Source organism: Acinetobacter sp. SH20PTE14, assembly GCF_021391555.1.
Lineage (GTDB): Bacteria > Pseudomonadota > Gammaproteobacteria > Pseudomonadales > Moraxellaceae > Acinetobacter > Acinetobacter amyesii.
Genome location: NZ_CP090067.1, coordinates 2993886 through 3109228 on the forward strand (window position 1 = coordinate 2993886; position 115343 = coordinate 3109228).

General features: G+C 41.9%; 97 protein-coding genes, 5 tRNA genes and 1 pseudogene (2 of these 103 cut by a window edge). 37 read left to right on the forward strand and 66 right to left on the reverse strand.

The window, feature by feature from the left end; all coding sequences use genetic code 11:
- The 3 genes from LXF01_RS14625 to tusA all read right to left on the reverse strand — a co-directional run.
- On the reverse strand, window positions 1-475 hold the 5' portion of the coding sequence (locus LXF01_RS14625; protein ID WP_233944627.1) for a hypothetical protein. The gene continues 413 nt to the left of window position 1, outside the view; the window shows 475 of its 888 coding nt (coding positions 1-475); its start codon is at window positions 473-475; its stop codon lies off the left edge, out of view.
- Window position 476: 1 nt separating this feature from the next.
- Complete coding sequence (locus LXF01_RS14630; protein ID WP_233944628.1) at window positions 477-3221, reverse strand: type VI secretion system Vgr family protein; 2745 nt, start codon at window positions 3219-3221, stop codon at window positions 477-479.
- A gap of 133 nt (window positions 3222-3354) precedes the next feature.
- Window positions 3355-3612, reverse strand: a complete 258-nt coding sequence (gene tusA, locus LXF01_RS14635) for a sulfurtransferase TusA (protein ID WP_078189780.1) — start codon at window positions 3610-3612, stop codon at window positions 3355-3357.
- 200 nt (window positions 3613-3812) lie between these two features.
- Between tusA and LXF01_RS14640 the strand changes: the two genes are divergently transcribed.
- Together LXF01_RS14640 and lnt are read left to right on the forward strand one after the other, a co-directional pair.
- Complete coding sequence (locus tag LXF01_RS14640) at window positions 3813-4652, forward strand: HlyC/CorC family transporter (RefSeq protein WP_078189781.1); 840 nt, start codon at window positions 3813-3815, stop codon at window positions 4650-4652.
- A complete protein-coding gene (gene lnt, locus LXF01_RS14645; protein ID WP_233944629.1) occupies window positions 4649-6208 on the forward strand; it encodes an apolipoprotein N-acyltransferase in 1560 nt (519 codons plus the stop codon). The genes LXF01_RS14640 and lnt overlap by 4 nt, the downstream gene beginning before the upstream one ends.
- 85 nt (window positions 6209-6293) lie before the next feature.
- Here the strand turns inward: lnt and LXF01_RS14650 are convergent, their stop codons facing one another.
- From LXF01_RS14650 to gspF, 4 genes are all read right to left on the reverse strand, one after another.
- On the reverse strand, window positions 6294-6632 hold the full coding sequence (locus tag LXF01_RS14650) for a tRNA-binding protein (RefSeq protein ID WP_111885638.1): 339 nt from the start codon (window positions 6630-6632) through the stop codon (window positions 6294-6296).
- Between the two features lie 236 nt (window positions 6633-6868).
- Window positions 6869-7204, reverse strand: coding sequence for a hypothetical protein (locus tag LXF01_RS14655; RefSeq protein ID WP_078189783.1), 336 nt, complete (start codon window positions 7202-7204; stop codon window positions 6869-6871).
- A gap of 283 nt (window positions 7205-7487) precedes the next feature.
- Window positions 7488-7925: a type II secretion system major pseudopilin GspG gene (gene gspG, locus LXF01_RS14660; protein WP_078189784.1), complete on the reverse strand. Its 438-nt coding sequence runs from the start codon at window positions 7923-7925 to the stop codon at window positions 7488-7490.
- 36 nt (window positions 7926-7961) lie between these two features.
- Window positions 7962-9167, reverse strand: a complete 1206-nt coding sequence (gene gspF / locus LXF01_RS14665; RefSeq protein ID WP_180034999.1) for a type II secretion system inner membrane protein GspF — start codon at window positions 9165-9167, stop codon at window positions 7962-7964.
- 150 nt (window positions 9168-9317) lie between these two features.
- On the opposite strand from gspF, the gene LXF01_RS14670 reads away from it, so the two are divergent.
- The 9 genes from LXF01_RS14670 (at window position 9318) to LXF01_RS14710 (ending at window position 18274) form a co-directional block, all read left to right on the forward strand.
- Complete coding sequence (locus LXF01_RS14670) at window positions 9318-11540, forward strand: primosomal protein N' (protein ID WP_233944630.1); 2223 nt, start codon at window positions 9318-9320, stop codon at window positions 11538-11540.
- 79 nt (window positions 11541-11619) lie between these two features.
- Entirely contained in the window at window positions 11620-13461 is a 1842-nt protein-coding gene (locus LXF01_RS14675; protein ID WP_233944631.1) for a monovalent cation:proton antiporter-2 (CPA2) family protein, read from the forward strand.
- 50 nt (window positions 13462-13511) lie between these two features.
- Window positions 13512-14387, forward strand: a complete 876-nt coding sequence (gene hslO, locus LXF01_RS14680) for an Hsp33 family molecular chaperone HslO (protein WP_111885623.1) — start codon at window positions 13512-13514, stop codon at window positions 14385-14387.
- Between the two features lie 246 nt (window positions 14388-14633).
- A complete protein-coding gene (locus LXF01_RS14685) occupies window positions 14634-15086 on the forward strand; it encodes a DUF2147 domain-containing protein (protein ID WP_233944632.1) in 453 nt (150 codons plus the stop codon).
- A 284-nt stretch (window positions 15087-15370) separates the two neighbouring features.
- On the forward strand, window positions 15371-15835 hold the full coding sequence (locus tag LXF01_RS14690; RefSeq protein ID WP_233944633.1) for a DUF2147 domain-containing protein: 465 nt from the start codon (window positions 15371-15373) through the stop codon (window positions 15833-15835).
- Window positions 15836-16023: 188 nt separating this feature from the next.
- Entirely contained in the window at window positions 16024-16488 is a 465-nt protein-coding gene (locus LXF01_RS14695) for a DUF2147 domain-containing protein (protein ID WP_168377965.1), read from the forward strand.
- Window positions 16489-16629: 141 nt separating this feature from the next.
- Entirely contained in the window at window positions 16630-17592 is a 963-nt protein-coding gene (locus tag LXF01_RS14700) for a DnaJ C-terminal domain-containing protein (RefSeq protein WP_233944634.1), read from the forward strand.
- Window positions 17593-17602: 10 nt separating this feature from the next.
- Window positions 17603-17941 (forward strand): chaperone modulator CbpM, encoded by a 339-nt coding sequence (locus LXF01_RS14705; protein WP_078189792.1) that lies wholly within the window; start codon window positions 17603-17605, stop codon window positions 17939-17941.
- Window positions 17942-18010: 69 nt separating this feature from the next.
- The gene (locus LXF01_RS14710) at window positions 18011-18274 is read left to right on the forward strand and encodes a YdcH family protein (protein ID WP_180147073.1); all 264 of its coding nucleotides are present in this window, start codon (window positions 18011-18013) and stop codon (window positions 18272-18274) included.
- Window positions 18275-18751: 477 nt separating this feature from the next.
- On the opposite strand, the gene LXF01_RS14715 is transcribed toward LXF01_RS14710, so the two are convergent.
- The 6 genes from LXF01_RS14715 to LXF01_RS14740 form a co-directional block, all read right to left on the reverse strand.
- A complete protein-coding gene (locus tag LXF01_RS14715; protein WP_233944635.1) occupies window positions 18752-20020 on the reverse strand; it encodes a magnesium transporter CorA family protein in 1269 nt (422 codons plus the stop codon).
- A 138-nt stretch (window positions 20021-20158) separates the two neighbouring features.
- Complete coding sequence (gene pnp / locus LXF01_RS14720; protein ID WP_180035036.1) at window positions 20159-22246, reverse strand: polyribonucleotide nucleotidyltransferase; 2088 nt, start codon at window positions 22244-22246, stop codon at window positions 20159-20161.
- A gap of 273 nt (window positions 22247-22519) precedes the next feature.
- A complete protein-coding gene (gene rpsO / locus LXF01_RS14725) occupies window positions 22520-22789 on the reverse strand; it encodes a 30S ribosomal protein S15 (protein WP_067761248.1) in 270 nt (89 codons plus the stop codon).
- 867 nt (window positions 22790-23656) lie between these two features.
- Window positions 23657-25384: an exodeoxyribonuclease V subunit alpha gene (gene recD / locus LXF01_RS14730; protein ID WP_257232770.1), complete on the reverse strand. Its 1728-nt coding sequence runs from the start codon at window positions 25382-25384 to the stop codon at window positions 23657-23659.
- A 194-nt stretch (window positions 25385-25578) separates the two neighbouring features.
- Window positions 25579-29349, reverse strand: a complete 3771-nt coding sequence (locus LXF01_RS14735; RefSeq protein ID WP_233944636.1) for a UvrD-helicase domain-containing protein — start codon at window positions 29347-29349, stop codon at window positions 25579-25581.
- Window positions 29346-33131 (reverse strand): exodeoxyribonuclease V subunit gamma, encoded by a 3786-nt coding sequence (locus LXF01_RS14740; RefSeq protein ID WP_233944637.1) that lies wholly within the window; start codon window positions 33129-33131, stop codon window positions 29346-29348. Before LXF01_RS14740 ends, LXF01_RS14735 begins: the two co-directional genes overlap by 4 nt.
- Before the next feature lie 179 nt (window positions 33132-33310).
- On the opposite strand from LXF01_RS14740, the gene LXF01_RS14745 reads away from it, so the two are divergent.
- A complete protein-coding gene (locus LXF01_RS14745) occupies window positions 33311-33832 on the forward strand; it encodes a hypothetical protein (protein WP_180024754.1) in 522 nt (173 codons plus the stop codon).
- A 141-nt stretch (window positions 33833-33973) separates the two neighbouring features.
- Here LXF01_RS14745 and pap read toward each other — a convergent pair whose 3' ends face one another.
- Window positions 33974-35392, reverse strand: coding sequence for a polyphosphate:AMP phosphotransferase (pap, locus tag LXF01_RS14750; RefSeq protein ID WP_233944638.1), 1419 nt, complete (start codon window positions 35390-35392; stop codon window positions 33974-33976).
- Window positions 35393-35597: 205 nt separating this feature from the next.
- Here pap and LXF01_RS14755 point away from each other — a divergent pair, with 205 nt between their 5' ends.
- The 7 genes from LXF01_RS14755 (at window position 35598) to LXF01_RS14785 (ending at window position 41886) form a co-directional block, all read left to right on the forward strand.
- On the forward strand, window positions 35598-36311 hold the full coding sequence (locus LXF01_RS14755; RefSeq protein ID WP_233944639.1) for an FFLEELY motif protein: 714 nt from the start codon (window positions 35598-35600) through the stop codon (window positions 36309-36311).
- Window positions 36312-36537: 226 nt separating this feature from the next.
- On the forward strand, window positions 36538-37482 hold the full coding sequence (gene ubiE / locus LXF01_RS14760) for a bifunctional demethylmenaquinone methyltransferase/2-methoxy-6-polyprenyl-1,4-benzoquinol methylase UbiE (protein ID WP_078192823.1): 945 nt from the start codon (window positions 36538-36540) through the stop codon (window positions 37480-37482).
- A gap of 16 nt (window positions 37483-37498) precedes the next feature.
- A complete protein-coding gene (locus tag LXF01_RS14765) occupies window positions 37499-38167 on the forward strand; it encodes a ubiquinone biosynthesis accessory factor UbiJ (RefSeq protein ID WP_180035009.1) in 669 nt (222 codons plus the stop codon).
- Between the two features lie 18 nt (window positions 38168-38185).
- A complete protein-coding gene (locus LXF01_RS14770; RefSeq protein ID WP_111885633.1) occupies window positions 38186-39805 on the forward strand; it encodes an ABC1 kinase family protein in 1620 nt (539 codons plus the stop codon).
- Window positions 39806-39905: 100 nt separating this feature from the next.
- On the forward strand, window positions 39906-40313 hold the full coding sequence (locus LXF01_RS14775; protein WP_233944640.1) for a hypothetical protein: 408 nt from the start codon (window positions 39906-39908) through the stop codon (window positions 40311-40313).
- A 106-nt stretch (window positions 40314-40419) separates the two neighbouring features.
- Complete coding sequence (locus LXF01_RS14780) at window positions 40420-41499, forward strand: patatin-like phospholipase family protein (protein ID WP_233944641.1); 1080 nt, start codon at window positions 40420-40422, stop codon at window positions 41497-41499.
- Between the two features lie 72 nt (window positions 41500-41571).
- Entirely contained in the window at window positions 41572-41886 is a 315-nt protein-coding gene (locus tag LXF01_RS14785; RefSeq protein ID WP_078189807.1) for a hypothetical protein, read from the forward strand.
- Between the two features lie 69 nt (window positions 41887-41955).
- On the opposite strand, the gene LXF01_RS14790 is transcribed toward LXF01_RS14785, so the two are convergent.
- Together LXF01_RS14790 and LXF01_RS14795 are read right to left on the reverse strand one after the other, a co-directional pair.
- The gene (locus tag LXF01_RS14790; protein WP_233945491.1) at window positions 41956-44136 is read right to left on the reverse strand and encodes a SulP family inorganic anion transporter; all 2181 of its coding nucleotides are present in this window, start codon (window positions 44134-44136) and stop codon (window positions 41956-41958) included.
- Window positions 44137-44382: 246 nt separating this feature from the next.
- Entirely contained in the window at window positions 44383-46743 is a 2361-nt protein-coding gene (locus LXF01_RS14795; RefSeq protein ID WP_233944642.1) for a Tex family protein, read from the reverse strand.
- Window positions 46744-47078: 335 nt separating this feature from the next.
- On the opposite strand from LXF01_RS14795, the gene ompR reads away from it, so the two are divergent.
- The 5 genes from ompR (at window position 47079) to LXF01_RS14820 (ending at window position 52656) form a co-directional block, all read left to right on the forward strand.
- Window positions 47079-47843 (forward strand): osmolarity response regulator transcription factor OmpR, encoded by a 765-nt coding sequence (gene ompR / locus LXF01_RS14800; RefSeq protein ID WP_180059384.1) that lies wholly within the window; start codon window positions 47079-47081, stop codon window positions 47841-47843.
- Window positions 47844-48089: 246 nt separating this feature from the next.
- Entirely contained in the window at window positions 48090-49550 is a 1461-nt protein-coding gene (locus LXF01_RS14805; RefSeq protein ID WP_180024744.1) for an ATP-binding protein, read from the forward strand.
- A 206-nt stretch (window positions 49551-49756) separates the two neighbouring features.
- A complete protein-coding gene (locus tag LXF01_RS14810) occupies window positions 49757-51274 on the forward strand; it encodes an acetyl-CoA hydrolase/transferase family protein (RefSeq protein ID WP_233945492.1) in 1518 nt (505 codons plus the stop codon).
- 126 nt (window positions 51275-51400) lie between these two features.
- Window positions 51401-51820, forward strand: coding sequence for a GNAT family acetyltransferase (locus tag LXF01_RS14815; protein WP_078189811.1), 420 nt, complete (start codon window positions 51401-51403; stop codon window positions 51818-51820).
- Between the two features lie 149 nt (window positions 51821-51969).
- Window positions 51970-52656 (forward strand): DsbA family oxidoreductase, encoded by a 687-nt coding sequence (locus LXF01_RS14820; protein ID WP_111885832.1) that lies wholly within the window; start codon window positions 51970-51972, stop codon window positions 52654-52656.
- 76 nt (window positions 52657-52732) lie between these two features.
- Here LXF01_RS14820 and LXF01_RS14825 read toward each other — a convergent pair whose 3' ends face one another.
- Entirely contained in the window at window positions 52733-52933 is a 201-nt protein-coding gene (locus LXF01_RS14825; protein WP_067761311.1) for a dodecin family protein, read from the reverse strand.
- Between the two features lie 237 nt (window positions 52934-53170).
- Here LXF01_RS14825 and LXF01_RS14830 point away from each other — a divergent pair, with 237 nt between their 5' ends.
- From LXF01_RS14830 to LXF01_RS14850, 5 genes are all read left to right on the forward strand, one after another.
- Window positions 53171-53419: a glycine zipper domain-containing protein gene (locus LXF01_RS14830; RefSeq protein WP_233944643.1), complete on the forward strand. Its 249-nt coding sequence runs from the start codon at window positions 53171-53173 to the stop codon at window positions 53417-53419.
- Window positions 53420-53653: 234 nt separating this feature from the next.
- Window positions 53654-53842 carry a hypothetical protein gene (locus LXF01_RS14835; protein WP_111885834.1) on the forward strand — a complete coding sequence of 63 codons (189 nt, stop codon included), beginning with the start codon at window positions 53654-53656 and terminating at the stop codon, window positions 53840-53842.
- A 350-nt stretch (window positions 53843-54192) separates the two neighbouring features.
- Window positions 54193-54372 (forward strand): hypothetical protein, encoded by a 180-nt coding sequence (locus tag LXF01_RS14840; protein ID WP_078189814.1) that lies wholly within the window; start codon window positions 54193-54195, stop codon window positions 54370-54372.
- A gap of 11 nt (window positions 54373-54383) precedes the next feature.
- On the forward strand, window positions 54384-55832 hold the full coding sequence (locus LXF01_RS14845; protein ID WP_233944644.1) for a hypothetical protein: 1449 nt from the start codon (window positions 54384-54386) through the stop codon (window positions 55830-55832).
- Window positions 55833-55930: 98 nt separating this feature from the next.
- Window positions 55931-57070 (forward strand): hypothetical protein, encoded by a 1140-nt coding sequence (locus LXF01_RS14850; RefSeq protein WP_306669430.1) that lies wholly within the window; start codon window positions 55931-55933, stop codon window positions 57068-57070.
- Between the two features lie 81 nt (window positions 57071-57151).
- Here LXF01_RS14850 and LXF01_RS14855 read toward each other — a convergent pair whose 3' ends face one another.
- From LXF01_RS14855 to LXF01_RS14880, 6 genes are all read right to left on the reverse strand, one after another.
- Window positions 57152-57412: a hypothetical protein gene (locus tag LXF01_RS14855; RefSeq protein ID WP_233944645.1), complete on the reverse strand. Its 261-nt coding sequence runs from the start codon at window positions 57410-57412 to the stop codon at window positions 57152-57154.
- A 153-nt stretch (window positions 57413-57565) separates the two neighbouring features.
- Window positions 57566-59485, reverse strand: a complete 1920-nt coding sequence (gene htpG, locus LXF01_RS14860; RefSeq protein ID WP_233944646.1) for a molecular chaperone HtpG — start codon at window positions 59483-59485, stop codon at window positions 57566-57568.
- Between the two features lie 117 nt (window positions 59486-59602).
- Complete coding sequence (locus LXF01_RS14865; protein ID WP_078189819.1) at window positions 59603-59950, reverse strand: lysozyme inhibitor LprI family protein; 348 nt, start codon at window positions 59948-59950, stop codon at window positions 59603-59605.
- Window positions 59951-60111: 161 nt separating this feature from the next.
- Window positions 60112-60699: an OmpW/AlkL family protein gene (locus LXF01_RS14870; RefSeq protein WP_180024739.1), complete on the reverse strand. Its 588-nt coding sequence runs from the start codon at window positions 60697-60699 to the stop codon at window positions 60112-60114.
- A gap of 306 nt (window positions 60700-61005) precedes the next feature.
- Window positions 61006-62373 (reverse strand): Na+/H+ antiporter family protein, encoded by a 1368-nt coding sequence (locus LXF01_RS14875; protein WP_233944647.1) that lies wholly within the window; start codon window positions 62371-62373, stop codon window positions 61006-61008.
- A gap of 97 nt (window positions 62374-62470) precedes the next feature.
- A complete protein-coding gene (locus LXF01_RS14880) occupies window positions 62471-63346 on the reverse strand; it encodes an alpha/beta fold hydrolase (protein ID WP_233944648.1) in 876 nt (291 codons plus the stop codon).
- Window positions 63347-63474: 128 nt separating this feature from the next.
- Here LXF01_RS14880 and LXF01_RS14885 point away from each other — a divergent pair, with 128 nt between their 5' ends.
- Window positions 63475-63957, forward strand: a complete 483-nt coding sequence (locus LXF01_RS14885; protein WP_078189823.1) for a DUF4442 domain-containing protein — start codon at window positions 63475-63477, stop codon at window positions 63955-63957.
- Between the two features lie 50 nt (window positions 63958-64007).
- On the opposite strand, the gene LXF01_RS14890 is transcribed toward LXF01_RS14885, so the two are convergent.
- The 30 genes and pseudogenes from LXF01_RS14890 to LXF01_RS15035 form a co-directional block, all read right to left on the reverse strand.
- Complete coding sequence (locus LXF01_RS14890; protein WP_233944649.1) at window positions 64008-64364, reverse strand: DNA transfer protein p32; 357 nt, start codon at window positions 64362-64364, stop codon at window positions 64008-64010.
- 130 nt (window positions 64365-64494) lie between these two features.
- The gene (locus LXF01_RS14895) at window positions 64495-65037 is read right to left on the reverse strand and encodes a hypothetical protein (protein WP_233944650.1); all 543 of its coding nucleotides are present in this window, start codon (window positions 65035-65037) and stop codon (window positions 64495-64497) included.
- Window positions 65038-65197: 160 nt separating this feature from the next.
- Window positions 65198-69397, reverse strand: a complete 4200-nt coding sequence (gene rpoC, locus LXF01_RS14900) for a DNA-directed RNA polymerase subunit beta' (RefSeq protein ID WP_078192842.1) — start codon at window positions 69395-69397, stop codon at window positions 65198-65200.
- A 171-nt stretch (window positions 69398-69568) separates the two neighbouring features.
- Window positions 69569-73657: a DNA-directed RNA polymerase subunit beta gene (gene rpoB, locus LXF01_RS14905; protein ID WP_180024736.1), complete on the reverse strand. Its 4089-nt coding sequence runs from the start codon at window positions 73655-73657 to the stop codon at window positions 69569-69571.
- Window positions 73658-73960: 303 nt separating this feature from the next.
- Window positions 73961-74332: a 50S ribosomal protein L7/L12 gene (gene rplL / locus LXF01_RS14910; protein WP_078189828.1), complete on the reverse strand. Its 372-nt coding sequence runs from the start codon at window positions 74330-74332 to the stop codon at window positions 73961-73963.
- Window positions 74333-74380: 48 nt separating this feature from the next.
- Complete coding sequence (rplJ, locus tag LXF01_RS14915) at window positions 74381-74887, reverse strand: 50S ribosomal protein L10 (protein WP_111885844.1); 507 nt, start codon at window positions 74885-74887, stop codon at window positions 74381-74383.
- Between the two features lie 301 nt (window positions 74888-75188).
- Complete coding sequence (rplA, locus tag LXF01_RS14920) at window positions 75189-75884, reverse strand: 50S ribosomal protein L1 (protein WP_078189830.1); 696 nt, start codon at window positions 75882-75884, stop codon at window positions 75189-75191.
- 3 nt (window positions 75885-75887) lie between these two features.
- Complete coding sequence (rplK, locus tag LXF01_RS14925; RefSeq protein WP_004868049.1) at window positions 75888-76316, reverse strand: 50S ribosomal protein L11; 429 nt, start codon at window positions 76314-76316, stop codon at window positions 75888-75890.
- 115 nt (window positions 76317-76431) lie between these two features.
- Window positions 76432-76965, reverse strand: a complete 534-nt coding sequence (gene nusG, locus LXF01_RS14930) for a transcription termination/antitermination protein NusG (RefSeq protein WP_078189831.1) — start codon at window positions 76963-76965, stop codon at window positions 76432-76434.
- A gap of 7 nt (window positions 76966-76972) precedes the next feature.
- Window positions 76973-77413 carry a preprotein translocase subunit SecE gene (secE, locus tag LXF01_RS14935; RefSeq protein WP_078189832.1) on the reverse strand — a complete coding sequence of 147 codons (441 nt, stop codon included), beginning with the start codon at window positions 77411-77413 and terminating at the stop codon, window positions 76973-76975.
- A gap of 76 nt (window positions 77414-77489) precedes the next feature.
- A tRNA-Trp gene (locus LXF01_RS14940) sits at window positions 77490-77565 on the reverse strand.
- Between the two features lie 55 nt (window positions 77566-77620).
- Complete coding sequence (gene tuf / locus LXF01_RS14945; protein ID WP_180077405.1) at window positions 77621-78811, reverse strand: elongation factor Tu; 1191 nt, start codon at window positions 78809-78811, stop codon at window positions 77621-77623.
- Between the two features lie 154 nt (window positions 78812-78965).
- A tRNA-Thr gene (locus LXF01_RS14950) sits at window positions 78966-79040 on the reverse strand.
- A 23-nt stretch (window positions 79041-79063) separates the two neighbouring features.
- Window positions 79064-79139 (reverse strand) — tRNA-Gly (locus LXF01_RS14955).
- A gap of 38 nt (window positions 79140-79177) precedes the next feature.
- A tRNA-Tyr gene (locus LXF01_RS14960) sits at window positions 79178-79261 on the reverse strand.
- Window positions 79262-79315: 54 nt separating this feature from the next.
- A tRNA-Thr gene (locus LXF01_RS14965) sits at window positions 79316-79391 on the reverse strand.
- A 98-nt stretch (window positions 79392-79489) separates the two neighbouring features.
- Window positions 79490-80983: an anthranilate synthase component I gene (gene trpE / locus LXF01_RS14970; RefSeq protein WP_078193306.1), complete on the reverse strand. Its 1494-nt coding sequence runs from the start codon at window positions 80981-80983 to the stop codon at window positions 79490-79492.
- A gap of 117 nt (window positions 80984-81100) precedes the next feature.
- Window positions 81101-81769 (reverse strand): phosphoglycolate phosphatase, encoded by a 669-nt coding sequence (gph, locus tag LXF01_RS14975; protein WP_111886013.1) that lies wholly within the window; start codon window positions 81767-81769, stop codon window positions 81101-81103.
- Between the two features lie 77 nt (window positions 81770-81846).
- On the reverse strand, window positions 81847-82596 hold the full coding sequence (locus tag LXF01_RS14980; protein ID WP_233944651.1) for an FHA domain-containing protein: 750 nt from the start codon (window positions 82594-82596) through the stop codon (window positions 81847-81849).
- A gap of 77 nt (window positions 82597-82673) precedes the next feature.
- Window positions 82674-84905 (reverse strand): type II secretion system secretin GspD, encoded by a 2232-nt coding sequence (gene gspD / locus LXF01_RS14985; RefSeq protein WP_233944652.1) that lies wholly within the window; start codon window positions 84903-84905, stop codon window positions 82674-82676.
- Between the two features lie 42 nt (window positions 84906-84947).
- The gene (locus LXF01_RS14990) at window positions 84948-85814 is read right to left on the reverse strand and encodes a type II secretion system protein N (RefSeq protein ID WP_233944653.1); all 867 of its coding nucleotides are present in this window, start codon (window positions 85812-85814) and stop codon (window positions 84948-84950) included.
- The gene (gspN, locus tag LXF01_RS14995) at window positions 85814-86557 is read right to left on the reverse strand and encodes a type II secretion system protein N (protein ID WP_180092862.1); all 744 of its coding nucleotides are present in this window, start codon (window positions 86555-86557) and stop codon (window positions 85814-85816) included. The genes LXF01_RS14990 and gspN overlap by 1 nt, the downstream gene beginning before the upstream one ends.
- Before the next feature lie 167 nt (window positions 86558-86724).
- Window positions 86725-87051 (reverse strand): H-NS histone family protein, encoded by a 327-nt coding sequence (locus LXF01_RS15000; RefSeq protein ID WP_180078124.1) that lies wholly within the window; start codon window positions 87049-87051, stop codon window positions 86725-86727.
- Window positions 87052-87193: 142 nt separating this feature from the next.
- Window positions 87194-87625, reverse strand: coding sequence for an acyl-CoA thioesterase (locus LXF01_RS15005; protein ID WP_233944654.1), 432 nt, complete (start codon window positions 87623-87625; stop codon window positions 87194-87196).
- Between the two features lie 9 nt (window positions 87626-87634).
- Window positions 87635-88828 carry a heme biosynthesis protein HemY gene (locus LXF01_RS15010; protein WP_233944655.1) on the reverse strand — a complete coding sequence of 398 codons (1194 nt, stop codon included), beginning with the start codon at window positions 88826-88828 and terminating at the stop codon, window positions 87635-87637.
- A gap of 6 nt (window positions 88829-88834) precedes the next feature.
- Window positions 88835-89677 carry a hypothetical protein gene (locus LXF01_RS15015; protein WP_180078016.1) on the reverse strand — a complete coding sequence of 281 codons (843 nt, stop codon included), beginning with the start codon at window positions 89675-89677 and terminating at the stop codon, window positions 88835-88837.
- Window positions 89674-90453 carry a uroporphyrinogen-III synthase gene (locus LXF01_RS15020; protein ID WP_180078014.1) on the reverse strand — a complete coding sequence of 260 codons (780 nt, stop codon included), beginning with the start codon at window positions 90451-90453 and terminating at the stop codon, window positions 89674-89676. Before LXF01_RS15020 ends, LXF01_RS15015 begins: the two co-directional genes overlap by 4 nt.
- 3 nt (window positions 90454-90456) lie before the next feature.
- Window positions 90457-91374, reverse strand: coding sequence for a hydroxymethylbilane synthase (hemC, locus tag LXF01_RS15025; RefSeq protein ID WP_111886004.1), 918 nt, complete (start codon window positions 91372-91374; stop codon window positions 90457-90459).
- A 95-nt stretch (window positions 91375-91469) separates the two neighbouring features.
- Entirely contained in the window at window positions 91470-92210 is a 741-nt protein-coding gene (locus LXF01_RS15030; RefSeq protein ID WP_078190465.1) for a LytR/AlgR family response regulator transcription factor, read from the reverse strand.
- 53 nt (window positions 92211-92263) lie between these two features.
- A pseudogene (locus LXF01_RS15035) lies at window positions 92264-93417 on the reverse strand (sensor histidine kinase).
- On the opposite strand from LXF01_RS15035, the gene argH reads away from it, so the two are divergent.
- Entirely contained in the window at window positions 93408-94838 is a 1431-nt protein-coding gene (gene argH, locus LXF01_RS15040; RefSeq protein WP_171319324.1) for an argininosuccinate lyase, read from the forward strand. The pseudogene LXF01_RS15035 and the gene argH overlap by 10 nt on opposite strands.
- A gap of 27 nt (window positions 94839-94865) precedes the next feature.
- Complete coding sequence (locus LXF01_RS15045) at window positions 94866-95138, forward strand: oxidative damage protection protein (RefSeq protein WP_078193129.1); 273 nt, start codon at window positions 94866-94868, stop codon at window positions 95136-95138.
- Between the two features lie 741 nt (window positions 95139-95879).
- Here LXF01_RS15045 and pgsA read toward each other — a convergent pair.
- The 3 genes from pgsA to uvrC all read right to left on the reverse strand — a co-directional run bounded on the left by pgsA (window position 95880) and on the right by uvrC (window position 99302).
- Window positions 95880-96467 (reverse strand): CDP-diacylglycerol--glycerol-3-phosphate 3-phosphatidyltransferase, encoded by a 588-nt coding sequence (gene pgsA / locus LXF01_RS15050; RefSeq protein ID WP_078190467.1) that lies wholly within the window; start codon window positions 96465-96467, stop codon window positions 95880-95882.
- A gap of 104 nt (window positions 96468-96571) precedes the next feature.
- A complete protein-coding gene (locus LXF01_RS15055) occupies window positions 96572-97366 on the reverse strand; it encodes a thioesterase family protein (protein ID WP_233945493.1) in 795 nt (264 codons plus the stop codon).
- 136 nt (window positions 97367-97502) lie between these two features.
- The gene (uvrC, locus tag LXF01_RS15060; protein ID WP_233944656.1) at window positions 97503-99302 is read right to left on the reverse strand and encodes an excinuclease ABC subunit UvrC; all 1800 of its coding nucleotides are present in this window, start codon (window positions 99300-99302) and stop codon (window positions 97503-97505) included.
- 178 nt (window positions 99303-99480) lie between these two features.
- Between uvrC and LXF01_RS15065 the strand changes: the two genes are divergently transcribed.
- Window positions 99481-100527: an AAA family ATPase gene (locus tag LXF01_RS15065; RefSeq protein WP_233944657.1), complete on the forward strand. Its 1047-nt coding sequence runs from the start codon at window positions 99481-99483 to the stop codon at window positions 100525-100527.
- Between the two features lie 53 nt (window positions 100528-100580).
- On the opposite strand, the gene LXF01_RS15070 is transcribed toward LXF01_RS15065, so the two are convergent.
- From LXF01_RS15070 to lpxO, 3 genes are all read right to left on the reverse strand, one after another.
- A complete protein-coding gene (locus tag LXF01_RS15070) occupies window positions 100581-100994 on the reverse strand; it encodes a PH domain-containing protein (RefSeq protein WP_233944658.1) in 414 nt (137 codons plus the stop codon).
- A gap of 181 nt (window positions 100995-101175) precedes the next feature.
- Window positions 101176-102258: a diguanylate cyclase domain-containing protein gene (locus LXF01_RS15075; protein WP_233944659.1), complete on the reverse strand. Its 1083-nt coding sequence runs from the start codon at window positions 102256-102258 to the stop codon at window positions 101176-101178.
- A gap of 382 nt (window positions 102259-102640) precedes the next feature.
- Window positions 102641-103555 carry a lipid A hydroxylase LpxO gene (lpxO, locus tag LXF01_RS15080; RefSeq protein WP_078190472.1) on the reverse strand — a complete coding sequence of 305 codons (915 nt, stop codon included), beginning with the start codon at window positions 103553-103555 and terminating at the stop codon, window positions 102641-102643.
- A 471-nt stretch (window positions 103556-104026) separates the two neighbouring features.
- On the opposite strand from lpxO, the gene fadB reads away from it, so the two are divergent.
- The 3 genes from fadB (at window position 104027) to LXF01_RS15095 (ending at window position 108453) form a co-directional block, all read left to right on the forward strand.
- Window positions 104027-106180, forward strand: a complete 2154-nt coding sequence (gene fadB, locus LXF01_RS15085; protein WP_233944660.1) for a fatty acid oxidation complex subunit alpha FadB — start codon at window positions 104027-104029, stop codon at window positions 106178-106180.
- Window positions 106181-106192: 12 nt separating this feature from the next.
- On the forward strand, window positions 106193-107365 hold the full coding sequence (gene fadA, locus LXF01_RS15090) for an acetyl-CoA C-acyltransferase FadA (protein WP_233944661.1): 1173 nt from the start codon (window positions 106193-106195) through the stop codon (window positions 107363-107365).
- A gap of 368 nt (window positions 107366-107733) precedes the next feature.
- Window positions 107734-108453 carry a hypothetical protein gene (locus tag LXF01_RS15095; RefSeq protein WP_180059363.1) on the forward strand — a complete coding sequence of 240 codons (720 nt, stop codon included), beginning with the start codon at window positions 107734-107736 and terminating at the stop codon, window positions 108451-108453.
- 149 nt (window positions 108454-108602) lie between these two features.
- On the opposite strand, the gene tehB is transcribed toward LXF01_RS15095, so the two are convergent.
- Window positions 108603-109475, reverse strand: coding sequence for an SAM-dependent methyltransferase TehB (gene tehB / locus LXF01_RS15100; RefSeq protein WP_233944663.1), 873 nt, complete (start codon window positions 109473-109475; stop codon window positions 108603-108605).
- A 297-nt stretch (window positions 109476-109772) separates the two neighbouring features.
- On the opposite strand from tehB, the gene LXF01_RS15105 reads away from it, so the two are divergent.
- The gene (locus tag LXF01_RS15105; RefSeq protein WP_180092829.1) at window positions 109773-110393 is read left to right on the forward strand and encodes a hypothetical protein; all 621 of its coding nucleotides are present in this window, start codon (window positions 109773-109775) and stop codon (window positions 110391-110393) included.
- Between the two features lie 54 nt (window positions 110394-110447).
- Here the strand turns inward: LXF01_RS15105 and LXF01_RS15110 are convergent, their stop codons facing one another.
- The 6 genes from LXF01_RS15110 to LXF01_RS15135 form a co-directional block, all read right to left on the reverse strand.
- Complete coding sequence (locus LXF01_RS15110) at window positions 110448-111809, reverse strand: GGDEF domain-containing protein (protein ID WP_233944664.1); 1362 nt, start codon at window positions 111807-111809, stop codon at window positions 110448-110450.
- Between the two features lie 376 nt (window positions 111810-112185).
- Window positions 112186-112464, reverse strand: a complete 279-nt coding sequence (locus LXF01_RS15115; RefSeq protein ID WP_078190480.1) for a hypothetical protein — start codon at window positions 112462-112464, stop codon at window positions 112186-112188.
- 79 nt (window positions 112465-112543) lie between these two features.
- Window positions 112544-113293 (reverse strand): hypothetical protein, encoded by a 750-nt coding sequence (locus tag LXF01_RS15120; protein WP_233944665.1) that lies wholly within the window; start codon window positions 113291-113293, stop codon window positions 112544-112546.
- 192 nt (window positions 113294-113485) lie between these two features.
- Window positions 113486-114013 carry a hypothetical protein gene (locus LXF01_RS15125; RefSeq protein ID WP_233944666.1) on the reverse strand — a complete coding sequence of 176 codons (528 nt, stop codon included), beginning with the start codon at window positions 114011-114013 and terminating at the stop codon, window positions 113486-113488.
- 193 nt (window positions 114014-114206) lie between these two features.
- Window positions 114207-114941: a class I SAM-dependent methyltransferase gene (locus tag LXF01_RS15130; RefSeq protein ID WP_180171644.1), complete on the reverse strand. Its 735-nt coding sequence runs from the start codon at window positions 114939-114941 to the stop codon at window positions 114207-114209.
- A gap of 104 nt (window positions 114942-115045) precedes the next feature.
- Window positions 115046-115343 carry the 3' end of a hypothetical protein gene (locus LXF01_RS15135; RefSeq protein WP_180025928.1) on the reverse strand. 425 nt of this gene lie beyond the right edge of the window, so only the last 298 of its 723 coding nucleotides appear in the window; its start codon lies beyond the right edge, outside the window; the stop codon is at window positions 115046-115048.

Genomic DNA, 115343 nt, shown 5'->3' on the forward strand with positions numbered 1-115343 from the left:
TTTTTTTGTCTTTTCCAGCACTTTCATTATTTACATATTCATTCTTCTCTTCATCGAAAATAATACTATTACTTTTCTTTCTAATTTTATTTACATCAAGAGCTATATTTTTAGCATGTTGTTCAGAAATTTTTAACCTATATAAATGAGTAACTTCAGTGATAGGATAATCACATGTTGAAGTATTACCTGTAATATTACTTTCATCTCCAGCAGGCCCATAGCTGAAAAAACTAAAAACTTCATCATTTTTTGTAACATAAAAAAAACCATGCCCCCACTCTGCAGTATTATTATTTTCAGGCAAAGGTGTTTTTAAATCATGGTGATTTCGTGTTTTTAACAAAACCGTTTTTTTAGGTAAGTATGCCAACTCGGGCAAATTTGTTTCCGTACCAATCACAACATAATATTCATCTAATTGAACTTCTGTTATTGGTTTCTCTACATTCGTTTCATATTCTTTATTTTTCATATTAAATATCTACATCTAAACTAAATTTTTCTTTCTCAGAGGTATAAATTCTCTTAGTTTTACCATCTTTATCCGTTATTCCTCTAATTTTCTTTCCATTAATATCAGTCAACACATAATTCGTATCTGGCATTAATGCTCCTTTATTATTCTTTAGAATAAACTGATGGGAATATGTATCCTTACTTGGCAAATATGGAACATCAAAGTTAATTTTTCCGCCCGATACAAACTTATGCTGCCCCGCCTTCACCTCAAACTTTCCAGCCGTAGTAGGCAATACACCCGCACTGCTGATTTCGATTTGACTACCGCCTGCTGTCAGTACTATTTTCTTACTCGCTTTAATTTCAACTGTATCTTCCGTGGAAATAATTTGAATACCTTTTCGGGCAATCAAATCTGCCCCATCACCTTGAGCTTGGATTTCAACTTTGCCTTTGCCTGCATAAGCTCGTAATCCTTCTTGTGCCGCAAATAGACTGATCTTGCTTTGTGCATGGGCAATTAAGGATTTTTGACTGCTAAGGTTGATGCTATCGCCTGCACTTTGGCTGATCTGTCCATCTGCTGAAAGATGAACATCTTCCTGACTACTCACAGCAATTGAGTTTGGTGCAGATAAAATCATTAAGGCTTGTTTAAAGGCATCAGCTTTTTCTTTACTGCCTTTTTCGATTTGTCCAAGGAAGTTTTTTAGGTTATCTAAGACTTCAAGTGGGTCAGTTTGTTGATTTTTCGCCACTTCACTTAAGGCTTTACTGCTGTTTAAATTGGCTTCGATTTGTTCTTTCGCCGCTTGTGCGTCGAGGTGCATTGCTGCTGCTTGTTGTTGTGGGTGTGTGCTGACAAGTAGCCCTTGTCCTGCACGCACTGCACCCCATTGGTCGGTTCTCAGTTCAAAGCCTTCGCCTCTTCCCTCACTTTCTGCGGTTTCTTTGGGATGACTGAGGTTCCCGAGGTTGAGCTGAGTGGCACCATGGGTGCTTTGTAATTGTGTCGATATTTGTCCAGTCGTGTCATCAAAGCGCAGTTGTCCAAAGCCTTCACCTTGGACTTCCTTACTTTTTATTCCAGCTAGTTTTTTGGTGTCTGGCAGTTTTCCTTTACCATCAAATTGGGTCGGACTGCGCTGTGCCTCATGTATACGCCCCACCACAAATGGTCGGTCGATGTTGCCGTCAAAAAAATCAATGACTACAATTTCATTAATGCGTGGCAAGAAGCGTGCGCCATAACCTTCACCTGCCCATGGAGTCAGTACATCGACCCATGCAGAGTCCGTATCATTATCATTGCTGCCTGCACCGCCATCATGGCTGTGGTCATCACCACGGGTAAATAAGAAGCGGACTTTGATACGCCCCCATTCATCGACATGTATTTCTTCACCACTTGGCCCAACGACTTTAGCACGTTGCGGATGGGTGCTTGGACGGTGTTCGAGTGGGTTATATTCAGGAACTGTCGAAATATTGCGGCGCTGTAATGTGAGCTGATTGGCCTGACGCTCGGCCTGTTCATGGATGGGTTTAATATTCCACTGGCTTTGTTCAATCAGTTGATTGACCTGTTCAGTGAGATCTTTGGGTAAGTTATTTTGGTTATAGAATTTCTTTTCTGTGATTAAAAATTGTTTGTCTGCACCACTGTGTTGATCAATTTCAGGGTGTTCATTCAGTTCAAACCAATAACCGACTTGTGTATCACGCACAGTCGATTGTGCACTGAATTTTTTAGATTGTAGCTCGTGATAGCGCGTTAGGTTTTGATTCAGTTTTTCAATTTGGCTATTGGATGAAGCCGTAGCTTGGTCTTCGCCTTTTAAGTCTTGCATCCATGCAGGGCTGATATGCCATGCTTGTTCCAAACTTAAGCTGGCATTGTCTTGGCTTTGGCTATGCTGATGTTTACTTTGAACTGAGCCTGCGCCTTCTTCTTGGCTGAGTCCATCAGCTTGCCAGCGCTGCACATGGACCGCAGTCGGTTGAATGCTACGCTCACCGATCAAGCTGGTGATGCTGTCTTGTTTTTCAGTGGCGCTAGAACGATGAAAGCGGATACTACGACGGCTGAGCGCTTGATATTGGCTATTGTCATCAATCAGGCGGAGTTTTTGTTTTTCAATTAGCACTGAGGAATGCGGCACTTTCAACTGTGCTTCATCGATGAGCCAGTTAATGCCTTCACTGCGCCAAAGTCGCGTTAAAAAGTCATAATCGCTTTCATTCGACTGCATGATGAAAGGTCGGACATCATAGTTTTGGCTTAAACCGCTTAGATCTAGCGTTAGACTGGCAGCAAAGAGCGGACTTTTGCTTTGCCATTCTTTAAAAAGAGTTTCACTGACATCACGCACCGATTTGTTCATAAACACACGGCTGTTGCGGCGCTTATGCCACAGCGATGTTGCATCTTCTAAAGTGAGTTTATATAGCGTGAGTGAACCGTCACTCTGCCCTTGGGTGGCTTCGGTAATAATACCCGTGGTACGGAAGAGTTCGCCCTGATCAGTCACTTGATCAACCGCGACCTGTGCGCCAATAAATTGTTTTAACGGAATAAGGGCATTGGTGGATAGGCAAATCAAAGTCGCTTGCAGGCCTTGGTTTAAGACATGCTCCCCATCAATACGTTGAATAAAAAGCTCATCATTCAACGCAGGGTTGGAAAATTGCACATGAATGGCACGTTTTTGGGCAGATAAGCCTAATTTTTCAAGTATAAGAGCAATCGAATTTAACATTTTAAAAGTCTGTTTTTTAAACTTTGTATAATTATGCTGCGAATGATATAGGCTAGCCATCAGACTTGACCAGCCTATTTTATTAATAAAAATGTAACATCTTAATAATTATTATTTTTTACAATCTCTTAAATTAACCTTTCTGAACCAAATAATGGAATTCTTTATTTCCATTTTCATCAAGACGTTCTTCTTGAAGCAAAAGCTCATGCCCTAAATGCATACAAAATTTCGGAATATCCCAAGAGGTCGAATTATCTGTTGCAAAAACCTCAACAATATCGCCCGATTTTGATTTACGAATGGCTTGATGCAACATCATCACAGGCTCAGGGCAACGTAAGCCACGGGTGTTTAATTGAATTGATGGGGGCACAGAAGGCTCAGACATTAGAAAACTCAGCATTAAAATCTAACGCTATTTTAGCATAATCCTGAAGACTGAATGTTAGCTTGAAAAATGCAGGTGAAAGTCTCTTAAAATGACTTGATCGCTCATCATCTAGATCAACATTAACAATAGACAACTGTATTTTCTACGGTATGATAAAATCATCATTTATTAGATATTAAGAGTCTTTAGGAAAGATCATGCAAGAGGAATCCGGCCCGTCGTGGGGCATGCGCGGCTTACGTAAATGGCTGGGCACTGCACCAGAAACCCGTGACGAACTGTTGAAATTGGTACAAGATTCACGTCGCTTCTTAGAACCCGATACAGTTGCCATGCTCGAAGGGGTACTCGACTTACCTGCAACTAAAATCCGCGAGGTCATGACCCCCCGTACTGCGATGATCAGCTTACAAGAAGATGATGAGCTATTAGATATTTTGCATGTACTTGTTGAATCAGCACACTCACGTTTCCCTGTCTTTTCCTCAGACCAGCCTGACAATGTCGTCGGTATTCTCTTGGCCAAAGATTTGTTGCCATTTTTGACAGAACCGACCACCAAAGTCGATATTCGTGCATTAATGCGTCAACCCTTATTTGTACCCGAGAGCGCACGCTCTGACCAAGTTTTACGTATGTTAAAAAATACTCAAACCCATATCGCTGTTGTGATTGATGAATATGGTACAACTTCAGGTTTAGTCACTTTAGAAGACATTCTTGAAGAAATTGTGGGTGAAATTGAAGATGAACATGACAAAGTCGATGAAGAAGCTCAATTTATCATTCCAGATGAAGACCCACTAAGTGCAAATACATGGTTGGTTCAAGCACTTACACCAATTGAACACTTTAACAATCTTTTAGATGCTGATTTTTCAGATGATGAAGTAGAAACTGTGGGCGGCTTACTGCTACAAGAAATGGGCTTGGTCAGTGATTTACAAGGTCAAGTGATTGAACTTGAAAACTGGGAATTTACCATTTTGGAGGCAGATGCACGTACCATTCATCTGATCCGAGCTGTCCGTAAATGAGAACCTACTTTGATAAGCTGCTAAACCATTCACAACAAAAAAAACAGCTACCTTTCATCTATCCTTTGCTGATCGCATTATTTTCAGGTGCCATATTCAGCTTGTCGCTGGCACCTTATCATTATTGGTGGTTGGCAATTTTATCTCCAGCCCTGCTATATGCCTGCCTAAGTCAGCGTGCCCCTAAACAATCGTTTTTCATTGGTCTAGCTTATGGCTTTGGCTTATGGTTTGTCGGGGCTTTTTGGCTGTATACCTCGATCCATGTCTATGGTGATACCAATTCAGCACTCAGTATTTTGATGATTGCCATTATGGCAATTGTGATGGGGCTGTTTACCGCAGTTCAGAGTTGGCTCTACCGACGCTTCTTTCCAGAAACACCACTGACCTTTGCGCCACTGTGGGTGTTTTTCGAGTGGAGTAAAACTTGGGTCTTTACCGGTTTTCCATGGCTGTTTGCAGGTTATGCCTTTACTGAACGATTCCTCGATGGCTATGCGCCATTATTCGGGATCTTTGGAGTATCTTTCGCGGTCATTGTATTGGCCTGCGCCTTGGTTGAAATCCTGCGTAAACGCATCTTTTGGATTGTTCCCTCTGCCCTTGTTTTGCTCGGTGCATGGGGTGCAGCGCAACTGCAATTTGTTCAGCCTAAAAATGAAAAACCGCTGAGTGTTTCCTTAATTCAAGGCAATATTCCACAAGATTTAAAATGGTTAACAGAATACCAAGCTCAAACCTTAATGAAGTATGCGTCATTAAGTCGGACAGAATGGGGCCGTGATGTCATTGTTTGGCCAGAATCCTCCATTCCCATGTTCCAAACCGATATAGAGCCGTTTTTGGATGCGATGAAAGTCCAAGCCAATAAAACAGGTACGGCTTGGGTGACAGGTATTCCCTATTGGGACTTGGCAGAATCACAGCAAAACCAACACCCTATGTATTACAACACCATCATGGCAACTGGTGATGAATCTTCTGGTCTATACAAGAAGCAACGTCTAGTCCCCTTTGGTGAATACATTCCACTTTCAGGGATGCTAAGTTGGGTACTACCTGCCCTACAAAATGACCCGTCGATGAGTGGCTTTTCACGTGGTGAAAATAACCAAAAGCCTTTGAATGTTAAAGGTCATGATTTAGGTGCTGCGATTTGCTATGAAGTGGCTTATCCCAACTTAACCCGTCGTAATGCCAGTCAAAGTGACTACCTAGTGACTATTTCCAATGACGCATGGTTTACTGGAACAGCGAGCCCGCATCAACACCTACAAATGGTTCAAATGCGTGCCAAAGAAAATGGCCGTTGGTTTATTCGTGCAACCAATACAGGTATTACCGCCTTTATTGATCATAATGGTCACATTGTGAAGCAGGCACCGATGGATAAAGATGCGGTACTGCGTGGTGATTTACCTGCCATGCAAGGCGAAACGCTTTACACTCGCTTAAGTGATTGGCCTGTGTTGATTTTTTCATTCTTGTTATTGGTTCTCGGTTGGATTTATCGCCCGCGTAAAGTTGATATTTCTTTTAAATCACGCCGTTGATTCCGCTACAAAAGATCAAAAAAAACCGAGCTTTGGCTCGGTTTTTTATTGATAAACGTTCAACGTGTCAGCTCATCCTACTTTTTCAAAGTAACTTGGTGCCTAGGGGAATCTCTGCATCAGGCACACAAAGAGCAACATGCCCCTCTGCATTATGAAAACCTGTGACCAAACACTCTGACTGGATCGGACCAATTTGTTTTTTTGGAAAATTTACGACGGCAACGACTAATTTTCCCACTAGATTTTCCGGCTGATATAGCTGTGTAATTTGTGCACTGGACTTTTTAATGCCCAACTCCTCTCCAAAATCCACATGGAGAATGTACGCGGGTTTACGTGCTTGCTCAAAGACTTCAGCCTGCACAATTTTCCCCACACGTAATTCAACTTTCAAAAAATCTTGCCAATCGATCTGTTGCATTTTTCCCTCTTTCTATTCTTTGTTGTACTTCATCTGACTATTTATGCATTATAAAAATTTCATTCAGGCTGACGATATGTGAAGCAGACATTCGATGCGCCAAAACGGACAAAGCAAGGTTATGTTAGAGCGCGTACCATGTAGAAGTATGCACTGATGTACGCTAGGAACTGTTCATTTGCACGGGACATAAAAAAACTGGAGCAAGCTCCAGTTTGGAAAGTTTAATTTTGGGGTTATAACTGCGTAACTAAATAGGAAAGCATGGCAGCTAAAGATACCATTGGAATATATCGATAAAGACGAACAACCATTTGTTCGATGGCAGATGCATGTTCTTGTTTTAAATTTGCCACAGTCGCTTTTAATGCAGACCAAAAACTTAAAGCCAGTAATGAACTCATTAAGCTCATGGCAAAGAAGCCCACCATAATTTGGCTACTGCCCTCAGTGCTTTGCCATAAATACACAATGCCTTGACTGATCGGCAGAATACTTAAGATCAAAAGAACAGATTTCAGCATAGACCAATGAAATTGGTTAATTTCATCCGTTAATAATAATGCTTTCATACTATCCTCCATGGCTAAAAAAGTACCATAAAAGATATTATGCGCGGTTTTATTTAAATGAAAAGCCTATATTTATTCATATTTTGCGATTATTGTAATCAATAAAATTGGGAATAATTCTTATTATAAATATCACATATTTCATATTATGTTATTTAAAGTAAATTCAAAAACTTAATATTAATTTTATAATTAAGATTTATTATCACTTCACTCAATATTGAAACATCCTATTAAGTGAAGTGATTAATTCCATTAAAACTGAATTTATAATTATTCTCAGTTAGTGTTTATAGTAAATATCGGCATCATTTTCTTCACCGCCAGACTGACCATCCGCACCAAATGAATAAAGATCATAAGGACGGCCTTCAGAACCTGGGATCACATATTGAATGTCATTGTCCCAACTGTCTTTTGGATAGCCACCTTTGATATAGCCACCCGGCAACCAGTTTTTAGCAGACTCAGGTTTAGTGACCAAAGCATTTAATCCACCGTCTTGCATTGAAGGGAATTTACCATTATCCATTTTGTATTGATCTAATGAGCCAGCGACACTTTTTAAAGTAATTGCTGTGGTATCAACTTTGGCTTTTTCACCACGGCCCATCACGTTCGGTACAATCAGCGCAGCCAAAACACCTAAAATGACAATGACCACCATCACTTCAATTAAAGTAAAACCTTGTTGCTTCATATTTTTTGTCTTCACTTGCATGTTACAAATCTCTGTTCACATCATTGTTCGAATGTCTTAAATCATATTATTCATATTCACGATTGGCAGCATCACAGCAATCACGATCACCAGTACAATGCTCGCCATAAATACCAACATCAGCGGTTCAAGCAACGCCAATAAAGTTGAAATTAAAGTCGTCACTTCTCGGTCTTGCATCGTCGACGCACGTTCTAGCATCCGGTCTAATTCGCCTGAACTTTCACCACTTTTGATCATTTGTACCATCATCGGTGGGAAATAACCACTTCGCTCAAGCTGTGTTGCTAAATTACCACCTTCTGTTACTTTCTCTGCCGCAAGGTTGACCGAATCTCGAATCACCCAATTATTACTGACCGCTGCGCCAATTTTTAAAGCATCGACCAATGGCACGCCAGACTTGGTTAAAATCGACAAGGTACTGGCAAAACGAGCGGCATTAATGCCTTTAGACAGTTTGGAAAATAACGGTAATTTCAAGGTCAATCGGTCAAAGGCATAATGTCCCGCCGCTGTTCTGAGGAATCGAACCAAGAGAAAAATCGAGACTACGCTACCGACCAATAAAAATGGCCAGGCCATTCGAATAAAATCACTGGCTTTCATTAAAGCGACCGTTATCCACGGCAAGGCATCTTTGCTTTGGTCAAAGGTTTTGACAATATCTGGGACCACATAGGTCATGAGTCCCATCACAATACCGAAAGACATTAACATCAGGATGATGGGATAAATCATCGCACCCTGCACTTTTTTTTGCATGGCAAAGCGGTTTTCGGTGTAATCGGCAAGTTGGTCGAGAATGAGATCGAGATGACCTGAACGCTCACCTGCTGCAATCGTGGCAATATACAGTTCAGGAAAGCGTCCCGCTTGTTGTAGTGCGTTGGCTAAAGAATGCCCTTCCAAAACTTTAGAACGCACCGACATCAACAGGTTTTGCACATGGGCTTTTTCGTTTTGTTTTCCCACAGCACGAATCGCTTCTTCTAATGGAATTGCAGCGGCAACCAAAACTGAAAGTTGGCGAGTCAATAAAGCCAAGTCATAGGCATTCAGCCCTTTTTGAAACAAGCGCTGCTGCGTGTGTTTGTCTTTTTGCTCTATCGGATCGACAGCAACTGGAATAAGTGACTGATCTCTGAGCTGTTGACGAATTTGACGCGCAGAATCACCCTCAAGTACACCCTTCTGCTGCTTCCCTGAAGCGTCTATGGCAGTAAACTGATATGCAGGCATTGTAATGCTCTAATTTTCCAAAATTTCTATCAGCGCAGTTGCGTCTGACCATCAAAATCATTCATATTCTTAGATATAAAATATGAGCTCACTCTAACACAACTCCTTTACGATCACGACGAAATTTAATCAGGAACTTATCCACGTTTTATGGCAAATTCAGCGAGCATTGCAACACCTATTTACCGCGTTCGAGTCGCCGTTCCGGTATATTTATACGACTGCTTCGATTACAGCTTAAGCCAAGAGCAATACCAACAAGCTGAAGTAGGTGCACGCGTTGCTGTATCTTTTGGTCGGCAAAATTTGACCGGCATCATCGTGGAAAAAATTGCACCCGATGCACCACTCGATTCAAGCTTTAAACTCAAGGCCATTACTGAACTTCTTGATGATCGTGCCATTTTAGATGAGAAAGTTTTAAATTTATTGACATGGTCTGCACAGTATTACCAATTTCCGATTGGTGAAGTGATGCAAAGTGCCCTTCCGACGCTGTTACGCCAAGGAAAGCCCTATAATTTACTGGCACGGACATGGAATCTGATCGACCATAATGCTGAAGCCAAAATTAAACGTTCAGAGCGTCAGCAAGAAGCGTATAAAATACTAAAATTACATCCCACAGGCACAGGTGAAAATCTTTTAAATTTGTCAGGTGTGGAAACAGCAACACTCAAAGCATTAGAGAAAAAAGGTATCTGCCAATGTGTCTTGGCCGAACAGGACTTTAGCCCGATGCCTATGAGCATGGCGCAAATGCCACTTACGGCAAACCCTGACCAAAAAAAAGCGATCGATACCGTATTAAAAGCACGTAAAAAATATCAGGCCTTCCTGCTCGATGGCTTAACTGGCAGTGGTAAAACTGAAGTCTATTTACAAATCATGCAAGAGGTTCTCAAGCAAGGCAAACAGGTCTTGGTTTTAGTGCCTGAGATTGGACTCACCCCACAGACGATTAGCCGCTTCCAATCACGTTTTCATTGCAATATTGCCCTATTACATTCGGGGCTAAACGATTCAAAACGTATGCAAGCTTGGCAAGCTGCGCAAACGGGCAAGGCTTCAATTATCTTAGGCACACGTTCTGCGATTTATACGCCACTGCCTAATCTAGGTTTAATTGTGATTGATGAAGAGCATGATCTGTCCTTTAAACAACAAGAAGGCTTTCGCTACCATGCACGCGATGTTGCTCTGTTCCGTGGACATTTAGAGCAATGTCCTGTCATTCTTGGCTCTGCCACACCTAGTATTGAATGCTATGCCCTTGCCAAACAAGGCAAGATGACAATTTTGGAACTAAACCAACGCGCAGGCACCGCGGTCATGCCGAAAATACACATCCTTGATTTGAAAGTGGCACAGAAACAGCATGGAATTAGCCAATTATTAATTGGTGAAATCCGTAAGCGCCTAGAAAAAAAAGAACAGGTGTTAGTGTTCTTAAACCGTCGCGGATATGCCCCGGTTTTAATTTGTGAAAGCTGTGCATGGCAGGCCAAATGTCCGCACTGTGATGCCAATTTCACGGTTCATCGCACACCTTATCAACATTTACATTGTCATCACTGCGGCACCATTCACCGTATGCCAGATCACTGTCCACAGTGTAATCATCAGGAGCTCAAATCTATTGGGATGGGCACAGCCAAAGTTGAAGAAAGTTTAAATGAGTTATTTCCTGAACATGACATCATTCGAGTGGATCGTGACTCAACCAGCCGCGTTGGTAGTTGGCAAAAGATTTATGACAAAATTCAAAAAAGTGAGCCTGCTATTTTGCTTGGTACGCAAATGCTGGCCAAAGGTCATCATTTCCCTTACGTCACCTTGGTGGCGATTTTAGATATCGATTCAGGTCTGCTGAGTGTGGACTTCCGTGCCATCGAGCGTACTGCACAGCTCATTGTACAAGTCACTGGGCGTGCCGGCCGTGGTGAACGTAAAGGCGATGTGTTTTTACAAACCCTAAGACCCGACCATCCGCTTTTGAATATTTTGGTCAATGAGAACTACCGAAAATTTGCCAAAGAAACCATGAAAGAACGGGAAATGGCACAAATGCCACCGTTTCGCTATGCCGCATTGGTACGCTGTGAGTCAAAAAACCAAGAACTCAATACTGAATTTTTACAGCAACATGCCCAATTGCTGCGTCAGGACTCTGCTGGAATTATTGACATTTGGGGGCCGATTCCTGCCCCGATGGAGCGCAAAGCAGGGCGTTACCAATCCCACATGGTTTTGCTGTCAACAGATCGTGCACGCTTACATTATTATCTGCGTTATTGGTGGCAAAACATCTTACATAACAAGCCATCAAATATGAAATTGAGCCTCGATATAGACCCACAGGAACTCAGTTAAACGCGTACAATTCAGTCTGAAAATATCAGTCATACTGAATTGCAACTTTCGACCAAAAACACAACTCTAGGACGAGTAAATGTCACTACTGTTACAGATCACAATTTTCCTTGGCGCATCCTTATTGCTTGTCCCTTTGCTCAAGCGCTTTGGTATTGCAACGGTTTTGGGATATCTGTTCACTGGTATTTTGCTCGGCCCCGATGTCTTTAACATTGCCAGTGATCCCGAAGCGATCCAAGAGCTCGCTGAGTTTGGCGTGATCTTACTGATGTTCCTAATCGGACTCGAACTGCGTCCACAGCGGCTATGGAGCATGCGTAGTTCTATTTTCGGCATGGGGAGTTTACAAGTCGGTCTGACCGGTCTGCTTTTAGCGCTAGGCAGTTTTTTTTCCTTACAACAAGGCATTGCAGCCAGTATCGTTATCGGTTTCGCTCTCGCTCTTTCTTCTACTGCCTTTGTCTTGCAGATGCTGAGTGAAAAGCAGCAATTGAACACCACCTATGGGCAACAATCCTTTTCGATTTTGCTGTTTCAAGATATGGCCGCGATTCCCCTGATTGCAGTCATTCCTTTGCTCGCAGGGACAGAATCATCACATCACGGAATCGCCTATTTCGCTGCAATCATTGCGACTTTTTCAGGCTTATTTTTATTTAGTCGATACTTAATGCGACCGTTTTTCCGCTTCGTCGCGAAAAGTGGCGCGCATGAACTGATCACTGCTGTCGGCTTATTTATAGTGCTGGGTGTCGTGGTCTTGATGGATGTGCTGGGCATCAGTACCACACTCGGAGCATTTTTGACTGGCGTGCTATTGGCAGACTCGGAATTCCGCCATGAACTCGAAGCCAGTATTGCTCCGTTTAAAGGGCTTTTACTTGGTCTGTTCTTTATGACCGTGGGCATGACCACGGAACTTTCATTATTCGTTGAAATGCCATGGTTCATTATCGGTGGTGCATTGGCACTGATGCTCATCAAAATGGCGTCACTTACCGCGATTGCGCGTTATCTTAAAAATTCATGGCGCAACAGTATTTTACTGGCGACCTGTTTGGCTCAAGGCGGTGAATTTGCCTTTGTGGTCTTTAGTGTGGCGAAAAGTGAAAATGTCGTACAGCAAGCCATTTTGGAGCCATTAACCCTCATCGTCACTTTGTCGATGGTGTTGACCCCTATGTTGTACTGGTTAATACAATCACAAATTTTGCCGCGTTTTAATCCAAAAACCATCCCAGAGTATGACGACATTCCGGATGAACATAATCCTGTGATTATTGCGGGCTTTGGACGTTTTGGACAAATCATTGCTCGTGTGGCGCATTTACAGCATTTGTCTTTTACCGCCATTGATAGCAACTTAGACAAAGTCGATTTCGTACGTAATTATGGTGGTCATCTGTATTATGGCGATGCCACACAACCAGATATTTTACGCGCTGCGGGCATTGAACATGCCAAAGTGTTCGTCCTTGCCATAGATGATATTGAAGACTCAATGAACGTGGCGCGTCATATTCGCCTGAATTACCCTCAGTTAAAATTATTGGTCCGTGCACGTGACCGTCATCAGGTGCATCTGCTGCGTGATTTGGGGATTGAGCATATTTGGCGTGAAACCTATTTATCTTCTTTAGGGATGGCCTATCACATGCTGTGCGACTTAGGTATCAGCGATGAAGATGCCTATAAAAGTATCGAATTGTTCCGTGATTATGATGAAAAACTGCTGACTCAACAGCAGCAAATCTATACCGATGAACAAAAGATTTATGAAACGCATCGTAACGCTTTAGCTGAACTGGAACATTTGTTTGAAAGCGATGCGCAAGCCCGTGAAAAACCTACAGGTGTTGATTTACAACGCAGCTTACAGCGTCATCGTATTGATGTCACAAGAGATGATAATGAATGACTTGTGTTTTACAATATCGTCACCATTAAAGCAGGGTTATGGAGAATTTTATGTCAGATTTACGCCAACGCTTTTTTATTGAAGATAGCCCTGTTCGTGGAGAAGTGGTTCATCTTGAAGAAGCCCTACAAACGATTCTTGCACAGCGTGACTATGCACCTGCTGTACAAATTCTCTTGGGTGAAATGCTCAGCGCGACTGCCTTGTTGGCCAGCACCTTAAAAATTAAAGGTCGTATTAGCTTACAAATTCAGGCAGCAGGCACATTTAAATGGGCAATGGCGGAATGTAATCATCTTGGTGAAGTTCGCGCACTTGCAGATTATGAAGAAGACCCGCACTTTCAAGCCGCTGAAGACAGCAGCACAGTACTGAAAGCCTTGGTAAACCCAGTACTTTTCATTAATATCGAGCCTGAATTTGGTGAGCGTTATCAAGGGATTGTACCTTTAGACAAACCGACATTAGCGGGTTGCTTGATGCAATATTATGATCTCTCTGCACAGATCCCGACACGCATCGTCTTAGCAAGCAGCAACAGCCGTTCAGGTGGTTTGTTGATCCAGTTATTACCACGTAACAACGAAGAAGAACAACGCCGTGTCGATGAAGATCTATGGCCACGTTTAACCATGCTAACTGAGACATTAAAAGCAGAAGAGTTAACGTCTTTATCCGCAAATGAAATTTTATATCGTTTATATAACGAAGAAGAAGTTCGTCTTCCTGAAACTGAGGCCTTAAAATTTGGCTGTACATGTTCAAAAGAACGCTGTGCGACAGCACTTGAACAAATCGGTGTTGCTGCAGTTCGTGAAACCCTAGAGTTTCAAAACCCAATTGAAATGGATTGCCAATTCTGTAATACAAAATATACCTTTACTGCAGAAGAAGCTTTATCCCTTTTTGGTCAACACCTCAGCTAAATCATCGTGATGATTGAAAGCCTAAATCTAAGCATCCTTCGGGGTGCTTTTTTATTATTCCGATTAAATTTAGAACAGCTACTTTCTTCCGCTTAGTCGAATGGTTGCGAACTTTATAACCTCAAGATGATCAGCTGTATTTGCGATCAATTTTTTTTCGAGTAGAATCGCGCCAGAAATAAAGTCAAAAAAATCAACAAAGCTTTATTTTTAATAGAAAAATAATGTAAAAAAACTGGATAAAATATGAAACTCAAAACACTCGCTATTCTTTTAGCCATGTTCTGCTTTGGCACAATAACAGCACATGCAGCAGACCTTGTCGGGACATGGAAAACCATAGATGATAAAACAGGCTATGCCCGTGCTGAAGTCCAAATCACCAAATTAAAAGACGGCAGCTATAGCGGTAAAATCACCAAAGTACATGCCATCCCCAACCGCCCTGTCACCACGATTTGTGAAAAATGCGAAGGTAAACTCAAAAATGCACCCTTAATTGGTTTACCGATATTCTCTGGCTTCAAACATAATGCAAAAGAGAATGCCTATACCGATGGCAAGGTGATCGACCCACTTTCAGGCAATACCTATCAAGGTAAAGGGCAATTGAATGCGCGCGGCAATGTGCTGACACTTCGAGGTTATGTTGGAACCACGCTCCTCGGCCGGACGGTATCTTGGATCCGCGTCAACTAAAGCAGCATTTCGGCTTTCATTAGCATGATGAACTCAACTCCAAACGAGTTCATCATGCCGATAACAATCTACTTTGAGATGAATTCCGACTATTTTACTAGTGCGTAGACGTTCAGCATAAACCTCATTTAGCGCAAACACGTTCATGTTTTGGCTCAAAATATAAATACCAATTCTTAAAAAATCACTAGAATATTCATATTATTTCAGGCTACATTAAACCCATAATATTTTTATGCCTTTAAGTTTTAGGCATCCGCTTTTTGTGTAATGTGGGTAATTATATGGCTGTTAAATTCCTCCCTTCTATCCTGTTCGGCATGTTCTCCATCTGCAGTTTATCCTCTGCTTTTGCAGCGATTGACCCCTTAGTGGGGACATGGAAAACCATTGATGATCGAACAGGTTATTCACTTGCCGATGTGGTGATTCGCAAAGATCAGCATGACCTGTATTCGGCCACCATTATCCAAAGCCGAAGCGTACCCGGAACAGCAAATGTTTCGACATGCACGCAATGCACCGGTGCTCAGAAAAATAAACCCATGGTCGGTTTAACCACTTTAAGCGGCCTAAGCGCTGATCCAGAAAAGCCCAATGAATTTGTGGGTGGAGTGATGCTCGATCCCAAATCAGGCAAACACTACAATGCACGCGCTCGTTTGATGAATAATGGTAAGCATTTGATCATCAATGGTCGTACTGAAGGCTCTGCAATTGGACGCAATGTCACTTGGGTCAAAAACTAAGCACGAGGCCTTTAAATCATTAAAGGCCTTTTTTAACTTAAAAATTAGAGTAAAAACTCCATATTAAAGCAGTGTTTTAAAAAAATCTGCCAAATACATCACAAACCATCACATTGATTTTGTAGGGCTTTATATATAAATTAGGCAACTTACTCTAAAAACACAATTCTGAATTTTCAGGGGATGAAATGAAAAAAATATATCAACAATTATTTGCCGGAATAGTACTTAGCACTTTGTCAGGATTGTCAATCGCTGCGGAAACCGATCCGCTAGTGGGTAAGTGGAAAACTGTCGATGACCGCACCGGATATTCGCGTGCAGACGTTGAAATTCGCAAAAAAGCCGATGGAAGCTATGAAGGCATCATTGTCACCACACGCAATGTCCCTGGCACTGAAAAAATGGGCGTCTGCTCGAACTGCCCAGGTGAATTGAAAAATAAACCTTTTATCGGCTTGCCATTTATTTGGGACTTTAAACAAGATCCAAAAAATCCACGTGAATTCCAAAACGGTAAAGTTCTGGACCCGATTGGTGGAAAAATCTATAAAGGCAAAGCAAGACTTAGTGCTTCAGGAAAACATTTAACTATACGTGGGTATGTTGGTGTATCTGTGATTGGTCGTAGTGTCACTTGGATAAAATATTAATTTTAAATGTGTTTTTAAAAGCCTCCTCGTGAGGCTTTTTTATTGTCATGTTTTGAAACAATAAGATGCTGTTTGCCCCTATGACAGTTTGATGAACCCTTCTATATTGATTAAAACATAATCAATATTTATACAGAGAGTATGCCAGACAATCACTATCAAACTTTAGGGATCGCCCGAGATGCTTCGGCAGATCAAATTAAAAAAGCCTATCGAAAATTGGCGCGTAAATATCACCCTGACGTCAGCAAAGAAGCTGATGCTGAAGCGCGTATGCAAGCGATTAATGTTGCATACGACACCTTGAGTGATGCCGAAAAGAAAAAACAATACGATTTTGAACTCGATCATCCTCAAGGATTTGCTGGGTTTAATGCTGGCAACCAAGGTGGTTTTGACCAATCTCAGTTTTATCGCCAATCGACGAGTGATGGTCAGCATGCGGACTTTAGTGGATTTGAAGACTTGTTTGGTCGTTTTGGGCAAGGCTTTGGTGGCGGTGACTATCAGTATCAACGTGCAAACCGCCAAACCAAGAGCTTCCGTGGTGAAGACCAACACGCCAGTTTAGAAGTGGATTTAGATATTGCATTTCATGGTGCAACGCAGAATATCACCTTACAGATTCCAAGCCTCAACGCCCATGGTGAGCCTGAAGTCCAACGTAAAACCCTGCAAGTCAAAATTCCTGCAGGGATTAAATCAGGTCAACAAATTCGACTCTCCGGCCAAGGGCAAGCTGGCTATAACGGTGGAGCCGCCGGCGATTTATACATTGAAATTTTGTATAAACAAACTGAGCAAATCCGTGTAGAAGGCGTTGATATTTTCCAACAACTGAATATCAGTCCATGGGAAGCCGCATTGGGTCAAAAAATTGCATTTACCAGTCCTGATGGCAAAACATTAGAACTACAAATTCCTAAAAATGCACGTACTGGTCAGCAGCTACGATTAAAGGACAAAGGAATACCAAATAAAACACCCGGACACCTTTACCTGATTTTAAATATACAGATACCAGCTGCACAAACCGAACAAGAGCAACAAGCATATGCGGCTTTTGCTCAAGCTTTTCCGTCATTTAATCCACGACAGTCTTAAGGAGAGCACCATGACAACAATTCATTATCGTGAAATTGTCTGTGACGGATGTAAACAGACTGAAATCGTAGACGAAAAAAGTAGTTTTGATCTACAACACTTTGCCTCTGCCTGTGGGCAAAGTCCAGAATGGGTTCTGCAACTACTCGAATACGATATTCTGCCTAGCCGTTCAGAAGACAGAATTCATCAATTTTTTGGCGATGATATATCTCGCGCACGGCGTGCCTATCGGCTTCAACGAGATTTCGATGCCAGTTTTACTGCGGTCGCCATGATGCTCGACCTAATTGATGAAGTCCAACAACTACGTCGCCAAGTGAAACACCAACAGCTTCATTCGCACTAAATGTATTCGTGAACGCTCTGTCCTGCAGGGCGTTTTTCTTTTTTCTTGTAGAGGAAATGATCGACAACCATGAAAACACGAGATCGCAATAAAAAAGTCAAAAACATGTTTCCTGAGTACCGTGATTTGGTCACTCAGTTACGTGATGAAAATCCGCATTTTGCGCGGATCTTTGAAGAACATGATGAGTTAGATCGTGAAATCATTCAATTGGAATTAGATCCTGTTAATCACTACAACACAGATATTGAGACCATTAAGCGTAAGAAATTAAAGCTAAAAGATGAAATTTATCGCTTACTGAAAAGTAATGAAAATGATGATATCTCTTGAGATATCGACTCGTATAGGGGAATTTTCATGATGCATGTCGTTCGCAGTACAACCCACGAGGCTAAGCAATTGAATTGCTAAGACCATAAGGATCGGTCAAATCGCGTTGTACTGCAGATTCTTTAAAAAACAAAATGTAAAACAATTACATCATGACAAAGGATTCATCATGCACATGCATCATGTCCTATTGGGTGGCATTACTCAGTTTCAGTAGTCTATTACATGCCAGTGATAAACGAGTATTTGAAAAACCATGGATGACCAAACAGGATATTCACGCGGTGATGTGACCATCGTCAAAAATGCCGACGGGACGTATAGTGGAACACTTACTGCAATACGCCCAATGCCGTACAAGCCCTTAGTCGAAGTGTGCTTAAAACGCAAAGGCAAACTCAAATATGCACCCTTGGTGAGTCTCGAAGTTATCAAAGGATTTAAAGCAGACCCATCCATCAGAGAAGCTAACGCGAACTATTTGAGTTTCGTCAGCTTCTCAATTTCTTTCATAGTTTTAACCGTACCTTTGACTGTGCCCTTCACCGTTTGTTTAATTGGTTCATAATCCATAAACCAAAACAAATTCATGTGTTGATCGCCATGTTGCTGTGCCAGCATATCAATCACACTTTTTTCGCCACGCCCCACCAAATGCCGTCGATAAAAATAATACAGCAGTAAAATCGTGGTAATCAACATGATACCAAGCATGATCCAAAAACCGGTTGGTGACTTAAGTCCGGGAATAAACTCAAAGTTCATACCGTATATACCAGTTAATAAGGTTAATGGTGCGAAAATCGCCGTAATAATCGCTAAAATACGCATATTTTCATTGGTTTGGTTGGCAACGGCTGAAAAATGCAGATCAATGGCGGCCTGCACGGCACTGCGTAATCGTGTGGTGTGTTTTTGAATGCGTTCGATATGGCTAGTTAAATCATCTACGCGAACCAGCATGATATCTTGCTTTTCACTGCGCTTTTTGCCTTTCAAATGCGGGTAATTATCCACAACTTCATCACGCAGTTCTTGCAAAGCTTCAATTTGCTCTTCACACAAATTTTCCACTTGCTGAAAGGCCATATTTTCCTGCAGCAGCTGATGCCACTTGGTAAAACGTCGATGCCCTTGCAGCAGCTCTTGCTGCCAAAACTCGACACGGCGGGTCAAAGGAACACGTAAATCCAAGTATCCATCTACCATATTATTCAGTAAGCGCAATGCCAAATCTAAGGGTGTAATGGCTAATTTTCGTGGTTTATTTTGTTCATCAATCGGACGAGACATTAAAGTTTCAATCCGTTGGATATAACTTTCAATGGCTTTGTTGCCTTTTTCGCGCACCGTGATCAGCACTTGGGGCGTGATCAAAAAACTGATCGGGGTGGTCGCCAAACCAAAGACCCGCTCATGCTTTTCAAGAGCTTCTGCACCTGCAACAATTTGGTCATCGGGTGTGACCATTTTTCTAAAAATTAATAAATCATAATCATCGAGTGTGTCAAAGGCACACGGATGCTCTAAATTTAAAATATCCCGCAGATGGTATTCATTGACCCGTAGATCTGATGCCTGAAAAATATCACTCTGCCACTGCTCTGGGCGGTTGACGACATCTTCACGTGTACAATCAATCCAAATAAACTCAGGTTCAAGTTCAGGATGATGCTCACATTGCACTTGGTCTTGCACATAGATATGCGCGGCTGTTGGATGCTGAAAAAAATAATAGGTTTGCATATCTCATTTATTATTGTGTTTACTTTTTGCATGATGCCATAAAAAAAGCCTTGAGCAAGTCAAAGTTCATACTCTGACTACACTCAAGGCTTTTGTGAATCCATTCACAGAGCCGAAACTCTGTGAATCAGCAAACTATTAAGCTTGTTCGATGTCTTTCATAGTTAATTTGATACGACCACGGTTGTCGACATCAGCAACTTGTACTTTGATCTCTTGACCTTCAGACAATACGTCTGAAACGTTCGCAATGCGTTCGTTAGAAATTTGAGAGATGTGAAGTAAACCATCAGTACCTGGAAGGATGTTTACAAACGCACCAAATTCAACGATACGAATCACTTTACCAGTGTAGATTGTACCTGGTTCGATTTCAGCAGTAAGCGCTTGGATTTTCGCAACAGCAGCAGATGCAGCCGCTTTAGTTTCACCAAATACGCGAACTGTACCGTTGTCTTCGATATCAATTGCCGCTTTGGTTTCTTCAGTGATTTGACGGATTGTTGCACCGCCTTTACCAATCACGTCACGGATCTTATCAGGGTTGATGTTGATCACTTGGAATGTAGGTGCATGCATTGAAATTTCAGGACGAGCACGTGAAATCACTTGGTTCATTGCATTTAAGATGTGCATACGACCTGCATACGCTTGGTTTAATGCAACTTCCATGATTTCTTCAGTGATACCTTCGATTTTGATATCCATTTGAAGTGCAGTAATACCGTTTGCAGAACCGGCTACTTTAAAGTCCATATCACCAAGGTGGTCTTCATCACCCAAGATGTCAGAAAGCACTGCGAAACGTTCGCCTTCTTTCACAAGACCCATCGCAATACCAGCAACTGGCGCTTTAATTGGCACACCAGCATCCATAAGTGATAAAGAAGCACCACATACAGACGCCATTGAAGATGAACCGTTTGATTCAGTAATATCAGATACGATACGAATCACGTACGGGAAGCGGTCAGCTGCAGGAAGAACAGCTTGTACACCACGACGCGCTAGACGACCATGACCGATTTCACGACGTTTAGGACCAGATTCACGACCAGTTTCACCTACAGAGTATGCAGGGAAGTTGTAGTGCAACATGAAGTTGTCAGTTTTCGTACCTGCTAATGTATCCACCATTAACGCATCACGTGTATTACCCAAAGTTGTTGTTACCAACGCCTGAGTTTCACCACGTGTAAATAATGCAGAACCGTGAGCACGGTCTAATACACCAACTTGTACGTCAAGCGCACGAACAGTTTTGGTATCACGGCCATCAATACGTGGCTTACCTGACAAGATGTTGTCACGTACTGTACGGTATTTAAGGTCTTCGAATAATTCAGCTAAGTCGTCAGCGATACCATCAACGTCATCTTCTGGAACGAATTGAGCAACAGCTTCAGCTTGAAGCGCATCAAGTGCTGCATAACGATCGTGTTTAACCGCGATTGTGTATGCTTCAGAGATTTTCGCTTCAAACGCTTCTTTTAATTTTGCACGAAGGTCTTCGTTTTTCGCAGGTGCAGTCCAAGTAGACTCTGTTGCACCAGCAGCTGCAGCAAATTCTTTAATCGCTTGGATCGCGATTTGCATTTCGTCATGACCGAACAATACAGCGCCAAGCATTTGGTCTTCAGAAAGTTCTTTCGCTTCTGATTCAACCATCAATACCGCAGATTCTGTACCTGCAACCACAAGGTCAAGATCAGATTCTTTTAGCTGTTCGTGATTCGGGTTAAGGATGTATTCACCGTTGATTAAACCAACGCGAGCACCACCGATTGGACCACGGAAAGGTGTACCTGCAATTGCAAGTGCAGCTGAAGTACCTAACATTGCAGCAATGTCAGCTTCCATTGTCTTATCAGAAGAAATAACAGTCGCAGTCACTTGGATTTCGTTGTAGTAACCTTCTGGGAACAATGGACGAATTGGACGGTCAATTAAGCGTGAAATAAGCGTTTCAGCTTCAGACGCACGGCCTTCACGTTTACCATAACCACCCGGAATACGACCTGCAGCATATTGTTTTTCTTGGTAGTTAACAGTCAATGGGAAGAAGTCTTGACCTGCTTTCGCTGTTGGCTGAGCAACAACAGCAACAAGAACTTGTACACCACCCATAGTGATGATCACAGTATTCGCTTGACGCGCAATACGACCTGTTTCTAGGACAACTTGATGCTGACCATATTGGAATTCTTTACGAATAATATTAAACATCGACATGTTTTATTTTTTCCTGATTTTATTCTAGTGGAGACCCCTAAGGTTTGGCATTCATTCAACGCCCCAAACGCTGTAACATAAATGACAAAGCTTAGAAGCCGACCTCACTAGAGATTAAAAACATTAATTTAAAATACTAATTTAAGACACAAAGAAGGAGCGAATCATCGCCCCTTCCCCATTATCCAACCAAGGTTGGATAGACTTTAGTTTTCAGTAATACGGCACTTAGCATGCAATAGTCCGAAAATAAAAGTTTAAATCGAATTAACGACGTAAACCTAAAGCAGCAATCAATGCGCTGTAACGAGTAGCGTCTTTACCTTTAAGGTAGTCAAGAAGCTTACGACGTTGGTTAACCATACGAATAAGACCGCGACGGCTATGGTGGTCGTGCTTGTGCTCTTTGAAGTGACCTTGTAAATCATTGATTTGAGCAGTTAAAAGAGCTACTTGAACTTCTGGTGAACCAGTGTCGTTTTCAGCGCGAGCGAATTTTGCAATGATCTCTGCGCGATCTGCGTTTGTTAAAGCCATTCGATTTCTCCGAGATGCTTATAAAGTTAACTTTTGATACGAATCAACCAATAAATCAGCTGACTGCCGTGCATCACTACAGCAAGTGCATTATATTAAGGGAAAATCATCTTAATTGCAAAAAGAGATAGCCGACTTCGTCAGGTTTTCTTAATGACAATAACGCCTTATTTTTCCTCTCGATTCCATTATAAATTTTTTATATGCTTCGATACTCTATACGACACAAAACTGCATATTTCCAACACATTGAATTCCATATTATTGAATGAATTTTAAACTTATTTTTGATACATTTTGCCACTCGATGTTTAGGATACAAAACTTAAACTGGAATGATTAAAAAAAAGCCCGAGCTGGGCTCGGGCTTTTTTGCGCTGTAGTTTCTTCTTTTTTAGTTATTGTTTTATTATTTATTGTTTTATGTGGCGCTTTTCCGCGTCCTTATGTCAAACATTCCATGTTTTAACTTGCACTTCCTTATGTGGTAGATTTTGCCACAACGGCTGTTAGATAAAAGTCGTATTTTTCGTATCTATATGTAAGCTTTTTCGTACATCGGTTAAGCTCTATTTCTTTTCTGTTACAGCATATAGGCATTTCTTATTTTCTATACATAAAAAAGCCTTGTAGTCTCTCCCAAAACTACAAGGCTTAGCGGCTGTAAGTTTCCTATTTCCTTACTTCACTGTAAGTTCGCTGTCTTTTGACGTTATTCTTATACTTTTGCGATTTTACTCAACCATCCGTGTTGAGTTCTTTTTCTGTGAAGTCATCTTCTCAAAAAGCTATAAGAAGCTCTATGCGCAAATCTCCTGAATCAATGTAAGCTATTTCTTACAAAATACGGTACATTTTTGCCAGGCTTTACAAAGACAGGTGATTGTTAATTTTTTCTAACAAACCACTAACTCGTGCTGTTCTTTTTATAAGCGCTTTTGCCAATGCATCTTTTGCAACAAGTAAACTCACCACTTTTTTTGCACGTGTGATAGCGGTATAAATCAGCTCTTTACTCATCATTTCGGTTGCATGATTTTCCAAAACTACCGCCGTATGGGTAAATTCAGAACCTTGAGACTTATGTATGGTCAATGCGTAGGCAGTTTCTATACTTTTAGGTAACCGTGTTGCCACAACCCATTTATCCAAACTTGGAAAATAAACCTCAAACTGCGACTTTTCCGTCATCGGTCGTTTTAAGCAAATCCCAATATCACCATTTGATAGTCCAAGTTGATAATCGTTATAGGTCATCATAACTGGACGACCAACATACCAATCCCCTTGTTTCAACACACCCAAGGCATTTAAGACCCGAAGTTCAATCTGCTGATTGAGCTCATGTAAGCCTAATTTTCCATGTCGAATGGCCGATAGAATTCGATAATCATCAAAATAACGAATCAATTGGGCTAACCAATCTGCATATTCAGCGGATTGCTCTGGCCATTGTTTTAACCATGCCACATAGGGCTGAAAACCATACATCAGTTGATCATAATATTTTGCCCAATGTGCCGCACTGTTCGTGGCTTCGGGGAGATATTGCAACTGAATCACATCGCTCATATTCGGTGTCAGTTGAATCGGCTGAAGTTCGGATGCAGATACCACCTGATGTTCGAATTTCGCCAGAACTTCTGTGGTTGTTTGCTGTTGTTCTTGTTGTTGAATAAAACGGGCAAACTCACCAATGGCTGCACCCTGTACAAAGCGACGGCTGGTCTGTAAATGGGTGCGGTGGGCTTGTAAGGCATCCACATCCTGAAGATTAGCCAAAACTGCACCTACATCGACCGAAGCCAACTGTTCTGCATCCCCCAATAGAATCAGCTTACTGTTCTGAGGGATTGCCGCGAATAGCATCTGCGCCAAACTTAAGTCCAACATAGAGGCTTCATCGACCACAATGACGTCATAGGGTAAGCGTTGACGTTCATTAAACCGCGGGATAGCGCGCGTCCCTAATCCCAATAGACGATGCAAAGTCACGGGTTTCAAATGTTTGTGAATAATCGAATAATGCTGCAATGCAGGATCTTTAAACGCTGCTTGTAAGGCTTCTTCCATGCGCTGCGCCGCTTTTCCTGTCGGTGCTGCCATGGCAATTCTTATATTTGGATTTTGCTCATTCAACACGGCAATAATCCGTGCCAAGGTATAGGTTTTACCTGTCCCAGGCCCACCGGTAATGATATTAAAATTGTGCTGACACACCATGTGCAGTGCTTGAATCTGATGTGGATCGGTCAGTAAATCCTTTTCAATATTCAGCATCTGCGTTTGATTGAGATTTTGCTCTGTTTGCTGTTTTAAACGTGCAACTTGCTTGGCTAAAGCATTTTCTAGTGCCCAATAGCGATAAAGATAAAGTCGCTGTGAATCAAAAATAAAAGGCGCAACAGGTGTTTTTTCAGCATGCTCATGCTGAACCATCTGAGCCAAACATTGAATCTCTGCATCTTCGGCCAAAATACAACTATCGCCTTTTTCCACGGCTTGCATCAATTGTTGAATTAACTGATTTGCAGCAGGATGACTGGCCTGATTGGGTAAATAGTGTTGGATTAAATAGTCAATCCAATCCGGCAAAACCGCATCTAAATCAGCTTTTTCTTGGGTATTTTGGGGAACTAAAAGCTGCGTTTCTGCAGTATTTTCTTGTCCCGCGTACAAAGGCTGTGCTGACAAGGCTTTTTGATCATTTTCCACACAGTTATCCTCAAACTTATCCACAATGCAACCTATTGTTTCAGCGTGAATATTTTTATCTTTTTCGTGCTTATTCACGTTTTAGCCACAACCTTTTCGCTCAATATTGCATCGAGGTTTTGAATGAATGTATCCGCCGGCTTCCAGTGATATACCCCACGATCGGACTGTCCATCCATACCGCGAAGATACAAATAACTCGCCCCACCCAAATGCTGCTTCATGTCATAGTCTTTCATCACGGCTTTCAAATAACGATGTAGGGCCACCAAATATAAAGCCGCCTGCAACCAGTAACTAGAATGACTCATACTTTCTCGAATATAGGCATGATTATAATGTGCGGTCTGATCGCCTAAGAAATTACTTTTATAATCGGCAATGTGATAACGCTGACCATCATAATATACCAAGTCAATCGACCCCGTCAGATAGCGTGCTGTAAACACATCATTCAAATCTTGTATCCGTAAATCTGGCTCATTTAGGCTTTCAAATAGCATGCGTATTTTACGTATTGCCAATGCACGATCTGCCATACTTAAATGAAAGTCCATTTCTGAACGATATTCACCATCGTTTAACTGATGCAGGCTAAAACCATCATGCAACGGTGTATGAATGATTTGACTGTACCATTCCTGCATTTCTTCAATCAGTTCAGCTTCGTCTTGTTCAGGGTTCGCCGTTTGCCCAAACTGTTTAATCAAATTTTGCAATATTTGCGGCGAATCAAACTCAACATCACTATGAAAACGCGTTGCGATGGCTTTGGCCAACTTCTCTTCTGGGGTGCTAAATCGAACTTTTTCCATCAACTTGTGCAAGAAACTTCCGGGCTTGGTTCCCTTTGGAAAGTGCCGTTTAATCCAACTAATTTTCTCTGCAGTTTCTGCTTCAATGATTTCAATTTGTTCAACTTCATCGGCAGCCCTGTCTTCTGGCTCGGTCATGACCGCTGCCAGTTGGTCACGTTGTATATGTGCCTTATGCGTCGTGCGCGTGAGCGCGGTAAAGCTGGTGGTTTCCCGTGGATAAAAATGGCTGTTGGGAATTTCTTCCGCGTCTAATACAACAGTTTCAACCTGAGTCTGGGTCAAAATCGGTGGTGCTGCACGCAGGACATCGGCATCCACACTATCTGCGTGTTGGAACAGATCTGGTGCGCTTCCACGCCAAAAAGTCAGTCCTGAACGCGCTTCTGCCACTTGTTTCTTTTCTACCTCATGATGACGCAGCACGGCATAGACACGATAACTGGCACGGGTCAACGCCACGTACCACAAACGATGGTGCTCTGCTTCATTGCGTGCTTCATTTTGTTGAATATCATCTTCGGGTAAGTCCGAAGACTTCACAGCAATCACACGTTCTAACCCAAGGCTTTTTTGCTGATTGTCTTTAAGGGAAAAATTCAAATTGCCTTTTTCACTTAAGCCTGCATTTGCTCCCAATAAAAATACACAACCAAACTCTAAGCCTTTGGATGCATGGATCGTCATCAATTGCACCCCCAATTGCCCAGTCAATTTTCGCTCTTGGGTACTTTCATTATTGATGCCTAAATTGATTTGGCGAATAAACCATTGATAGAGCTTATGCGCACCGGTGTAGTGTTCGCTTTGCTGACTTAATAATTCTGCGATATGGCGTAAATTCACCACTGTGCGTTCATTATCTCGACTTTGCCCAGCCACCAAACGCGTCCACACCTGAAAAACCGTCATGCAGCTATTCCACGCGCTGCGGAATCCTTGCTCATTCCAAATTTGTCGGATCTGTTCAAGTTTTTCGACAATTTCGCTCAGTCCATCTGCTTGCTGTTCGAGTGCGACCAGTTGTTTCAGATCAAAACCCAATAAACGGCTCAGCAGCGCACGTTTCACCTTGGCTTCTTGATAAGGATTCAAAATCGCGGTCAGCAAAGCGGCTACGTCTTGTGCGACGGAACTTTTATAGACACTGTCCCGAGAGGCTTTATAACAAGGAACGCCCAGCTGCAATAAACATTGTTGCACTTGCTCTAAGTCGAAATGGTTTTGCCCTAAGACCGCAATATCGTTTGCTGTCAGTGCTCGCTGGATATTGTTTTCTTGAAAATATAAATGTCCTTGCTGAGCTTGGTTGAGTAATGACTGAATCTGCCAAGCTACTTGTTCAGCTTCATTTAGCGTTTCATCCAAAGCCAACCAACGCAGCGGTTGTGGATTGACTTGATCATGATCAATCAACGGAGGATGCTCGCGCTCCCCTGCTTGAATTGGGGTGTATTCAACTTGCTCACCAAAATCCATTTGCCGATGAAACAAGGCATCCACCACTTCAACCAAATTTTTGACTGAACGATGGTTTTTGTTCAAGGTATAACAACGTCCACCCTTAGTTTGAATATCATGACGCGCTTTACGATAGGTCAGCATGTCACCGCCACGGAACCCATAAATCGCCTGTTTGGGGTCGCCGACCATAATCATACAACCCTGATGTAAGCGCTCCTTGACCCGCCAAATGCTAGACAGCATGTCATCTTGATCTTGGTTGGTGTCTTGAAATTCATCGACTAAAATCAGTGGATATCTTGCCAAAACATGAGCGGCAAAACTGTCTTTCCCTGCTGCTGAGCTTTGCTGTAAGGCTTCCGATAAGGTCCTAATTTGTTGTGAAAAGGTGGTTTCGCCAGCGTGGGACAACACTTGAGGTAAACGCTTTTTGACTTCCTGTGCCAAATAAAAGTTTAGAAATTGTTCTGCTTGATTGATATGTTCATAAGCATTGAGCACCGCTCGGAGTTGTTGCACAAAAGCATGTTGATAAAATTCTTTTGAGACATCTGGCTGCTCTTCAACGACTTTGTCTTTAAATACACGTGGCTTGAATTCAGTTTTATTCGGATCATAAAACAATGAACGAATGGCTTTCATTGTCGGTTGTAACACGTCAGACTGAGTCAATACCCCTTGGCTACCCGCAGCTTCAAAGTGCTGTAAAAACTCGGGAATGCGTGTGTTAAAGGTGACAAAGAATGCCCCTTTATTAAAACGTCGAGCGTCGACAAGGTTCTTATAATGACTTGCGGCATCAAAACACGCTGCAAGTTCTACACGAGCAGCAGGCAGCATTTGCGCAAGCTGATGACACATCGCCTCAAAATGTGCCAAAGCATTTTCGGGTAATTCAGGGACACGTAAATCCACCGATGGGAAGTTTAGACTTTCCTTTACCACGCCCAGATAATATTCAGGGCCTTTCAACTGATGATTCAACAGCAAATATTCAATCAAATGCGCAGGCTGCTGCTGAATCCAATCTCTTAATAAATCATGAATAATACGTTCAATATGTAGATCTTCATCTTCACTGATTTGCACCTGTTCGATACGACCACTTTCAAAGGCAAATTCACGTAATAACTTTTGACTAAAGCTGTCTAAAGTTCCGACAAAGAGTTCTTCATATTGTTGTAAGACCACGTTCAGCCGATTGTAGGCATAATCTAAATGATGCCCATGATCTTTCAACACCTGCTGATTCAAAGGGTCATTCAAACTCTGCTGAAGTTCGGCCAACTCATCTTGAGGTGTCGCCAACAGGCTATAAATAAAGTCACGGGTTTCTTCAATCCGCAGTCGTACCCGCGCTTTGAGTTCCGCTGTGGCTTTACGTGTAAAGGTAGTGGCAATGACCTGATTCGGCATATAACGATCGAGAAAAATCCGCACCATCAGACTGGATAGCGTATAGGTTTTCCCTGTACCCGCAGAAGCCTCTATCCAATGGAGTCCTGTAAAGCTCATGTCTGCAATCGGGTTGGTGGACATATTCATCGTTTGCTGTGGCATATTCATTTTTTGACCTCAGGCTTGATGACATTAAGTTTTTTTAGGCCGTCATCCGCCTCGGTATCCATCACATGATATAAACGTTCTGCATAATAACGACAGGACAATGCCAGAAGCTCATCTGCCGCTTGTTGCTGTAAAATAAAAGTCCAATCACGATGGTGGCTATTGGCTTCATTCGACTCCAGCTCCATTCCACCAAAACTATGATTTTTCAGCCATTCCTCTTGAAGCTTTGCAAAATTATCTGGCATGAGTTGGCCTGTTTCATTTTCCACCCAAGTGCATTTTTCTTGGCGAATTAAAGCAGCAGGCAGCACCACAGGACGTTTTTGTGCATGTTTCCACATCGCCATCCATTCACTGAGCTGTAGCTTGGCTTGTGCAGAGCTTAATCCACAACAGACAATGCTTTTATCATTACAAATCACTTCACGACGATACGTCGCGCCCTCATCGCCTAAGTCTAAATAGCTCAACCACAATAGATATTCGAGCCAGGTTTGCGTCTGACGTTTAGGCTTTGCCCCAGACGCCATACAGCTTAACCAATGCATACTCTGAGGGTCTTCAGGCACAGTGATACTCAGTATCAAATGTGGTTCAAGCTGTAGATTTTGTAAGGTGGTCGCGGTTACACGGCGTCCATCTAAACGCTCTAATAACTGTGCCTGCTCTTGCAAACTGAGCTTCCAAGTCGCTATTTGGCTATGTCCCACAGGCAGTACATCTTGGAACAAGGCCATATCGGGTTCAGCTGAGGTCGTAGAGTTCTGATCCTCTGTTTGATCGACACGAGAGGCAGGCTGCACATAATGCTTTTGCAATAAGTCACGGACATGATATTGCTGTAAACGGTCCAGCAACAAAGGCTCTTGCTGCGGCAATTGGTCACCGGTATAGACACTGGCCACGCCAAGCGTTTTCAAATATGCACGGGCAGGAAACACCACATCTTTAATCCATTCCTGACCATCTAATACCCGTACTTCTTGCTCATCATGCACAGGATAATCACGGTTAATCCACGATTGGCGTTGTCCCGACTGATCTAAAATATGTTCCGCCACAGCAAACCATTGATCTTTATATCGTAAGTTTTTCGACTGCTGAAAACCCATCGGGTCAAAAGGCTGCAAAGGATAAATATGGTATAGCGGCTCGAGCTGCTGTGGAATGCGTAAGCCATCCAAATCCAGCATGGCATCATGGGGTTGGTTCAATTGCTGCGGCTGAATCATCCGTGCGAGGAACTGGCTAAATTCATATATCACAGAGGATGGCTCCCGACTTTCACCATCATTGACATCAAAGCCATTATAGAAAATCCACAAGGACTGTCGGGCAAATAACAAGGCATCTAGAAATGCACCTTTATCATCTTCCAAACGAGAGCGATCACCCAAAACCGGTTTAAACACATCCATCAAATCAAAAGGCACTTGCTGATCACGACGCGGAAATTTGCCGCTATCCATGTTCATTAACACCACCAATGAAAATGGGACTTGGCGGATTTTCCCCATGTCCGCAAAGGTCACTGATCCTGTCGGTTCGATCTGATCGGCAGAGCTATCGATGCCTTGTTGTATTTCTTTGAGCAGCAAAGATAATGGCAAATTAAAGCTGTTTGGGAGCGACTCAACTTTATCACTTTGGGCATTATGCAGACGTTGCGTCATCGCACGCATTACACTGCGAATGGTTTCAAATGCTCGACCACTGGCTTCCACAAAAGGCTTTAAATCTGCATCTAATTGTTGCAACCACACTTTGACAGTCTGTGTGCTGAGATTCGGATTGAGCCAATCTCGACGCGCACTGATATCTCGGTAGATCTGAATTAAAGTTTGAACCAACTCAAAATCACTACTCGACACCCCTGCAAAACTTAAGGTGTCCTCAAATACGGCATGTTGTGGTATCGCAATTCCTAAAGCTAAACGGTCTAATGCAAATTTAAAGGTATAACGATAATCTCGGTCTTGCTCGGACAAATAAGCCAACATGTGCTGTTCGTCTAAACCACGACGGAAACCAGCTTGAATCAGCAGTTCCATCATACGTTCCATTTGCACATGGTCGAGCTGATACAGTTCTTGCACCGCATTCAAATTCAGCCAATCATGAAAATCTTCTGCGGTAAAACGACCTTGGCTAATTTCAATGCGTCCAACGAAAGCTTGCCATGCATTTTGAATATCTTGGCTGACCACCCCTGCAATTTTGACTGGGATATAAGGTAAATCCACCGCACTGCGTCCCATGCCACGAGTCGTCGAAAAGACCGTCCGAATATGCGGTTCAAGCTCTTTTAAATTTGGCACCAAGACCAAGATATCACTCGGATGGCGTGGCTCCTGTTCCGTGCCCTCGGCCAACCAATGTACCAACTGCTCACGTAAAACCTCTAATTGACGCAGGCTAGAATGACAGACATGAAATTGAATCGATTCATCTGAACCCGCGAGTGCATATTGATGCTGCTTGGGTTCTTCTAAGGTCATGATGTCATATTGAATTTGAGCGAGCAGCGTTGTCGGCTCGGTGTCTGGAAAAATATCTTCCCAACCTTCGCCACCAGACATATTCACCAATAATGCAAAGTTATCCCGCGCACGTTTACCTAAACGCGTCAGTAATGAATGCTGAGATTCACGAAATTCCGCATTGGTCGTACTCAGATAGGCCTGAATTTGTGCCGTGCTGACATTGGGATTTCGCTCAATATAACGCTGTTGTAATTTCAAGTTATAACGATCTTTCCATACGGGATCGACCATGTCTGCCCAATACTCACGCGATGGGTTGAAATACAACAAATGTACTTCGGTATACGCCGCCAAACGATATAAAAATTTGAGTTGTGCAGGTGGTAGTTCTAAGGTAGTAAAGACGAAAATCTGTTCAGGTAAACCGTTATAGGTTTGATGACGCTCATCATCATCGCGTTCATCATCCTCAGCATCCAAATCAAACTGCTGCTGCCGATTTTGCTCAGCATGCGCCAAGGCAAACCAAAATTTATTGTCTATTTCCTGACGGTCATTAAAATCCTTTTTGAATACTTGATGCCACAACCAACGCTGCCACTGCTCTAGTTGTCGAGCCTGCGTCGGTAAATATTCATCAGCTTGTTCAGGTTTCAGACCTGTGAGTTGCATAATATTTAATGGCTGGTTATGACTCCACGCTTTTAGCCAGTCGGTATCGCAATGTGGACAAATCCATTGCTCAACACCTTCATCAGGGGTATGAATACAACTGCCACGAAAGGCCATGTAGTTGGTAAAAAGCCGAGTGACTTGAGCAGCGATCCAGTACAACATTTTTTGGCGCTTTTGCTCACGTTTTTTTTGATCTGAGAGTTGTGCTGTGCTGTCAAAAATACGCTGAACTAAGGACTGCACGTCTGTCGGAATCTGAGCAGCATCAAACTTATCAGCCGCAATAAAACCGGCTAGAGCATTATAAATACGCCATTGCATAATCAATGGCGGCATGTTGATACCTTTAATTCGCTCACGGTCTTGTTTATTAGGCAAGGCCCAATCGTAGGCTTTCCACTGCAACCCTAAAATTTTACGATGATGCTTAATATTGGCACTAATACTGATTTTTTCAGCAACTTGTTTTTCTAACCATGCTGCAATGGCTTGATCGGGTACCACGATATGCCGTTCTTGCAAGACAGATAATGCATTAGTCGACTGATTTGATTTCAATTTTTTGATTAGACAATCCACCAAAACTTCGATTCTTTGACTCTGAATTACATGTATTGCCATGGATTACCTTTACAGCCTGAGTGACTAACTACTACAAAACAACAATGATTATTTACTATACATCTTGGGCTGTCTATGCGACTTTGACAAGAGAATAGATTGCAAAAAATGCTTTTAAACAAGTATCTTAATGATACTTTATGAGAAAAAAACCAATCCAGTATTAAGGGTATTTGCTTATGAAAATTGATAACATTCCTGATTCCATCGACCCTAACTTAAATCTGGACATTATTCGCGCTGAATGCTTAGAGCTCGTTAAAAAACGTGCTTATTTTTCAGCAGGTGCAGCCATTATTCCTGTGCCATTTTTGGATGTGGTGATTGATGTCGGAATTTTGTCACAGCTCATTCCAGAAATTAATGCGCGTTTTGGTTTAGCGCCAGATCAAATTAGTGTGTATGATCCAAAAACCAAACAAATTCATTGGACTGAACTGCGTAAACGTGGTGTCGAATTTTCTGGTTTAGTGGTTGCACGAACCGCGATGAAAAAATCGCTAAATAACATTGCAGCAAAATATATTACCAAACAAGTCACTAAATTTATTCCATTAGGTGGACAATTGGTGGCAGCCAGTTTGGGTTATATTGTGATGAAAAAAGTCGCTGAAACCCATGTAGAAGAAAGCTACCAATTGGCGAAGCGTATTCAACAGAAATTTCCGAACCAACCTGTCCCAACGCCTAACAATGGTTAACGAAACGATGTATAGCGCATCAACAAGATTTAAGAATCAAAGTGATTTAAACCATAGATCTAAAGATGAAGTAAATCTGAAAATGAGCGAGTTTTGAAAATGAAGAAAAAAGCCACGAATTGCGTGGCTTTTTTCATAAAATCAATCTGCTTTCAACTGCGCTAAAATCGTTTTTAGCACTTGTAAACGAGCACTATGCTTATCATTGGTCGCAATCACATGCCACGGCGCATATTCTGTATTAGTGCGTTGCAACATATCTGCAGCAGCTTTGAGATAGTCATCCCAACGGTCACGATTCCGCCAGTCATCTGGAGTAATTTTAAAACGTTTATGCGCGGTTTCTTCGCGGGCTTTAAACCGCGCAGCTTGCTCATCCTTATCTATGGCTAACCAGAACTTGATGACAACCGTTTGACTGTTATATAGGTCCTTTTCAAAGCGATTAATTTCATCATATGCCCTCTGCCATTCAACGGTATTAGCAAATCCTTCAATCCGCTCAACCAAAACACGACCATACCAACTGCGATCAAAAATCGTGATTTTCTCTTCAGGGATAATTTTATTCCAAAAGCGCCATAAGTAAGGACGGCGTAGTTCATATTTTTCAGGTGCTGCTATGGTATGAATTTCATATTCGCGTGGGTCTAACTTTTTAACAATACGTTTAATTGCTCCGCCTTTCCCTGCGGCATCCATCCCTTCAAACACGATCACCACGTTGCGTGAATCAAAACGTAAAGCTTCAGCCACCTTACGGCTTAATTTTTTTAATTCTTTTTTATAATCGGCTTCATCAGCGACGGCTGTACTTGGCTCCAATAAAGCCTGTGGTGTTTTGGCTTGTTTCCAACGCCCTACCGCTTTAGTTTCATGTGTTGGACAATGTTTTAAAGTGCGTAAAATATACTGTGCAAATTGCTGATCACGGACTTGCTCATCTTCACAGTCGATAATGATCCAGTCATGACTAAAACGCTGACGTAAACGTTGCAAGTTGTCATATTGTTTTTTATTGCGCCAATCTAAACCATGCAATTTATGCCAACGCGCTTCACTCGGGTCCATTTCATCCAAACGTTTTTGTAAAGATTTCCAAGATAAATCGAACCAGACCTTAATCACATCGACATGATTATTTTTTAGGTCTCGTTCATAAGCCCGCATGTTCTCGACATATTCATCAAATAAGGTTTCATCCAAAGGTTTTGACACATGCATGGCGGTACTGAGCAAATCACTATACCAGTTTCCAAACATCACCATGATTTGCCCTTCGGCAGGAATAAACCGTGCATAAGACTGCCAAAAGGTTTGTTTTGGATTAAATATGATCGGGGCATCCGCTTTCACCCTTAAGTAACGTGGATCAACCCATTCACGGAGCTGTTTGACGGCCTCCCCCTTACCCGCAAGCTCTATTCCGCTGACTAAAATCAACACGCTTTTGGCATTAGGCTGACGGCTGGTATTTTTCAGTTGATACTGCGCTTCAATCAGCTCAACCGAGAGTTGTTCTTCATCCATCAATTGAAATTCTGTTTCTTTTAAGCTCATGGCGGACCCTTGGTTTTATTCTGTTTTGAGTATAACCATGCCCTTCACCCCACAACAATGCTTTCATGTATATGCTGAAATGCAAAATATGACCGTTTCTGCAACAAACTGACTCAGATTGACCTGTAATTTCGTCACTTTGTCATAGCCCTAAGCTCCAACACCCACTAAGATTCAAACATCTAAAAAATAATTGAGACACTCAATGTCCAAACTTGCAGTATTAGATGATTTACTTGAACTGTATTACCAGTTGAACTACCACAAAAAGCCAGAAATTTTACAGCGTTTACAAGATGTCCAGCAGTGGCAAAAACAGCGTATGCAACGCACACATGCCATACAATTTGCTGAAAAACACAATGTGCTGATGTCTGAATATTTTATTAATCGTTTATATGGCGGTCCTGATTTTGATGCATTAGCAGCACAAATTGCTCGTCTCACGCGCTATGCACACAAAGCTGAAAAATTGATTCCAGACAATGCTATAAAGACTGGTACTTCGGGCGTACAACTTGCCATTTTAGCCGTACAGCTTGATGAACAAGTGGCCATGCAATTATTAGAAGATTATCCATCCAATCTGCCCCTAACCGATGAAATGATGCGCCAGACTTATCTTAAGCTCGATCAGGGCAAGGACCGTATGTTACAGCTGCAACTATTGGACGATTTAGGTCGTAATCTAGATAAATATATGCGCTCATTTATGGTCTATACCGCCTTTAAGATGTGCAAAGGTGCAGCAATAAAATATAACTTCGAAGTGATGTATGACTTTATGCAAGATGGCTTTCTCGCAATGAAACCACTTAAGTCAGCAGAAAAATTTGTGCGCGAATTTACCGCTGTAGAACGTCAAATCATTGACCGTGTACATGCTGGAGACCCTAACCCGTTTCAGCCGGCGGCCTAACAAAATTATCATCCCCATTCAGCCCACATTTGATATAAAACAAACAGGGCGCTCAAAGCTGAATTCAGATTTTTTATAGGGGTTTTGCAAAGCAATTACAGCAGCCCCTTATTTTTTCTGTATATTATTCACAACAAATGCAAATGACTGCTGTATAACAACAGAGAATCTGTCATCATGCTTACAAAGTAACATTAACCCTATTTATAAGTTAGGAGTGACTCTAATGTCTAACGAGAATCAAACGCCTGTCCCTACACCTGAGTCGGCACAAAATACAGACAAAGCGAGTCCATTCTTAACTGAACCTTTACCACAAGGGACAGCGCAAGGTCAGCAACAATCTTTAGAACAACGTCTGACCGACACACCTGTGACAGGTTCAGTACCCAAATATAATCTGCCACGTGGCGCGAACACAGGTAATGTTGGGCCAACTACACACTTTGGTTATCAGACCGTGAGCAGCGAAGACAAAGCGCAAAAAGTCGCGGAAGTTTTCCACTCAGTGGCTGCGAAATACGACATCATGAATGATTTAATGTCATTTGGTATTCACCGTCTATGGAAACGTTTTGCCATTAACATGTCAGGTGTTCGTCGCGGTCAGCACGTACTGGATATTGCAGGCGGTACAGGTGACCTTGCTAAAGTGTTCAGTCGTGAAGTTGGTCCGACAGGTCATGTGGTGCTTTCAGACATTAATGAATCGATGCTCAATGTCGGTCGTGACCGCCTAATTGATGCTGGTTGTACCAATGTCGATTTCGTTTTGGCCAATGCTGAAACTTTAGAACCTTTTGCAGACAACAGTTTTGACCTATTAACCATTTCATTTGGTCTACGTAACGTGACTGACAAAGATGCTGCTCTTGCTGCAATGTACCGCGTTCTTAAGCCAGGTGGTCGTTTACTGATTTTAGAATTCTCTAAACCGGTATTTGAACCATTCTCAAAACTGTATGACTTATACTCATTCACTGCATTACCAATTATGGGAAAAATCGTAGCAAATGACTCTGAAAGTTATAAATACCTTGCAGAATCAATTCGTATGCACCCAGACCAACGTACTCTTAAAGGTATGATGGAAAATGCAGGCTTCCAAAACTGTGATTATCACAACTTAACGGGTGGTATCGTAGCCGTACATCGTGGTTTCAAACTTTAATACTGCAGGCTGAACTATGTGGTCGATTCTCGCACTTGGTGCAGTTGAACGCTTAATTCATCATTTCATTGATCTGGATGCTATTACTCGCATCCAACTGAATGAATTGCAAGGCAAAATGCTTCGTGTGGTGATCGATTCACCACAGTTGTCGGTGGATGTGTTTTTTGACAATCAGAAAGTTCGCTTAGAACCGACGCCAACAGGACACTCTGAAACCGCATCTATCTTTGAGCAACGCCCTTTCGAGCAGCAGTCAAGTACGACCGAAGCAACGGCGACCCTGCATGTCAAAACGGTCGTCGAGCTCCTTAAACTGCTGTTGGCTGAAGATGTCGGCAATATCCCATTGCAAGGTGATTATCATTTATTGCAGGATATCCAACGCATTATGCAGCAAGCTGAGCCCGATTTAGCTTCGCATTTAAGCCCTTGGATAGGTCCAAGCCTTGCGCATGAAATTGGTAAGTTGCAACTTGCACCCAAATATCTCAAACGTACTTTACAAAGCCATTTGTTCTTTGCTGAAGACGCGTTAAAAGAAGATTCTGGCTTGTTTGCCCCACGTTGGCAGATGGATGACCTGAATCAAGACACACGAATTTTGAATCAAAATCTGGACCGTGCAGAAGCAAAAATTCAGCAACTGCATAGCCAAATTGACTCATTACAAGACAACACTTAAGACTAGGTAATTGCACATATGATTCCGCACGTTTCACGTTTACTCGACCTTTGGCGCATCGCTGCGCACTATAGACTCGACACGTTGTTTCCTGCGGAAGAATTACCGGAAAAAGCCCGTCATATTCTTTCTCTCATTCGCATGCACCCTGCGGCATGGTCAAGCCGCGAGCGTAAAAATCCGCTCAAGCTCAAAGAAGCCATGGAAGAGATGGGCCCGCTGGCCATTAAAATGGGGCAATTACTGTCTACCCGTCGTGACTTGATTCCACCTGAAGTTTTACAGCAATTGGTACTACTACAAGACCGTGTAAAACCTTTTTCGAATGACGTTGCCAAAATGCGCATTCAGGAATCACTCAAAGCGGATGTGAATACCTTATTTGCACGCTTTGACGAGCAACCATTAGCCGCAGCATCTATTGCACAAGTGCATACTGCTGCCCTGCATGATGGCCGTGAAGTCGTGGTAAAAGTGACTCGCCCAAATATTCGCAATCAAATTCTGGAAGATTTTGAAATATTAGAGTGGCTTGGTCAGTTCCTTGAAAAACGTCTAGAAGCCGCTCGTGCCCTGCATTTATCTGAAATTATTCAGGACTACCGTCAAATTATTCTCAATGAATTGGATTTGACTTTAGAAGCGGATAACACCCGTCGTATGCGTCATTACTTCACCGGTTCAAGCATGATGTACGTGCCTGAAGTCTACATGGACAGCCGTGATGTAATGGTCGAAGAACGTATTACGGGTGTACCCATTTCAGATATTGCGACCTTTGATCGCTTGGGCATGGATCGTAAAGATTTAGCCGAAAAAGGGCTCACCATTTTCTTTACCCAAGTGTTCCGCGACAACTTCTTCCATGCCGATATGCATCCGGGGAATGTCTTCGTCGAAACCATCAATCCTAGCAATCCACGCTTTATTGCCTTGGACTGCGCGATTATGGGTGAGCTTTCAAAGCACGACCAAATGACCGTAGCACGCATGCTACTTGCGGTTATGAACAGCGACTTTATGCAGCTGATTCAAATCGTGCATCAAGCGGGTTGGATTCCACCGGGTACAGATCAAGATGCCTTAGCACGTGAAATGCGTCGCACAGTTGGCCCAATGGTCTCTAAACCAATGCATGAATTAGACTTCGCCGGCATTCTGATTCAAGTGATGGATATTGCGCGTCGTTTCCATTTAGAGATTCCGCCACAACTGATGTTGCTGCTCAAAACCTTGGTCCATGTCGAAGGTTTAGGAACTGATCTCTATCCTGAATTGGATATTTGGAGTTTGGCAAAACCAATCCTGACCGATTGGATTAAAGCGCAAATGAATCCTCAGAAAAACTTAAAAGAACTCGGACAAAAAATTCCAGACTTACTTTTAGGTGCGCAAGATTTACCAACGCTGATGATCGACAGTCTGAATGGTTTAAAAAATCAGTCAGCTTGGCATGCCAAACAACTCAATGAACTGCAAAGCATGCGCTTGCAAATGGAACATCAGCAAAAGCGTAGTTGGGTCTTTGGCAGTGTTATGGCCATCTTTCTCTCCATTGCGATAATTGCGCCATGGTATGTTTCCATCGTATTAATTGCACTTTCAAGCTTACTTGCCATTTGGCGTGTGTTTAAATAATCTGTATTTAAATGATCTTGATGTATCCATAAATCCTTTAAGCCTTTTGACAATAAAGGGCTTAAAGCTATAAAAAAAAATTTAAATAAGGCTGAACGCCATGTCATACAGTTATTTAGGGGTACTGTATGGTCGAAATCTACTCCGAGCATGTGCAACAGCCTCGCTGTATAGTTTTTCGACCCTGCTTGATGTGTTGGTTAAACTAAATATACACATGCCGTTTCTAAACTGGCAACCGTCAGCCAACACCATCCTGTATCGGATGCAACATAGCGCTGCATTTTGGTGGATCATTCTCTTTAATGCACTTCCCTGTTTATTCCTACTTTGTTTGCCACAGCAAAAACTGATGGCCGGGTTAAATTATTGGTTATTAGCTGGGGCCGTGGTTTTTATCATTAATCTATTTGCTTGGGCGGTCTTTCCAATGGCGACATGGGCAATCGTCTGCCTCAGTTTGTTTCAATTGCATCGGCATAATGAACAATTATTACAGCATTCCTGAGTGATACCCTGATATGACTGAGAAGTCATTTGTCGTAAGTTTCAGCCATTGGGTCTGTGCAAAAACGCACTAGAATAATTCTACGACTGTATTTTAAGCGACTGCCATGACTCAAATTTTGCAAAAAAAACCGCCTGCGCTCAATATCCGTGCTGGCCATTTAGCACGCCAACTGATTGAACAAGAAGGTTTAAACGCTGCTCAAGTGGATATCCTGCCCGGTGCTGCTGGTGGCCCGAAAGGCATTGGTATTCAAGGTTTAGATCAGGCGATTTTTGCTGACTTTTTGCCACGTGCGCAACAAAAGCGTACTTTAATTGGTTCATCAATTGGCAGTTGGCGCTTTGCCAGTATTGCTGCTTGGGGAGCTATCGAAGGCACGAAACGCCTCTCTGAGCTGTATACCAATCTGAGCTTTCATAAAAAGATGAGTCGTCAAGAAGTCAGCGATGTGTGTCGTGGCATGCTGATCGATTTGATTCAAGGTCAAGAAGCTGCACTGGTTAATCACCCGGATTATCACCTCACTGTGCTTTCAGTCAAAGCTCAGCATATTTTCCAAAGTGATAAAGCCCTGCCGCTGTTAGCCTCTGTCGCAGGGATCGTGGGCACAACAGCGCTTGCACGTAAACACAGTCGTTATTTCATGCAGCGTGTGATTAGTCAGCCTGTGTCAGGTCATCAATTTACTGTGGCAGATGATGGCTTTACCACGCATTATCATGCATTGACTCAAAATAGTGTCATGCCGTGGCTTATGGCATCTGCATCTATTCCTGGTGTTATGGCCGCGATACGTGATATCCCTGATGCGCCACAAGGCAGTTACCGCGATGGCGGCCTAATCGACTATCACATTGACCTGCCCTTCCAAAGTCAAGGCATCGTACTATATCCACATTTCACAGATAGCATCACCCCAGGTTGGTTTGATAAATTATTTAAACGCCAAGCCAATCCTGAAAATCAGGCGCGTACCCTGTTGCTGTCACCTTCACAAGAATACCTTGCAAGCTTGCCGCTTGGCCGACTGCCTGATCGTAAAGACTTTACCCTCAAAGGCTTAGACAACCAACAACGCATTAAAATGTGGAATCAATGTGTGGCTGAAAGTCAGCGTATGGGCGATGAGTTTTTGGAGTTGGTTGAAAAGCAACATTTCCCAGCAGTCATGCAAGCACTCTAAGCTTTACAGTAATCTCTTGCGAGGGACGCTATAATCCTGTTTCAGAATTTTGAGCTTATTTAGTATAAATTTATGCGGATATTTTTAACTGTTTTGCAGTATGCCTGCATCGCTTTTGCACTTTTCCTTGTTTATCAAGTGTCAACCGCCTTGATCAGCGGCCAATACGATTTAATGGAAGTGGTAGCAGATGTCGGTACCATTTTAATTTGTATCGATTTGGCGGTGTTTTTATTTACCAGTAATGCAAAACAAGGCATTAGCATCGAAGACTATGCGAAACAATTGGAACAAAAGCCGTCAAAATTGGTATATGTCACCCGTAAATTGGGACATTTCGGTATTTTGCTGATCATTACCAGTTGGATTGTACCGATGATTCGCTAATGTATTTTAGTTCAATAAAAAGGATCATCATGTGTTCATGATGATCCTTTTTATGTCATCGGATTTTATTTATCCGAAGAAATTAACCCGTCCAGTTTTTACATCATACACTGCACCAACAATCGCCACTTTACCTTCTTGCACCAACTGCTGTAGCACTTCACTATTTTGCAAAATATAGCGGATGTTGTAATGCACATTCATTTGCGTCACTTGCTCTAAAAATGCCGGACTCAGCGTTTGTGGTTGCATCAATTCGGCAACACGCGATACAGACTCATTGAGTGGCCCCAGCACATATTGAATATGTGGCATACGCGTCAGGCTCTGAATCGATTGACCAGCTAAATGCAACTGACAAGCACTGCTAACCGCACCACAGTCCGTATGACCAAGCACCACGATCACTTTGGCGCCTTTGGCTTCGCAGGCAAATTCTAATGAACCCAAAACTTTTTGCCCCGCGACATTCCCCGCTATACGTAAACTAAATAAATCACCAATTCCAACATCAAAGATCATTTCAGTCGGCGCACGAGAATCCATACAACCTAACACTGCCGCAATCGGATGCTGCCCTTCTTCAGCGGTCACCCGCAGTTGACGATAGATATCTCGTTGCAAACGCTCATTTTGTACAAACCGCTCATTGCCTGCTTTAAGCAAAGCGAGCACGGCCTCTGGGGTCAAACGTTGCTGTAAAGCTGCGGTACTGATATCAATATCTAATGCCGCCTCCTGCGCATCGGCATAATGTGCCTTGAAACCAATCAACTGTACTTGCACTTTACGTTGCGCCGCCTTTTCCTGTTGGTACTCTTGAATGAGTTGGAAAATATCAGCATCCATATCACTCACATGTGTGGCATCAATCACCACTTGTTCGCCGCGATGGATATGTTCCAATGCCGAGATTAATGCCGAACGGTTGAGAAAACTGACTTGTGAAGGCAATTCAATCCGTGTAATCACCCCATGTAAATGATGCTCTTTATACACCTTCAGTCCCTTATTAAAATTGGCGTATAAAATAAAGGCCGCACTACTGGCTAAACCAATCAAGATCCCGACCAATAAGTCTGTGAATAAAATCGCCAGTAAGGTAATGATAAAAGGAATAAATTGTTTCCAACCTTTTAAATACAGCTGTTTAAACAATTTGGGATGTGTCAGTTTAAAACCTGTGAGGATTAAAATTGCAGCTAATGCTGAAAGCGGAATCATATTCATCAAGGGCACTAAACACAGCACGGCAAACAGGAGCAACACGCCATGAAAGATGGCAGAACATTTACTTTTAGCTCCAGCACTGGCATTGACCGAACTACGAACAATCACTGACGTCAGCGGCATCCCGCCTATAGCGCCCGAAACAACATTACCGATACCTTGCGCCCATAACTCTCGGTTGGGGGGTGACGAACGCTTATGCGGATCTAATTTATCTGCTGCTTCCAAATTCAATAAAGTTTCTAATGACGCCACAACCGCCAAAGTAATTGCACCCGTATAAATCAGAGGATTATTTAAAGCGGTCCAATCCGGAAAGATCATCACATTTTGTGGCTGATCCCAAAGGTTAGGAAGTTGGATGAGATTTGATGGATGAACTGCAAAAGACGAGCCACTAAGCACCAACATGGCATTACATAGTGCAGCGAGGACTACAGCAACCAAGGCTGAAGGCAGAACCCAGTTTTTGCATGGACTCCTCTCCCAAAGCAACATCAAGACAATGCTACCTATACCGATCAGAACGGCACCGATATCCCATTGCAAATCGAGCGGCTGTGACTGCCACAGCACAGACCATGAAAATTGGTTCAAGCCAAACAAATAAGGTATTTGACTCCCAATCAAGATCAGCCCGATAGCTGCCAACAAACCCAATATGACATTGTTCGGAATAAAGTTGGCAAAGAAACCGAGCCGAAATATGCCAAATCCAATCTGTAAAATACCGGCAAAAACAATACACAATAAAAAGGCGGCATAGTTGCCGCCGAGTAGTTCTAGCTGTACCAAAATGACTGCTGTTAAACCTGCTGCTGGGCCTGCAACACTGATATGTGAGCCACTCAGTACCCCAACTAAAATACCACCGACAATGCCAGCAATAATGCCAGAGAGAATCGGTGCGCCAGAAGCCAATGCAATGCCTAGACATAGTGGTAAAGCCACGAGAAATACCACTGTTCCAGATAAAAAGTCGTGAATATGAAATCGATGTCGTTCAATTTTAGATATCATCATTTTACCGTTTATAATAAATATCAAATAATTAGATGTAAGTATGTAAAGCCTAAAGTTTGTGACCACTTTATGGCGTGACTTATATTGTCTGACAATCGAACGATTCTATAGTGTGTTTTGATACGTGATTTGTGTGATTTTTACACTTTATTGCGAAGTTTAAGATTCAGCTCATTTATCTTTGATAGGCCTTAAAAGAAATAAAAAAACCTCCCATTTGGGAGGTTTTTTAACAGTTAAAGATTAATTCGAACCTTTAATCCCTGCTTGTAATAACAACGCACCTAAACCACCAATTTTATTTTCTTGTGGTTTCGCTGCTTGAGGTTTTTTATGACCTTGTGGGCGGTCGCCTTGCGGACGAGCATGCTGTGGACGTTTCGCATGTGGCTTACGCTCACCACGTTGTTCTTGCTGCGCATTGTCACGACGTGGTTGACGTTGTGGTTTCGCTGCAGCAGCACCTTCTGCACGCATAGACAAGTTGACACGGTTACGTTCAACATCGACATTCAAGACACGAACTTGAACAATTTGACCTGGTTTCACGACTTTGTGCGGATCTGCAACAAATTCATTTGCAAGTTCAGAAATATGCACTAAACCGTCTTGGTGTACACCCACATCCACGAATGCACCGAAGTTCGTCACATTCGTAACCACACCTTCAAGCTGTAAACCTTCAGTCAACTGCGCCACTTCTGTGATGTCTTCACGGAATTTAGCCGTGCGGAACTCTGGACGTGGGTCACGGCCTGGTTTTTCAAGTTCAGATAAAACGTCTTGAATTGTCGGTAGACCAAATTGGTCATTCACAAATTCTTCGGCGTTTACTTGGCGAATAATTTCAGTATTACCAATAATATCTTTGACTGTGGTTGCTTTCGCTGCCACAATTTTTTCTACTAAACCATAAGATTCAGGGTGAACAGCAGAAGCATCAAGTGGCTCAGACCCATCTTGAATACGCAAGAAGCCTGCTGCTTGTTCAAAGGTCCGCTCGCCTAAACGAGGAACTTTTTTCAAACTTTGGCGGTTGTCAAAACGACCATTTTCTTTACGGAAATCCACAATTTGTTGTGCAATTGATTTATTCAAACCCGCGATATAACCCAAGATTGCAGATGATGCTGTGTTCACATCTACACCAACTGAGTTCACGCAGTCTTCAACTACTGCTTCTAGTGTTTTTGCTAAACCGGTTTGGTTCACGTCATGTTGGTATTGACCTACACCAATCGATTTCGGATCAATTTTAACAAGCTCCGCCAATGGATCTTGTAAACGACGAGCAATCGACACTGCACCGCGAATAGATACATCTAGCTCTGGCAATTCTTGAGATGCCAATTCAGATGCTGAATAAACAGATGCACCCGCTTCAGAGACAGACACACGAATCAAATTCAAATCCGTATTCGCAGCCATCATTTCGGCCACAACCGCTTCAGTTTCACGGCTTGCAGTACCATTACCAATCGCAATTAATTCAACATTGAATTCGCGGCAAAGGCGCGCAAGTTCAGCAACTGAACCAGCTTTATCTTCTTTCGGGGCAAACGGGTAAATAGTACTGTGTGCAAGTACATCACCTGATGCATTGACAACAGCCAATTTCACACCCGTACGGATACCAGGATCAACACCCAGAGTGGTACGCGCGCCTGCTGGTGCAGAAAGTAATAAATGACGTAGGTTTTCAGCAAATACATCCATCGCTTCAGCTTCGGCAGCCAAACGTTTTTCAGTCAATAATGAATGCTCAATAGCAGGACGTACTTTGCCCAACCAGAACAGTTTTGCTGTTTGTTTTAAGAAATCTGCACGCGCTTGTGGCTGAGCTGTTTCTATATTATATTCAGTTTCAATACGTGCCAATGGTGCATCATCTTCACCATCGACTTTTAAGCCTAAGACATTTTCTTGACGGCCACGTAGCATCGCCAATAAACGATGTGACGGCACTTTATTTAAGCTTTCAGAAAAATCGAAGTAATCACGGAATTTTTTACCGACTTCCTTTTTCTCATCACTTGCCACTAAACTTTTTAACATTGCTGTTTTTGCAAATGTTGCTTTGAGTTCAGTGGTTAATGGAATATTTTGCGCCCATTCATCAATTAAAATGTGTTGAATCGCATCAAGTTGACTTTCAACATCTGCATAATCTTCATGGCTAAAGCCTGCCAAAGCTTCCGTAGGATCGATCGCTTCATTAAAGATTTTTTCAGCGATTGGGCCTAAACCCGCTTCTTTGGCTTTAAATGATTTACTTGTACGTTTTGGACGGTACGGCGCGTAAATCTCTTCTAAAGCATTTTTCGTTTCTGCTGCATTCACGCGAGCAAGTAAGTCATCAGATAACTTGTTTTGTTCTTTTAGAGATTCGATTACCTTTTCACGGCGCTCAAATAAATCACGCAGGTAAGTCAGACGTGTATCGAGCTGACGTAATTGAGTATCGTCCAGACCTTGCGTCACTTCTTTACGGTAACGTGCGATAAATGGAACACTGGCACCTTCATCAATGAGCTTGATGGCAGCTTCAATTTGATTTGGACGTACGGCAATTTCTTTTGCCAACTGCTGAACTAAGTCAGTCATCGTATTAGATCCCTGCAAGGATAAGTTCTAAAAGCCATGATTATAAAGACCAAGACCATAAAATCCACAATTGTTTTTATAAATTTATTCGTGGTTTTTAATGCCAATTCATCTCAAATACACATTTTTTTACGAAACTGACTATGAAACAGCAAATTAGCGAGACTCAGACAAGCAAACTGATTCGAACAACATGTATACATTTGGTATCTATGTCTTGATTTTAACTGCAATATTTGTTGCTTTAGAGCATAGTAAATTTATATAAATGAATCGTATACTCAAGTGAAATCGACTTTTTGTTTACGATGACAATAAAGAATAAGGAGCACGTCATGAGTTTAGTTGTACCTGCTGAAAAAACAGATGCCGTACAAGCCGAAACCGACCGAGTCGAACGCATTCTGGTTGTCGATGATGATGTGCGTCTACGCACCCTCTTACAACGCTTCCTAGAAGATAAAGGTTTTGTGGTCAAAACCGCACATGATGCGACTCAGATGGATCGTCTGTTGCAGCGGGAACTCTTTTCCCTGATTGTGCTCGACTTTATGTTACCTGTTGAAGATGGCTTGAGTATTTGTCGCCGTCTGCGCCAATCTAACATCGATACCCCAATCATTATGCTGACCGCTCGTGGTAGTGATTCAGACCGTATTGCTGGACTTGAAGCCGGTGCAGATGACTATTTACCAAAACCATTTAACCCGAATGAGCTATTAGCTCGTATTCGTGCGGTCCTACGTCGCCAAGTGCGTGAAGTTCCGGGCGCACCAAGCCAACAAATGGAAGTGGTGTCTTTTGGTCCTTGGTCACTCGACCTGTCTACTCGTACATTAACCCGTGAAGGTCAAGTCGTCACATTAACAACGGGTGAATTTGCCGTACTCAAAGCATTAGTTCAACACCCACGTGAACCACTGACACGCGACAAGTTAATGAATCTTGCTCGTGGTCGTGAATGGGGCGCGATGGAACGTTCAATTGACGTTCAGGTTTCTCGCCTGCGTCGTTTGGTTGAAGAAAACCCAGCACGTGCGCGCTATATTCAAACCGTTTGGGGCGTAGGTTATGTCTTTGTTCCAGATGGTGCTGAATAAGCCATAAAATAAGACCTGAGAATCGAGTCACCGTACCTCATGTCCGGAAATACCATTCGCTGCTGTCTGAGCCACTTGAAATTGAATGAATAAAAGTAATGTGCGCGAGTTCAGCGAATGGCAAAAATTTTGGTTACTTTTTTAAAAAGTAACATAACGAACTCCTCCCGAAGAACGTTCCAGCAGTAAGATTCCATCGCAAAGAATAAAAACTGCCTTTCAAAAAATTTGCTTAAAGGATTCTGCGTGAAACTCGAACCCATCGACCCACAGGAATTTACCGACTACGTTACCTACTCCGAAAAAAAACGGACACCTTGGGAACGCTTCCTCGATAAAATCAAACCCCGCTCTGCAGCCATGCGGACCACCGTATTGGTCTTATTTGTGGTGTTTTTTAGCCTGTTTATGTCCTTATGGTTCTTTTGGCGCACACTCTATTTACCCGAAATTCAACAACATGCTCGTTACCTCGCGGTCGAACTTGAAATCATTAACAATCCTGATTTACGGATTTTTCATAACAATGCCGAAGTAGATGTCGACGACTGGATGCGCAACCGTGTCGGGATCGAATATGTGACCGATCCGAAAGAATTCCCCAATGTCAAAGACAAAGTCATTGCAGAGTTCTTTACCAATCAAATTGAAAAGAAACTGGCCAAAGAAATGCGCATTGATAATGCGACCGTGTATTTCCAATTTAAACCTGACCCACGCATCTGGATTCAAACTCCAGAAATGAATGGCAACTGGGTTCGCGAGCCTTTAAAAACCTATGCCAACTATAGCGCAGAGCTGATTTTAGGCTGGTTATTGGGTATTCCGCTGATTGCTGGCATCATTATCTTAACCTTGGTTCGTCAGCTCAACCGTCCACTAAAACGTTTACAAGATGCGGCAAACAACTATAGTAAACAAGGCACTGCTCCTTATTTAGAAACCAACCATGGGCCACAAGAAATCCGTGAAGTAAACCAAGCCTTTAACCACATGGTCTACACGCTGGAACAAACTGAACGTGATCGTCGCATCATGTTGGCCGGTATTTCCCACGATTTGCGTACTCCGCTGACCCGTATTCGACTCAGCGCAGAAATGATGCCTGATGATGACTTCCTAAAAGAAGGTCTGATTTACGATGTTGAAGATATGGATGCGATTCTGAATCAGTTCATTTCGTATATGCGAGATGGCTCTGATGAGGTTCCGCAAGATACCGATTTAAATGCGCTATTGCAGGAATTAGTGATTCAATTTAAACCTTTAGATATTCGCTTTGAACCTCAAGACTTACCGATTATTCAAGCACGTAGCCTGTCGTTAAAACGACTAATAGGCAACTTAATCAATAACTCAAAACGCTATGGTGCCGAGCCGATTGAACTGTCTACCGAATATGAAGGTGACCATATTCAAATTCGCGTTGCCGATAATGGCGAAGGGATTCCTGAAGACCAAATTGAAGACCTGATGCAACCTTTTGTACGTGGTAATGATGCACGTACCATCCAAGGCAGTGGACTCGGTTTAGCCATTGTAAAACGTATTGTGGATATTCACGAAGGTCAACTTTCAATTCACAATCGAGCAGAAGGTGGACTCGAAGCGATCATTTCTTTACCACTGCAAAAACTCGAAAATGATGAAATATTAAACAACAGCCCATTGGAAAAAATTAAGCAAAGTTTAACTGAACGCTTTTAACAAGCGTTCAAAAAAGCAACGAACAGTTTTGTTTAATCCTTAACCATTGTTATTTTTAACTTTATTATTCAGTAGCTTAAAAATCATAATAAAATCTTATACCCACATTTTTTCAAAAAATTAGACCTTAGCCTAACAGGGATGCAAAATGGCTTTTTTGATCGGTACAATCCGTATCAGTTTTGAGAATTTCACGAGAGTATATGATGTCTTTAGATCGCATCCGTTTAGCTGCCCTTCACGACAAAGTTATCAGCGCAGAAAAAGCTGCTGAATTCATTCAGGATGGTATGACGGTAGGTATGAGTGGTTTCACACGCGCAGGTGAAGCGAAAGCTGTACCTTTAGCGTTGGTTCAACAGGCTCATGCTAATCCTCTTAAAATCACCCTAATTACTGGCGCGAGCTTGGGTAACGATTTGGACAAAAAATTGACTGAAGCAGGTGTTCTTGCTCGTCGTTTACCGTTCCAAGTAGACAATACATTACGTAAAGCGATCAACAAAGGCGATGTAATGTTCATCGATCAGCATTTGTCTGAAACAGTTGAACAAATGCGTAACCTTCAGCTTAAAAAGCCTGATGTAGCAATTATTGAAGCTGTTGCGATCACTGAAGATGGTGGCATCATCCCTACAACTTCTGTAGGTAACTCTGCAAGCTTCGCAATTTTTGCTGAAAAAGTGATTGTTGAAATCAACACCAACTTAAGCCCAGCATTTGAAGGCTTACACGATATTTATATCCCAACATATCGTCCAACACGTCAAGCTATTCCATTGACTCATGTTGATGAACGTATTGGTACACATGCAATCAACATCGATCCTTCAAAAATCGTAGGTATCGTATTTAACAACGAATTGCATGACTCTCCATCTACAGTTACTGCCCCTGATGATGAAACTCAAGGTATTGCAAACCACCTTATCGCTTTCTTTGAAAAAGAAGTCGCTGAAGGTCGTTTACCGAAAAACCTAGGTCCATTACAAGCAGGTATTGGTTCAATTGCAAACGCAGTATTGACTGGTCTTAAAGATTCAAACTTTGAAGACTTGATCATGTACTCTGAAGTACTTCAAGACTGTACATTTGAATTGATCGACGCAGGCAAAATGAAATTTGCTTCAGGTTCCTCTATTACGCTTTCTGCGAAATATGGCGAAAAAGTATTTAATAACCTTGAACAATACAAAGACAAACTTGTATTACGTCCACAAGAAATTTCTAACCACCCAGAACTTGTACGTCGTTTAGGTATTATCGGTATCAACACAGCACTTGAGTTTGACATTTACGGTAATGTGAACTCGACTCACGTTTGCGGTACAAAAATGATGAACGGTATTGGTGGTTCAGGTGACTTCGCACGTAATGCGCACTTGGCGATCTTCGTGACTAAATCAATTGCAAAAGGTGGCGACATTTCTTCTGTTGTTCCATTTGCTTCTCACGTTGACCATGCTGAACACGACGTTGACATCTTGGTTACTGAACAAGGTCTTGCTGACTTACGTGGTCTTGCCCCACGTGAACGTGCTCGTGCTGTAATCGACAACTGTGCTCACCCAAGCTACCGTGCAGCATTGAACGATTACTTCGACCGTGCATGTGCAAAAGGTGGTCAAACACCTCACCTTCTACGTGAAGCATTGTCTTGGCACATCAACTTCGAAGAGAACGGCCATATGTTAGCTGCTCAACCTGAAGTGAAAACTGCTTAATTGCAGAGAAATAAAAAAACGCTCTTCGGAGCGTTTTTTTATGGCTTTTATTTTTCAATATGACTTATCAAGTCTGCAAAACTCGACTAATCTAAATTGGTCAAAATACATGCTAAAACAAAAATTATGTTTATTATCCGCCCCTATCTCGAATCTGATTTAGATGATGTGATTGCACTTTGGGAACTGTGTGATCTGACCCGCCCATGGAATAACCCTGAAATTGATATATTTCGAAAATTGGCTCAACGTGATCAATTATTCTTGTTGGCGGTCAAAGATGATCAACTGATTGCAACTGTGATGGGTGGCTATGATGGACACCGAGGCTGGGTCAATTATCTTGCCGTACATCCACATTTTCAGCGTAATGGCGTCGCTACTGCCCTCATTCAGCAATTAGAAAAACGCTTAATTGCTCTAGGCTGTCCAAAACTTCAATTACTGATTCGCCAAGACAACATTGATGTACAAAATTTTTATGAACAATTGGGCTATGAAGAGGTTGAAGTAATATGTTTGGGTAAACGTTTAATCACGGATTAATCGTTCGACAAATCTTCATTCAATCCTTGTAACAAAATCAAAAAAAAACCGACATTGCGCCATCGAGACAAAAATGGATTGCATTGCTTGGCTTTAAATTTTAGGATTTGCCCCCATCATTTTCCCAGAACATAGAAAAGAGATTTCCCATGCGTGTAGATATCTGGTCAGACGTGGTTTGCCCATTTTGTTATATTGCGAAAAAACGCCTTGAAGCTGCTGCCGAAGAATCGGGTGTAGAGCTTGAAGTGTTTTGGCATAGCTATCAACTTGACGCAGATGCGCCCGCTCGTCTAGAAATTTCTAATACTGAACGTCTAGCTCAAAAATATGGCCGCAGTATTGAAGAAGTTGAAGAAATGCAGCGCAATATCGCCGAAATGGCAAAAGCTGAAGGTATTGAATTTAACTGGCAAAAAGCCAATTCAGGCAATACTTTCAACGCGCACCGCTTGATTCATCTTGCACAAAGCAAAGGTCTCGGCAGTGAAGCCAAAGAAGCTTTCTTCTATAGCTATATGACGCAAGGCTTGGCCATTGGTGAACGTGAAACCTTAGAAGACGTTGCATCTCGTATTGGTCTAAACCCTGTTGAAGTCGATGACTTATTAGACTCAGATGAATTTGCTGATTTCGTCAAATACGATGAAGAAGTAGCACGCGATCAACTTAAAGTTACGGGTGTACCGTTCTTTGTATTTGAGCAACGCATTGCTTTAGCAGGCGCTCAACCGAAAGATGTATTTAAAAAAGTGATGGACAAAGCTGCGGAACTCCCTGAGCTTGCTCCTACACCTGTCTGTAATGATGAAAGCTGTGAAACACCTGAAAAATAATTCAGCGCGTTCAATCAAAAATCCCCGAACTTCGGGGATTTTTTATGATCAGTTTTTAACATCAATAAAATGAAACTTATTCCACCAAGAAGCTGATTTTTAAGTTCACTCGATATTCCGCAATTTTATTGTCTTTCACCACAACTTTTTGTTCATTAATCCATGCACCCTGAACATTCTTTACGGTTTCAGTGACTTTATTAATTCCCGTTTGGATGGCATCTTCAAAACTTTTTGTGCTACTTGCATTTACTTCAACGACTTTAGCAACAGACATTGTATTTATCCTCATTGTTATGATTTTGAATCTTCATCATATGATTAAGTCACTTATTTTGGTTATTTTTTAAACATCAAAACAGCAAAATATTACATGTCTTACACAGGAGTGAATTCCACTTCGAGGGATTACAAACTGACCATCATTTATTACATGCTTTCTGTTTAAGCCAAGGCCACTACCGATTAGGCTAAAAGCTTCATTCTTCTAACGATCATGCTCGGGAGTAATGTCATGACTATTGAACCTCAAGCAACTTCTGCTGAAACCGAACTATCTACCAATACACCCCCTCAAACAACCACCAACGAGTCCCAAACAGGGAAGAATAGCTTTCTCTCACGTTTTTCTCCGACCGTCAAAGGTGCTGCGATCGGAGCTGTTGCAGGCAGTATATTACCTGTTTTTGGTACGATTAGTGGTGCCATTATTGGTAGTATCGCAGGCAAAGTCTATGAAAAGAAATGTGCCAAACATTCATAGATTTTTCATCTATATCTGAGTGATACGCCGCTGTCACTCAGCCACTAAAAACTCTAGAGCAATAACTCTAATATACTGTTTTATATAAATATTAAATCCTACCATTTATCTTGTGTTGCCGAATCGATCATTTTTAATTGATTATTTTTTGATATTATTTTCACATAAATTCAAGTGATTAATTTTCTCCCTGACTCAATTTTTGAGTTACTAATGATTGATAGGAATACACAAATGAACGCAATCAAATATGCTATGGCTGTTGCTGTGATGGCGCTTTCTGCAACTGTTTCTGCACAAATCGTTTACGTACCAGATTTTCCAGTAAAAAAAGCTGTAACTGCTGAAACTGCCAATGCAGAGAGCCAAGCTCCAGCTGCTGATACAACTGAAGTTATAACAAACACAGAAAAAAAAGCTTAATTTTTAGCTGATTTTTCCATAAAAAACCGATGGCTCCCACCATCGGTTTTTTATTTTTTGTGCCTTTTATTTGGGCTTTATTCTTTACTTAACATTAAAAATGAACATCTAAAAGCGATCGATCGCTGATGATGACTTCAAAAAAATTGATCAAACCATACCGCTATATCTTTTGCAAAACCTATCTTTAAGCTAATGATTTGGTATTATTTTTAAACAAAATGCGCATTAATTGTCATATTTAACGCTTAATTTGTAGAAGCTGACATTTATTTCCATGTTTTTTTTAATGAAATCTCTATAATCAAATGAACTAATCGACTTCTTTATTTTTAAATTTACATTGTCCTATGCAAGAACTTCAGGCACTGATACAAGGAAAAATTTCACCGCAGGTTATCGATATTGAACGCCTGATTGAATTGGCCAATACATATCGAAACCCGAATTCGGCTGAATATAAATTAGTAGAACTTGCAACCAATATTGTATTGGCTAAATATTTAGAAAAAGCACAAAAAGTCCTTTAGGAAGCGGACAAATGAATTTACAAGAGAAAGTACAATTAATAAAAGAAATCCATGTACTCACCCATCAACTTGAACACCGTGCTTTGAGTTTTTATGAAACTGCGCTTTCTAAACGTCGGATTCATGAAATTTTTGCCTTATGTGACGAACCGATTTTTCAAAAGCAAATATTAAGTTATCGCGCATTAACTGAACCACAGATGGCTGCCACTGAATTTGCCAAACAAACGCCATATTCATGGTTATTTCGTGGCTATTTTAACCATGACGCTGCACTCGAAAGTGCTTTATATCAATATCCTGAGATGGGTTGGGCCTTGCTGCATGACCATGAGTTAGGTTGGCAAGTTTGGATGATTCCAGCCAAACAGCGCACGGCGTTACTCAGTGAATGGGGCAATTTCAGTGAATGCTATGATTGGTTAATTGAACAACAACAGCTATATAAATGTTTAATCAGTGATACCGATCTACGTCTACATGCCTTACGCCTAAAGGATGAAATCATCACAGCGCCAAGCACTGTTGCAGCAAGTGTGGATGCCCTACTGCCGATTGAAACAATAAATAAAGATGGATCTGTCGATCTAGATCATTGCGATAAGCAAATCAATGAAGCGGATACGTTGCTTGATAACTCAAATACAAATAAACCGGAGCTTTCTGCACCTGATACCGTTCCTCTTGTTCTAATTGAGCAGCCAACACATGCCCCATCGGAGGAAAATCTCAACTCGACAATGGCAGGCGTTGAACTTCCTGAACAGGTTCAAATCGCTCAATATACCGCTCGCGTTCAAACGCTGCAAAACATCGATGCGCAATTGGCCTTGTATGAATTGCAGTTTATAGATCAGCCTGAACTCACAACGCAGCTTGATGTTCTATTACATACGACAGATGGTACAGATTGGAAAAACCAGCCACTGTATTTAGCAGAGCAAATCAATACCGAAGGTCTCTTCATCAAATATCTCTTGTTGTTTGGTGCGCAAACGCAAATGGAAGCCATTCGACTCTCTCAGCTGTTTTGCCAACAACATCAACATGAACTTGCTGCGATTAAAGTCATGACATGGGACAATCTAGAGCAACTCTGTGCTGCACCTGATCAGCTCTATCAACAGTCTCAGCAGGCTGAAATGATTTGGTCGCAAAACGACTATTACCCCTTTATCCCGGCACAATTAATTCATACGCAAAAATTCATTCATTTTGATGAACCTGAACCGACGCTACATACCCCTTTGTTATTATTACAAGAACGTCAAAAAATACGGTTAATCCACGGTCAAAAACGCATGGCACTCTTGCGTACCGAACAAACCTTTCCCTATTTGATCCTCCATCGACAGCAAGGTTTAAATTGGCAAAGCATCCAAAATGTGATCCAAAAATTGCCTCAACCCATTGATGTGATTTCGCTTTATCAAGCACTTAAGCAAATGACCGAAGATTAATTGCATTTATTTTGTAGTTTGGCTTGCATTTATCCGACAAAAATAACAAAACTACAGATGCAGGATACTCAGATGATAATTAAATAGAGCCAAAATATATGCATAAAAAACAACAGTACTTTATTCGGACTTTGCTTTTTTCCGCATCAATGAGCTTGATGTATCAAGTTGCTTGGGCCAATGAAACTGAGGGGCAACATTCGCAGGATGTGCCTGCAACCGAGCAAAGTTCACCGTATATCATGCCAAAAACCTATGATTTTTTAGATCAAATTCCACGTTGGATTGATGCAACACCGACCTTCTTACCTGAACAATCAGATCACCCCATTGTTCCGACAACAGAACAAACGGAAAATAATAGCTGGACCGATCGACAACAGAAGAAAGTCCGAAATTGGGCAGATCGAACGGCCGTTCGCATGGATAACTGGTTTGGGCAAAGTGAGCCTGATAAACCAGCCAATGCTACCCTTAGGGTGATTTTAGACAACAGTTGGAATAAGCACGATGAATACGAAATTAAGCCACGTATTCGCGGTAAAATTAAGCTTCCCACTTTAGAAAAAAAATTGAGTGTGGTCTTTGGTGATGACTCACTTGATAATGAATTAGAAAATAATGCTGCAATTACCAATGAAAACCCTGCGGGGCGTAGTGATAAAAATTATGACAATAAGCAAACCCGTGAAGATAACAGTTCACTGGCTTTACGTTGGTCAGAAATTTCAGATCGACTGCCTTTCGAAACTGACGTTGATCTAGGTTTACGTTCTGGTGATGACCTATATGTCCGCTTAAAAGCAGCTAAAAAATGGCAACTCGACAATGATTACAGTTTTTTAGCCGAACAAATTTATCGTTATGGTATCGATAGTGAAAATTATCTAAGAACCAATTTAGAATTAACCCATGCCCGTCCAGGCCAACCCTTTATCTCAAACCAATTCAACCTGACCTATGCAGATGCACAGGATGATGATCTGAAATGGGATAACTTCAGTTACCGCCAACACCAATTTTTTAAAGGTAACCGATTCAACTACGGCCTATATACAGGTGGTTTTTACAATAACGATCAACTGCGTTTAAACAGTTGGGGACCCTATGTATCATGGCGACAGCCCTTTCTGCGCGAATGGTTTTATATCCAAGGTGATCTCAACTACCTCAACAACCATCGTGACGATAAAAGCCACTTTGTGGGCGCTTTAGTGCGCCTTGAAGCCTTGTTCTAGAACCCGCTATTTCACAGCGAATAAAAAGCCCATCTCAACAGGATGGGCTTTTTTAAATAACTCAGCTTCAATTTTTCTTAATCACCGTACACGATCATTACGTACAATACTCGGCTGTTTTTCAGCGACTTTTTTCACTTTAGGAAAACTATACTGAACACGATCATTTCGTATCACACGGCGACTATCTACAAAAGGATTAATATCGTATTGTGCGATCTGCTTTGAAACCTGCACACGGTCATTACGCACCATTTTTTGCTTAGCGCTGTCTGCCTGAGCAGATTGCATGAGGCCCATAGAGAGCAGCGAGCCCATTACAGCGATCACTAAAATTTTCATCTTAAAATTCCCAATACTTAGTGATTGTTATTATAGATTAATTATTTATTTTTAATTTGTTTTAAAGATTAAAACATGGACGTTTTTATTCATGTGCTCTATCGAAAAACCAAATAAAAAACCTCCCGAAGGAGGTTCATTTCATATCTACCGTTACTTCAGCAATAAGCTGTTAATCCGTTTGATGTATTGGGCAGGATCTTCGGGTAAACCGCCTTCAGCAATCAACGCTTGATCGAAGATCACATTCGCCAAATCATCAAATTGCGCTGAACCTTCTAATTTTTGTACCAATGGATGGGATGGATTGATTTCCAAGACTGGTTTTGACTCGGGAACCGCTTGTCCTGCTTGTTTTAGCATACGGACCAGTTGCGGTGATAACTCACCCTCAGCCACCACCAAACACGCAGGAGAGTCCACTAAACGTGTTGTTACACGCACTTCAGAGGTCTTATCTTTTAACGCATCCGACAGTTTTTCAACAACAGGTTTAAACTGCTCAGCAGCTTCCTCAAGTGCTTTCTTCTCTTCAGCATCTTGTAGATCACCCAAATCAACTGCACCTTTTGATACATTCTGTAATGGTGTTCCATCAAACTCAAAAACAAATTCCATCGCCCACTCATCCACTCGTTCAGTCATGAGCAGCACTTCGATACCTTTTTTCTTGAACAATTCAAGTTGTGGTGAGTTTTTCGCAGCATTTAAACTATCAGCAGTCACATAGTAAATTGCCTTTTGGCCTTCTTTCATATTGGCTTTATAGTCTGCAAATGATGTTTTCACTTCATCATTATTTGACGAAGCAAAGCGTAATAATTTTAGAATACGCTCACGATTCGCCATGTCTTCGCCTAAGCCTTCTTTTAAGACTGAACCAAACTCAGCGTAGAATTTTGCAAACTTCTCTTGATCAGCAATATCTTCAGATTTCGCCAAACCATCTAGCACCGTTAAAATACGGCGGGCGTTACCTTCACGAATCGTTTTCACGTCGCGACTTTCTTGTAATAATTCACGGCTTACATTAAGTGGTAGGTCTGCGCTATCAACCACACCTTGAACAAAACGTAAATAATTTGGAATCAAATTATCCGCATCATCCATGATAAATACACGTTTCACATACAGCTTAATTCCTGCTTTAGCTTCACGTGTGAAAATATTGCTTGGTGCGCGAGATGGAATATAAAGTAACTGTGTATATTCCGTACTTCCCTCTACACGGTTATGTGTCCATGCAAGCGGGGCTTCAAAATCATGGCTCAGGTTTTTATAAAACTCAGTATATTGTTCTTCACTGATCTCATTTTTATTACGCGTCCATAATGCACTTGCTGAGTTAATCGCTTCCCATTCATCCGTCAGTACATATTGACCAGGTTTTGCTTCTTCGCCTTCGGCAGCTTCCTCTTGTTGCCAAACTTCTTTCTGCATCTCAATTGGCAAACTAATATGATCAGAGTATTTATTAATAATCTGCTTAACTTTGTAACGATCTAAATAATCTAAAGCATCCTCGCGTAAATGCAAAATGATGTCGGTTCCACGTGAAGCCTTATCAATTGGCTCTACATCAAACTCACCTGTACCATTACTAACCCAACGTACCCCTTCAGCGGCATTTACCCCAGCACGACGTGATTCCACTGTAATTTTTTCAGCAACAATAAAACCTGAATAGAAGCCCACACCAAATTGACCAATCAATTGTGCATCTGACTTTTGATCACCCGTAAGCTTCGACATAAAATCTTTAGTGCCAGACTTAGCAATCGTACCCAAATGATCAATCGCTTCTTGTTGTGTCATACCAATACCATTATCCGAAATGGTAATTGTCTTCTGCTCTTTATTTAAATGAATACGCACATGTAAATCTGGATCATTTTCATAATATTCAGGATGGTTAATGCCTTCAAAACGTAATTTATCGCAGGCATCAGATGCGTTTGATACTAACTCACGAAGGAAAATTTCAGGATTTGAATATAAAGAATGTGTTACTAAATGCAGTAACTGAGCCACTTCCGCTTGGAAGCTGTGTTTTTGAGATTGTTGTTCGCTCATCAGTCTCTCCGTTCATACTGAGTAAAATTATCAATTGCCTATATGAATGGAGGGACTTCACTATTTTTCAATAGTGTGAATGGAAAATTTTTATTCTGTCGCACTAAATTTTAAGGTTTAAAAAGGTCCTTGTTTATAAACGCGGTCCATGTAGAGATCCAGTTTTTGCTGCCGCATTTTATATACATCACTTAAACAACTGACATTGTCACGGCACTGATCGCGTAGTTGTAGCCATTTAATTTGTTGATCTTGAATTGCACCACGTGTCCCCATGGGAACTAAATGACGAATAATCGTATAGGTCGTGGCCATTTTGACATCGGCATCATTAATACTCCGGTTATCACAAACCGCATGTTCGGTAATGGTTTTCGCCTTTTTACAATCAAAACTTGCGGCATAACTTGTCGAAATAAAATAAGCACTGCCCAAGACCAGCATACCCTGAATAATTTTTTTCATCGTCTTTTCTCTTCTTTCAACTTGCTGATTTATTTCGACTCTAACAGTTCCACCTAAATTTTCTATTGCCTATTTGTTCAATTCGATCAACTGATGAATGGAATATGCTGCATAAAAAAAACCCTGCCTAATGGCGGCAGGGTTTTAAGATCAGTTAAAGCTTAGAATTTGTAGCTATAACCAATTGTATACACCATAGGATCGATATCTAAATCGAATTTACCGCCACCTAATTCATCAATTAAAGTCACTTCAGGGCTTAATTGAGCATAGCGAGCATCGAAGTATACACCCCAGTTTTTCGCATCAGCTGGTTGGTAATTAAAGCCGACTTGACCTGCAAAACCAAAATCTTCTTTTACATTTTTAGCCGCGCCAGATTCATCCCAAGCAACAAATGCTGTACCACCTACACCAATATATGGTGTAAAGCGTGTTGAATTTTTAAAGTTATATTTTGCAGTAATTGTCGGTGGAAGATGCTTAATTTTAGCAGCTTTATCACCATCCAAAAGTACATCATGACCAATTGGAGTAGCTAAAAGTAATTCAGCTGAAATGTTGTCATTAAAGAAATATTCAACCGATGGTGTAAATGCTAACTCATCATCCGCTTTTACTGTACCTAATGCGGTTTCAGTGTCACCTGTTGGAGAAATTACAGAACCACCAACTTTAACCTGCCATTGACCAGCCATCGCTGAAGCAGACATACCCAATAATGCAATAAGAGCAGCTTGTTTTAACATTTTTAAGCAACCTTCTAGAATGAATAATTAATATTAAACATTAGTATTAAAATTATGCAATAACATTATTTAATAATTTATTACACTATTATATAAGTTATTATTAATTAAATATATTTATTTTAATCAAAGTATAAAGGTTGGTTTTATTTATCAACCATTATAATTAACTTAATATTTAAAATATACCAACCATTTTAATCAGAATTAATCAAATGAATGATTTTAAACCAACTAAATTCATCAGGTTTAAATAATAAAAAAGGCGATTATATAATCGCCTTTTTATTTATCTTTGAAAATTTTTTAGAGTACCATTGCGGCAATCCAACCAAAGATCATTAATGGAATATTGTAGTGAATGAAGGTCGGGACCACACTGTCTTTCATGTGGTCATGCTGACCATCCATATTAAGACCTGATGTTGGGCCTAAAGTTGAGTCTGATGCCGGAGAACCTGCATCTCCTAAAGCTGCTGCTGTACCAATAATGGCAATCGTTGCCGCTGGGCTAAAACCAAATTGAATACAAAGTGGTACATAAATAATGGCCAAAATTGGGATTGTTGAGAATGAAGAACCAATACCTAAGGTAATTAATAGCCCTATCAATAGCATCCAAAATGCAGCTAAACCTTGGCTGTTTCCAATCCATTCAACCGAAGCTTGTACCAGTACTGGTACTTGATTCGTAGCCTCAATCACAGATGCAAAACCCTGCGCAGAAATCATAATGAAACCCACCAGTGCCATCATGCGCATACCACTGATAATGACATCATCGGCTTCTTTCCACTTAAAAATACCTGCACAGCTTAAGATCGCAACACCAACGAGACCCGCCAAAATCATCGACTCAGATATGACTTGAACAGAAAGCGTAGCAACCACTGCTACCGCAACCATGATCAAAGTAAATTTAGCGACTTGTGGTTTACCATTTTCATCTGCTTTTACATCAGATGAGATGGTGTGCTGTGATTCCTTAACCTGAACGTCAGCATACTCTCGTGGTTTACGGTAGCTATAAAAAACAGCAATTAATAAGCCAACAAACATCCCAAATACTGGAATTGCCATAGCAGTTGGAATTTGATCATAGCTGATGTTGAAACCGTATGGCTTACCAAAGGTATTGATGTTTTGACCTAAAATATCATTAAGGAAAATAGCACCAAAACCAAAAGGTACCAGCATATAAGTCGCCACAAGACCAAAAGTCAGAACACAAGCAATCAAACGACGGTCAAGTTTTAAATGATTAAATACACTGAGTAATGGTGGAATTAATACTGGAATAAACGCAATGTGCACTGGAATCACGTTTTGTGAACATACGGCGGCTAAAGCGATAGTAGCGAAAATTACGTATTTCACGCAATTCCGGGCTTTCACATTACTGTTACCTTTGAGTTTAGTAATGAGTTGATAAGCCAGTAAATCTGGCAGACCTGAACGCGCAAGTGCCAAAGCAAATGCCCCCAACACGCCATAAGCAAGTGCGATTTGAGCACCGTTGCCTAAGCCACTATTAAACGCTTCGATGGTGCCATGAATACCAAGACCAGCTAACAAGCCACCTGTTACTGCACCAATGATCAGTGCAAATACAACAGGCACGCGTGCCAGCGACAGTCCAAACATGACTGTAATTGCGGCAAGAATAGCAAACATAAGAAAAAAGGGAGTCTGACAAAAAACCGTATTTTATCAGAATTTGCTCGCTATTTAGCCCCCCTATCGATGAAACTGCCACTGTTGAACGATTTACTTAAAGCTGCTGTGATTGCGCAAATTGAGCGATGTAACTTGCAATTTTTTCGGGTTGGCTCAGCACGGCCCAATGATTGGCATTGACTTCAACCACAGATAAATCTTCAACCCAATTAGGTAATTCTTTAATGTAATCTGGACTGACAAAATTATCATGTTTCAACACAATCGCTTGTACAGGACAGACGGCATGACGTTGTCTAGGCTGAGTTAAGCGGGGAATAAAATTAGCACGGTAAAGCGCAATACCGTGTTTACCATCATGCTGAATATTATGATTCAAAGGCAATTCTTGAGTACATTCTAAATCATTCACAATTTTTCCCCAACGTTCAGCATTCAAAAAATGCCACGCCGTCGGTGCCAAAAATGGTAATTGGAATACCCCGATGTACCATGACTTACTTAATAATTTGAGTAATTTTTTCTGCTGATGCTTAAAGCTATCTCTGAGCAAAAATGCCGCATGATCCAAACATGGCCCAGAAATAGTTGAATAAGACAAAATACGTGAGCGAAATTTTGGCTCAGTTACCGATTCCCATGATTGGATAGAGCCCCAATCATGCGCGGCCAAATGAAAACTACGTTCGCCTAATACCGCTTGCGTTACACTATCCAAATCAAGTGATAATTGCTCCAAACGATAATCTCGTACTTTACGGGGCATAGATGACTGCCCTGCACCTCGCACGTCATAGCTCACAATATAAAATTCAGAACCAAGATGTTCAATAACTGGTTCCCATACTTCCTGATTATCAGGATAACCATGAACCAAAACCAATGCTGGCTTTGTTTCATCACCCCATGTCTTCACATAGAGCCGTTGTTGATCTGTGGTATTCACCCATTGCGTATTTAGTGGTTGCATTCTTCTTGTCCTTTTATCGATTCCATCGAATTGACGTTTTATTTGTGAACATGGGCAATGTGATCAATGCCACAGTTTGGAAACTCATTTAGTATGCAAAGTTCAGCATAAAAAAAAATTGACCCAGTATGAGCATAATCCAGAAAATAATGACAATGCCTATTGTCTCTAAATTCTTACTCAATCATTATGCCCCTTATAAAGGTGCTGGCATTTCGATTGATAAAATTGATCTCGCCAATTATCACATTCGCGTCAAAATGCCATTAACTCGTAAAAATCAAAATATCGTCGGTGTACATTTTGGCGGTAGTCTTTATTCAATGGTTGACCCATTTTATATGTTGATTTTGATGCATCACCTTGGCTCACGTTATATCGTGTGGGACAAAGCTGCAAATATCCAATTTTTATCCCCCGGGCGTGGAACGGTATACGCTGACATCCAGCTCGACCCAAATGAAATCAATCATATTAAAAACTTAGCAGATAACCACGCACCTGTACTACGGAACTATAGCTTAAATATTTTTGATGAAGCAGGCTTACGTATCGCTGAAGTTCAAAAAACCCTATACATTCGTCGCAAGCAACCTCGTCCACGCAAATAAAAAAGGCGCTTATCTTTAAGCGCCTTTTCATTCAAATTTATCGGATTGGATTAGCGATTTTGCTCAATTGCAGCACCTGCGCCACCACCGATTGCACCACCAATCGCAGCACCAGTGTTACCACCAAAGATACTTTTACCGACTGCAGAACCAATCGCACCACCTACACCACTATATGTGGCATTTCGGTTTGAACCGTTTTGAGTTTTACTACCGACAGCTGCACCAGCACCAGCACCAACGGCTGCACCTACACCACCACCGACATTATTACCCACACCACCACCTATGGCACCACCTAAAGCTGCAGCACCAATACGTTGTTCATTTGGCGACATGCTTTCACAACCAGCAAGCATTAGGGTCGACATCATCGCGACTGCGCATACGCTCATTACTTTTTTCATTGTGATGTTCCTTGTCTTCTTCAATACCTATGATTCTAAAACCATTGTATGAAACAATTAAACATAGCTTGTTACGGCTTGGAGCATAAATGCTGCATTTTGTAAAAAACCACGCCTAATCGCTCACGAATCACTCAGGGTTTTCATCCAAAATCATCAAATCTTTTGTGGTTTCACCATTTTCAGTCAGCACAGCATGGGAGAGTTTGGCTTTGCTTTCTGGATCTGTTGCCTGATCTAGTTTTAGCGTGCGTTTAATCGGTTCCTGCCCTTTCTTAAACTCTACACCTTCTGCATCAATATTGGTGTTTTGACGAATAATCTGACCATCCTGCTTCACCGTAGTCTTGGTTTCAATTTTAGAAGTCGGAACGATGACACCACCACGTTGTAGTACTGGAATCGATAATTTCTTTTCAGAAAAATCACTTTGGTGATCTGAAAGTTCAATTTCACGAGCCACGATATCCTGACCTTTATTAGTCATTTCTAACACTGTTGCAGTCACTTGGCGTACAGGTTCTTGACCTGCAACACGGCGAATCACTTCTGTTTTTAGTACTGGAACTACAGCTTTATCTTCAACCACAATCGAATTGGGCATAGGTGCAGCAATCGCTGTCAATGAGCTGAATAATGCAGAAACTGCGAATACTTGCTGTGTGAATTTCATCAAAAAGCCCCCGTTATGTTTAAGTTTAAAAATCAAGAGATTTGTTATGTTCTATTTTTACTATAGGAAATAAATCAACATTAGGAAAGCTTTAATTTTCAATTCGTCCGCATAAAAAAAGCCACCCGAAGGTGGCTTTTTGGAATGATTTAAGGGCTAATTAAAGACCGTTAAACTCATCGCTAAATGCTTGGCTTAAAGCTTGGTCAACATCAGAGAAATCATTGTGAAGCTCAAGTTCTGCAGCTTCTGATTCTTGACGACGACGCTCTAAGTGGTAAGCCAAACCTGTACCCGCTGGGATCAGACGACCTACAACTACGTTCTCTTTCAGACCACGTAATTCATCTTCTTTACCTGTTACAGCAGCTTCAGTTAACACACGAGTTGTTTCCTGGAACGATGCAGCAGAAATGAACGAGTCAGTAGAAAGCGACGCTTTGGTAATACCCATCAATTGACGTTCAAACTTCGCTGGGAACTTGTTCTGAGCTGCCACAGCTTGGTTTTCTTGAACAACGCGGATGTATTCCACTTGCTCGCCTTTGATGAAGCTTGTATCACCACCGTCAGTGATTTCAACTTTACGAAGCATTTGACGTACGATCACTTCAATATGCTTGTCGTTGATTTTTACACCTTGTAGACGGTATACGTCTTGAACTTCGTTCACGATGTAGTTTGTAAGCGCAACTTCGCCTTTCAAACGTAAGATGTCGTGTGGATTTTGCGGACCATCAGAAATGGTTTCACCACGGTTCACATGCTCGCCTTCGAACACGTTGATCGTACGCCATTTCGGAATTAGCTCTTCGTAAATCTCAGAGCCATCATCCGGAGTAATCACAAGACGGTTCTTACCTTTGGTCTCTTTACCGAAGCTTACGATACCTGAAATTTCAGCAAGGATCGCATGTTCTTTCGGTTTACGTGCTTCGAACAAGTCAGCTACACGCGGTAGACCACCGGTAATATCACGTGTACGTGAAGATTCTTGTGGCACACGACCAATAACATCACCGACACCAATTGTTTCGCCGTCGCGCACAGTCAGAATCGTGTTTTGTGGTAGGAAGTAGAACTGTTCGCCGCCATCTGTTGTATCCAATACAACAGCTGGACGCATATCTTTACCAGATGCTGGACGTGAAGTTACTGGAAGTACCTCAATAGTCGTCATACCTGTTGCATCATCAGTTTTCGATGTCACAGTTACGCCATCAGCGATTTGGCTGAAACGCACTTTACCTGCAACTTCGGTAACCAATGGATGTGTATGCGGATCCCAAGTCGCTACGATACCGCCAGCTTCCACAGCTTCTCCATCTTTAATGATGATTGAAGCACCGTATGGAATTTTGTAACGTTCGCGTTCACGACCGATGTCATCTGCGATACCGATTTCACCTGAACGTGAAGTTGATACCAAGTGACCTTTAGCGTGTTGTACTGTTTTCACATTGTGGAAACGTACTGTACCTTTGTTACGAACTTGTACGCTGTTAGCAGCAGAAGTTCGGCTCGCAGCACCACCTACGTGGAATGTACGCATTGTTAACTGTGTACCTGGCTCACCAATTGATTGAGCAGCCATTACACCCACAGATTCACCTGGATTCACCAAGTGACCGCGAGCAAGGTCACGACCGTAACATTTCGCACATACACCGAAAGTAGATTCACAGTTTACAACTGAACGTACTTTCACTTCATCGACACCTTGCTCTTCTAAGTAGTTTGCAAGTTTTTCGTCGATTAATGTATTACGTGGAAGAATCACATCATCCGAACCTGGTTTCTTCGCATCTTCAGCAAGTACACGACCCAATACTCGAGTACCTAAGTTCTCGATGACATCGCCACCTTGAATGAATGGAGTCATTACAAGACCGTCGAAAGTACCACAATCTGGCTCAGTAATTACCAAGTCTTGTGCTACGTCAACCAAACGACGAGTCAAGTAACCTGAGTTCGCAGTTTTCAATGCAGTATCGGCCAAACCTTTACGTGCACCGTGTGTTGAAATGAAGTACTGAAGTACGGTCAAACCTTCACGGAAGTTTGCTTTAATTGGTGTTTCAATGATCGAACCATCTGGTTTTGCCATCAAACCACGCATACCCGCTAACTGACGAATCTGAGCTGCCGAACCACGGGCACCTGAGTCAGACATCATGTAAATCGAGTTGAATGATTTTTGTTTCTCGTCTTCACCCTGTTTGTTTTTAACAGTTGTGAAAGACAAGTTGTCCATCATCGCTTTCGCTACTTGGTCGTTTGTACGCGCCCAAATATCGACAACTTTGTTATATCGTTCGCCGGCAGTTACGAAACCTTGCTCAAACTGTTGTTCGATTTCACGAACTTCAACTTCAGCTTTTTCGATAATTGCTTGTTTTTGTGGCGGAATTAACATGTCTTCCATACCAACAGACACACCTGAGTGAGTCGCTTGACGGAAGCCCAAGTACATTAATTGGTCAGCAAAGATAACAGTATCTTTTAGACCCAATTTACGGTAGCAAGAGTTGATCAATTTAGAGATGTTCTTTTTAGTCATCTCAACGTTGATTTGTTGGAAATCCATACCTTCAGGTACAACTTCCCAAAGCAAACAACGACCTGGAGTTGTGTCTACAACAATGGTTTGTTGTTCACGGTTACCATTTTCATCAATGACAGTTTGGTGTACACGTGCTTTTACGCGAGCGTGTAAATCAACTTGACCTGTTGCAAGTGCACGGTTTACTTCGTCAGTATCCGCAAACACCATGCCTTCACCTTTGGCATTGATCGCATCACGAGTGATGTAGTACAAGCCTAAGACAACGTCCTGAGAAGGTACGATGATTGGCTCACCGTTCGCAGGAGAAAGAATGTTGTTTGTTGACATCATTAACGCACGAGCTTCTAACTGAGCTTCAAGTGTTAATGGTACATGTACCGCCATTTGGTCACCGTCGAAGTCGGCGTTAAATGCCGCACATACTAACGGGTGAAGACGGATCGCTTTACCTTCAATCAGGGTTGGTTCAAATGCTTGAAGACCCAAACGGTGAAGTGTAGGCGCACGGTTCAACATCACTGGATGTTGACGAATTACGTGAGCAAGTACGTCCCAAACTTCTGGAGTTTCACGCTCAACCATTTTCTTCGCAGCTTTAATGGTTGTCGCTTGGCCAGATGCTTGTAGTTTCGCAAAAATGAATGGTTTGAATAATTCAAGCGCCATTTTTTTCGGAAGACCACATTGGTGAAGACGTAAAGTCGGACCTACGGTAATTACCGAACGACCAGAGTAATCGACACGTTTACCCAATAAGTTTTGACGGAAACGACCTTGTTTACCTTTGATCATGTCTGCCAAAGATTTAAGAGGACGTTTATTCGAACCAGTAATTGCACGACCACGACGACCGTTATCAAGCAATGCATCTACAGACTCTTGTAACATACGTTTTTCGTTACGTACGATAATGTCTGGTGCTGCAAGGTCTAGTAGACGTTTTAAACGGTTGTTACGGTTAATTACACGACGGTAAAGATCGTTCAAGTCAGAAGTCGCAAAACGACCTCCTTCTAGAGGAACCAACGGACGAAGATCAGGTGGAAGTACTGGAAGTACATTCATCACCATCCATTCTGGTTTGTTGTTCGACTCTTTGAACGCTTCCATCAATTTCAGACGTTTAGAAGCTTTTTTAAGCTTCGTTTCTGAAGTTGTATTTGGAATTTCTTCACGAAGACGTGAAATTTCAGCTTCAAGATCGATGTCTTTCAACAAATCTTGAACTGCTTCTGCACCCATTTTCGCAGTGAATTCATCACCGTGTTCTTCTAAAGCAGTGAAGTATTCTTCATCGTTTAGAAGTTGGTATTTCTCAAGTGGAGTCATACCTGGGTCAGTTACAACGTATGATTCGAAATACAATACACGTTCGATATCACGTAAAGTCATGTCTAAAAGCAGACCGATACGGCTAGGAAGTGATTTTAAGAACCAAATATGCGCAACTGGAGAAGCAAGGTCAATATGACCCATACGCTCACGACGTACTTTTGCAGTTGTTACTTCAACGCCACATTTTTCACAAATGACGCCTTTGTATTTCATACGCTTGTATTTACCACACAAGCATTCGTAATCTTTTACTGGACCAAAGATTTTGGCACAGAATAAACCATCACGTTCAGGTTTGAACGTACGGTAGTTAATGGTTTCAGGCTTTTTAACTTCACCATGAGACCACGACTTAATCATTTCTGGTGACGCAAGACCAATACGGATGCGATCAAACTCTACAGGAGCATGACCGTCTGAATCCGTCTTTTTGCGCATGATATCGAGCAAGTCTTTCAATTTTTTTCTCCGTGTGTTGTGGAGATTTTCACTTCACAACTGGGTCACAAATATTGTTTTTTAACTGAGTAATCCCCCTCAATCCCGCCTGATTTAAGCGGGAAACTCCCCTTAAAATAAGAGGAGTAAATCCCCCCCTTATAAAGGGGGTTGGGGGGATTGAATGGTTACTTAGTCACCATTTTTCAGTTCAATGTTGATACCTAAAGAACGGATCTCTTTGGTCAATACGTTGAACGATTCAGGCATACCTGGGTCCATGTAATGGTTACCATCTACAATGTTCTTGTAGATACGGGTACGACCTTCAACGTCATCCGACTTCACAGTAAGCATTTCTTGAAGTGTGTATGCTGCACCGTAAGCTTCGAGTGCCCATACTTCCATCTCACCGAAACGCTGACCACCGAATTGTGCTTTACCACCAAGCGGCTGTTGAGTTACTAGAGAGTAAGAACCAGTAGAACGCGCATGCATCTTGTCGTCAACCAAGTGGTTCAGTTTCAACATGTACATGTAACCCACAGTTACTGGACGGTCAAAACGTTCACCTGTACGACCATCATACAATACTGTTTGACCAGTACGTGAAATGCCACCAAGTTCTAACAATTCTTTGATTTGTGATTCTTCAGCACCATCAAATACCGGTGTTGCTAAAGGAACACCTTTACGCAAGTTACCTGAAAGCACCAAGATTTCTTCATCAGTCAAGCTATCAAGATCTTCTTGTTCGCCACCAACTTTATTGTAAATCTTGTCTAAGAAATCACGAAGCTCAAGTACAGTACGTTGCTCTTTCATCATCTTGTCGATTTGATCGCCAAGACCTTTAGCCGCCATACCTAAGTGAGTTTCAAGAATCTGACCCACGTTCATACGTGATGGTACACCCAGTGGGTTAAGTACAACATCAACTGGAACACCGTTTGCATCGTGTGGCATGTCTTCTACAGGTAAGATGTTTGATACAACACCTTTGTTACCGTGACGACCAGCCATTTTATCACCCGGTTGGATGCGACGTTTTACAGCTAGGTAAACTTTAACAACTTTTAGTACACCAGTTGTCAGCTCATCACCTGTAGACAATTTACGTTTTTTCTCTGCAAATTTCTCGTCAATTTCAAGGCTCTTCTCTTTCAAGAACACTTGAATTTGAGTTAAACGTTCAGCAATCGCTTCGTCGACTGGTTGGATTTCAATAAGATCAACCAACTCAAGACCAGACAATAACTCTTCAGTTAATTTGTCACCGCGTTTAGTTGTACCGCCACCATTCGATTCTTGACCTTTCAACAAACGAACAATACGTTCACGAGCTGCTTCTTCAAAGATTTTGAATTCTTCTTTCAAATCTTTACGGTAAGCATCTAATTGAGCTTTTTCAATTGCTTGAGCACGTTCGTCTTTTTCAAGACCATCACGTGTAAACACTTGAACGTCAATAACAGTACCTTTAACACCAGAAGATACGCGTAAAGATGAATCTTTAACGTCAGCCGCTTTTTCGCCGAAGATTGCACGAAGAAGTTTTTCTTCCGGAGTAAGTTGGGTTTCACCCTTAGGTGTTACTTTACCTACAAGGATATCGCCCGCTGTTACTTCTGCACCGATGTAAACAATACCTGACTCATCAAGTTTAGAAAGTGCTGCTTCACCCACGTTCGGGATATCGGCAGTAATTTCTTCCGCACCCAATTTAGTATCACGTGCTACACATGACAATTCTTGAATGTGGATGGATGTTAAACGATCTTCTTGAAGCACACGCTCAGATAATAAGATCGAGTCTTCATAGTTGTAACCGTTCCAAGTCATGAATGCTACGCGCATGTTTTGACCCAATGCCAATTCACCGCCATCTGTAGATGGACCATCAGCTAATACGTCACCACGACCCACTTGATCACCAAGGCTTACAAGCACTTTTTGGTTAATACAAGTGTTTTGGTTAGAACGTGTATATTTGATCAGGTTGTAGATATCTACACCTGCTTCACCCGCGATCATTTCGTCTTCGTTTACACGAATAACAACACGAGACGCGTCGACGAATTCAATACGGCCACCACGTTTCGCAAGAACACATACACCTGAGTCGTGCGCTACGTTTGCTTCCATACCTGTACCAACAAGCGGCTTGTCAGCGATCAACGTAGGTACTGCCTGACGTTGCATGTTTGAACCCATCAATGCACGGTTGGCATCATCGTGTTCAAGGAATGGAATAAGTGATGCAGCAACAGATACAACCTGCTGTGCAGATACGTCCATATGCGTCACTTTTTCAGGAGGCATACGTACGAAATCACCTTGGTGACGTACAGAAACAAATTCTTCTGTTAAATTACCGTCTTTATCTACACCTGAATCGGCCTGTGCAATCACAGTACCTACTTCTTCAATCGCAGAAAGGTATTCAACGTCATCCGTTACACGACCATCAACAACTTTACGGTAAGGCGTTTCTAAGAAACCAAAATCATTCGCTTTCGCATAAACAGAAAGTGAGTTGATCAAACCAATGTTTGGACCTTCAGGAGTCTCAATTGGACATACACGACCGTAGTGAGTTTGATGTACGTCACGTACTTCGAAGCCCGCACGCTCACGAGTCAAACCACCTGGGCCCAATGCTGATACACGACGTTTGTGTGTAATTTCAGACAACGGGTTGTTTTGGTCCATGAACTGAGACAACTGGCTTGAACCAAAGAATTCTTTGATTGCAGCAGCAACTGGTTTCGCATTGATTAAATCTTGCGGAGACAAGTTATCAGTTTCAGCTTGAGATAAACGTTCTTTAACAGCACGTTCAACACGAACTAGACCAACACGGAATTGGTTTTCTGTCATTTCACCAACAGAACGAACACGACGGTTACCCAAGTGATCGATATCATCGACTTCACCTTTACCGTTACGGATTTCAACTAATGTTTTCAATACATCAGTGATGTCTTCGTTCGAAAGAATACCTTCAACTTCACGAGACTTCTGATCCGTACCCACTTCGTAAGGACGACCCAAACGACGGTTGAACTTCATACGACCTACTGGTGATAAGTCATAACGTTCAGAAGAGAAGAACAAATTGTTGAATAAGTTTTCAGCAGCTTCTTTTGTTGGTGGCTCACCCGGACGCATCACTTTGTAGATTTCTACAAGTGCTTCTTCACGACCAGTTGTAGTATCTGCACGTAAAGAGTCCGCAATGAATGGGCCACGGTCGATGTCATTGGTATAAAGTACGTTGAATTGTTTAACGCCGCCTTCAGCCAATTTCACCATAATTTCATGGCTTAGTACTGTATTTGCAGCAATTACTTCGCCATCACGTAACGTTACATCTTCAGCAACAATACGTTCATATAGGTATTCATCAGGAACAGAAAGTTTTTCAAGACCTGCTGCTTCCATTTGACGAACATGGCGCGCGTTAATACGTTTACCTTGTTCAACAATTGTTTTACCGTCTGTACCCACGATATCAAACTGTGCCATTTCGCCACGTAGACGTTCTGGAACCAAGTCAATTTGATAGCTACCCATATCAAGATATACAGGTACTTTTTCGTAGAACATGTCTAGGATTTGTTCGTTGTTATACCCCAAGGCACGAAGCACAACAGTCGCAAGTAATTTACGACGACGGTCAATACGAACATATACAAGATCTTTTGCATCAAATTCAAAGTCTAACCATGAACCACGGTAAGGAATGATACGAGCAGAATAAAGAACTTTACCGCTAGAGTGAGTTTTGCCTTTATCGTGGTCAAAGAATACACCTGGTGAACGGTGTAATTGAGATACGATTACACGCTCAGTACCATTGATCACAAAGGTACCGTTGTCTGTCATAAGTGGCATTTCACCCATGTAGACTTCTTGCTCACGCACATCTTTGATTGTTTTAGTTTCGCGATCTTTAATGATCAGACGAATTTTTACACGCATTGGCGCCGCATAAGTTGAGCCACGAAGAATACATTCGCGCACATCAAATTCAGGCTTACCAAGACTATACTCAACAAATTCTAAAGCAGCATTGCCAGAATAACTTTCAATAGGAAAAACTGAACGAAATGCGGCTTGGAGACCGATATCTTCGCGGTTTTTTGGAGTTTTGCCGTCTTGAAGGAAAGTTCGGTACGAGTCGACTTGAATCGCGAGCAAGTACGGAACATCCATTACCTTGGGCAATTTACCAAAATTCTTACGGATCCGTTTCTTTTCGGTATATGAGTATGCCATCTGGAGTCCTCGGAAAGTAAACTAAGTCCGCCTGCAGAACGAACTTAGAAGGAATTACGCAGGCCGATATGGCCACCACTTTCACAAATGCTGCAATTTTTAGTGGTATTAAAACGCTTAACAATATTTTTTACTGAAAAATATTGGTAAGCGTTTGGTTTTATAAATTATTTTTAATTTGTATGATTTTTATATCATGCAAACAAAAATCGAGCCGATTATTGTAACGCAAAAAGGCTGATGACCCAAGGGCCACCAGCCATTTTTTGGAGCCGATTATAAAAAAATCGACTCCCCTTAAGATTACTTAAGTGTAACTGTAGCACCAGCTTCTTCAAGTTTTTTCTTAAGTTCTTCGCCTTCTTCTTTAGAAACGCCTTCTTTAAGAACTGAAGGAGCGCTTTCAACAAGATCTTTAGCTTCTTTAAGACCAAGGCCTGTAGCTTCACGAACTGCTTTAATTACAGCAACTTTGTTAGCACCGAAAGAAGTCAACTCAACGTTGAATTCTGATTGTTCTTCAGCAGCAGCACCAGCAGCGCCAGGAGCAGCAGCAACTGCTACAGCAGCAGCAGATACGTTGAATTTTTCTTCGAAAGCAGAAATAAGTTCAACAAGTTCAAGAACAGTTTTTTCAGCAACTGCGTTTAAGATTTCTTCGTTTGTTAAAGCCATGAGAGTAACTCCAAATGGGTATTGAATGGTGTGTAAATTGATTTAAGCTTAAGCAGCTTCTGACTCGTTTTTCTCTTTGAGCGCAGTAATAAGGCGACCCAATTTCGAAATAGGAGCTTGAAGAACGTTTGCAAGCATAGTAAGCGCTTTCTCTTGGTTTGGAAGGTTCGCGATAACGCTAACTTCAGCACCTTGATAAACCTTACCGTCAAATGCAGCAGCTTTAAGTTCAAATGCTTTATTAGTTTTAGCAAATTCTTCGAACAAACGAGCAGCTGCGCCCATATCGTCTTCAGAAGTTGAGAAAGCTAAGATTGTTGGGCCAACAAGGTTGTCGCTCAAGATATTGAATTGAGTATCTTGAAGAGCACGTTTAGCCAAAGTGTTACGAACTACACGAGTAGCAACACCTAGTTTACGAGCTTCAACACGTAGAGCAGTTAATTGCTCAACAGTTAAACCTTGATAGTCAGCAACAACAGCAGCATACGCAGTAGAAGCAACTTCAGTTACTTCAGCTACGATCTGTTTTTTGCCTTCGATAAGAAGAGCCATTGTAAAACCTCCTAACGGTGATTTATGCACCTATACAGATGCACTCCCAATTCGTTAGCTCATCACTGAACCAACACGCGGAGGAGGAACAAATCACACCACCGCGTCTACTCAGGCTGGGCTATTAAGAAGAAAGCATAAAACTCCCCTCGCCTGAGGTCTTTGACGCTGATAAATCTAAATTTATCAATTCAAAGTTTGCCTGAATCACGCAATATACGACGGAACGTTTCTTGCGTAATATTTAAAGCAGCGCTTTAAATATTACTCAGGGCTTTAAAATTCTGTAATAAGTCGAAACTTATTTAGAAACGTTTGCCACATCAACAACAAGACCAGGACCCATAGTAGAGCTTAGAGTGATCTTTTGGATGTAAACACCTTTAGAAGTAGCAGGTTTTGCTTTCTTAAGGTCTGCTACAAGAGCTTCAACGTTTGAACGAACAGCTTCAGCAGTGAAACCTACTTGACCGATCGCAGCGTGGATGATACCTGCTTTGTCTACACGGTAACGTGCTTGACCAGCTTTCGCATTTTTAACAGCAGAAGCTACGTCAGGAGTTACAGTACCCACTTTAGGGTTTGGCATTAAGCCACGTGGACCAAGAATCGTACCTAACTTACCAACAACGCGCATTGCATCCGGAGCTGCAATTACTACGTCAAAGTCAAGGTTACCCGCTTGGATGCTTTCAGCAAGATCATCAAAACCAACAACGTCCGCACCTTCAGCTTTAGCAGCTTCAGCAGCAGCGCCTTGAGCAAACACAGCTACACGTACAGTTTTACCAGTACCTGCAGGAAGTGTAGTCGCGCCACGAACAACTTGGTCAGATTTACGAGGATCAACACCTAGGTTTACAGCAACATCCAAAGATTCTTTGAATTTTACTGCTGGAAGGCCGTTAAGAACTGCAACTGCTTCTTCCAAAGTGTAAACTTTGTTAGCTTCAACAGCAGCAACAATGGCTTTTTGACGTTTAGTTAATTTAGCCATGTCTTATAGCTCCACTTCCAAGCCCATAGAACGCGCAGAACCAGCAATGGTACGTACACGTGCGTCTAAATCAGCACCAGTAAGATCCGGTTCTTTAGTAGTCGCAATTTCTTCTAATTGAGCGCGAGTCAACTTACCAACTTTAGTTTTGTTAGGTACAGCTGAACCCTTTTGGATGCCCGCAGCTTTCTTAAGAAGAATCGCAGCAGGAGGAGTTTTCATGATGAATGTGAACGACTTGTCGTTGTACACAGTGATCACTACTGGAATTGGAAGACCAGCTTCAACTTTTTGTGTCGCAGCATTGAATTCTTTACAGAATGCCATGATGTTAACACCACGTTGACCTAGTGCAGGACCAATCGGTGGAGATGGATTTGCTTTACCAGCTGGAACTTGCAGCTTGATATAGCCGTCAATCTTCTTAGCCATTTCAATTACCTCTGGGTACTAACGCCGCTAGGCTCCCCATACATATAAGTAACGATACCGTTACAACAACAATGCCCGACTCATAACAAATCGGGCGTTTATCAACCAAGTTAAATTAAACCGATTTTTCGACTTGGCGAAATTCCAGCTCAACCTGAGTTGGTCGATTAAATACATTAATCGTCAACGTCAAACGTGACTTATCGTATAGAACTTCTTCCACCACGCCTTTAAAATCGGTGAATGGACCGTCAATTACGAGTAATTCTTCACCTGGTTCAAACATCGTCTTAGGACGAGGTGCTTCACCAGTATTGCGTACACGTGCAAGAATCGCATCAGCTTCTTTTTGCGTAATTGGTGCAGGCTTTTCTGCAGTACCACCGATGAAACCTAATACTTTTGGACATTCTTTAACAATGTGCCAAGTTTCATCATTCATTTCCATCTCGACTAACACATAGCCGGGAAAGAATTTACGCTCAGATTTACGTTTCTTACCATCCTTCATTTCCACTACTTCTTCAGTAGGGACAAGGACTTCACCAAAGCTATCGGCTACAGCGCTACGCTGGATTCGATCATTAAGTGAGCGTAACACTTGTTTTTCATAACCAGAATAGGCATGAATAATGTACCAACGTTTCATAGCTCTCTTACCCGATAATAAACTTCATTAACCAGCTCAAAGCATAGTCAAAGCACCATAATAAAATAGATGCCACTAAGACTACCGCAAGTACCTGCCAAGATGTGGTCATGGTCTCTTGCTTGGTTGGCCAAGTCACTCGACGTAACTCAATTCGAGCATCTTTCAACAATCGAACAAAGCCTTTGCCTTGATGGGTGGCGTATAATAAACCTAAAGCCACGATGATACAAGCCAAAATTACCCCAACACGGACCCAAACATCATTCGCTGGTGCCCAGTATGCTGGCAAATGTTGATTCACCATCATAGAACTACCGAGTAAAATCAACGCGATAACCCACAGAACATAGTCTAAAGGGGAACCAGAATTAACAACTTCAGCAGGATTATTTCTTTGAGGAATTGGCGCGTCGCTTAATGCGTCACGCGATTTATCATTCGACATTTTTGTACTCGTCGTAGGATTCGCGACTTATTATATGACCAGTTGAGCCAGCATCAAGCTTCTTTTTAAAAAAATTTGGCAGGCCAGGAGGGACTCGAACCCCCAACATTCGGTTTTGGAGACCGACGCTCTACCAATTGAACTACTGACCTGCAGAGCAAATCGAGAGTCGAAACTCTCGATCTGTACAAAGATAACTGTATTATATTATGCAGTTACTTTAGAAACAACACCCGCACCAACTGTACGGCCACCTTCACGGATCGCAAAGCGTAAGCCAGCGTCCATTGCGATTGGGTGGATTAATTCTACTGACATTTCTACGTTGTCACCAGGCATAACCATTTCAACGCCTTCTTTAAGCGAGATCGCACCAGTTACGTCAGTTGTACGGAAGTAGAACTGTGGACGGTAACCGTTAAGGAATGGAGTATGACGGCCACCTTCGTCTTTAGAAAGTACGTATACTTCTGCATCGAATTTAGTATGCGGTTTGATTGTACCTGGTTTAGCAAGTACTTGACCACGTTGAACGTCTTCACGTTTAGTACCACGTAGAAGAACACCACAGTTCTCGCCCGCACGACCTTCGTCAAGAAGTTTACGGAACATTTCTACGCCAGTTACAGTTGTTTTAACTGTATCTTTAATACCAACGATTTCAACTTCTTCGCCTACTTTCACGATACCAGTTTCAACACGGCCAGTTACTACTGTACCACGACCTGAAATTGAGAATACGTCTTCGATTGGCATAAGGAATGCTTGGTCGATAGCACGTTCTGGTTCTGGGATGTAAGAGTCAAGAGCTTCAACAAGAGCAACTACAGCATCTTCGCCGTATTGACCAGCTTCACCATTAAGCGCTGCAAGAGCAGAACCACGGATTACTGGAGTGTCGTCGCCTGGGAAGTCATAAGTAGAAAGAAGTTCACGAACTTCCATTTCTACTAATTCAATTAATTCTTCGTCGTCTACGATATCGCATTTGTTTAGGAATACAACGATATAAGGTACACCTACCTGACGAGAAAGGAGGATGTGTTCACGAGTTTGTGGCATTGGACCATCAGTCGCCGAACAAACAAGGATCGCACCATCCATTTGCGCAGCACCAGTAATCATGTTTTTAACATAATCGGCGTGACCTGGGCAGTCTACGTGAGCGTAGTGACGGATTGGAGAATCGTATTCTACGTGTGAAGTATTAATTGTAATACCACGTGCTTTTTCTTCTGGTGCAGAGTCGATTGCAGCGTAATCTTTCGCTTCACCACCGAATTTTTTTGCACACACAGTTGCAATCGCAGCTGTTAAAGTCGTTTTACCATGGTCAACGTGACCAATTGTACCCACGTTAACGTGCGGCTTATTACGTTCAAACTTAGCCTTAGCCATGCTTTTCTTCCTCGTTTACGTCGAACACAATTCTGAGTAAAACCCAGCTCCGACATATCGCCTAAAAAAATAAACACCCAATACTTGAAAAGCAGACTAAAAAGCCTGCTTCTGGAATCTTGCGCAACATTTAAAGTTGCTAAACTGTAAAATCTGGAGCTCTTATCGAGATTTGAACTCGAGACCTCTCCCTTACCAAGGGAGTGCTCTACCACTGAGCTATAAGAGCAAATATAAGCACTTCAATAGATATGGAGCGGGAGACGAGGGTCGAACTCGCGACATGTAGCTTGGAAGGCTACCGCTCTACCAACTGAGCTACTCCCGCACGATGTTGGTACAAACCACTTATTGAAGTCTTAAAATTGGTGGTGAGGGAAGGATTCGAACCTTCGAAACTTTCGTAGCGGAGTTACAGTCCGCCCCCTTTGACCGCTCGGGAACCTCACCATTTTACACTTACTTCAGTGTTGTTCTCTCTACTCACTCTCAAACTTTCTAAGATGGTGCCGGCACACGGATTCGAACTGTGGACCTACTGATTACAAGTCAGTTGCTCTACCAACTGAGCTATGCCGGCGTTTCTTAGTGTTTCGTACGTTTCGTATCGGAACGGTGTGCAGTTTAGCAAATCTTGAAATCCTTGCAAGTGTTTTTTCTAAAAAAAACGTGAAAAACTCATAAAATCAATCCATTTGATGATAATTCAACCGCTTTGATCACTGCGCGAGCTTTTATTTGGGTTTCATTCCACTCTGATTCAGGATTTGAGTCGTACACCACCCCTGCTCCAGCTTGAACATAGACCTTATTTTCACGAATTACACAGGTACGAATCGCAATCGACATGTCCATTTCGCCATGCCAGCCTAAATAACCAACAGCACCACCAAAAATTCCACGTTTTACTGGTTCAACTTCGTCAATAATTTCCATAGCACGGATTTTTGGTGCGCCTGAAAGCGTACCCGCAGGGAATGTTGCCTTAAAAACATCCAAAGCATCGACATCATCACGTACTTCACCTTGCACATTTGACACAATGTGCATGACATGCGAATAACGTTCGATCACCATTTGATCAGTCACGTGAACTTTACCGATTTTAGAAACGCGTCCAACATCATTTCGCCCCAAATCGATCAACATCAAATGCTCTGCAATTTCTTTTTCATCAGATAGCAAATCTTTTTCTAGCGCTAAATCTTCTTCTTTTGTTTTACCCCGTGGTCGCGTTCCCGCCAAAGGACGAACTGTTGCCACACCATTTTCTAAACGGGACAAAATTTCAGGTGATGAACCGACGATATGAAAAGGAATGTCATTTTCTAGTGTCTGCCCTTGCACCAAGAACAAATATGGCGATGGATTGAGGTGACGTAGTGCACGATAGACCTGCAAAGGCTCACCATCAAAATCGGATACCATACGATGGCCCGGCACAACCTGCATCACATCACCGGCTTTAATGTACTCTTTTACTTTCGCAATAGAGTCAATAAAGTTGTCATGTCCAGTGATGGATTCAAACTGTGGTGCAGTATGCTTATTTGCTTTGAGTGCAATTGGGGTTGCCAAAAGTTCTTCTAGCTCATCCAATTGTTGCTGCGCCTTGGTATAGGCCTCAGCATCATTTACATCGGCATGCACAATTAAGAATAAGGTATCCTTAAGGTTATCAAAGACGATGACGGTTTTTGATAGCATCATCCAAATATCCGGAATCCCGACCGGGTCAGCTTCTGGAACATTATTGAGCTTTGGTTCGATATAACGTACAGCATCATAACCAAAGTATCCAACCAATCCACCGGTAAAGCTCGGCAACGCTGGCAAATCTTGCTGTGTAGGCACTTTATATTGTGCTTGGAAGTCACGAATGTATTGAAATGGGTCAGCACATTGTTGTTTTTCAACCGAGCCATCAGCATGTTGAACGGTCAACTGCCCTTCATTACACGAAAATACGGTGGACTCGCCCAAGCCAATAATGGAGTAACGCGCCCAGTTTTCGCCACCCTCTACAGATTCAAATAAATAGGCTTGTTTATGTTGTTTTAATCGCGCAAAGACAGAAAGTGGAGTTTCTGTATCTGCCAAGCGCTGACGATATACTGGAATCAAGTTATATCCAGCAGTTTTCAGTTGTTCAAATTGAGTTTGTGTAGTCATTTGGGTTTCTCTATATTTCGCGTGGTCAATTTCAGTTAATTTCTTCTCATGCTGATTGAGTGACGCCATCGAAAACCTACACAGTTGCTCATTTTCACTTCCTTAACCCTACTTATTTCAACCCAATAATTCTTTTAAGTTATCAACCACGTGCTGCGGCTGACAATCTCGAATATTTTCACCATGATTATAGCCATAGCTGACCACAATACAATCAATACCCGCACGACGTGCTGCCTCGACATCATTGACAGAATCACCCACCATCAAAATTTGCTGTTTCGGCAAGGCATAATGCTCCGCACAATACTCTAGCTGCTTGGGATGTGGTTTACGCTCTTCAAAACGATCTCCGCCAATCACATCATCAAAGTATTCATGCATACCTAGTGCCTGCACAATACTGCGTGCCGGTTGCTCTGGTTTATTGGTCACACAAATCAGAATTTTCTCTTCTGCTTTTGCCCAATCCAAGAACGCTAGAATGCCGTCAAAGGGCTGCGTCAAAACACAAGGATCTGCATTGTAAATCTTTAGAAAAGTTTCCAGTAAAAGATGGTGCTGTGCGGCATCCACCTTCCCGGTCAAGTATTCAAGTACGCTATGACAAAACAATGAAGTTCCTTTCCCAATCCAGTTTCGCACCTGCGCTTCTGTGACCAACGGTAATTGCAACGCATTTAGACTCATATTCATCGCACGATGTAAGTCAGATGCTGAATCGACTAGCGTTCCATCCAGATCAAATAAAATCATTTGGCGTTCTGCTAAACGAACTTCAAACATAATGTCCCTCTATTTTTTTGTAAATTTTCCCCATAAAAAAGGCATGCCCATGCATGCCTTTTGAGGAATGTCTCGGTTTATTTAAACAAGACCCATGCAATAATTGCAAGAATGATTAAAACAATGACTGAGATTAAGCCCACAGAGGCATTTTTTTGCGCTTCATGCTCTTGCTCTACACATGTCGCTGGAATTTCTACATCACATGCTTCATTTTTCGGAACAGCAGTTACGTCAATTCCCTCAGGAATTGGTGCAGGTTTAGGCACACCTACATTGGTCGGCATACCATCACGAGTCAATTGAACCGAGCCATCTCGCTCTTTCAACTCTGGCATACCTTGATCATTCATTTGTTGTGCTGCGGTTTTAACAACAGGCTCTTGTGCCTTAGTTTCAGACGTGTTTGCTACAGACTCTTGTGCCACAGTTTCAGAAACTGCAACAGCTTCAGACGGCTGCTGAACAGGTGTAATTTCTTCTGTTTGCAACGCTTCAACGCTTTGTTCAATATCCGCTGGGATCTGAACAGCTTTAGCTGGAGCCAATAAACTAAACTTCACACTGGCAAACTGTACAATATCACCTTCTTTTAAAAGTGATTCACCAGTCAAACGGACATCATTAATAAACGTCCCATTGGATGAATTAAGATCTTGCAACCAGAGTGCCTGATCTTTCAGTACAAAGGCAGCATGTTTACGCGATACATCAGATTCTTGTAAAACAATATCTGCTTGTTGATGACGACCCACCAACATATCTCGCTCAATACTAATTTCTTGTCCTGTTAAATCACCAGAAATTGCTTGAATTTTCCAAGTCATGAAGTTAATTCTCTATTGCTCGTTTTTTTCATCATAGCATGCTGTGGTTTCAAAGCTAAACCACCCTGCTGTCTCACCTAAGGCGTGCCCGCCACTTTGCCATTCGGTACGGTAATGGTTTCGCGCTTCACCGCAGGCTCAATGGCTACTGGCGTGGAGACCACTGCCGCTGGCTGTGTCGTTTGCGGTGCTGTCGGTACCGTCTTATACACAGGGGCTGGTGCTGTACCCTTTGAAACAGGTATGCGCTGCTGATACACATCATCAACATTTTCAGGCAATTTCGCAAAATTACCATCATTATCCAGTGCCAGTTGCAGACTATAGAGCTGACTGTAACGCTGCTGAGACATTCTCTTCACATCGGCAGAATTTCCAACAATAGTCGGATGAATAAAGATCAGTAAATTGCGTTTACTGTTGGACTTTCCTTCCGAGCTAAAAAGTTTACCCAGTACAGGAATAGCCCCCAACCCAGGAACCGATTGGCGTCCATGCAATGTATTGTCCGAGATCAACCCCCCCAACACAATTGTTTGACCATGCTCTGCCAAGATCGAGGTTTTGATCGCGCGTTTAGTCGTAACCAAATCCGACGCTTGACCTTTATTGTCTTTTACATCAGAAACTTCTTGCTCTACCTCTAAACGCACCGAACCACCGTCGCCAATATGCGGCACAACTTTTAAAGTAACACCGACATCTTTACGCTCAATCGAGGTGTATGGATTGGCTGTGCCACCATTGGTGGTGACCGAACCTGTCACAAATGGAACGTTTTCACCCACCACAATATAGGCTTCTTCGTTGTCCATCGTCACAATCGACGGTGTAGATAATAGATTCGATTTGGTTTTTTCTTTTAAAGCCTGAATCATCGCACCATAGAGTTTGCGTGAACCATCACTACCTTCACGATAATCACCAAGGACCAAAGAAGTACCGGCACTCACCGCGCTACCTGCACCCGCAGCGCCGCCAGTTAAATATCCTGCGGCAATATTTTTTAAACTCGAACCAAAGTTATCAAAGTTAATTAAGCCGATACCACTACTGATATCACCCAACGCCCATTGCACACCGAGTTGATCGGTATCCGTGCCTTCGACTTCAATAATCGCCGCTTCGATCAGCACTTGCTGACGACGAATATCAAGCTGTTGAATCGCGGATTCGATTTCACGCATGAGCTGCGGATCTGCTTTCACAATCAGTGCATTTTGTGTGGTATCGGCAATAATACTGACGCCATTGGCATTAAAACTTGAAATACCATTTTGCGTATTATTGGAAGAGTTATTGCTGTTGAGGTTAATACCTGAACTGGTGTTATTTTGTGAGCTGAATGACTGTGAATTCGAACTGTTACTATCATTCATTAAACTGTTCATCGTGCTGCTATTTGAGCTATTCGACGAATTCGTACTCGAAACAGCTTGCCCCGTGACCAAGCCTTGTAAGATTTCTGACAGGTTTTTTGCACTTGCATACTTCAAACGGAAGACTTTCAACCCACCTAATCGATCTGCCGCAGGTACATCTAAGGTTTCAATAATCTTACGAATGCGTTTACGTGTCGCTGTATCACCTTTAATGATAATGCGATTGGTTCGATTGTCCGCGATAATACGAATTCGTGACCCTTTCGGGTCTTTTGATGCGCCGGTCGAACTCATCGACTCTAACAGTCCAATCATTTCTTCGGCCTGACTCGATTGCAGCGTCACAGCTTCGATATCATTTTGACCCGTTCCATCTAAATTACGAATAATCGTTTCGAGCTGATAAATATTACTTGCACGGTCTGAGACGATCAGCGCATTAGTCCCTGCCACTGCCGACAAATGTGCAAATTGTGGCATCAATGGGCGCAACGCTGGAATTAAGTCGTTGGCATTAGTGTTATCAAGCCAAATTACTCGGGTGACAATTTGGTCTCCAGACGCACGGTGGCGCGCATCATAAGGAATGCCCGAGCTTTTTACATTACTGTCTGGAACCAGTTTAATGGTGTTGCCTGATGGAATCGCCACCACACCATTCACATTCAATACACCGAGAAACAGGTCATAGACTTCATTTTTATTTAAAGGCTTATTGGAAATAACCGTTACATTTCCTCGTACCCGTGGATCAACTGCAAAATTTTTCCCCGTGATATCTGCGACTTCATTAATGAATGCCGTAAGATCTGCATCACGTAAATTGATTTTCCAAGTTTGTGCATAACTTGCTGTGCTGACCATAGCAACCAAGGGCACCATGGCATAGGCAGCTAAAGTTGAACGGTTATTATTAAATAAAGCCATATACGCCTGTGTTTCCTAACCCTATAAAGTGATGAGACATCACTAAAAATCCTGTTGTATGGTCATCACTTGATCACCACGTTTGACTTCAAGTTTCACCTGCCCTTCACGGCGGGCTTGTTCTAATAATTGCGCCTCAGATTGTCCCGCACCGACCGCCTGCCCATTTAAAGACATGATGCGGTCACCCGGCTGCAAACCCAATTTATTCCTTAAGGCAGCAGGTGTTCGGTTTGAAACCTCAAACCCACCATTACCTGATGGATTTACCCCCATTTCCTGCATATATTGTTCACGATTTTCAGTCATGCGTTGTACGGCCTGACCAATCGCGGACTGCGTTGTGCTTTGCCCTAAATTTACAGGATCAGTTGTATTTTGCATGCTGTTATTCTGCAAAGATCCGCCTGATGTTGCATTGGCTGTAGGGACAATCGGTTGATCTAATCCGTTTTCAATACCTTGGAACACCAATTCACGCCGTGCACCATTACCCTGCGTTAAAATCACCTTATCCCAATAAACTTCAGCCAGTTGATATGATGAACCTTGAATGGTTTCTCCGACCAAATAGCGATCTGAACTCTCATTAACCTTAATCACTGCTGACGAGTAGCGACTTGGCTGTCCCACCACCACACCTTGCAATACCATATTTAACTGCGCGTCAGCTGCTGAACTACGATTTTCCTGAAACAAGGCAAAAGAGCTAATATTAGGAACTTGCGTTTGCTGTGAACCCAATTCAACTCGGTCTAACTGCATGGCTTGTGGCGGTGCAATCAATAACCAAAATAAAGCGGCTAACTTCCAGCACAGGTACAAAATTATTAAAGCCAAGACCACAGGTGCAAGTCGATCTGTTTGCTTCCAATTGATCTCGCGGATTTTTTCGAAATAGTCAGTCATCAGTTCACCCCACTCAATAGGGGTTGACGTGAACTAATCACATACGTATCTAATCCGGCCTTACCTTCATAGGAAGCAACATTCATCAAAAAGCGCTGGGTTAATTGCACATCCAACATGAGGTCTGGCTCAAGTGACAAATTCATCATTTTTTGTTCACGTTGATCTCGAACATCAATCGATAATTTGCCATTATCATCTTTTAATTGGGCCAACATGGCAGGCACATTCATTGACTCTTGACGCTGTGCAAAGCTAAAGGATAAATCCCCGCCTGCCCACTGCATCTCACCTGATGACTGACTAAATCCCTGTTGTGGCTTATATTTAAACTGCACATCATTTAATTGAATGGCATTCGTTGGCCATTGCCAATCGGCAAAACTTTTTAAGGTTTCAGGAGCAATTTGACCCTCTAAGTTTTTAATACTAATACTTTTACCAAAACCATAACCCATCACACCTTGTAGTTTGGTATTGCCACTATGAATCTCAACATTTGCACCCAAGCGCAATAAAATCAAATCCCACGGGCGTGTGCTCCAGTTTAGCGAGCCTTTCAAATTTCCTCGTGTCCAATCTGCTTGCCCATGCCAAATATTGCCACTGACGTTATGTAGCATTTGGTTATTTTTATAAAATTTTGTAATGAGCCAAGCTGCAGGTACTTGCAGCATAACGAAAATTAAAAAACTGATCGCAGCAAAAATGAGCCACCGAATATTATTAGTTTTATTGATCATCCCACCACAACCGATCCATCAATTTTTTTCCATCATTTAAACATTTTTCTTTATAGACACATTATGCATACTTTTTCTGCATAGCCAATTCAAAGAGATAAAAAAACCAGGCATTTGCCTGGTTTAATTATCCTGAACTCAGGATATGACGATTTCATGAATTATTCTTAAATTAAGAAGTCTTCTAGTTTCGCGCCTTTTTCTAGCTCAGCCACTAACCAACGCGGTTGTTTACCACGACCGGTCCACGTGTCATCTGCATTGGTTTTGCTACGGTAACGTGGCTCAACAGCTTTACGAGTTGATTTTTTACGTTTGCTTGAACCAAATTCAAGGATTTGTTCAACACTTAAATCTAAATTTTCTGCAATTTCAATAATACGGTTGTATGCATCTTCAATCGCTTGATCTTTTTTAGATGCAATCAGTGCTTCAGCTTCTACTTGAAGCTTCTTTAACTCTTCAACTGATAAATTACTAATATCAGGCATAATCTTTAACTCCGAAATTTCATTTTAATAATGCTTATGAAAACTCGCTCATAATATTATAATAAAATTTTTATTCAATAAATAATTTTCATTTTACTACAATATTTTAACACGACTCCTTAAAATATATAAAGTTAAATTGTATTTAGATATTATTTCCGACTGAAATCTCCAAAGCTTTTATTTTAGTTTTTATACTTTCTGGAATTGAAGTTTTTTGTAGGGTAGTTTTATCCACGCACACAATAACCGCATCGCCTGTTGCAACGATTTTTTGTTGCTGTTCACTCCATAATATATAACGCATACGAAATGCACTATTTCTTAATTCTTCAACGCGCGTTGCCACTTTTAAAATATCAGGATAAACCACTGGGCTTAAATATTTACACTGGCTTGAAGCCACAACCGTAACCACAGACTGATTAAATATATCCAACTGATCTAAATAACCAATCCGCGCACTTTCCATATAACGATAATAATGCACGTTATTTACATGACCAAAAGCATCCATATCCCCCCAAGCGACGTGTTGAGTATGAACCAATGAATATTGAGCTAAATCTTCTTGCATATAATGTCCTTATATTCGAATTTCCATAAAATTGGCATTATTTTCAAATATTAAATTTAATTGTTTGATCAATTCATCCTGCTGATTTAAGGCTGACTTGATGCGTAAATAACTCATTAATACATCATCTGGATATAATTCTAACAATGCATCTGCTTCAGCTTGGCGTGCTGTCGCTTGGTAAATATTCCATTTTGCAAAACTAAAAACAGGCAGCGCAGGATACTTTTCTTCCCAACGTTGAATCTGCTGTTCTACAGCCACATAATCAGGGTTTTGCTTCAGCATTTTTTGCTGGAACCACAAAAAGAACACTTCTTTGTTAAATTGCTGTTCCAGCAAATGAATAGCCAATTGCTCATGTTCCTGACCCATCTCTGGCATACGAGACAAGACTTTCAACCATAGCACTTTGACCGCATATTTACGCTCTGTAATTTGATCTTGTAAGTCCAAATAACGCTGTTTTAAATACTGTAAGTCATCGACATCAGCTTGATCAAATGCAGATAATAATTGTTCCAACCAAGCTTGTTTTGTCAACTCATCTAAATGTCCATAACGTGTTGAACGTAAATACAACCAAGGAAACTGCAACGCAAACATACCCCATAGCATGGTTAAGCGCTGCTCATAGGCACTACTGACTTTTTGCAACCATGGTGATAATTCATGTTGATTCAAAAATTCGAGATGCGTTAAAGCCTTTTCACCCTCTTGTTGAGATAAATAAATTTCAATCCGTTGCAATTCTGCAAGCTCAAAAGCCATTGGATTGGTCTGAGTTAATGCATTTAATGCTGTTTCATATTGTTGCTGAATCCAATTTAAACGCGCATCGATCACCCCTTTTAATAATCCAGACTCAGTAAAAGCTTGCTGAATAAAGTTTTTTTGATCTTGCGCAGCATTTAAAAGCCAAATGACAGCCAATTGCTCATAGGGATGTAGTTTATTAAAACTAAAGACCGTTTCAGATTTACGTTGTTCTCGACTTAAATAACGTTTAACCGCATACCAAAACATTTGCACGATCAAACTCAGGAGTGCCAGCAATAATGCTAAAAACCAAATATTGGATTGAACTTGCCATTCACGCCAGTATAAATACACATAGCCTGCACCATGCCCAAAACTCAGCAAACTAATAATGGCAACAACCAATAAGCTAATAAATAAATAGGCCAATAAAATATGTTTCATAGTCGATTATCCTATGAGTGCCCGAGTATTTAACAGCGGTACAGAAATAACCGGAATGTCCTTTAATTGTTCTAAACGTTGGCGTATTGGTTTTAATGAAGCATCTGGCAATTGCTGCATAATTTGCATAATTTCAGTGATTTCTTGTTGAAATTGAGGATATTGTCCTTGATTTAAAACCTGCTGAGCCAAAATTAAACGTAACTGCATTTCTTTTAATACCAAGCTACGCTGCATTAATACGGGACTCGGTTGTTCGACTGATTCGACTTGAATCCATTTTTGCCAAAAAGAAAGACCTTTTTGCTGCTCTTTTGAACTATAGGGCTTTAATATTTCTTTTTCTAACAATTGATCGATCGATTGCAGAGTATTTTTCACTTTATCAGACTGCAACTGACGCTCTGTCACATATTGCTTTAAGGTTTCACGGTCTTTTTGAATCACCTGATGCAAACTCATGCGCAGTGCAGGTGCCAAGCTCAACTGATCTAATTGTTGGTCTAATTGGTTTAATTTTTCCAAGGCGACAGCAAATTGTTGTTGCTGCATGGCAAATTCAACCAAATCAAGTTGCTGGCCCACAACCAACATCGGCTCAATACTATGGGTCGCCTCAGCAGCAATCGAAGCATTCGATGTCGTTGCAGCCGACATCTCGGTCGTTCTGCCGCTCAACTGTCGTTTCAAAGCCACAACCTGATCATTCAAACCGGCATTGCGCTGTTGCAATAAAGTTTGTTGTTGCATCAGTTCGGTTTGTTGAGCATTGACTTGAAATAGATCAAAACTGAGTTTAGCCAACCAAAGTACGGCGACAATGACCACAACGACAAACAACTTCTTCATGTATTTCCCTGCACGACTTGCACATGCTGCAATATGTGTGTCGCGTTTAAATCTTCGAGTTGAATAATTTTAAAATCTTTGTTCAGTGTTATACGACTTTGCTCAAGTAGCTCGAACAACCTTACACCTAAAACTAAAAAATGTGCATGACTCAGCACTGATAAATGCGACTGAATCAAGTCAAGCCAATTGAGCCAGCTGGCCTCACTGGTAATCAACATACAATATGGAGATGACAACTGATGTTCAGAAATGAGTGTTTTTACTTTTTGGATGGTCTCTTCTGGTAGATGCCGTTCATATAGCACAAAATTGAGAACCTGAATGCCACGTGCTAGCAACTGCTGCATCATAAATTGACGACCACCTTCACCGCGCCAAAATGCTACACAAGCCCCGGCCTCTAATTGTTCTAAATGGCTTAAGGTGAGCATTCCCTCCGAGGTTTCCACCTGCGGTACGACACTGTGAATACCATAATCAGCCAGCTTTGCTGCAGTTGCATCACCGACGGCAACCCATTGAATATGTTCGAGCTGCTCAAGTGAGATGCCTGCTTTACGCAAACCTTGCATACCAAAGGTGACCGCAGAGGGGCTTACTACAACCAATACATCCGCAGCACTCAACTGGGCGTAGCACGCTGCCAATGCTTCTGACCATGCCCGTGGCTTGAGCTCAAGTAATGGAAGCTCAGCCACAGCAACACCCGCAGAGCGCAGCGTCAAGCTAAGCTGCGTTGCACGATCTGCTGGACGTGTATTGATAAAAAGCATGTATTAATACAATGCCTTTAAAATTTCACCTGCACCTTGGGCTAACAAGTCTTGTGCCAATTTGACACCGAGCTGTTCAGCTTGTTCAGGAAAACCTACTTGCTGTGCTTTCAACAAGGTTTGACCGTCAACACTACCGACACGACCTTCCAAATGAATCTGACCATTTTCTAAGGTTGCATAACCTGCAATCGGTACTTGGCAGCCACCTTCTAGATATGCATTAAATGCACGTTCTGCGCGTACACAGGCATTGGTCTCTGTATGCATTAAGGGCAAAATTAAATCCAATACAGTTTGATCTTGGCTACGACATTCTAGGCCCAATGCACCTTGTCCAACTGCAGGTAAACTCACAACAGGCTCAAGAGTATGACGAATACGCTCTGCTAAACCCAGACGCTTCAACCCTGCACTCGCCAAAATAATCGCATCATAGTTGCCCGCATCGAGTTTAGATAAACGCGTACCCACATTGCCACGCAGATCAATAATCTCAAGATCAGGACGTTGTTTTAAAATTTGGCATTTGCGGCGCAAGCTCGATGTCCCAACCTTCGCACCTTGTGGTAAATCATCAAAACTGTTATAGGTATTTGAAACGAAAGCATCTAATGGATCTTCACGCTCACAAATCACGGCCAAGCTTAAACCTTCAGGCAATGCCATCGGCACATCTTTCATCGAATGAACTGCCAAGTCTGCACGACCATCCAACAACGCCGCTTCTAATTCTTTTACAAATAATCCTTTTCCCCCAATTTTGGCTAAAGGGGTATCTAGAATCTTGTCACCTTGAGTCACAAAGGTCACCAACTCAACTTTCAAATTTGCATGAAGTGCTTCTAAGCGTGCACGAATATGTTCCGCCTGCCAAAGTGCAAGCGGGCTTTGTCGAGTTGCGATCTTAAGGATATTCATAAATTTTTAAATACAGTCTATAGGGCTATTATTCTAAACTTAACTTGCTCAGTTGAAAATGCAAGCTTAATTCGCAATGTGCTTTGACCCTTGCCCTATAATTTTTGTATTCGCTCACGTAAATTCGGTAAATGTCGACGGCTGACCGCCAAACGTTCTTCTAAATCTCGACAACGCACCTGATATTGCCCTGAGCTTACGACTTCTAAACCATCTAAAAAGCTCACAGACACCAAGGCATTACGATGGATGCGTATAAAGCGATCACCAAATTCATGCTCTAAATCTTTCAGCGTTTCATCAATGAGTACGCTGCCATTTTTGTGCCGAACAGTGACATATTTCTGATCTGCAAGAAAATAGTAAATATTTTCCACAGGTACCAACTCTACACCACGATAGGTCTTTGCCGCGATTTGATGGCGGCTGATTTTAATTTCGTCCATATTTTCTTTTTGTTTTATCGTGCTCAATTGAGCTTGGGTTAATTTAGTTAAATGATCTAAAACCTGCTGCAATTCCTGTTGCATAACTGGTTTTAGTAAATATCCCTCTGCATTCGATTTAAATGCATCAAGTGCATGATGATCATATGCAGTGCAAAAAATAATAGCGGGCATGGGGTCTAATTCACGCAACAATTTCGCGCAAGTCAACCCATCCATTTCAGGCATTTGTATATCTAGTAAGATGACATCAGGCTCGAGGCTTTGAGCCAAGTCAATCGCTTGTTGACCATGTGAAGCTTTCGCAACCACTTGATGTCCAAGTTGAGTGACTAAACGTGACAATCGCTCTACTGCTAGAGGCTCATCATCACAGATTAGGATGTCCATTTCTCCTCCTTATCTCGTTAACGTCATTTATTTTTATTGGTCAACTGAGATTTCTATTTATATTGATATTGCACCACAGTCGTATACATTCCCTCGCCTGCGTAGGTTTGAAAAGTGACATGCTGACCATAATATGCCTCAAGTCTCTGTTTCACGTTTTCGATGGCAATACCATTCCCCTGACGTAATTTAATTGTATCCTGTGTATAGGGATTTGTAATAACGATATTAATTTGATTTTGTAATATTTCAATCAATATATTTATCGTACTCTTTGTCAAAATCTTTTCAACTCCATGAAAAATACTATTTTCTAATAAAGGTTGTAAAGTTAATAGTGGAATTTGTACTTGAGCGTATTGTTCAATACCTTCTAGTTTCCACTCCACCTTAAGCCGATCACCTAAACGCATTTGTTCAATGGCCAAATAACGCTGACACAGATCGATCTCATCTTTGAGACTTACCAACTTCAATTCTTGAAAACTTGCACGGAACAATCGAGATAAATTCAGTAGCATTTGCTCCGCTTTATCTGGGTCAATCGCAATCAAGCTAATCACATTGTTTAAGCTATTAAATAAAAAATGTGGATGAATCCGAGCTTGCATAGCCTGAATGCGTGAGTTTAATTCACTATGATGTTGTCGACCCCACTGTTCTCTTAAATATAAATATCGAAAACAAAATGCCCCAAGCAACACCCCATAGCTCAGATTTAAAACCACACCAGCAGTTAAAACGTCTGCACTCAAACCAGCTAAACTGAAATTTTCACCAAAATAGATCAAAACATTTAAAGTTATGGTGGTGAATAACACCAAAGCTTGCAATAAAACAAACCCGCTAAACATGAGCATTTTCATGCTTAAACCACGCGTCTTAGTCTGCAAAAGCTCTGAAAATGCAGCAAATGCCAATAAAATCCAGTTAATAAACAACACATGCTGCATGACACTGGAAACACTTAAGGCTTGCCACGAATGAGCTTGTGCCAAAGCCAAGACCAACGCCACAATATTACCCGCAAGAAACAGCTCCCACAGATAGTGCCAACGGCCCATTTTTCCTGAAAATACAGAAATTGTCATAGACCTAAACCTTGTCTAAAAGTTTGATCAACTTGCCCTTCGGCAACTGGGTTCGAATTTGCTATACTCTTGCTCAGTTCTATGCTTTTTATCTTATTGAGCCGACATGACCACATCTTCTAATTCCTCAAATCCGTCACAAGCCCAAACTTCAGGCATGTGGGGCGGTCGTTTTTCCGAAGCTACTGACGCTTTTGTTGCTGAATTTACAGCATCTGTACAGTTTGACCAACGCTTTTATAAACAAGATATTGCAGGTTCAATTGCACATGCAACCATGCTTGCAAAAGTTGGCGTTCTAACTGAACAAGAGCGTGACGATATTATTAATGGCTTAAACACCATTAAAGCAGAAATTGAAGCGGGTAACTTCGAATGGCGCATTGACCTAGAAGATGTGCACATGAATATTGAGTCACGCTTGACTCAACGTATCGGTATTACAGGTAAAAAACTACACACCGGTCGTAGTCGTAATGACCAAGTTGCAACCGATATCCGTCTGTATGTTCGCGACGAAATCGATGCGATTTTAGAATTATTGAAAAAATTACAAAAAGGCATCCTAGGCTTAGCGGCGAAAAATACCAATACCATCATGCCGGGCTTCACGCATTTACAAACTGCACAGCCAGTGACTTTTGGTCACCATTTAATGGCATGGTTTGAAATGTTAGTACGTGACTCAGAGCGTTTAATTGACTGCCGTAAACGTACCAACCGTATGCCTTTAGGTTCTGCTGCACTTGCAGGAACAACCTACCCAATTGACCGTGCATTCACTGCCGAATTACTAGGTTTTGAAGCTGTCGCTGAAAACTCTTTAGACGCCGTATCTGACCGTGATTTTGGTATTGAATTCAATGCGGCAGCATCACTCATCATGATGCATTTATCACGCATGTCAGAAGAAATGATTCTTTGGACATCGGCTCAGTTCAAATTTGTGAACATCCCTGACCGTTTCTGCACTGGCTCTTCAATCATGCCGCAAAAGAAAAACCCAGACGTTCCTGAGTTGATCCGTGGTAAAACTGGCCGTGTATATGGTGACTTGATGAGCCTATTGACCCTGATGAAAGGTCAACCTTTGGCATACAACAAAGACAACCAAGAAGATAAAGAACCACTATTCGATGCAATTGATACTGTTCGTGGCTCACTCATGGCATTTGCCGATATGATTCCTGCACTAGTGCCAAACATTGACATCATGCGTGAAGCAGCGCTGCGTGGCTTCTCAACTGCAACTGACCTTGCCGACTACCTCGTTAAAAATGGCGTGGCATTCCGTGATGCACATGAGATTGTGGGTAAAGCAGTTGCTCTCGGTGTTCAAGAAGGCAAAGATCTTTCAGAATTAACCCTTGAGCAACTTCAACAGTTCTCTGACTTGATTCAGGCCGATGTCTTCGAAAAAGCTTTAACACTCGAAGCATCTGTCAATGCACGTAACCACATTGGTGGTACTGCACCTGCTCAAGTTGAAGCAGCAATTGAACGCGCACACGCACGTTTAGAAAAACTTTACGCATAACTTTTTCAAGTTAAATGGAGTATTGATATGTCTCGACAAGTTTTTTGCCGTAAATATCAGGCTGAAATGGAAGGTTTAGACTTTGCACCATTCCCGGGTGCGAAGGGACAAGAATTGTTTGATACGGTATCTAAACAAGCTTGGCAAGAATGGCTAAAACACCAAACGACGTTGATCAATGAAAAACGTTTAAACGTGTTTGAAGCTGACGCGAAAAAGTTCCTTGAAGAGCAACGTGAAAAATTCTTCAGCAATGATGAATCTTTAGAAAAAGCCGAAGGCCTAAAGCCTGAGGCGTGATAAAGCGGAGCACTGCTCCGCCACGCTGCAAGACAAGCAGCTATGCTGTGCGTAGGCTTTAATTGAAAAGAATCTCCAATCTTGGGGATTCTTTTTTATTGCTCTAAAAATTACGCAAGACAAGCGAAGTGCGTAATTTCAAAAATTAAGTCTGAAAGGACTCTTTTTTTTGCTTCGGAGTACTGCTATCTCCGCAAAACCAAGATGACGTCTGTGTAAGCTTTCATTGGGAAATGATCTTCATCATTGCTGGAAAATCTTTTATCCATTGATCAATTTTATTTAAACTTAAATAAATGAACTTATTATTTAAATAATGTTAATTGTATTTTTTCCATTACATATATCGATTTTTATCGTTTAAATCCAAACAAAACCTACCAAAGTTATTGGCCAATTTGTATCAAAAATTCTGAATGTAAATTTGTGATACATTTCTCAATAAAACACAACATTACACTACAATAAACTCCATGTATTTCTAAATCTGCTTTCCTATAATAGCAATCAAGGAGATGGAAACATCTTCCATAATAGCGATAAATAACCCCGATTTTTCTTCCCAGATTTCCCCCAAAATCTGGGAATTTTTTTATCCAAAATTTGCGCTAACGTCTCACATTTAACTTCAAGCTCTAATCAAATGAAGCGCTGTTCAAACTAGACAAACACTCAATTTTTTCTAAAAGCTCGGCAATAAAAAAGCCCCGATCACGGAGCTTTTAGTAACTTACTTTTAAATCAAGGTTGTTTTAAATACGGCCATGCAGCTTTCAAATAAATAAACATCGACCATAACGTTAAAACCACGGCTGTATAGAGCAATCCATACGCCAACATTTCTAGGGGCTGCCAATTTAGCAAAAATACTGAAATCGCAATCATCTGGAATGCTGTTTTATATTTACCAACGGTTGAAACCGCAACACTGGTACGCGCGCCTAATTCAGCCATCCACTCACGTAGGGCAGACACCGTGATTTCACGTGAAATAATTACAATCGCTGCAAAGGCCATCGAAATGGTAGGTTGCCATTGCACCAAGACGATCAACGCAGTTGCGACCATCAGTTTATCTGCAACAGGATCGAGAAAACGTCCAAATGCTGAAGTCTGATTTAAACTTCTTGCAAGGTAGCCATCAAACCAGTCAGTGACAGCTGCGATCACAAAAATAGCAGTCAGCAATATATGACGTGACATGCTTGCAGCATGCTCACCCACGCCCATTGCAGGTGGCCAGTACGCCACCAACAAAAACACAGGAATTAAAGCAATTCGTGCCAATGTTAAAATATTAGGAATATTCAGGATTCGACCTGTTGTCATAGACACCCCAGTTTTCCCCTCATGCACGATGAAAATGCAAAATAATTTGAGGATTTATCCATCGTTAGTTGCACTCACTTTATACGAAATGCCCCTCAGTGTCACTAGGCAAACACCGTAACAGTCTGTCGCGCAATCGCTATCAACTGGTTATTTTCATCCCATAAATGAGCATATTCTGTAGCGTATCCATCCGCTGCATAATCGGTAAATACTTTATATTTAAACCAATTATGTAAGTTTGATTGCAAGGGATGTACATAGGTCAATGTCCACGTTAAAGAACTAGCAGGTGCCATGGTTTTGTACATAGGCAGTACACCGGGCGGCCACATATCCATCGAGACCATTAGGTCAGCAACAGTCATCTTACGGTTATCGTGGCGTTCTGGATTAAAACGCATCCAACCACTAAAGTCAGGCTTTTTGCTTGCAGTACACGGATACTGCCCATCTGCCCAGGCCAAATCCATTTGCTGAAAGCACTGGGGTGCAAGTGGATGATGTTCGGCAATCTTTAAGCTGCTCACTTCAGGAAAATTGGGTGCTTGACGCTCCTGATTGACGGCAATGCTTGATTCACGTGGAACACCAAAGCTCGCCAATAAAATGCTTTGTACAGCATCATCTTGCCAAAGTCGAACTTCAATGGTGGTGACGGATTTGCCCTGTCTTAAAATTTCCGCACTTAAACGCACGGGCGCCAATTGTACTGGCCCAACAAAGGTCACATTACAACTGAGTAAACGTCGCTGCGGATCTGCAATGATAGCAACGGCTTTGTGCATCATCATGCCAGCCACTAAGCCGCCATAGATCGTACGTCCTTGCAACCATCCTTCTGGAATCTCACCCCATTCATTGTGTTCAATATGTTGATACAACTGTGCGAGTGACATCATCATCCCTGATCATATTTTTGATTTTTATATCATTGTATAAAAATTAAATGATGTGAATGATCAGTGACTCATGCGTCAATGAGCATTTTGGCAAATTCAGACTTGATGCGTCATCGATTGGGCTTAGTTCGCGCTATTCATGCAGGATTTTATAAATGGTGCGCGCCATCACATCGCCTAATCCCGGTACAAGTTTTAAATCATTTTCCGAAGCTTTGAGTACCCCCTGAATGCCACCAAAATGGGTCAACAGATCCCGACGACGTTTTGGCCCTAAGCCCGGAATCACCTCAAGTACCGATGAGCCACGCTTTTTATCTCGTTTCGCTCGATGTTTAGTAATAGCAAAGCGGTGGGCTTCATCACGAACCTGTTGAATCAAATGCAGGGCTTTATGGTCTTCGGGCAATTGGATTTTTTCACCATCGGTAAAGTGCAAGGTTTCCAGACCTGGTTTACGCCCCTCGCCTTTGGACACACCGACCATAAAGGCATCGAGCTCGAGCTCCTGCATGACTTCCATCGCCATGTGTAATTGACCTTTGCCTCCGTCAATTAACAACAAATCGGGCAACATGTGCTTTTTATAACGGCGGGTCAGCGCTTGACGCATGGCAGCATAATCATCGCCTTCGGTAATGTCATTGATGGAAAATTGGCGATAGTCGCGCTTTCTTGCGCCGCCCGCATCAAAGACCACACAAGACGCTATGGTCGCCTCACCCATAGTATGAGAAATATCAAAACACTCAATACTGTCAATCGGCCGCCCAACGACTTGCTCTAACTGATGAAAGCGCTCATTCAATTCAAAATGGTCAGCCAGTTTACCTTTAATGGCGTGCTGCACATTCATTTGTGCAAGCTCTTGCCACTCTGCACGGGTTTCACGCACTTTATGTTTGATTTGAATTTTTTTATCAAAGTGCTGATGTAGTGCATCTTCCATGTCTTTGCGATCTGGAATATCGACATTGATGATGAGTTCTGCAGGGATTTCGTCTGCCACCTGAAAGTAAAAATTAGCAATGAAGTCAGAGAGCATTTGACCCAGATCATCACCCTGCATATCAGGGAAATAACTCTTTCCGCCGAGCATTTTGCCATTGCGCACATGCATGATTTGCACACAGGTCACACCAGCTTGATAAGCAATGGCAATGATATCTGCCTCGCCTTTGACTTTATAAATCGCTTGCTGAGTTTGCACATCACGCAGCAGCGCCATACGATCACGATAAAACACCGCCTTTTCAAACTCGAGTGCTTCGGCCGCAGCTTCCATTTTCCCAATCAGCTCTTGATTAAGCTCTTTGGTGTCGCCTTGTAAAAACCGAATCGAGTTATTGACATCTTCTTTGTAATCATCGGGTGAGATCAAACCCACACAAGGCGCGGAACAGCGTTTAATTTGGTATTGCAAGCATGGTCGTTTGCGCTGCGAAAAATAGCTATTTTCACACTGACGCACATTAAACAGTTTTTGCAGCACCACCAAAGTGTCACGCGCGTTATAAGCACTCGGATAAGGCCCGAAAAACTTACCGGCCTGATGCTTCGCTTTGCCTCGCCCTGCGGCAATTCGTGGATAGGGTTTATCGGCTGAAATAAAGATATAAACATAAGACTTATCATCACGCAGCATGATGTTATACGGCGGACGATGCAGCTTAATCAGGTTTTGTTCGAGCAATAGGGCTTCCGTTTCAGAACGCACCACCAAGGTTCCAATATCATAAATACGGGCGACCAAGGCTTGCGTCTTGGGATGCTCAATGGTTTTCACAAAATAACTCGACACACGATTTTTTAAATTCTTTGCTTTACCCACATACAGCAACTCACCGTCTTTACCCAGCATGCGGTAAACACCGGGTAGAGTCGTCATATTGGCAAGAATTTTTTCAATATGTTCGCGTGCGTTTTCGTTCACTTTTGCCTTGTTCCGTCTTCGATATTGCTCTTTGACATGATGTGATGCTTTTACCTACATTTTCAAGCAATCCCGCAAATTTATTGTTGCTCATAGCAATGATCTGATTGCTAAAAGCTATTAATGCAAAATTCTAAATTTGCTATGCTCAAAACATCACGCTTTAGGAACATGATGCATGACGAACGCCAATCCCGCCATCCATGTCGTACACCCGACAACTTCGACGCATAGCACTGCTGAAAAAAACCGTTTGATGGGTAAGCCGCGTTTTCATTTTGAACCGCATGACGTTATGCAACGCCTAAAGCAACGGATCATTGGACAAGAAGCAGCATTAGACGAAATTGAAAAAATGCTGCATGTGGTCAAGGCTGATTTTTCCAGTCCTGAACGACCACTCTGTGTAACCTTAATGCTTGGACCGACAGGTGTTGGTAAAACCGAAACTGTGCGTTTAATCAGTGAAGTGATTTATGGCCGACCTGATGCCTTTTGCCGTATTGATATGAACACGCTCGCACAGGAACATTATGCGGCTGCCATTACTGGTGCGCCTCCGGGCTATGTCGGTTCTAAAGAAGGCCATAGTTTATTTGATGAAGTTGCCATTGCAGGTAGTCATACCCGTCCGGGCATCGTGCTTTTTGATGAACTGGAAAAAGCGTCAACCGAAGTGCTTCGCGGCTTAATGAATGTGCTAGATAGCGGAAAATTAACCCTAACCTCAGGTACAAAAACCATCGACTTTCGTAATTGTATGATCTTTATGACCAGCAATGTCGGTGCACAAGCGGCACAGCAATATCTAGATAAGTTAAATTTTTTACCCGAAAAAATACAGAAGGTTTGTCTCAAACGCGTGCCGGTCAGCAGCATTATTGAAAAAGTCATGCAACGTAAATTCGACCCTGAATTTATTAACCGTATTGACCGTGTACTGCAATATCAACCCGTTCAAGATGATGCTTTACCTCGTTTGGTGGAGATTGAACTGGAAAAACTTAATCAACGCCTACAGCATCAAAAACGCAGCATCAAACTCACAGATGCAGCCAAAGCACATTTTTATCAGAACCATGATATTCGTTATGGCGCACGACATTTAGCACGAAAAATACGGGTCGAGCTTGAACCTATTTTGGCGGTGTATTTTTTGAATCATCCCGAACAAACTAAAATACACCTAGATGCACAACTTGGACAATTGGTTATTATTAAATAATTCACTGGTCTTTAAAAGGCATGCTCACATACCTTTATTCAGCATTCTTATATTTATTGGATTGGAACACCAATCGCTTTAGCAAAAGCTTGCGGATCTTTCGGTGAAACCATGACAAATTTGCGTTGTCCATTCTGTATATATTCAATTTTTAACCGTTTAATGGAAAGCGCAGGTGCCGCAGACAAATCCTGACTTGCACTGATGCGTTGGATATCCTGCAAAGGAATCTGCCAACGTAGAAACATGCTACGAATGTTTAATTCTGTAGCGGAAATTTGATAACGTGTATTGAATATTGGCCACCACAGCAATAACACCGTCAAAATATACACCGCGGTATGAAGAGGAAATTGTTGCATCGTGCCTTTGGCATGCATGGTGAGTAATAATTGAATGAGTAAACCGCTCATACAAACAATAAACGCCACCACCCACCAATCTTTTTTTGAACGAAAAACTTGCATCTTATCCCCCATCAACTGTTTTTATTCTATACAAGATTTTGCAGGATGCATCTGCTATTTCAGCTTTATTTTTCGCAGGAAATAAGCATACTTATCACATTATTTTCAAGAATATGGAGATCCATTTCGCTCAAGTTTCGCTAGTCATCTATTGTTATTTTTGGCGTTATTTACGCTCGGATCACGCTTCTTTCGGCAAGGGTTGTTCCTGCAAACGTTTATAATTCTTTTTCTCTTGATACATTTTAGCATCGGCTTGTTGTACTAAGCTCATGGCATCTACATAGCCTTGCTGATGGTCTGTTTGGCACAGCCCAATACTTAAACTTAAGCCTGCTTCCATTTCAGCCACCGCTTCTAATAAACGCGGGATAAAACTCGCTTCCACATGCTTTTCACTGCAACCAGGCAAGACCAAACAAAATTCGTCTCCGCCATAACGGAAGCAATGATCATCTAAACGTGCAACCGACTTTATGGCCGCAGCAACCGTTTGTAGTACCTGATCTCCACGTGGATGACCTTGTTCATCATTGATCTTTTTAAAATCATTGATATCAATAAACACTACTGTTACGGGTTCATGATTACGCTGTGCGGTATATAAAATACTGGTCAATAAGGTCGATAAATGCCGGACATTTAACAGTCCAGTTAATGGATCGCGCTGTGAAAGTTCTTCCATTTCTTGTGCACGAAACTCTAGCGCATGCGCATACTGTTCCATTTTTTCACGGGAGATCTTCACCTCATTAATCAAACTCCATACATAGGTTTCCACCACCAATGTAGTGTCGAACATAAAGAGCTTTTCCAACGTGTTAATAATCCGCTGATATTGTTCCGTATCATTAAAGGTACGCTGAATTAAGCGAAACAACATGGTCTTTAGGGTATGCACCGCAGAGAGATACAACTTCGGCTCTACACCTATGCGCTTATGAACCAAACCAATCCGTAAACGGTTATTCACATAAGCGCTGTCATAGCGCCCGGAAAATAAGTCCAATAAATACTGGTGCTGCGCGCGTTGCAAACGCTTCAAGGTATCAAGATCACCAATCAAGGTTGCAATTTCTGGAATTGAGGTCTGATTTTCATAAAATTCATCGACCATACTGTCAAGGATAGGAGCCACAATTCCACCAATCGAAGCCAGTTCCGCCAGCTCTAAATCAGTCAAGCCAAGCAACTGTTTACGTCGTTCTATATCTTGCATCGAAATATGCATTTGATGCATCAATGTTTGGTTGGTTGCTTTCATGAATCGGATACCCTTCCCACCAAATCAATCCCTTCAGGCGTTTACACAGGGTTTCTATGCAGTAGGTCTTCATGCCTGCATGCAAAGCTTCCACCGTTTTCACCCTTGGGTTTTGGCTATCATTGATGATGACGCTTTTCTTTCAGCTCAACGGTTTTGCATGGGCTTAAGTTCGGACGTCAACATCATATTCCTCGTCTATTGGCTCATTTTTTCTGGCTTATTCTGATTCTGGCTTATTTTGGCTAACACGATTCCTGTATTTAGCTGATTTGCTCTGCATAATTATTTTTATTCTGCTTCCACGATAACTGATATTTCACTGACTGTCAGCATAAAAAAACGCCCCTAAGGGCGCATTTTTTCAATATTTATTCTACTTTTAAAATAAATATGGACGTACAAAAATCAGGAAAAACAGCCCCAACATCAGGAACCACTTTAAAAAGTAATACAGTGAACGATTGGTTTTTTTCAAGGCTTTGGCTTTTATGCGAATTTGATAGACATAGCCAAACACTTTATTTAAACCACCCGTTTTATCACCACTTTCATTGGGTGAACTCGCAGCAGTCATGACATTTTTACCAAACCAATGGTTAAAAGCTTCCATCCACTTCGACTTTAATGGCCGTTCAACATCTGCAAAGAAAATGATCCGGTTCTGATCCGTTTTATTTTCAGCATAGTGAATATAGGTTTCATCAAACACCACACTCTCGCCGTCACGCCATGAGTACCGCTGACCATCGACATCAATAAAACAACGGTCATCATTGGGCGTCAGTAAGCCCAAGTGATAACGCAATGAACCAGCATAGGGATCTCGATGACGGACTAAACGACTGTCTGGCGCCAACTCAGTAAACATCGCGGCTTTAATAGTGGGTAAATTTTTTAACAAGGCCGTAGTTTTTGGGCAAAGTTCAGCAGCCGAAGGATGAGCTGAGTCATACCATTTTAAATAAAAGCGTTTCCAACCTGTTTTAAAGAACGAGTTAAATCCAAGGTCATCATAAGTACTCGATGCTTTGATGCCCCCTTTTTCATACAAGGCCTTGGCTTCATCACGAATCATTTCCCAGTTTTCATCTAAGACTTTTAAATCTTTAAAATGCTGCGTGTCGATATAGGGTTGACTCGGCACTTTTGAAAACATGTACATGAGAAAATTGATCGGTGCGAGCAATGTCGAATGATCAAAAAACTGACGATAAAATGAATGACGGACTTTACCGCGTTGCTGAATATAAAACGCAGAAATGACAAAGACCGCCAGGATAATCCACTTAATCATATGAGGACCTGGTGCTAATAAGCATTGTGCTTAATGAAAAATTAACTTTTGAGAACGCGGCGAGTATAGCATAGTGCTCAGTGATGCCTAAATAAGCAGCATAGAACACTGTGTCTCAGCAAAGATGGATGACAATGTTAAAAGTGAATTGACCATTCTGCCGAAAAATACACTTGCTTTTTTCTTGAATTTTTCTTTCGCATCTCAATCTATAGCTTACATTTATAAAAAAATGTGAACTGAAACATAAGCTTCAACATATTTAATTAGAGCGATAGCGATTAAAGGCAGATCCAAAGGCTATTTCCAAAAGAAATTTTGATGACCCTAGCGTCACGGCTTGATACAACTTGTTATGTTCTTTTTAGATATAGTTATCGTAAGATTAGCGAGGCATAAAGTGTACGCAGGAACCGCGTACTCGCTTCACAACATCAACTTAGAAGTCCTCCAAAATAAAGGAGATCAGGCATGATCCACGCTGGCAATGCCATTACCGTCCAAATGCTTTCGGACGGAATTGCAGAATTCCGCTTTGACTTACAAGGTGAGTCGGTCAACAAATTTAACCGCGCAACAATTGAAGATTTTAAAGCTGCAATTGACGCTGTTAAAGCAAACGGTGACATCAAAGGTTTAATCGTTACTTCAGGTAAATCTACATTTATCGTGGGTGCAGATATCACTGAATTCGGTGACAACTTCGCTCAAGGCGAACAAGCGATTGTGGATTGGGCATTGCCTGTTCACGACATCTTCAATGCGTTTGAAGATCTAAACGTTCCTAAAGTTGCTGCAATCAATGGTATGGCATTGGGCGGCGGTTTTGAAATGTGCTTAGTGTGTGACTATCGTGTGATGTCAGATGCTGCGCAAGTTGGCCTTCCAGAAATCAAACTGGGTATCTACCCTGGTTTTGGTGGTACGGTTCGTTTAAGCCGCGTGATTGGTATCGACAATGCGGTTGAATGGATGGCAATGGCTGCACCGAAAAAGCCGGCTGCTGCGCTCAAAGACGGTGCTGTTGATGCAGTTGTTGCTGCAGACAAACTACAAGACGCTGCAATTGACCTTGTGAAACAAGCGATTGCTGGCCGTGTAGACTGGAAAGCAAAACGTCAAGAAAAATTAGATCCTGTTAAATTGAACATGCTTGAACAAATGATGGCATTCAATACAGCGAAAGGTGCAGTTCTTGCTAAAGCAAACCCTGCACAATACCCAGCGCCAAAACTTCTTCTAGACTCATTACAAGCAGGTGCAAGCCTTCCACGTGATGAAGCATTGAAAATCGAAGCGCAAGGTTTTGCTAAAGCGGCTGTGACTCCACAAGCAGGTGCGTTAATTGGTTTATTCCTTAACGACCAAATTGTGAAGAAAACTTCGAAGAAATATGAAAAAGGTGCTCACCCTGTCAACCAAGCAGCTGTATTAGGCGCGGGTATCATGGGTGGTGGTATTGCTTACCAAGCGGCAAGCAAAGGCACACCAATCATCATGAAAGACATTGGTAACCCACAATTGGCGTTAGGTATGTCTGAAGCGAACAAATTGTTGACTAAACAAGTTGATCGCAAAAAAATGACTGCGGCGAAAATGGGTGAAACTCTTGCGCGCATCCGTCCGACTTTAAGCTATGACGAGTTTAAAGAAGTGGACATCGTGATTGAAGCAGTAACGGAAAACCCTAAAGTTAAGGGTATCGTACTTGCTGAAACTGAGAAAAATGTTCGTGAAAACACGATCATTGCGTCTAACACATCAACCATTTCAATCACACGTTTGGCTGAAAACCTAGAGCGTCCTGAAAACTTCGTAGGTATGCACTTCTTTAACCCAGTTCACATGATGCCATTGGTTGAAGTGATCCGTGGTGAGAAAACATCTGCTGAGGCAATCGCAACGACTGTGGTTCTTGCTCAGAAAATGGGTAAAACCCCAATCGTTGTCAATGACTGCCCGGGCTTCCTTGTAAACCGCGTATTGTTCCCTTACTTCGGTGCATTTGACCTTCTACTGAAAGACGGTGCTGACTTCCAGCAAGTTGATAAAGTGATGGAAAAATTCGGCTGGCCAATGGGTCCTGCTTACCTCATCGACGTTGTGGGTATTGACACAGGCGTACACGGTGCGGAAGTAATGGCAGAAGGCTTCCCTGACCGCATGAAGCCAGACTACAAAGGCGCAACTTTAACCATGTACGAAAACAAACGTCTTGGTCAAAAGAATGACGTTGGTTTCTACAAATACGAACTTGACCGTAAAGGTAAGAAAGCCAAAGTGGTTGATCCAGTGGCTTACGAACTTGTGGCTTCTGTTGCAACTGCGGAAAAACGTGAATTTGACGCTCAAGAAATCATTGACCGTATGATGCTGACGTTCTGTAACGAAACTGTTCGTTGCCTAGAAGACAACATCGTAGCGACTGCTGCTGAAGCAGATATGGCGATGATCATGGGTGTAGGTTTCCCTCCATTCCGTGGTGGTCCATGCCGTTACATCGACCAAACAGGTGTCGCTGAATACGTAGCGCTTTGCGACAAATATGCGTATTTAGGTAAGGCTTATGAAGCGCCACAAATGTTGCGTGACATGGCTGCTAACAACAAAAAATTCTACGGTTAAGGAGCAACGTGAATGGCTACTTTAAATCCACGTGACGTTGTCATCGTTGATGGCGTACGTTCAGCAATGGGTAAAACCAAAAATGGTATGTTCCGTAACGTACGTGCTGACAGCTTATCTGCTGAATTAGTACGCGCGCTTGTTGCTCGTAACCAGTTTGATACCAATGAAGTTGAAGACGTAATCTGGGGCTGTGTAAACCAAACCCTAGAGCAAGGTATGAACATTGGTCGTAACATTGCATTGTTAGCAGACCTACCACGTACTGTTGCAGGTCAAACGGTTAACCGTCTTTGTGGTTCTTCTATGCAAGCAATCCACACAGCGGCTGCGCAAATTGCAACCAACCAAGGTGATATCTTCATCATTGGTGGTGTAGAGCACATGGGTCACGTTGGCATGATGCACGGCATCGACATCAACCCAAAAGCGTCTAAGCACTATGCAAAAGCGTCTAACATGATGGGCTTAACGGCTGAAATGTTAGGTCGTATGAACGGTATTTCTCGTGAAGAACAAGATGCGTTTGGTGTTGAATCACACCGCCGTGCTTGGGCTGCAACACAAGAAGGCCGTTTCAAAAATGAAATCGTGGGCATTGAAGGTCACGATGCAAATGGTTTCAAAATCCTGTGCGATATCGATGAAGTGATTCGTCCTGATGCAAATCTTGAAGCATTCCAAGCTTTACGCCCAGTATTCGACCCGAAAGGCGGTACAGTAACTGCTGCAACATCTTCAGCATTGTCTGACGGTGCTTCTGCAATGTTGCTTATGTCTGCTGAACGTGCCCAAGCTTTAGGCCTGAAGCCACGTGCTGTGATTCGCTCTATGGCAGTTGCAGGCTGTGACGCTGCGATCATGGGTTATGGTCCAGTACCTGCAACTCAAAAAGCACTTAAACGTGCTGGCTTATCGATTGCTGATATTCAAACGTTTGAATTGAACGAAGCGTTCGCTGCGCAAGGTTTGTCTGTTCTTAAAGGCTTAGGCATTTATGACCAACAAGACCGTGTGAACTTGAACGGTGGTGCGATTGCATTGGGTCACCCATTGGGTTGTTCTGGTGCGCGTATCACAACGACTTTGCTGAACGTAATGGAACAGCAAGATACGCAAATCGGTCTTGCGACGATGTGTATCGGTCTTGGTCAAGGTATCGCGACCATTATCGAACGTGTTTAATTTTTAATTAAATACTGAGATAAAAGAAACCCCGCTTATTGCGGGGTTTTTTATTTGTTAACTAAACTCTCATGAATACATACTGGAAGCCCCTTCTCCCTCTGGGATGAGCAGCATGCGCCACAAGAGGATGAGGAAAATTTTTCATATAAATCCTCTCCCTGAGCGGTATTCTGCGCAAGTCTCCTTAAAAGGAGAGGGAATGTCCATTGTGAAGTAAATTTTGTTCAAAAATCTTCAGCAATAAACCGTGCTAAACAACCCTTAAAAACGTCTTAGCATATTTAAAATTTAAAACGTTAATTCTCGATTTTCAGCGATTTTTGAATTATGGTAAGGCCTGAACCAAAACTTAAATATGCATAACAATGATAAATAAACGACTTCACTACCTCATAAAGATGAGCTGCCTAAGCACTTTTATTTTTCTTACAGCTTGCGTTACAAATAATCAAATCGGTGAACTCTCCCGTGATCTGTTTCAAAAATACGAAACAAAATATGCATGGAGAACAATCCTTGAAGATGATGTGATCGCATTTGGCAAACCTGCTAAAGCAATACCCAATGAACCAATCGATAGCATCGTAGTCGCAGGCAATAAATACAGCTATTTGATCAATAAAGGCGGTGCTGATTTTATTCAACTGACAAGCCAACTCAATCCACAATATATTCGTCTCCATCGAGAACTTGACTTTAATTCTCCGAGCCCGAACAGCACTAAATTTAGCGGAAGCTTTAAATTTTATTATGCGCCTCCCAATGGAACACTAAGTCCTACGGAAAGGGCATTATTCAACCAATATGGCGTAGCACCATGTGATTGTTCAAAGGCAGAACAGCAAGATCATCTCTTTAATTTAGAAATTGCAGGTACGGTTTACCCAAAAGTTGCGAATGCCGCAGATTTAAAGCCCTTAAGCCATCCCTATAAGATCCGTATCCAGCATTACGAAGACCAAAGTGGCTATGTTAAAAAGTCAGGGCAGGAAAAATTGGCAGAATTACCACTATTGCCTTTAACACTCACAATCGACATCATTCAATTGCCTTTAAAAGCTTTAGGCTTTATTTATCAGCCTTAAATCAGAGTATGATCATATTCAATTGGTTGAATTTTCTAAGTACACATACACCCTGACTAGCTCAAAAATGGTTCCCTTTTTCCAATTTAAGTAAAGTAAGTGTTGAGTTGATCACCAATCCTTCAACTCAACATCCTACAATTCTTGGCTTAAATTTTCTGCGCCAACAAAGTCGCAAAATGCTGTTTAATCCGATTGCCTTGCTCATCCACCCGATGCAGCTCCCCGACATTTTCATTGTATTTCACAATATTCCAGCCCTCGTACAAAGCATTTAACTCCCCAGCTTTAAAGGCAAAAGGAAAGTCAGGCTGTGCAGGAAGATCAGGCGTATCCATTGCACAGACAATCAAGTTATAACCATTTACATTGGTGGCTTGCTGCATCTGAGTAATCAATGGTTTCACCGTTGCTGCTTCTAAAAACATCATCACCACGGTACAGCAAATAAAGTCGTATGTACCTGTAATGCTTGGGTCAGCGTTCAGATCACGCTGCTGCACATGAATATTTTCAATGCCTTCCGCAGCGATCACCTCTTGCAGCTTGTGCAAACTGTGTGGATTGACATCCCAAGCATCTACCTCAAAACGCTGCTCAGACAACTGACTTAAGTACAGCGAATTACGCCCCTGACCACAGCCGACATCCAAAGCTCGACCACCTTGCAAATATGGAGTTGCTGCTAAAATCTCTGAATGTGTTGGGCTGAGTTGATACTTCTTATAAAAATAGTCCTGTGCTAAGCAATAAAAACTCAACTGACATTGCACATCATCACTCGCAGAGATAATCTTGTGCCACGCCTGCGGTTCGATAAACGGCGGTGGTAGGTCTGGACTAAATACATGCGTGGAAAGGACATTTCCAGACGCATCCAGCATGGCAAAGTTCACTTCACCCTGCAGCACGGTGAGTTTTGCCCATGTGCCTGCTTTAGTATTGTGCTGTTGTTTAAAACCTTGTGGAATCGACTGCTGCGTCCACACAGGGAGCTGTTTATAACAAATAAGCTGCTGCATCTGACGTTATCCCTCATGCGACATTATTTTTATGCCATACCAATGGCGCAAATGTATATTCACCATAACGGCTTTAATAGTGATTTTAAATCAGCTTTGAATTGAAAATTTCGAATGCTGTGCAATGCACGCTGTTTTTGTTTGTTTTTCTGCGTAACACCATGTTATCCGTTTGTAACATTGGTGGAATATTCACACAATCAAATCCCTCACTCTGTGCAGTGTAACCTAAGCGCTGTTGATAAGGCATAAAATTTACAATGCCTTATTTTAACTAAGTTTTATAGAGTGATGACTATGAACGCGATCAAAACTACTTTAGCTGTTGCTTTAGTTGCTGCTACAACTTCTGCTATGGCAACTACTGCTGTAGAACAAAAACCTGCGACTGCTGTTGAAGCTGTAAAAGCTCAAGCTGCACAAGCGAAAACTGCAACTGTAGCTGCTGCTCAAGCAACTAAAGATGCTGCTAAAACTCAAGTGGCTGTTGCAGAAAAAGCGACTCAAACTAAAACTTTAACAGTGAAAGAAACCACTAAAGCAAAAACTGCTGACATGAAAAAAGCAGTTGTAGAAAAAGCAGCAGCAACTAAAGAAACTGCAGTTGCAGCAAAAGATGCAACTGTAGCAAAAACTGTAGTTGCTAAAGACGCTGTTGTTGCGAACACTGTTGCAGCAAAAGACGCGACTGTAGCAAAAACTGTAGCAACTAAAGATGCTGTCGTTGCAAAAACTGTTGAAGCAAAAGATGCAGCTGTAGAAAAAGCAACTGATGCAAAAGAAGCTGTTGAAACTAAAACTGAAGAAGTAAAAGCTGAAGCGAAAAAAGACTGCGCTAAAAAATGTGCAGAGAAAAAAGCTGAAGCAGCGAAAGCTGAGAAAAAAGGTTTCTTTTCTTGGTTCAAAAAAGCAGCTTAATCATTGATTAAATGCTAAAAAAGATGCCTTCACGGCATCTTTTTTTTTGCCCATTTAGACTGCAATACTGCTTTCTGCCAACGGAATAATCTTTTGATAAACAAACTGATTTTTCCCTTGTGATTTCGCCTGATATAGGCAGGCATCGACATGCTGTAGAGTCGTGGAGTAATTGGACAAACTCAACTGTTGAAACTCGGCCAAGCCCATACTAAAGCTGACATCTAGCCTTAATTGATCTTTTCGAAACGGTACATGTTCGCAGCGTTCCAAAATTGTTTCACACAACATTTTACCCTGCTCCAAATCGGCACCTTCGAGCAAAATTAAAAATTCTTCACCGCCCCAGCGACTGATAAAACTCGCGCGAGGACTACAATTTTTTAAGATTTTTGCCAAATGCACCAAAACACTGTCCCCCATTTGGTGTCCATATTGGTCATTAATTTTTTTAAAATTATCGACATCGAGCAAAATGACACAGCCTTTATCAACCGCACCCTCTATAAATATTTGTTCTTTAAAAGCATGGCGATTTTTCAGCCCCGTCAATTCATCGCAAAAACTCACACGTTGCAAAGCCAAATACAGGCGTTTATTTCGTGCATATAACTCACAAATAAACAGAAAAATGATCAGATAAATACCCAATGCCAAACGATAAGAACTGATCCGCGAGAGCATATGTACCTGTGCATCTGACCAATATTCCCCAGCCAAGGGCATGGCACCATACCAGCCACAGATCAGCGTCATTAAACCAATCAGCCAGCAAAAAGTTTTGAGGTCGTATTTGATCGCGTAATAACACATCAATAAAGGCAAGACCATGCAGGCATAGAAGATCTGATCATTTGAGATCACATATTGCACGGCCAATGCCACGATCAGATAGCCATAATCTATCCACGGTACATTCATCCAGCGCTGAACACCAAATAATAAACACACCACAGCCAAACTTGTTGCAAATTGCTCTAGAAAATAATCAACAAAGGCAAAGTATTGGTTGTCCATCTGAAAGCACGCCACGAATAATAGACTGCCTGCAAAAGCACTCACGATACTCGGAACAGTTAGCATCAGGGTTCGTTTAAAGCGGCGTTTTTTTAAATGGCTCAGTGCCAAATAGGCTTTAATAAACACCCAAATTTGAAATGCCGAAATCGCACACAGGAGAAATTTATCTTCTAAAGTTTTGGCGGGATCGACCATCAGCGAGGCCACAAAGATCGCACTAAAAGCATAGAGCACGATCAGTAAGTCGTGGCTTAAATGCTTCCGCATTAAAATCATGCCATAGGCCGCGAATGCATTTACCACCCAAACAGGGCTAATAAATAATTCATAGGTATAGCCTATCGACACCAATGAAACCGCACATATGGCAAGCCATAGCAGTATTAATTTTTTCATACGCTAAAAAAATCGTCTCTAAAAATGGCGATAAACCTTTCATTCAAAGCCAATCGGTCTAAGGTTAGAATGCTTGCAAGTTCAATACAGCTCAGCTTCTTATGCGATATGGGCTGCTGGCTAAAAATTTATGTTTAAATTTTCGGCGTATTTTAAGTGATTTAAGTCACACTATTGGTTGATAGTTGTATTAAATTTGCAATTTAAACAATCGAAGACTGTTTTAAAGCCAATGTTTTTTGCGCCATTCATGCTACTTCGGAACTCAGTTCCCAAAATGATGCTCGATAGCAACAAAAAAGCCATCCGCTAAAGGATGGCTTTCAATTGCATAACATGTCTTGAAGCTGTGCTGAATAATTTGAATGAAAAGGACTTATTTTAATATTTGTAATTGTTCCATCAACCAAGCCATGTATTTATCTTGATCCATAAAGTCAGGCGCCGTCCCTGTATCCAAACTATAAAATTGTTGATTAAATTCAATCACAATCTGTTCAGTCAGATGCCAATCTTCAATCATGCGAAAATACTGACTGAAGAAAAAACGGTTCTTGCCCCAATTGTTTAAACTTTCCAAACGTGGATATTGGCGGTTCGCAATAAAGTCGATATAGACCTGCTGAATATCATCAAAAATCTGAATAGCTCGCATGAGCATGAACCTCTATATGATGTAAAACCCTGCTATAAGCCACTTTATCGCGCAAATTTGAAAGAGTGATGACAGTCAGTTAAAGCTTTTGTTTCAACTCTGAACGGTTCTTTTGGCGGATCTCATCCATTTGCGCATTGAGCGCCAACATCTCTGTATAAAGCTGATTAAACTGCTTTAAAGGCGCATCTTCATAGAACATAAATAATTTATTTTTCTTTTCCCATTTATTGGCTTTCAGCACATCAAAGACCTCATCAGCCTTCGCCAAGCTTTGCTTTTCTAACTCAAATAAAGCATGCGACTCATCACTATCACGACTGTCTCTTAAACTCTGGGCAATTTGCTGACGAAACACCTGTTTGACCGCCAACTGTTTGGCCTGAGCTAAACCATTTTCCTCTTGTTGAGTGGTTTTTTGTTCATAAGCATTGACCACTGCATGCACCTGCTGCAGCATTTGCTCAGTCTCTTGATATTGGTTTTTTTTATCTTGCAACAAGCGATCGATGTCGAGAAATTTATCCCAATTCAGTGCTTTAAGATCACGAATATATTGATTTCGCGCTTCTGCACGCTGCAGCATTTGGCTCAAAATAAAATCCGACATGATTTTATAATCACCCGTTAGCCGTGCATCTGTCACATTAAGTTGTATCGGTTCTTCCCAGTGCTGAGCTTGCTGAAAAATTTGCTCGGTTTTTTCGCGCAAAACCGTTTCATAGGTCGAGAGTTGCACAGCTTCTTTTTGCTGTACTGAATATTGATAAAACATCCATCCAAAGACCAATACCGTAGCACTGGCTAAGACAACAAAGATACGCGGCATAATGAGCTCCGAATGCCCTTTTATTCAGTTTAACCAAAAGTTTGAAGATTGACGATAAAATAGCCATGCTTTTTAAGGAGGCTATTTGAAAGCATCAATATAGAAAGTCTTAAATTGCGCATGTCATCAAAACGAAAATTCATGGATAAAACATGAATTTTCGCCTTCAATTTGCTGTAGAGATGTATTCGATTATGGGGTCTTGATCGGATTGGTATTTAACTGACGGTCAATATTGCCGAGATTGATTTGATCACGACTGATTTGCACATTGGTCGAATTTCGGTCTATCCCAAAGGGTTGCAACATAATATATAAACCATTGCGTGGGTCAGAAGACTGCAAACCTGCGGCAATATCTAAAACATGCTGCTGCATCAAAGGCGATAAATTCGACATATCAGGCACTGCTGTGGCAGGCAAGACATCTACATTTGACACGATTGTTGCATCGACACCTTTGTTTTGCGTATCGCGCTCAAGTTGCATCACCCGTTGCTGTAAGGCTTTACGGCGATCCACCTGCTCTTGATACTCAACAATGCCCGTCTCTGCACGCATTTCACGCTCTGCCATAATGGTTAAAGCAGGCATCTGAATAGCTTGTTGTTCGGTATCCTCAGCTTTTGTAATGGCTTTTTCCGCAGCCAAAGTACTCATAGCCGTCATTGCTGCACTAACAAAAACCAAAAAGGAAACAGATTTAGGGAGATTCATCATGTTCATTCCGAGAGATTTAAAAATAGAAAATTGAAAAAATTTATACTGCTATTATTGTACAACAATTAATCAATTAACTAGATTTAACCCCGACAAACGGCACGAAAGTACAGCCGATTCAAACCTCACGTTGCTCATTCTAGACTTAAGATTTCATCCTTTATCTATCTATATTGCGGCTACTTTTTCTTTTTTATACGGTCCCGATTCTTAATAGCACAGGAAATGACAAAGCAAACTCTTGCTGCGGATGACGGCTAAAGAAGTCGTTCAAAGCTGCACACGGTTGATGTGTTGGATGTTGCTGTTGATAGTGTTTTAATCCAGACCATGTTTGCAAATAGTCTAAAATTTGCTGTGCACTCCACCTATAATTTAAAAACAGTTGAGGTGTCGCTAACTCCTGAAATGGAAACGGAATACTGCGATATTCTTCGTCGATGTAACGACGTTCAGCATCCCAATAGCCTTTTAAGGTGACAAAATACAGATCCTGTAAAAGCTGGTTCAATTCCGCATGTTCAAATTGAATCAGACCATAGCCCACAATGGCGATGTGACCATGGGGTTTCAATACTCGTCGTACTTCTGCATAAAAGGCAGCAAAATCGAACCAATGAATCGCTTGCGCAACTGTGATTAAATCCGCTGAATGGTCTGCAAGCGGACAATGTTCTGCGCTGGCTTGCTCATAACGCACATTGTCTAATTGGTGTGCGTGTGCCAATTGTTCAGCACTCAGATCTGTCGCTAAAACCTGTTGAAAATAGGGTGCTAAACCTTTGGTAAATTGACCTGAACCTGCACCGCAGTCCCATGCCAGTTCACGCACGGCAACATGCTGCAAGATGCTATCGACGACTTCAGCAGAATAACTTGGACGTGCTTGTTGATACAGCGCACTCCCTGTAGAGAAAAGATCTTTCATTGCGGGGATTCATTGGTCGTTTTTTATCAGTTTAATCGAATTTTTAGGGTCGGAAACTAGCACTTAAGTCATAGCTTCAGCGATAAAATTTGAGCTTCAAATATTTACTCAATCACGTGCTGTATATAAAAACTGGTCTGTGCAATCGGGCTTAATTGATCATTCATTTGATAATATTTCACATCATAGTGCCCTGGCTTCCAGCCAGCGACAGGACTAAAACTGACCCAATTCTGTTCACGCTGAGCACTAATCCGTTGAGGCATAAAAAACAGCACTTCTCCAGTAGATTGATCGCTCCAACGTACAAAAACCTGCTCATTATTCGGAGTTTTTCCTAAAGTATCAAAGTGAGCAAACAACTGCTGCTCTGCATAAATGTCACGCGGCAGTACATTTTCA

What these genes read in the sequence shown, in the direction of transcription:
- LXF01_RS14630 (WP_233944628.1), bottom strand. Translation starts at nt 3,221, where the DNA reads ATGTTAAATTCGATTGCTCTTATACTTGAAAAATTAGGCTTATCTGCC.
- tusA (WP_078189780.1), bottom strand. Translation starts at nt 3,612, where the DNA reads ATGTCTGAGCCTTCTGTGCCCCCATCAATTCAATTAAACACCCGTGGC.
- LXF01_RS14640 (WP_078189781.1), top strand. Translation starts at nt 3,813, where the DNA reads ATGCAAGAGGAATCCGGCCCGTCGTGGGGCATGCGCGGCTTACGTAAA.
- lnt (WP_233944629.1), top strand. Translation starts at nt 4,649, where the DNA reads ATGAGAACCTACTTTGATAAGCTGCTAAACCATTCACAACAAAAAAAA.
- LXF01_RS14650 (WP_111885638.1), bottom strand. Translation starts at nt 6,632, where the DNA reads ATGCAACAGATCGATTGGCAAGATTTTTTGAAAGTTGAATTACGTGTG.
- LXF01_RS14655 (WP_078189783.1), bottom strand. Translation starts at nt 7,204, where the DNA reads ATGAAAGCATTATTATTAACGGATGAAATTAACCAATTTCATTGGTCT.
- gspG (WP_078189784.1), bottom strand. Translation starts at nt 7,925, where the DNA reads ATGCAAGTGAAGACAAAAAATATGAAGCAACAAGGTTTTACTTTAATT.
- gspF (WP_180034999.1), bottom strand. Translation starts at nt 9,167, where the DNA reads ATGCCTGCATATCAGTTTACTGCCATAGACGCTTCAGGGAAGCAGCAG.
- LXF01_RS14670 (WP_233944630.1), top strand. Translation starts at nt 9,318, where the DNA reads ATGGCAAATTCAGCGAGCATTGCAACACCTATTTACCGCGTTCGAGTC.
- LXF01_RS14675 (WP_233944631.1), top strand. Translation starts at nt 11,620, where the DNA reads ATGTCACTACTGTTACAGATCACAATTTTCCTTGGCGCATCCTTATTG.
- hslO (WP_111885623.1), top strand. Translation starts at nt 13,512, where the DNA reads ATGTCAGATTTACGCCAACGCTTTTTTATTGAAGATAGCCCTGTTCGT.
- LXF01_RS14685 (WP_233944632.1), top strand. Translation starts at nt 14,634, where the DNA reads ATGAAACTCAAAACACTCGCTATTCTTTTAGCCATGTTCTGCTTTGGC.
- LXF01_RS14690 (WP_233944633.1), top strand. Translation starts at nt 15,371, where the DNA reads ATGGCTGTTAAATTCCTCCCTTCTATCCTGTTCGGCATGTTCTCCATC.
- LXF01_RS14695 (WP_168377965.1), top strand. Translation starts at nt 16,024, where the DNA reads ATGAAAAAAATATATCAACAATTATTTGCCGGAATAGTACTTAGCACT.
- LXF01_RS14700 (WP_233944634.1), top strand. Translation starts at nt 16,630, where the DNA reads ATGCCAGACAATCACTATCAAACTTTAGGGATCGCCCGAGATGCTTCG.
- LXF01_RS14705 (WP_078189792.1), top strand. Translation starts at nt 17,603, where the DNA reads ATGACAACAATTCATTATCGTGAAATTGTCTGTGACGGATGTAAACAG.
- LXF01_RS14710 (WP_180147073.1), top strand. Translation starts at nt 18,011, where the DNA reads ATGAAAACACGAGATCGCAATAAAAAAGTCAAAAACATGTTTCCTGAG.
- LXF01_RS14715 (WP_233944635.1), bottom strand. Translation starts at nt 20,020, where the DNA reads ATGCAAACCTATTATTTTTTTCAGCATCCAACAGCCGCGCATATCTAT.
- pnp (WP_180035036.1), bottom strand. Translation starts at nt 22,246, where the DNA reads ATGTTTAATATTATTCGTAAAGAATTCCAATATGGTCAGCATCAAGTT.
- rpsO (WP_067761248.1), bottom strand. Translation starts at nt 22,789, where the DNA reads ATGGCTTTAACAAACGCAGATCGCGCAGAGATCATTGCAAAATTCGCT.
- LXF01_RS14735 (WP_233944636.1), bottom strand. Translation starts at nt 29,349, where the DNA reads ATGAATATGCCACAGCAAACGATGAATATGTCCACCAACCCGATTGCA.
- LXF01_RS14740 (WP_233944637.1), bottom strand. Translation starts at nt 33,131, where the DNA reads ATGGCAATACATGTAATTCAGAGTCAAAGAATCGAAGTTTTGGTGGAT.
- LXF01_RS14745 (WP_180024754.1), top strand. Translation starts at nt 33,311, where the DNA reads ATGAAAATTGATAACATTCCTGATTCCATCGACCCTAACTTAAATCTG.
- pap (WP_233944638.1), bottom strand. Translation starts at nt 35,392, where the DNA reads ATGAGCTTAAAAGAAACAGAATTTCAATTGATGGATGAAGAACAACTC.
- LXF01_RS14755 (WP_233944639.1), top strand. Translation starts at nt 35,598, where the DNA reads ATGTCCAAACTTGCAGTATTAGATGATTTACTTGAACTGTATTACCAG.
- ubiE (WP_078192823.1), top strand. Translation starts at nt 36,538, where the DNA reads ATGTCTAACGAGAATCAAACGCCTGTCCCTACACCTGAGTCGGCACAA.
- LXF01_RS14765 (WP_180035009.1), top strand. Translation starts at nt 37,499, where the DNA reads ATGTGGTCGATTCTCGCACTTGGTGCAGTTGAACGCTTAATTCATCAT.
- LXF01_RS14770 (WP_111885633.1), top strand. Translation starts at nt 38,186, where the DNA reads ATGATTCCGCACGTTTCACGTTTACTCGACCTTTGGCGCATCGCTGCG.
- LXF01_RS14775 (WP_233944640.1), top strand. Translation starts at nt 39,906, where the DNA reads ATGTCATACAGTTATTTAGGGGTACTGTATGGTCGAAATCTACTCCGA.
- LXF01_RS14780 (WP_233944641.1), top strand. Translation starts at nt 40,420, where the DNA reads ATGACTCAAATTTTGCAAAAAAAACCGCCTGCGCTCAATATCCGTGCT.
- LXF01_RS14785 (WP_078189807.1), top strand. Translation starts at nt 41,572, where the DNA reads ATGCGGATATTTTTAACTGTTTTGCAGTATGCCTGCATCGCTTTTGCA.
- LXF01_RS14790 (WP_233945491.1), bottom strand. Translation starts at nt 44,136, where the DNA reads ATGATATCTAAAATTGAACGACATCGATTTCATATTCACGACTTTTTA.
- LXF01_RS14795 (WP_233944642.1), bottom strand. Translation starts at nt 46,743, where the DNA reads ATGACTGACTTAGTTCAGCAGTTGGCAAAAGAAATTGCCGTACGTCCA.
- ompR (WP_180059384.1), top strand. Translation starts at nt 47,079, where the DNA reads ATGAGTTTAGTTGTACCTGCTGAAAAAACAGATGCCGTACAAGCCGAA.
- LXF01_RS14810 (WP_233945492.1), top strand. Translation starts at nt 49,757, where the DNA reads ATGTCTTTAGATCGCATCCGTTTAGCTGCCCTTCACGACAAAGTTATC.
- LXF01_RS14815 (WP_078189811.1), top strand. Translation starts at nt 51,401, where the DNA reads ATGTTTATTATCCGCCCCTATCTCGAATCTGATTTAGATGATGTGATT.
- LXF01_RS14820 (WP_111885832.1), top strand. Translation starts at nt 51,970, where the DNA reads ATGCGTGTAGATATCTGGTCAGACGTGGTTTGCCCATTTTGTTATATT.
- LXF01_RS14825 (WP_067761311.1), bottom strand. Translation starts at nt 52,933, where the DNA reads ATGTCTGTTGCTAAAGTCGTTGAAGTAAATGCAAGTAGCACAAAAAGT.
- LXF01_RS14830 (WP_233944643.1), top strand. Translation starts at nt 53,171, where the DNA reads ATGACTATTGAACCTCAAGCAACTTCTGCTGAAACCGAACTATCTACC.
- LXF01_RS14835 (WP_111885834.1), top strand. Translation starts at nt 53,654, where the DNA reads ATGAACGCAATCAAATATGCTATGGCTGTTGCTGTGATGGCGCTTTCT.
- LXF01_RS14840 (WP_078189814.1), top strand. Translation starts at nt 54,193, where the DNA reads ATGCAAGAACTTCAGGCACTGATACAAGGAAAAATTTCACCGCAGGTT.
- LXF01_RS14845 (WP_233944644.1), top strand. Translation starts at nt 54,384, where the DNA reads ATGAATTTACAAGAGAAAGTACAATTAATAAAAGAAATCCATGTACTC.
- LXF01_RS14850 (WP_306669430.1), top strand. Translation starts at nt 55,931, where the DNA reads ATGCATAAAAAACAACAGTACTTTATTCGGACTTTGCTTTTTTCCGCA.
- LXF01_RS14855 (WP_233944645.1), bottom strand. Translation starts at nt 57,412, where the DNA reads ATGAAAATTTTAGTGATCGCTGTAATGGGCTCGCTGCTCTCTATGGGC.
- htpG (WP_233944646.1), bottom strand. Translation starts at nt 59,485, where the DNA reads ATGAGCGAACAACAATCTCAAAAACACAGCTTCCAAGCGGAAGTGGCT.
- LXF01_RS14865 (WP_078189819.1), bottom strand. Translation starts at nt 59,950, where the DNA reads ATGAAAAAAATTATTCAGGGTATGCTGGTCTTGGGCAGTGCTTATTTT.
- LXF01_RS14870 (WP_180024739.1), bottom strand. Translation starts at nt 60,699, where the DNA reads ATGTTAAAACAAGCTGCTCTTATTGCATTATTGGGTATGTCTGCTTCA.
- LXF01_RS14875 (WP_233944647.1), bottom strand. Translation starts at nt 62,373, where the DNA reads ATGTTTGCTATTCTTGCCGCAATTACAGTCATGTTTGGACTGTCGCTG.
- LXF01_RS14880 (WP_233944648.1), bottom strand. Translation starts at nt 63,346, where the DNA reads ATGCAACCACTAAATACGCAATGGGTGAATACCACAGATCAACAACGG.
- LXF01_RS14885 (WP_078189823.1), top strand. Translation starts at nt 63,475, where the DNA reads ATGAGCATAATCCAGAAAATAATGACAATGCCTATTGTCTCTAAATTC.
- LXF01_RS14890 (WP_233944649.1), bottom strand. Translation starts at nt 64,364, where the DNA reads ATGAAAAAAGTAATGAGCGTATGCGCAGTCGCGATGATGTCGACCCTA.
- LXF01_RS14895 (WP_233944650.1), bottom strand. Translation starts at nt 65,037, where the DNA reads ATGAAATTCACACAGCAAGTATTCGCAGTTTCTGCATTATTCAGCTCA.
- rpoB (WP_180024736.1), bottom strand. Translation starts at nt 73,657, where the DNA reads ATGGCATACTCATATACCGAAAAGAAACGGATCCGTAAGAATTTTGGT.
- rplL (WP_078189828.1), bottom strand. Translation starts at nt 74,332, where the DNA reads ATGGCTTTAACAAACGAAGAAATCTTAAACGCAGTTGCTGAAAAAACT.
- rplJ (WP_111885844.1), bottom strand. Translation starts at nt 74,887, where the DNA reads ATGGCTCTTCTTATCGAAGGCAAAAAACAGATCGTAGCTGAAGTAACT.
- rplA (WP_078189830.1), bottom strand. Translation starts at nt 75,884, where the DNA reads ATGGCTAAATTAACTAAACGTCAAAAAGCCATTGTTGCTGCTGTTGAA.
- rplK (WP_004868049.1), bottom strand. Translation starts at nt 76,316, where the DNA reads ATGGCTAAGAAGATTGACGGCTATATCAAGCTGCAAGTTCCAGCTGGT.
- nusG (WP_078189831.1), bottom strand. Translation starts at nt 76,965, where the DNA reads ATGAAACGTTGGTACATTATTCATGCCTATTCTGGTTATGAAAAACAA.
- secE (WP_078189832.1), bottom strand. Translation starts at nt 77,413, where the DNA reads ATGTCGAATGATAAATCGCGTGACGCATTAAGCGACGCGCCAATTCCT.
- tuf (WP_180077405.1), bottom strand. Translation starts at nt 78,811, where the DNA reads ATGGCTAAGGCTAAGTTTGAACGTAATAAGCCGCACGTTAACGTGGGT.
- trpE (WP_078193306.1), bottom strand. Translation starts at nt 80,983, where the DNA reads ATGACTACACAAACTCAATTTGAACAACTGAAAACTGCTGGATATAAC.
- gph (WP_111886013.1), bottom strand. Translation starts at nt 81,769, where the DNA reads ATGTTTGAAGTTCGTTTAGCAGAACGCCAAATGATTTTATTTGATCTG.
- LXF01_RS14980 (WP_233944651.1), bottom strand. Translation starts at nt 82,596, where the DNA reads ATGACTTGGAAAATTCAAGCAATTTCTGGTGATTTAACAGGACAAGAA.
- gspD (WP_233944652.1), bottom strand. Translation starts at nt 84,905, where the DNA reads ATGGCTTTATTTAATAATAACCGTTCAACTTTAGCTGCCTATGCCATG.
- LXF01_RS14990 (WP_233944653.1), bottom strand. Translation starts at nt 85,814, where the DNA reads ATGACTGACTATTTCGAAAAAATCCGCGAGATCAATTGGAAGCAAACA.
- gspN (WP_180092862.1), bottom strand. Translation starts at nt 86,557, where the DNA reads ATGATCAATAAAACTAATAATATTCGGTGGCTCATTTTTGCTGCGATC.
- LXF01_RS15005 (WP_233944654.1), bottom strand. Translation starts at nt 87,625, where the DNA reads ATGCAAGAAGATTTAGCTCAATATTCATTGGTTCATACTCAACACGTC.
- LXF01_RS15010 (WP_233944655.1), bottom strand. Translation starts at nt 88,828, where the DNA reads ATGAAACATATTTTATTGGCCTATTTATTTATTAGCTTATTGGTTGTT.
- LXF01_RS15015 (WP_180078016.1), bottom strand. Translation starts at nt 89,677, where the DNA reads ATGAAGAAGTTGTTTGTCGTTGTGGTCATTGTCGCCGTACTTTGGTTG.
- LXF01_RS15020 (WP_180078014.1), bottom strand. Translation starts at nt 90,453, where the DNA reads ATGCTTTTTATCAATACACGTCCAGCAGATCGTGCAACGCAGCTTAGC.
- hemC (WP_111886004.1), bottom strand. Translation starts at nt 91,374, where the DNA reads ATGAATATCCTTAAGATCGCAACTCGACAAAGCCCGCTTGCACTTTGG.
- LXF01_RS15030 (WP_078190465.1), bottom strand. Translation starts at nt 92,210, where the DNA reads ATGGACATCCTAATCTGTGATGATGAGCCTCTAGCAGTAGAGCGATTG.
- argH (WP_171319324.1), top strand. Translation starts at nt 93,408, where the DNA reads ATGACCACATCTTCTAATTCCTCAAATCCGTCACAAGCCCAAACTTCA.
- LXF01_RS15045 (WP_078193129.1), top strand. Translation starts at nt 94,866, where the DNA reads ATGTCTCGACAAGTTTTTTGCCGTAAATATCAGGCTGAAATGGAAGGT.
- pgsA (WP_078190467.1), bottom strand. Translation starts at nt 96,467, where the DNA reads ATGACAACAGGTCGAATCCTGAATATTCCTAATATTTTAACATTGGCA.
- LXF01_RS15055 (WP_233945493.1), bottom strand. Translation starts at nt 97,366, where the DNA reads ATGTCACTCGCACAGTTGTATCAACATATTGAACACAATGAATGGGGT.
- LXF01_RS15065 (WP_233944657.1), top strand. Translation starts at nt 99,481, where the DNA reads ATGACGAACGCCAATCCCGCCATCCATGTCGTACACCCGACAACTTCG.
- LXF01_RS15070 (WP_233944658.1), bottom strand. Translation starts at nt 100,994, where the DNA reads ATGCAAGTTTTTCGTTCAAAAAAAGATTGGTGGGTGGTGGCGTTTATT.
- LXF01_RS15075 (WP_233944659.1), bottom strand. Translation starts at nt 102,258, where the DNA reads ATGAAAGCAACCAACCAAACATTGATGCATCAAATGCATATTTCGATG.
- lpxO (WP_078190472.1), bottom strand. Translation starts at nt 103,555, where the DNA reads ATGATTAAGTGGATTATCCTGGCGGTCTTTGTCATTTCTGCGTTTTAT.
- fadB (WP_233944660.1), top strand. Translation starts at nt 104,027, where the DNA reads ATGATCCACGCTGGCAATGCCATTACCGTCCAAATGCTTTCGGACGGA.
- fadA (WP_233944661.1), top strand. Translation starts at nt 106,193, where the DNA reads ATGGCTACTTTAAATCCACGTGACGTTGTCATCGTTGATGGCGTACGT.
- LXF01_RS15095 (WP_180059363.1), top strand. Translation starts at nt 107,734, where the DNA reads ATGATAAATAAACGACTTCACTACCTCATAAAGATGAGCTGCCTAAGC.
- tehB (WP_233944663.1), bottom strand. Translation starts at nt 109,475, where the DNA reads ATGCAGCAGCTTATTTGTTATAAACAGCTCCCTGTGTGGACGCAGCAG.
- LXF01_RS15105 (WP_180092829.1), top strand. Translation starts at nt 109,773, where the DNA reads ATGAACGCGATCAAAACTACTTTAGCTGTTGCTTTAGTTGCTGCTACA.
- LXF01_RS15110 (WP_233944664.1), bottom strand. Translation starts at nt 111,809, where the DNA reads ATGAAAAAATTAATACTGCTATGGCTTGCCATATGTGCGGTTTCATTG.
- LXF01_RS15115 (WP_078190480.1), bottom strand. Translation starts at nt 112,464, where the DNA reads ATGCGAGCTATTCAGATTTTTGATGATATTCAGCAGGTCTATATCGAC.
- LXF01_RS15120 (WP_233944665.1), bottom strand. Translation starts at nt 113,293, where the DNA reads ATGCCGCGTATCTTTGTTGTCTTAGCCAGTGCTACGGTATTGGTCTTT.
- LXF01_RS15125 (WP_233944666.1), bottom strand. Translation starts at nt 114,013, where the DNA reads ATGATGAATCTCCCTAAATCTGTTTCCTTTTTGGTTTTTGTTAGTGCA.
- LXF01_RS15130 (WP_180171644.1), bottom strand. Translation starts at nt 114,941, where the DNA reads ATGAAAGATCTTTTCTCTACAGGGAGTGCGCTGTATCAACAAGCACGT.